The organism is Stenotrophomonas sp. STK17_22, assembly GCF_051983905.1.
Lineage (GTDB): Bacteria > Pseudomonadota > Gammaproteobacteria > Xanthomonadales > Xanthomonadaceae > Stenotrophomonas > Stenotrophomonas maltophilia_A.
This window is the reverse complement of sequence record NZ_CP197010.1, coordinates 3,433,264-3,544,682: the sequence shown is the minus strand read 5'-3', so window position 1 is coordinate 3,544,682 and position 111,419 is coordinate 3,433,264. Positions and strand designations below refer to the sequence as shown.

Below are 111,419 nucleotides of genomic sequence, written 5' to 3'. Positions count from 1 at the left end.
GCCGTTCCACGCTGCTCCTGCAGCGCGGTGCACGAGCAAAGAAAGTGACAAGCACGATCACCGCGGATACGAAAACGGCACCCTCGCAGGTGCCGTTTCAGTGAGCCGCGTTGCCGGGACGCTTAGAACTTGGCGTCGAACTCGGCGGCGTAGCCGGTGTTCACCAGCACCTTCTGCAGCGACTCGGCCACCTTCAGGTTGCCGGCGACGATCTGGTGAGTCTCCGGGCCGCGGTTGTCCATGCGGCCCAGGGTCGCGCCCTTGAAGTCGCAGACCTTGCCACCGGCCTCGCGGACCAGCAGCAGGCCGGCAGCGATGTCCCATGCCTTCACGCCGGCTTCGAAGTAGGCGTCGGCGCGGCCGCAGGCCACGTAGGCCAGGTCCAGTGCCGCCGAGCCGGTGCGGCGGATGTCTTCGCCGTGTACCAGCAGGGCGTCGACCGCCTTCAGCTGGGCGCTGGCGCGGTTGCGCTCACGCGGCGCGAAGCCGGTGTGGATCATCGTGCCTTCCAGATCCTTGCGTTCGGCCACGCGGATGCGGCGGTCGTTCAGCACGGCGCCGGCGCCACGGCTGGCGGTGAACAGTTCATTGCGCAGCGGGTCGAAGATGACCGCATCGGTCGGCTCGCCGTTCTCGACCAGGGCGATCGACACGCAGTAGTGCGGCACGCCGCGCAGGTAGTTGCTGGTGCCGTCCAGCGGGTCGATGACCCACATGTGGCGACGCTCGCCCTGCACGCCGCCTTCCTCGCCGAATACACCGTATTCGGGGTAGGCGCGCTTGAGTTCCTTGACGATGACCTTTTCCGCGTCCGCATCCACTTCGCTGGCGTAGTCCATCCGGCCCTTCTGCACCACGTTCAGTGCCTCGAGCTTGTTGATGTTGCGCAACAGGACGTTGCCGGCGAGGCGGGCGGCCTTGACCATGACGGTTACGGCGGGTTTCTGCATGGCGTGGGCTCCCGGAAAGGCAGAAGAGATGGACTGGCGGGGGAAAAGAGCGGGTCCGGCGCAGTGGCCGGCCGCACAGTTTACCATTGGTCATCGTCCAGCTCGACCTTTTCCCTGTTCATGTCCCAGTTTCCTGCCGCCACCCGCCTCCGATTCGTCCTGGTCGGTACCCAGCACCCCGGCAACATGGGCGCCGCCGCCCGCGCCCTGAAGACCATGGGCCTGGCCCGCCTGGTGCTGGTTGCCCCCGAAAAGCCACTGGACGAGGAGGCCTTCCGCCGCTCGGCCGGTGCCGAAGACGTGCTGGGGGATGCCCCGGTGGTGGCCACCCTGGCCGAGGCGGTGGCCGATTGCCGCCTGGTGCTGGGCTGCACTGCACGTGCCCGCCGCGTCCAGCTGGAGGAGTACCTGCCCGCCGACGCCGCTGCCCGCGCGGTGGCCAAAGCCGGTGAAGGCGCCGAGGTTGCGCTGGTGTTCGGCCGTGAGCGCACCGGCCTGACCAACGAGGAACTGCAGCTCTGCCATGCAGCGGTGCACATCCCGTCCGACCCGGAGTTCAGCTCGCTCAACCTGGCTGCCGCCGTGCAGGTGCTGGCCTATGAAACGCGCATGCAGCTGCTGGGCGCGCAGCCGGCCACCGATGCCGAGCCTGGCTTCCGCGAACAGGCGGCCAGCCACGAGCAGATGGAGAGCTTCTTCGCCCAGCTTGGCGACACGCTGGACGAGATCGATTTCCACAAGGGCCGCGCCCCGGAATCGGCGATGCGCAAGCTGCGCCGCCTGTTCCTGCGCAGTGAGCCGAGCGAGCAGGAAGTGCGCCTGCTGCGCGGCATCCTCGCCGACACCCAGCGCATGGCGCGACTGGCCCAGGCAGGCGGCAAGGACAGCTGACGACGTTCTCATTTTTTCGGGTAGTCTGTCCGGATACCCAGGGGGGATGAAGCCTGTGTCGGGTCTGCGAAAGGCAATGCAGGGGGGACTGCTGAGCCTGGCCATGGTCCTGCTGGCCGGGACGGTGCGTGCAGCACCGGACCCGGTGCTGGTGCTGGGCCGGATCAGCGATGATCCCAAGGCCCATTACGAGCAGCTGCAACCATTGCTGGACTACGTGGTGGCGCGCATGCAGGACGTTGGCATCAAGGAGGGGAGGATCCTGATGGCACGCGACCCGCAGCAGATGGCCAGCTATCTGCGGCGGGGCAGGGTCGACTGGGTCACGGAAACCTCCGGTACGGCGGTGGCGCTGGGCCAGCGCAGTGGCGCCCGTCCACTGCTGCTGACCGAGCGCAACGGCGTGCGTGATTACCAGACGGTGTTCTTCGTGCGCCGCGACAGCCCGATCCAGCGCGTGCAGGATCTGCGGGGCCATCGCCTGGCCCTGCAGAACACGGCGTCCACCAGTGCCTATCTGGTGCCGGTGATGACGTTGCTGCAGGAGGGCCTGTCGCCCCAGATCCTGGCCGGTGCATGGGACATGCCGGGCCGGGACAGTGTGGGTTACGTGTTTGCACGCAGCGAGCTGAACATCGCGACGTTCGTGCACAAGGGGGTGGTTGACGTGGGGGCGGTGAGCAGCGTGGACTGGAACGACGAGCGGCGGATGCCGGCAGCGTTCCGGCGCGACTTCCGCGAGCTGCTGCGCACCGAGCCCTACCCGCGTGCGGTGGAGATGGTCCGCGCCGACCTTGATCCACGCGTGCGCGATCGCCTGCAGGAAGTACTGCTGCAGGCGGCCAGCGACCCGCAGGCACAGGGGGCGCTGCATCGGTTTTTTGGCACTTCCGGGTTCCACCGCGTCGATGCGCATGCGCAGCAGCGGTTGGATGAATTGAAACAAGGATTGACGCGCGTGCGGATGGAAGTGGAATGAAGTGGCTTGGCTCGGGGATGCAGGCCCGGTTCCTGCTCGCGATGGGCGGGGCGATGGTCGTGGTGATCGCGATCCTTGCGGTGTTGTTGGGGCGGCAGGCCGCGATGCAGGGCGAGGTGCGCAACCTCAGCGGCGGCGTCATCCATGAATTGTTCGACCGCAGCGTGCGCAGTCGCGGCGAGGCGATGGCGCGTGAGCTGTCCGACGCGCTGGCCAACCCGTTGTACTACCGTGACCTGGACCAGGTGGGCGTACTGGTGCGCAGTACCGCGCGCCAGCCCGTGGTGCGCTATGTACTGGTGTTCGATGAACGCGGCCGGCTGGTACACGATGGCTCGGTCGAGGTGTCTGGATTCGGTCAGCCGATGGCCGATCCACTGGCACCCAAGGCCGCGGCCGCGCAGATGCTGGTCGTGCAGGAGTCACCGAAGGTGCTCGACAACACCATGCCGATCATGATCGGCAACCAGCGCATTGGCGGCGTCCGGGTCGGCATGGCGCTGGATGAGGTGCAGCAGCGCGAGCAGGCGGCCAACGCCACCCTGGGCGAGCGCCTGCAGCAGGTTGGCAGCCGTCACCTGGGCTGGCTGCTGCTGATGCTGGGCCTGCTGGTGGTGATCGGCGTGGTGGTGATCCTGTACGTGCAGCGCACCCTGGTCGCGCCGATCCGTGATCTTGCCGTCGCCGCCCGCCGCATCGAGGCCGGTGACTACCAGACACCCCTGGCCGAGAACACCCGCGACGACGAGGTCGGCGAACTGGTCCGCGGTTTTGCCCGGATGCGCGATGCGATCGCACGCCATGACCGCGAAGTGCGGCGCATGGCCTATACCGACGCGCTGACCGGGCTGACCAACCGGCTGGCATTCCGCGAGGCGCTTGATCATCGGTTGATGGCGGCCCGTGCCGCCAATCACCGGCTGGGCCTGCTGTTCGCCGATATCGACGATTTCAAGCGGGTCAATGACACCCTTGGCCACGAGGCCGGCGATGAGGCATTGCTGCAGTTCGCCCAGCGTATCGGCCGCGCGGTCACCGAGGCCGGGGGCGATGAAGCCCTGCTGGCCCGCTTCGGCGGCGACGAGTTCGTGATCCTGGTCGGCGATGGTGATGTTGCCGCCAACGCGCGGTTGCTGGCCGAAGTGCTGGTGCGCGAGCTGGGCAAGCCGCTGGTGGTGCAGGGCAGGGAACTGTTCCTGGGCACCTCGATCGGCGTGACCCTGTTCCCCGACGATGCTGCTGATGCGACCACGCTGCTGAAGAACGGCGACATCGCCATGTACCAGGCGAAGATGGCCGGCAAGAACTGCTATCGCTATTACAGCCGGGCGATGGACCATGCGGTCGAGCGTCGCGTGCATATGGAACAGGAGCTGCGCGGCGCCTGGGAGCGCGGTGAGCTGCGCCTGGCCTACCAGCCGATCTTCCGCATGCGCGACCGCCGCATGGTCGGCGTCGAAGTACTGCTGCGCTGGCAGCATCCGACCCTGGGCACGATCCCGCCCTCGGTGTTCATCGAGGTGGCCGAGCAGAGTGGCCTGATCGAGATCATCGGCCCGAAGGTGCTGCGTGCGGCCTGCATGGAGGCCTCGCAGTGGCCGCGCGGGGCAGCGGGCGATGATCTGTTCGTGTCGGTCAACGTGTCACCGCGGCAGCTGCGTGGCGGCGAACTGCCGGCACTGGTCGCGCAGTGCCTGCATGAGTCCGGGCTGCCGGCGTCGCGCCTGCACCTGGAGCTGACCGAAACCGCCGTGATCGGCGACGAGATGGTTGCCGCGCAGCTGCTGGACAAGCTGCACCGCACTGGCGTGAAGGTGTGGCTGGACGATTTCGGTACGGGCTTCTCCGGGCTCAGTCATCTGCGCCAGGTGCCCGTGGACGGCGTGAAGATCGACAAGAGCTTCGTTGCCGACATGCAGCGCGATCCCGACGACCTTGCGCTGACCACGGCGATCATCGCCATGGCCCACGCGCTGGGCATCACCGTGGTGGCCGAGGGCATCGAGCAGCAGGCACAGTTCGAGCTGCTGGCGCAGCGCGGCTGCGACCTTGGCCAGGGCTACTGGCTGAGCCACCCGGTGACCGCCACCGAAGTGGTGCGGATGATCGAATCGGGCGTCTGACCCCAAAAAAGGGGACGGAGGGAATTAAGTCGCAAATGCATAAGCGACTTAATTCCCTCCGTCCCTTTTTTGTTACAGCGGGCGCTTGCTTGGGTCGCCGGGCAGTTCGCGCACCAGCTTGGGGATCAGGTAGCCGGACAGGCGTGCGGTCAGGCCGGCAATCAGCGCCTTGGCCTGGGTGTCGTCCACTTCGAAGTGGGCCACGCCCTCGACCCGGTCCAGCTGGTGCAGGTAATAGGGCAGCACGCCAGCAGCAAAGCTGCGCTCGCTCAGGTCCTGCAGGGCCTGCACGCTGTCGTTGACCCCGCGCAGCAACACCGCCTGGTTCAGCAGTTGCGCACCGGTGCCACGCAGGCGGGCCATCGCTGCGTCCACGCTGGCGTCGAATTCATTGGCATGGTTGGCGTGGACCACGATTGCCAGTGGCCAGGGCAGGCTGCCCAGCCAGGAGACCAGTTCATCGTCCACGCGTTCCGGCAGCACGATCGGCAGCCGGGTATGGATGCGCAGGCGGCGGATGTGCGGTATCTGGCGCAGGGCGTCGGTCAGTTCCACCAGCTTGTGCGTGGCCAGCGACAGCGGGTCACCGCCGGACAGGATCACCTCGTCGATGTCCGGGTCGGCGGCGATGGCGGCTACGGCCTCCTGCCATCCCCCCTTGGCGGCGTTCTCCGCGCCATAGTCGAAGTGGCGGCGAAAACAGTAGCGGCAGTTGATCGCGCAGCTGCCGGTGGCGACCAGCAGGGCGCGGCCACGGTACTTCTGGATGACGCCGGTGGCCTTCTTGGCGGCGCCATCGCCCACCGCATCGAAGCTGAACCCGGGCGCCGGGTGCATTTCCGCGTCGATCGGCAGCACCTGGCGCAGCAACGGGTCGGCCGCATCGCCAGGGCGCATGCGGGCCACGAAGCCCTCCGGCACGCGCAGCGCGAACTGGGCCATGGCCGCCTCCGAGACACCCAGCGCGGCCGGGTCCAGCTGCAGCCGGGCCAGCAGGGCGTGCGGGTCGCGCAGCGCCTGGCGCCAGAGCTGCTGCCAGCGCGCGGGCGCACCTGGCGACTGGGGCCGTGGGAAGGCGGAAAGCTGCATGGAGAGGGGGCCTGCGGTTATCATTGGGGGCAGAAAAACAGTCGCCCACCGGCATCCGGTGGGCTTTCCATTCTAACGGCTCGCCGCACCCGCGGCGTTTTTGCCACTCAGGAGTTTACGCATGGCCAGCTACGGCATGAACGACGTCAAGAACGGGATGAAGATCCTGGTCAACAACCAACCGGCCGTCATCATCGACACCGAATACGTCAAGCCGGGCAAGGGCCAGGCCTTCACCCGCGTGAAGTACCGCCTGATCAAGGACGGCCGTACCCAGGAAGTCACCATGAAGTCGACCGACTCGCTGGATGCAGCCGACGTCGTCGATACCGACATGAACTTCATGTACAGCGACGGCGAGTACTGGCACTTCATGGACCCGGAATCCTTCGAGCAGGTCCAGGCCACCAAGGCCGGCATGGGCGGCGCCGAGAAGTGGCTGAAGGGCGAAGAGTCCTGCGTGGTCACCCTGTGGAACGGTGAGCCGATCTTCGTGCAGCCGCCGAACTTCGTTGAACTGAAGATCACCGAAACCGATCCGGGCGTCCGTGGCGACACCTCGGGCGGCGGCGGCAAGCCGGCCACCCTGGAAACCGGCGCTGTGGTCCGCGTGCCGCTGTTCGTGAACCAGGAAGAAGTGATCCGCGTCGACACCCGTTCGGGCGAATACTCCGCACGCGTCAAGTAATCCGGCGCAGCCGGATCATGGTAGTGCCGGCCGCTGGCCGGGTACGCGCCATCGCATTCGCGCTGGCGCTCCCATGATCTGCTTCGGCAGATCATGGGCCCCGCTTCACGAGTCTCCAGACCCCGCCGCTTCGCGGCAGCCCCTGACTCAGGGGCGTGTCCCCCAGAAGTATCTCGCCCCACAGCCAGTGAGCCCGCATGAGCGATAGCCCGCACCTCCCTGAAGCCTGCGACCTGCTCATCGAAGCCGGTTACGTCGTTCCGATCGAGCCGCACGCGGTGGTGCTGGAAGACCATGCCGTTGCCGTGCGTGGCAGTGAAATCGTGGCCATCCTGCCGCGTGCCGAGGCGCGCGCGCGGTTCCGCGCCACCCAGGTGGTGAGCCGCCCCGAGGCTGCCCTGATGCCGGGCCTGGTCAATGCGCACACGCACAACCCGATGACGCTGCTGCGCGGCGTCGCCGACGACCTGCCGCTGATGACCTGGCTGCAGCAGCACATCTGGCCGGTGGAAGCGGCGGTGATCGGCCCCGAATTCGTTGCCGACGGCACCACCCTGGCCATCGCCGAGATGCTGCGCGGCGGTACCACCTGTGCCAACGAGAACTACTTCTTCGGCGACGTGCAGGCCGCGGTCTACAAGAAGCACGGTTTCCGCGCGCTGGTGGGCGCGGTCATCATCGATTTCCCCACCGCCTGGGCCAAGACCGACGACGAATACTTCGCCAAGGCCGGTGAACTGCACGACCAGTGGCGCACCAATCCGCTGATCGGCACCGCGTTCGCGCCGCATGCGCCGTACACGGTCAACGATGCCAACTTCGAGCGGGTGCGGATGCTGTCCGACCAGCTCGACATGCAGGTGCACCTGCACACCCACGAGACCGCGCAGGAGATCAACGATTCGATCAAGCTGCACGGCCAGCGCCCGCTGGCGCGGCTGGATCGGCTCGGCCTGGTCAACGACCGCCTGATCGCGGTGCACATGACCCAGCTGACCGATGCGGAAATCCACCTGTGCGCCGAGCGCGGCGTCAGCGTGGTGCACTGCCCGGAATCGAACCTGAAGCTGGCCTCCGGTTTCTGCCCGGCCTGCGCCCTGCAGCGCGCCGGCGTGAACCTGGCGATCGGCACCGATGGCTGCGCCAGCAACAACGACCTGGACATGTTCAGCGAGAACCGCACCGCGGCGATCCTGGCCAAGGCCGTGGCCGACGATGCCACCGCGCTCGACGCGGCGACCACGCTGCGCGCCTCCACCCTGGGTGGCGCCCGCGCACTGGGCTTCGGCGACCGCATCGGTTCCATCGAAGTCGGCAAGCAGGCCGACCTGGTCTGCGTCGACCTGTCCGCGCTGGAAACCCAGCCGCTGCACAACGTCCTGTCGCAGCTGGTGTACGCCACCGGCCGCCAGCAGGTCAGCGACGTCTGGATTGCCGGCAAGCCGAAGCTGGTGCAGCGCGAGCTGGTCGGCATGGACCTGCCGGGCATCATCGCCAACGCGCGCCAGTGGCGCGAGCGCATCCGTCATATCCGCGCCTGAACCCCGGCGCCGCAAGGACCCCTCATGACTGCCCCTCACGCTTCCTCCAATTTCGATCAGGCCGAGCTGGACAAGTTCGCCGCGCTGGCCAACCGCTGGTGGGACGCTGACGGCCCGCAGAAGCCGCTGCATGCGCTGAACCCGGTGCGCCTGCAGTACGTGGCCGATCGCGTGCCGCTGCGCGGTGCGCGCGTGCTCGACATCGGTTGTGGTGGCGGCCTGTTGAGTGAAGCGCTGGCCCAGGCCGGTGCTGACGTCACCGCCATCGACCTGGCCCCGGAACTGGTCAAGGTCGCGCGCCTGCATGCGCTGGAAAGCGGCGCCAAGGTCGATTACCGGGTGCAGGCTGCCGAAGATCTGGCCGCCGAGCAGCCGGGCAGCTTCGATGTGGTCACCTGCATGGAAATGCTCGAGCACGTGCCCGACCCGGGCGCGATCATCGAGGCCTGCAAGCGCCTGCTGAAGCCGGGCGGCCACCTGTTCCTGTCGACCATCAACCGCACCGCCGCCGCCTTCGCGGTGGCGATCGTCGGCGCCGAGTATGTGGCGCGGCTGCTGCCCAAGGGTACCCACCACTACCAGGAATTCATCAAGCCGGCCGAGCTGGCGCGTTGGCTGCGCGAGGCCGACATGCAGCTGGTGGATGTCAGCGGCATGGCCTACGAGCCGTGGCGCAACCAGGCCCGCCTGAGCAGCCGTACCGACATCAACTACCTGGCCTACGCGGTCAAGCCGGCATGACCGCGGCCCGCTTCCCGCGCGCGGTGCTGTTCGATCTGGACGGCACCCTGCTGGACAGTGCGCCGGACTTCGTCGCCACCTGCGACGCGATGCTGGCCGAGCGTGGACGCGCACCCATCGATCCGGCCGCGCTGCGCCCGGTGGTGTCGAAGGGCTCGCGGGCGATGGTCTCGGCTGCGTTCCCGGAACTGGACGTAGCCGCACGTGACGCGCTGATCCCGGAATTCCTGCAGCGCTACGAAGCATTGATCGGCCAGCACGCGGTGCTGTTCGATGGCGTGGCCGGCATGCTCGCCGCGTTGGACGACGCCGGCACGGTGTGGGGCATCGTCACCAACAAGCCCGAGTACCTGGCGCGTCTGATCCTGCCGCAGCATGGCTGGCAGCAGCGCTGTGCGGTGCTGGTGGGCGGTGACAGCCTGGCTGAGCGCAAGCCGCATCCGCTGCCGCTGCTGCACGCGGCGCAGGCGATCGCCGTTGCCGCCGAAGACTGCGTGTACGTGGGCGACGACGAGCGCGACATCATCGCGGCACGTGCCGCCGCCATGCCGTCGGTGGCGGCGCTGTGGGGCTATCGCCTGCACAGCGACGATCCGCTGGCCTGGCAGGCCGACGTGCTGGTCGAGAACGCCGAACTTCTGCAACTGGCCAGCCTCTGGCCGACCCGGCCGGCAGCCCCGGCCCAGCCGTAAGGAATCACGTAGTGAGCAGTACCGCGCTGGACAGTTTCCTCGACAAGTGGCGCAGCCGTTGGCCGGAATGGTCGGTGGCCGCCCCGTTCGTGGCCGAATCGCAACGCGAGCTTGCGGTGGCGTGGTTCGCGCTGCTGCAGGAATTCGACGACATGCTCAACACCAGCGGCGACCCGTTGCCGGCCGACGCCAAGCTGGCGTGGTGGGGCGAGGAGCTGCGCAGCTGGGCCGCGCATCGTTCGCGCCACCCGCTGGGCCGCCTGCTGGAGCCGGTGCGTGCGCCGTGGGCGCAACTGGCCGAAGCGCTGCCCGATCTGGTTGAAGCGCGTACCGTCGCGCTGGATGCAGCCGGTGCCGAGCGTGCGCTGGCCCATTACGCTGAAGCCGTGGCCGCGGTGGAGGCAGCCCTGTTCGCGGACAAGCCGCGCACTGGCGCCGGTCGTGCGGTGCAGCTGCAGACCCTGGCCCAGCGCCTGCAGGATGCCGGCGTAGCCGGTGTGCCGCGCAGCCTGCTGGACGGTGATGCCAGCACGGCCGCACAGCGCTGGGCGCAGCATCTGTTGAAGGGCTGGGGCAGCCGCGTGCCCGGCCCGCGCCCGCGCCGCGTGTGGTCCAGCCTGGCGCGTGCACGCGTTGCCGCGCAGGCGGCAGGCAAGCCGATCGAAGCCACGCCGGTACGCACCCTGCTGCGTGTGTGGTGGGCTGCGCGCGGCTGATCCAACGTACCTGGTAGTGCCGGCCGCTGGCCGGCATCCAGCAGGGCGCCGAAGAGGATGAGGTTGCCGGCCAGCGGCCGGCACTACCGTTACTTGCGCTCCAGCACCAGCAGCGGGTCGATACGGGTATCGAACCAGTTCATGCCCCAGTGCAGGTGCGGGCCGGTGGCACGACCGGTGGCGCCGACCGCAGCGATCACCTGGCCCTGTTCCACACGGTCGCCAACTTTTACGTCGATGCGCGACAGGTGCAGGAAGTTGGAGCTGACACCGAAACCGTGGTCGAGCAGCAGCGTGCCGCCGGTCAGGTACAGGTCGGGGCCGGCGAAGGTGACGATGCCGGCGGCCGGCGCCTTCACCGGCGTGCCGGTCGGTACCGCGATGTCCATGCCGGAATGACCGGCGCCGGGCTGCCCGTTGTACACGCGCGCATTGCCGAAGCGGCCGCTGATGCGGCCCTGCACTGGCCAGATGAAGGTCTGGGTGAAGTCGGTGCGGTCGTCATCGCGGGCGCGTGCGGCGGTCACCTGCGCCTGTTCGCGCTTGATCCGCTCGGCAATCGCCGGCGGCGGATTGACCGTCTTCGGCGGCACGCCGTTGACGCGCTCGGTCGGCCAGTCACGCGGGGTCACCGCAATGGTCGCGGTCTCGCTGCCACCATCGGGGCGCTGCACCTGCACGCGCAGCGGGCCCTTCTCGTCACGGCCGATGCCGAACACCACGCTGCCGTAGCCGCTCACCCGCAGTTGGCGGCCGGCGTACTGCACGCGGCTGCCGGCGGGTACCTTGCCGATCACCAGCGCGCCCTGCGACGCGCTGGCCGGGAACACCACGCGGCTGTCGATCAGGCTGCCGATGCCGTCCTGCGCCTGCGCCGGAGATGAGGAAAACAGGGGCGCGGCCAGCAGCAGCGCCCCGATCAGAAGTGCCGAACGCATCAGCGGTCGTAGGTCATGCGCTGGCCGGCGGGTTCACCCACCAGCTTGCTGCCGTCCCACACCTGCTGGCCATTGACCCAGGTGGAGGCGATGCGCGAACGGAAGGTGGTGCCTTCGAACGGCGACCAGCCGCACTTGGACAGCACGTCTTCGCGCTTGACCGTGAACGGCACGTCCTCGACCAGCACCAGATCGGCGAAGTAACCCTCGCGCAGGAAGCCGCGCTCTTCCACGTCGAACAGCTGCGCCGGGGCGTGGGCGAACTTCTGCACCACCTGCTCGCGGGTCAGCTTGCCTTCGTGCACGCGCTCCAGCGCAGCCACCAGCGCGTACTGCACCAGCGGCAGGCCCGACGGCGCCTGCGCGTAGGGCTTCTGCTTCTCTTCCCAGGTGTGCGGCGCGTGGTCGGTGGCCAGCACGTCCAGCACGTCGTCGGCCAGCGCAGCGGTGATCGCCTCGCGGTCGGACACTTCCTTGATCGCCGGGTTGCACTTGATCAGGTTGCCCTTGGTCGCATAGTCCGGACGCGCGAAGTGCAGGAAGTGCACGCAGGTTTCGGCGGTGATCTGCTTGCGGCTGCCGTCGGCGCGGATCAGCGGGCCCTTCTCGAACAGCGCCAGTTCGTCGGCGGTGGAGATGTGCAGCACGTGCAGGCGGGTGCCGTGCTTGCGCGCCAGCGACATCGCCAGGCGGGTCGACTTGATGCAGGCCTCGCGCGAGCGGATGTCCGGGTGCATGTCCGGGGTCAGCGCGTCGCCGTACTTCTCCTGGAAGGCCTTCAGGTTGGCATCGATCATCGGCGTGTCTTCGCAGTGCGTGATGATCGGGGTCGGGCATTCGCGGAAGATCGCGTCCAGCGTTTCCGGGTTGTCGACCAGCATGTTGCCGGTCGAAGCACCCATGAACACCTTCACGCCGGGCGCCTTCTTCGGGTCCAGCGCACGGATCGCTTCCAGGTTGTCATTGCTGGCGCCGTGGTAGAAGCCGTAGTTGGCCCAGGCGCGGCCGCGCGCGAGCTCGTACTTGGCTTCCAGGATGGTCGAATCCAGCGTCGGCGGGTTGGTGTTGGGCATGTCCATGAAGCTGGTCAGGCCACCGGCCACGGCCGCGGCCGATTCGCTGGCGATGTCGCCCTTGTGGGTCAGGCCCGGTTCGCGGAAGTGCACCTGGTCGTCGATCATGCCTGGCAGCAGCCAGCGTCCGGCTGCGTCCACCACCTGCTCGCCGTCGCGCGGCGCCAGCCCGCTGCCGATCTGCGCGATGCGGCCGTTTTCGATGCGCAGGTCGCCGTCGAAGGTGCGGCCTTCGTTGACCATGCGGGCGTTGGTGATGAGGGTGGAGGACATGTCAGTGTTTTCCTGTGCAACGGCAAGAGGGGGCGTTGGGGGACTCGGGCACGGGGTCGAAGCCGCCGGGATGGAACGGGTGGCAGCGGCCCAGCCGGCGCGCAGCCAGCCAGCTTCCGCGCAGCGGGCCGTGCCGCGAGATGGCGTCCATCGCGTATTCAGAACAGCTCGGCACGAAACGGCAGCGTGGCCCCAGCAGGGGGCTGATGAAGCGCTTGTAGAAGCGCAGCAGGGCAATGAGCAGGCGCGAGATCACCCAGTCATCTTATGCCAGTTGGCATGAAGGCCGCATTTGTGCAGGATGGGCCGTTGGTCGCATGTCGCCGATGGCCTGCGACCGGTACCAGCGCCTTCGGGTGCTGGCCAGGTTCCGTACCGCGCAAGGCGGTCCGTGTTCGTCGGACTGCCTCCAAGGGCGCCTTGACTCCAGGACTGAATGGAGCAGGGGGTCGAGGTTGCTGCTGCGGGTCGGGTAGGCTATAAAGGCCCGCTTTCCCGGGCCCCGGGGAATCCAAGGAAGAGCGTTTCGTGGCTGCTAAAAAAACTGCAAAGAAGGCCGCAACGGCCGCCAAGAAAACCGCCAAGCCTGTTGTGAAGAAGTTGGCGGCAAAGCCCGTTGCCAGGAAACCGGCCAGCAAGCCGGCGACCAAGGCAGCGTCCTCGCAACCGGCGGCCAGGAAGGCCACCGCAAAGAAAACGCCGGTCAAGGCAACCAAGCCGGTGGCGAAGAAGGCTGCTGCGCCCGCCAAGGCCAAGCCTGCCGCTGCCAGCAAGAAGGCGCCGGTGGTGAAGAAAGCCGCCAGCAAGGCCGCGCCGGTGAAGAAGGCCGCCGCCAAGCCGGTGGCGAAGAAGGCAGCAGCCAAGCCGGCGCCGAAGGCGGTGGTGAAGAAGGCCGCGGCCAAGCCGGTCGCCAAACCTGCAGCGAAGAAGGTTGCTGCGGCTAAACCGGTGGCCACGCCTGCCGCTGTAAAGAAAGTCACCAAGAATGTTGCCGCGCCGGCCGCAAAGCCGACCCCGGCCCCCGTAGTGAAGTCCGCACCGAAGCCTGCCCCCAAGCCGGCTCCGGCCAAGCCTGTCCCGGCCAAGACCGTGGCAGTGGCAGCAGCCCAACCGGCCCCCAAGCCGGCCCCGGCCGCCGCTCCTGCTGCTTCGAAGGCCCCGCAATCCAAGAATCCCGTGCCCGTTTCGAAATCGCCTGCCAAAACCGCCGTGAAATCCGATTCCGCCCCGAAGACCGTGTCGCGCCCTGTCGGCAAGGTTGCCGTGGCCGTCGCCGCCCGCTCGGCGGCACCGGCCCCGCGCAGCAAGTACAAGGTGGTCGAGTACAAGACCGACGAGGCCACCGGCCGCCCGATCCTGCCGGCTGGCTACAAGCCGTCCTCGGAAGAGGAATACATGAGCCCGCTGCAGCAGGAGTACTTCCGCCAGCGCCTGCAGAACTGGCGCGCGGACCTGGTGGAAGAGTCCAAGCAGACCATCGAGAACCTGCGCGAGGAAGTGCGTGACATCGGCGACGAAGCCGAGCGTGCGACCCGCGAGACCGAGAACTCGCTGGAACTGCGTACCCGCGACCGCTATCGCAAGCTGATCGGCAAGATCGACAGCACCCTGAAGCGCCTGGAAGCGGGCGACTACGGTTACTGCGTCGACACCGGCGAGGAAATCGGCCTGGAGCGCCTGGAAGCGCGCCTCACCGCCGAGCGCACCATCGACGCCCAGGAGCGCTGGGAGCACCTGCAGAAGCAGCAGGGCGACTGATTCCTGATCGTTGTCTGGTCATGCGAAAAACCCGGCCTCGGCCGGGTTTTTTGTTGGGGGATCGTTGGTAAGCGACCGTGGCTGGCACGGGCAGTTGTGGCCGTTGACTTGGGTCCGCCTTGTAGCGAGCCGAGCACCGCAGGGGAATCGGGGGCGAAGAGGCGCCGCTGTTTGAGCGCAGCGAGTTCGGCGCCGTCCCCTGATTCACCGAGGAGCGCAGGGCACCGGTGCGCAGCACCGGCTCGCGGATGGCGGCGCGTTTCTTTGGTTACTTTCTTTGCGCGCGCAAAGAAAGTGACAAACCCATTCATCGAGGGAAAGTGACGTGGCCAGTCAAACGCCCGGCGCCGCCGAACGCGCTCTCCGCAGGGTCACTGCAGGTCGCGCAGATTCAACTTCCGCAACGTCGGGTTCTTCCACGCGGTGATCCCGGCCACGCTCAGCACCGCGAACCCACCCAGCACCACCGCCGGCACCAGGCCGAGCAGCTTTGCCATCGTGCCGGCATAGAACGCGCCCAGTTCGTTGGACGAACTGATGAAGATGCCGTTGATCGACGACACCCGGCCGCGCATCTCTTCCGGCGTGGCCAGCTGCAGGATGGTCGAACGGATCACCACCGAGACGCCATCGAAGGCCCCGTAGAACAGCAGGATCAGCGCCGACAGCCAGAAGTGCTGCGACAGCCCGAAGCTGATCACGCACAGGCCGAAGCCGGCCACCGCGAACAGCAGCACGCGGCCGGCATTGCGGTGCAGCGGGTGGCGGGCCAGCCACAGGCCCACGCAGACCGAGCCCAGCGCCGGCATTGCGCGCAGGATGCCCAGGCCTTCCGGGCCGTGGTGCAGGATCTCGTGCAGGAACGCCGGCAGCATCGCCACCACGCCGCCGAGCAGCACCGAGAACATGTCCAGCGCCATCGCGCCGACCATGATCCGGTTACCCACCACGAAGCGTGCGCCTTCAACGATGCTCTTGAAGATCGGGGCGGCCGGGCCGGTATGCACCGGTTCTTCCACCTTCAGCGTGGCCAGGCAGGCCATCGCCACCAGTGCGAAGACGGTGGCCACCGCGTAGGACAGGCCCTTGCCGCCGAAGCCCACCAGCACGCCGCCCAGTGCCGGGCCGGCGATCATGCCGGCCTGGAATACCACCGCGCCCAGGCCGGCGCCCCGCGCGAACTGGTCACGGGCCAGTACGCGGGCGAACAGGGCGTTGTAGATCGGCGACAGGAAGGCGCGGACCATGCCGGTCAGCGCGATGGCTGCGTAGATCGGCCACACGCCGTCGATCGGTAGCCAGCCCATGGCCACGCTGGTCAATACCAGTGCGGTGGCGATCAGTCCGCAACAGGCGACCATGCCGAGCCGGCGGCGCGGCAGATGATCCACCAGGTAACCGGCAAACGGCGCCACGCAGAAGAACGGCACGACCTCGGCCAGGCCGATCAGGCCCAGCGAGAACGGATTGCGGGTGACTTCGTAGATGTGCCAGCCGACGGTGACCGCGACCACCTGGTAGGACAGCATCGCGAAGATGCGGTACGCCAGCAGCCTGGCGAATCCGGGCCGGGACAGCAGGCCCAGCGCGCTGTCTTCGGCTGTGGCAGGTTCGCTCACGACGGGTCGCGCTGCAGCTGCGCCTGCGCGGTCTCGCGGATGAAGGCCAGCATCGCCGCCACGCCGTTGCTGCGGGTGGGCGAGAGGTGGCGGGCCAGGCCGATGTCCTGGATGTAGCTCGGTTCGGTGGCCAGGATCTCCTGCGCCGAGCGCCCGGAGTACACGCGCAGGGCCAGGAAGATCAGGCCGGAGACGATGGCCGAATCACTGATGGCGTGGAAGCGCAGCGACTGCGCGTTGCCTTCGGGGACGATCCAGACCATCGACTGGCAGCCGAGCAGGCGATGCTCTTCGGTCTTCCATTCTTCCGGGAAGGCCGGCAGCTTGCGGCCGAGGTCGATCAGGTACTGGTAGCGCTCGGACCAGTCGCCGAAGAAGCCGAATTCCTCGGCGATGGCGGTCTGGGCCTCGGCGGCGGTGGGTTCAAGCGGGAACGGGGAGTCGGTCACAACAGTCTCTACGGTGGGGGGCGTGGCCGGCGTACCGGCCACGGGGCAGGGCGGGTCAGCTGCGCTTGCGCGACCAGCGCACGCCCTGCGGGGTGTCTTCCAGCACGATGCCTTCGGCGGCCAGCTGGTCGCGGATGGCGTCGGAACGGGCGAAGTCGCGCGCCTTCTTGGCAGCGGCACGCTCATCGATCAGGCCCTGGATGCGGGCATCGTCGCCGTCTTCGCTGGCCGCAGTGCCGAACCACTGCGCCGGATCGGCCTGCAGCAGGCCCAGTGCCAGGCCGGCGCCGAGCAGTTCACCCTTCAGGCGCGCCTGCTCGGCCGGGTCGGTGGCACGGCGCGCATCGGCGGCGATGCGGGCCAATTCGGCCAACGCCTGCGGGGTGTTGAGATCGTCGTCCAGGGTCGCCTCGACCGTGGCCGGAATCACTGCAGTGGCCTCGACTGAGGCCAGCTCGCGCAGGGTGCCGTACAGGCGGTCCAGGGTGCGCACCGACTGTTCGATCAGGCCATCGGACCAGTCCAGCGGCTGCCGGTAGTGGGCCGACAGCAGGGCCAGGCGCAGCGCTTCCGGCGGGTGCTGGCGGACCAGGTCGTGCACGCGCTCGATGTTGCCAAGCGACTTGCTCATCTTGGCGCCGCCGAAGTTGAGCATGCCGTTGTGCAGCCAGAAACGGGCGAAGATCTTGCCGCCATGGGCGCATTCGCTCTGCGCCAGCTCGTTCTCGTGGTGCGGGAACTGCAGGTCGACGCCGCCGGCGTGGATGTCGATGGTCTCGCCCAGGTGGGCGGCAGCCATTGCCGAGCACTCGATGTGCCAGCCAGGCCGGCCCCGGCCCCAGGGAGACTCCCAGCCGGGCAGGTCGTCACTCGACGGCTTCCACAGTACGAAATCACCCGGGTCACGCTTGTACGGGGCGACGTCGACGCGGGCACCGGCCAGCATTTCGTCCGGATCGCGGCGCGAGAGCTTGCCGTAGCCGTCGAAGCTGGCCACCGCGAACAGCACGTGGCCCTCGGCGGCGTAAGCATGATTGCTGGCGATCAGCTGCTCGATCATGGTGATGATCTGCGGAATGTGCGCGGTCACTTCCGGCTCGATGTCCGGTGGCACTACGCCCAGCGCGGCCATGTCTTCACGGTAGGCGGCGGCGAACTTGTTGGTGATGGTGCTGATCGGCACGCCCTGCTCACGCGCGGCGGTGTTGATCTTGTCGTCCACGTCGGTGATGTTGCGGGCGTAGCGCAGTGCGCCGAAACGGCGCCGCAGCAGGTCGGCCAGCACCCCGAACACCACCGGGCCGCGGGCGTTGCCGATGTGCACGTAGTTGTAGACCGTCGGGCCGCACACATACAGGGTCGGACAGGCCGGATCGAGCGGGGTGAACGGTTCGAGCTGGCGAGTCAGGTTGTTGTGCAGGCGCAGGGTCATGGGGCTGTGGCTGGGGGACAAGCCTGTGATTTTAGAACGTGTCGGCCCCCTTTGGGGGCACCCGTTGCCACCGGTGGACGCCGGGTCCGCCCCGGGTGGGGTGGGCAGGAGCGGCGTGGACGGGTAATGTTCAGCCCCTTGCGCTCGCCACTGCCTACACTATTGCCGTGTCCTTGCTCCCGTCGCCAATGAAATCCACCGCGTTGCTGACCTTGGCCTGCCTGTCGGCGCTGCCCGCCGTGGTGCTGGCGCAGGAGGCCGAGCCCCGCAACCGGGTGGTGATCGTGGAGAACGTGAAGTTCGACTACGCCCAGGTCCTGAACGTCGAGCCGGTGTTCCAGACCCTGCGTGCGACCCGCACCGAGGAGCACTGCGAGCCGGTGTCGACCCGGACCCTGGCCCCGGTGAACGTGACGGGCGAGGAGCCGGTCGAGGACAAGGGCCGGATCAGCCGCTTCTGGGACTCGGTGCGCTCGATGTTCAAGCGCAGCGACGAGGAAGCCGTTGAGGAGACCGGAGCCGAGACGCCGGCCCCGGCGCCGGCCAACACGGGCCCGATGCTGACCCGCGACTGCCGCATCGTGCCGGTGGGGCGTGAATTCCGCCGGCCCATCGCCTACGACGTGGATTACGTCTACAAGGGCACCAAGTACCGCTCGCGGCTGCCGGAAGACCCCGGCAACCGGCTCAAGATCCGGGTGTCGATCACGCCCTGGGTCGGTCCCGAGCAGGGTACTGCCAGCAATCCCTGATTCTGCGACCCCGGCCCCTTGCGCCGGCCCCGGGCGCATGCAAAGATATTTGACCATGAAGCTCACCGACTTCCAGCACGACAGCAGCGCAGCCCGACAGGCGTCTGGCATGACCTCGCGTGCGCGTCGACCGGAACCCCACATCCTCGCTGGGTAACCGGAGCTTTTTGCTGTTCGTCCGAAAAAAACCCAGCCCGCCGGCTGGGTTTTTTCGTTTCTGCGTTCTGAAAGCTTCAACTGCAACCTTTTCGCTCCACCTTTGGTTCCTGCTTTTCCCTTCCACTGCGTCGAACCCGGCGCCGCCACGCAAGGAAAGATGATGTCCCCCAAGCACTTCCTGAACACCCAGGACTGGAGCCGCAGCGATCTCGACGCGCTGCTGACCCAGGCCGCGCTGTTCAAGCGCAACAAGCTCGGCGACCAGCTCAAGGGCAAGTCGATCGCGCTGGTGTTCTTCAACCCGTCCATGCGCACCCGCACCAGCTTCGAACTGGGCGCGTTCCAGCTCGGCGCCCACGCGGTGGTGCTGCAGCCGGGCAAGGATGCGTGGCCGATCGAGTTCAACCTCGGCACGGTGATGGACGGCGATACCGAAGAGCACATCGCTGAAGTGGCCAAGGTGCTGGGCCGTTACTGCGACATCATCGCCGTGCGCGCGTTCCCGAAGTTCCAGGACTGGGCCTACGACCGCCAGGACATCGTCCTCAACAGCTTCGCCAAGTACTCGCCGGTGCCGGTCATCAACATGGAGACCATCACCCATCCGTGCCAGGAGCTGGCCCACATCATGGCCCTGCAGGAGCACTTCGGCACCCAGGACCTGCGCGGCAAGAAGTACGTGCTGACCTGGACCTACCACCCCAAGCCGCTGAACACCGCCGTTGCCAATTCGGCGCTGACCATCGCCACCCGCATGGGCATGGACGTGACCCTGCTGTGCCCGACCGCCGACTACATCCTCGACGACCGCTACATGGGCTGGGCCGAGCAGAACGTGGCCGAGAGCGGTGGCTCGCTGAAGATCAGCCATGACATCGACAGCGCCTACGCCGGCGCCGACGTGGTCTACGCCAAGAGCTGGGGCGCGCTGCCGTTCTTCGGCAACTGGGAACCGGAAAAGCCGATCCGCGACCAGTTCAAGCACTTCATCGTGGACGAACGGAAGATGGCGCTGACCAACAACGGTGTGTTCAGCCACTGCCTGCCGCTGCGCCGCAACGTGAAGGCCACCGACGCGGTGATGGATTCGCCGCAGTGCATCGCCATCAACGAAGCCGAGAACCGCCTGCATGTGCAGAAGGCGATCATGGCTGCGGTTGCCGGGCGCTGAATCAAACTAGGGGTAGAGCCGACCGTTGGTCGGCTGCTCCCGCAGCGGCGCATCCAACATTTCAGCCGACCAGCGGTCGGCCCTACCGAATTCCCATCCCCCAAGTGGACCTGATCCCCATGAGCAACAAAGACGTCGTTCTCGCCTTCTCCGGCGGCCTGGATACCAGCTTCTGCGTGCCGTACTTGCAGGAGCGCGGCTACAACGTGCACACCGTGTTCGCCGACACCGGCGGCGTGGATGATGAAGAGCGTGATTTCATCGAGAAGCGCGCCGCCGAGCTGGGCGTCACCAGCCACGTCACCGTCAACGGTGGCCCGGCCATATGGGAAGGCTTCGTCAAGCCGTTCGTGTGGGCCGGTGAGGGCTACCAGGGCCAGTACCCGCTGCTGGTCTCGGATCGCTACCTGATCGTCGATGCCGCGCTGAAGCGCGCTGCCGAGCTGGGGACCAACATCATTGCCCATGGCTGCACCGGCATGGGCAACGACCAGGTCCGCTTCGACCTGGCCGTGAAGGCACTGGGCGACTACCAGATCATCGCGCCGATCCGCGAGATCCAGAAGGAACACACCCAGACCCGCGCCTACGAGCAGAAGTACCTGGAAGAGCGCGGCTTCGGCGTGCGCGCCAAGCAGCAGGCCTACACCATCAACGAGAACCTGCTGGGCGTGACCATGTCCGGCGGCGAGATCGACCGTTGGGAAGCCCCGGGTGAAGGCGCGCGTGGCTGGTGCTCGCCGCGCAGCGAATGGCCGGAGCAGGCGCTGACCGTGACCCTGAAGTTCGTTGAAGGCGAAGCCGTCGAACTGAACGGCAAGGCGCTGGCGGGCGACCAGATCCTGGCCCAGCTCAACAAGTTGTTCGCCCCGTACGGCGTTGGCCGCGGCGTCTACACCGGCGACACCGTGATCGGCCTGAAGGGCCGCATCGTGTTCGAGGCCCCGGGCCTGGTCTCGCTGCTGGCCGCGCACCGCGCGCTGGAAGATGCCGTGCTGACCAAGCAGCAGAACCGCTTCAAGCCGGACGTGGCGCGCAAGTGGGTGGAGCTGGTGTACGAAGGCTTCTACCACGACCCGCTGAAGACCGACATCGAGGCGTTCCTGAAGTCCTCGCAGGCCAAGGTCAACGGCGAAGTGGTGCTGGAAACCCGCGGTGGCCGCGTCGACGCTGTGGCCGTGAAGTCGCCGCACCTGCTCAACACCAAGGGTGCCACCTACGCGCAGTCGGCCGACTGGGGCGTGGAAGAGGCGGAGGGCTTCATCAAGCTGTTCGGCATGAGCTCCACGCTCTATGCGCAGGTGAACCGCTGAGACCCTGGTGCCCTGGCCCGCTGTGGGCCAGGGTGCGCAGCAAACGGATGAATCGATGAGCGCACTCCGCATCAGCACCGATCCGCAGCACTTGGACGTTGCCCTGATCCACCAGTTCCTGTCTACCCAGGCCCATTGGAGCCTGGGCATCGGGCGCGAACTGGTGGAACGGGCCATTGCCGGTTCGCTGTGTTTTGGCGCCTATCTGGACGCGTCCGGCCAGGTTGCGTTTGCGCGCGTCATCACCGACGGTGCCACCTTTGCTTATCTGGCTGACGTGTTCGTGCTGCCGCAGCATCGCGGCCAGGGCTACAGCAAGCAGCTGCTGCAGGCGATCATGGCCCATCCGCAGCTGCAGGGCCTGCGCCGCTTCATGCTGGCCACCAGCGATGCACATCGGCTCTACGCCCCCTTCGGCTTCAGCGCGCCGGCACGGCCAGAGTTGCTGATGGAAATTGTGCGCCAGAACCTCTATGCCCCGGCTACGCCCGGGCAAACACCTTGTTGATTCCCATGACCGACCTGCTTGCTTCCACCCTGCAGCACCTGCAGGCCCTGGTGTCCTTCGACACCCGCAACCCGCCGCGTGCGATCACCACCGGTGGCATCTTCGATTACCTGCGCGCGAACCTGCCCGGCTTCAACGTCGAGGTGATCGACCATGGCGCCGGTGCGGTCAGCCTGTACGCCGTGCGCGGCACGCCGAAGTACCTGTTCAACGTCCATCTGGACACTGTGCCGGACTCGCCGCACTGGAGTGCCGATCCGCACGTGATGCGGCGCCTGGACGACCGCGTGGTCGGCCTGGGCGTGTGTGACATCAAGGGCGCCGCCGCTGCACTGGTGGCGGCGGCCAACGCCAGCGATGGCGATGCCGCCTTCCTGTTCTCCAGCGACGAGGAAGCCAACGATCCGCGCTGTATCGCTGCGTTCCTGGCCCGTGGCCTGCCGTATGAAGCGGTGCTGGTGGCCGAGCCGACCATGAGCGAAGCGGTGCTGGCGCACCGTGGCATCAGTTCGGTGCTGATGCAGTTCGCCGGCCGTGCCGGCCATGCGTCCGGCAAGCAGGACGCGGCCGCCAGTGCGCTCCATCAGGCCATGCGCTGGGGCAACCGCGCGCTGGACCATGTGGAATCGCTGGCCTCGGCCCGCTTTGGCGGGCTGACCGGCCTGCGTTTCAACATCGGCCGCGTCGAAGGCGGGATCAAGGCCAACATGATTGCGCCGGCTGCCGAGGTGCGCTTCGGTTTCCGGCCACTGCCGTCGATGGACATCGACGGATTGCTGGCAACCTTCGCCGGTTTCGCCGAGCCGGAAGCCGCATTGTTCACTGAAACCTTCCGTGGCCCCAGCCTGCCGGCCGGTGACATCGCCGAGGCCGAGAACCGCCGCCTGCTGGCGCGCGACGTGGCCGACGCGCTGGAGCTGCCGATCGGCAATGCGGTGGATTTCTGGACCGAGGCTTCGTTGTTCTCGGCCGGTGGCTACACCACGCTGGTGTTCGGTCCGGGCGACATCGCCCAGGCCCACACCGCCGATGAGTTCGTGACGCTGGAGCAGCTGCAGCGCTACACCGACGCCGTGCACCGCATCATCGCCGCCGGCGCCTGATCGACCCCACAACGCCGCCCGGCCCTGGCCGGGTGGAACTGCAACGCGGCGACCGCCGCCTGTGACGAAACCGAAATGTCTCCTGCCCTCCAGCCTCACCGCCAGACCCGCCAGACCATCGTGCGCCTGCTTTCCAGCATGGCCAGCGCGAAGGAGATCAGCCAGTACCTCAAGCGCTTCTCGCAGCTGGACGCCAAGCGTTTTGCCGTGGTCAAGGTCGGCGGCGCGGTGCTGCGCGACGACCTCGACGCGCTGACCTCTTCGCTGTCGTTCCTGCAGGAAGTCGGGCTGACCCCGATCGTGCTGCACGGCGCCGGCCCGCAGCTGGATGCCGAGCTGTCCGCCGCCGGCATCGAGAAGCAGACCGTCAACGGCCTGCGCGTGACTTCGCCGGAAGCGCTGGCGATCGTGCGCCGGGTGTTCCAGCAGTCCAACCTGCGCCTGGTCGAGGCGCTGCAGCAGAACGGCGCGCGCGCCACCTCGATCACCGGCGGCGTGTTCGAGGCCGAGTACCTGGACGTGGACACCTACGGCCTGGTCGGCGAGGTGAAGAAGGTCAACCTGGCACCGATCGAGGCCAGCCTGCGCGCCGGGTCGATCCCGGTCATCACCAGCCTGGGCGAAACCGCCGGCGGCCAGATCCTCAACGTCAACGCCGACTTCGCCGCCAACGAGCTGGTACAGGAGCTGCAACCGTACAAGATCATCTTCCTGACCGGCACCGGCGGCCTGCTGGATGAGCAGGGCAATGTGATTGATTCGATCAACCTGTCCACCGAGTACGACCACCTGATCGCGCAGCCATGGATCCACGGCGGCATGAAGGTGAAGATTGAACAGATCAAGGATCTGCTCGACCGCCTGCCGCTGGAATCGTCGGTGTCGATCACGCGTCCGGCCGACCTGGCCAAGGAACTGTTCACCCACAAGGGGTCGGGCACGCTGGTGCGCAAGGGCGAAAAGGTGCTGCGCGCCACTGCCTGGAACGAGCTGGACCTGCCCCGCCTGAAGGGCCTGATCGAATCCAGCTTCGGCCGCACCCTGGTGCCGGAGTACTTCGAAAAGACGAAGCTGCTGCGTGCCTATGTCAGCGAGAACTACCGCACCGCGGTGATCCTCACCGACGAGGCCGAGGGCGTGTACCTGGACAAGTTCGCCGTGCTCGACGATGCGCAGGGCGAGGGCCTGGGCCGCGCGGTCTGGAACGTGATGCTGGAGGAAACCCCGCAGCTGTTCTGGCGTTCGCGCCACGGCAACCCGATCAACCACTTCTATTACGCTGAATCCGAGGGCTGCTACAAGCAGGACCACTGGAAGGTGTTCTGGTTCGGTGCCGATGGCATCGACCGGATCAAGACCTACGTCGACCATTGCGCCCGGCGCGCGCCGAGCCTGCAGGGCTGAACACATGAACCATGCCGATTGGACCAAGGTCCCCACGCTGACGGGTACCCATGCGCGGCTGGAGCCGCTGCAGATGGGGCATATCGATGGCCTGCGCGGCGCGCTTGGCGATGGCGCGCTGTCCAGGCTCTGGTACACCCAGGTGCCCGATGCGAAGACCATGGCCGGCTACGTGCAGGCAGCGCTGCAGGCGCAGGCCGAAGGCAAGGTGCTGCCGTTCGTGGTGTTCGATGCCAACGACCAGATTGTCGGCACCACCCGCTACTACGATCTGCAAGCGGACGTGCCGCGCCTGAGTATCGGTTACACCTGGTATGGCGAGTCGGCGCAGCGCACCGGGGTCAATACCGAGACCAAGCTGATGCTGCTCAGCCACGCGTTCGAGCGCTTGGAGTGCCTGAGCGTCGTATTTGAGACCAGCTGGTTCAACTTCACCTCGCGCACCGCCATCGCCCGCCTCGGCGCCAAGCAGGATGGCGTGCTGCGCAACCACAAGCGGCACGCTGACGGCACGCCGCGCGACACCGTCATCTTCTCCATCATCGATGCGGAATGGCAGGGCGTGAAGCGCCACCTGCAGTACCGCCTGGACAGCCACGCATGAACGATTCGACTTTCACCCTGGGCATCGTCGGGGCCCGTGGCCATACCGGCGCCGAGCTGATCAAGCTGGTGGCCGCCCACCCGCGCCTGAAACTGGCCTTCGTCTCCTCGCGCGAGCGTGCCGGGCAGCGCCTGTCCGACCATCACCCGGAATTCCAGGGTGAGCTGCAGTACGAGAACCTGGACGCCGACGCGGTGGCCGCCAAGGGCGTGGACGCGGTGATCCTGGCCCTGCCCAACGGCCTGGCCGCTCCGTTCGTGGCGGCACTGGAAGCGGCGAAGCCGGACACTGTCATCGTCGACCTGTCGGCCGACTACCGTTTCGACAACAGCTGGTACTACGGCCTGCCGGAGCTGACCCGCGGCCGCTACAGCGGCCAGAAGCACATCAGCAATCCGGGCTGCTATGCCACGGCGATGCAGCTGGCGGTGCATCCGCTGCTGGACCTGCTGGCCGGCCCGCCGCAGTGCTTCGGTGTGTCCGGCTACTCCGGTGCCGGCACTACGCCGTCGGACAAGAACAACGTCGAACTGCTGGCTGACAACCTGATGCCGTATGCGCTGACCAACCACGTGCACGAGCGCGAGGTGTCGGTGCAGCTGGGCGTGGCGGTCGAGTTCATGCCGCACGTCGCGCCGCATTTCCGTGGCATCACGCTCACCGCCAACCTGTGGCTGAACCGCGTGCAGACCCGCGAGCAGATCGTCGAGCGCTTCCAGCAGGCCTATGCCGGCGAACCGCTGATCGAGGTGGTGGATGAAGCACCGTGGGTCAGCCGCATCGCCGGCCGCCACGGTGCCCAGGTCGGCGGCTTCACCCTGGCCCCGGGCGGCAAGCGGGTGGTGGTGGTGGCGACCCTGGACAACCTGCTCAAGGGCGCGGCCACCCAGGCCATGCAGAACCTCAACCTCGCGCTGGGCATCGACGAACTGACGTCGATCCCGCACTGAACACGCATTCCGGAGCCCCCATGGCAGACCTTCTTTGGCAGAAGCCCGGCGTCGCTGTCGACGCCCAGATCCAGACCTTCCTCGCCGGCGACGACGTGATCCTCGACCGCGAGTTCTTCCTGCATGACATCGCCGCCAGCGCCGCGCATGCGCAGGGCCTGCAGCACATCGGCATCCTCAGCGCCGACGAGCTGGCCGGCCTGCTGCGCGAGCTCGACGTGCTGGCGCAGGACTTCCGCGAAGGCCGCTTCGTGCTGGATACGCAGTACGAAGACGGTCACTCGGCGATCGAAGCACGCTTGACCGAACGCCTCGGCGATGCTGGCCGCAAGATCCACACCGGCCGTAGCCGCAATGACCAGATCCTGGTCGCCACCCGCCTGTGGCTGAAGGAGAAGCTGCTGCGCGTGGCCCAGCTCAGCGCCGACGTGGCCAAGGTCGCGCTGGATCGTGCCCAGGCCGAGAAGGACCTGCCGATTCCCGGCTACACCCACATCCAGCGTGCCGTGGTGTCCTCGGCCGGCATGTGGTGGGCCGGCTGGGCCGAGGCCTTCATCGACAACGCCATCCGCGCGCGCGACACCCATGCGCTGGTCGACGCCAATCCGCTTGGCACGGCTGCCGGCTACGGTGTGAACCTGCCGCTGGACCGTGAGCACACCACGGCCGCGCTCGGTTTCGCCCGCATGCAGATCTCGCCGATCTACGCGCAGCTGTCGCGCGGCAAGTTCGAACTGGCCGCGCTGGAAGCGCTGGGCGGCGCCACGCTGGACCTGCGCCGCATTGCCTGGGACCTGTCGCTGTTCACCAGCGCCGAGTTCGGCTTCGTCGCGCTGCCGGCGCAGTACACCACCGGCAGTTCGATCATGCCCAACAAGCGCAATCCGGACGTGATCGAGCTGATGCGCGCGACCCACGCCAGCGTCGCCGCCGCGCGTACCGAGATCGAGCAGCTGCTGTCGCTGCCGTCGGGCTATCACCGCGACCTGCAGTCGTCCAAGGGCGCCATCTTCCACGGCTTCGGTCGCGGCCTGTCGGCGCTGGAACTGCTGCCGGCGCTGCTGGCCAACCTGGAATGGCGCGACGACAAGGTTCGCGCGGCAATCGACTCGGGCATGTACGCCACCGACGTGGCGGTGGAAGCGGCGGTGGCCGGCGTGCCGTTCCGCGAGGCCTACAAGGCTGCTGCCGCCGGTGCCGACAGCGCAGGGCAGGGGCGTACCCCGGAAGGCAGCCTGGCCGCACGCGTATCGCCGGGTTCGGCCGCCGACCTGCGCCTGGACGAACTGCACGCGCGCTGGCAGGCGCTGTCCTGATGGCCGGCACCGTCTACCTGGTGCTGGCCATGCGCCGGCCCGATTTCAACGCCGCCGCCGTGCAGCCGCACCGTGACTTTCTCGATGCGTTGCAGGCACAGGGCAAGCTGCAGCTGACCGGCGGTTTTGCCGATGGCAGCGGTGGCGCCTATGTGCTGTGCAACGTGGACAGCCTGGCGCAGGCGCAGGCCATCGTCGCCACCGATCCGCTGGTGACGATGCAGGCCTCCGCGCTGACCGTGCACGAATGGAACACCCGCTGAGAGCCTGACCGATGATCCAGCACGCTGCCCACGTCGCCTCGCCGTTCCCCGAACAAGCGCTGCCGCCGTGGCGGCGTGCGGTGCTGAAAGTCGGCAGCAGCCTGCTGGCCGCCGATGGCGGCGGCCTGTCACCTCGCCACGCGCTGGGCCTGGCACAGTTCGTGTCGGCCAATGTACTGGCCGGGCGTGAGGTGGTGATCGTGTCTTCCGGCGCGGTCGCTGCCGGGCGCGCGATCCTGCCGCGGGCCGATGAGCCGGGCGCAGCGATGGCAGCGCGGCAGGCGCTGGCTGCGCTCGGTCAGGCCCAGCTGATCGGGCTCTGGCAGCGCTTCTTCGAGCGCCCCGTGGCGCAGGTGCTGCTGACCCACGACGACCTGCGCAACCGCCGCCGCTACCTCAACGCACGCGCCACGCTAAATGAGTTGCTGCGGCTGGGCGCGTTGCCGGTGGTCAACGAGAACGACACCGTGTCGGTGGACGAACTCAAGCTCGGCGACAACGACAACCTGGCCGCCACCGTGGCCGCGCTGGTCGATGCCGATGCACTGTTCATTGCCACCGACATCGACGGCCTGTACAGCGCGGACCCGCGCACCGTGGCCGATGCGCGGCCACTGCACGACGTGCCGGAACTGAGTGACGAGGTGCTGGCGATGGCCGGCGGCGCAGGGTCGCGCGCCGGTACCGGCGGCATGCGGACCAAGCTTGAGGCGGCGGCCAAGGCGGGTCGTCTCGGCATCGAGACCTACCTTTTCAACGGCCGCAGCAGCGACGTGGTGCGTGCACTGGCGCAGGACCGCCTGTTCGGCACCCGCATCCACGCCGCGCGCAGCCGCGAGGCGGCCCGCAAGCACTGGCTGCGGCATGCACCGCTGACCGAAGGCGCGATCGTGATCGATGCCGGTGCGGCACAGGCCATGCGCGAGAAGGGCGCCTCGCTGCTGCCCGGTGGCATCACCGGTGCGGAGGGCGCGTTCCGGCGTGGCGATATGGTGCAGGTGTGCTGGAATGCACCACAGGGCCGTGTCTGCATCGCCCGCGGTGTCAGCCAGTACGCCGCCGATGATGTGCGCCGGATCGCCGGTCGCCATTCGCGCGACATCGAGGCCGTGCTGGGCTACAACTACGGTGGCAGTGTCGTCCATCGCGACGATCTGGTGCTGCCATGACCGGTTTGAAGGACACCCCGATGAGCGAAATCGAAGCGCAGGCGCGTGCCTGCCGTGACGCGGCCCAGATCGTTGCCTGCCTCGACAGTGCGGCGCGCCGCACGCTGCTGCTGGCAATGGCCCAGGCACTGGAAGTGAATGCCGGGCTGATCCTGGCCGGCAATGCGCGTGACCTCGCCGCCGCGCGCGACAAGGGCGTTGGCAGTGCCATGCTCGACCGCCTGGCGCTGGATCCGGCACGCCTGTTCGCGATGGCCGAAGCCGTGCGTGAGGTCGCTGCGCTGCCCGATCCGGTCGGCCAGGTCACCCGCGACGATGTGCGTCCAAACGGCATCCGGGTGCAGAAGGTGCGCGTTCCGCTGGGGGTGATCGCGATGATCTACGAGGCACGCCCGAACGTGACCGCCGAAGCGGCCGCGCTGTGCCTGAAGGCCGGCAATGGCGTGATCCTGCGCGGTGGTTCCGAGGCGATCCACTCCAACACCGCCATCGCCCAGGCGCTGTCCGGCGCATTGAAGGCCAACGGCGTACCGCCGGCTGCGGTGACCGTGCTGACCGACCTGCGCCGCGAAGCGATTCTGGGACTGCTGCAGTTGCATGAGCTGATCGACCTGGCCATTCCGCGTGGCGGCGAAGGCCTGATCCGCTTCGTCGCCGAGCATGCGCGGGTGCCGGTGATCAAGCATTACAAGGGCGTGTGCCATCTGTTCGTGGATGCCAGCGCCGACCTCGGCAAGGCCATTGACCTGCTGGTGGATGGCAAGTGCAGCCGCCCTGCAGCCTGCAACTCGCTGGAAACGCTGCTGGTGCACCGCGAGGTGGCCGAAGCGTTCCTGCCGCGCGTGGCGCAGGCGCTCGGCGAGCGCGGCGTGCAGCTGCGCGCCGATGCGCAGGCGCAGCCGCTGCTGCCGGGCAGCATGTTGGCCACTGAAGACGACTATGCCGCCGAGTTCCTCGATCTGGTGCTGGCGGTGCGCGTGGTTGACGATCTCGACGCTGCCATTGCGCACATCCGTGCCTACACCTCCGACCATACTGAAGTGATCGCCACCGAAGACGCCGGCCATGCCGAGCGCTTCATCAACGCACTGCGCTCGGCGGTGGTGATGGTCAATGCGTCCTCGCGTTTCTCCGACGGCGGCCAGCTGGGCCTGGGCAGCGAGATCGGCATCTCCACCACGCGCCTGCACGCGTACGGCCCGATGGGGCTGGAGGCACTCACCGTCGAGCGATTTGTCGTGCGCGGTGAAGGGCAGACCCGCACGTAGATCCACGCCATGCGTGGATGCTCTTCGCGGAAGACCCCGGTGCCGACCAAGGTCGGCACCCACCAGAGCGAACGCCGACCAAGGTCGGCATCTACCAAAGCAAGTGCCGACCAAGGTCGGCATCTACCAAAGCAAGTGCCGACCAAGGTCGGCATCTACCAAAGCAAGTGCCGACCAGGGTCGGCACCCAGGGCAATCGAGTTACACCACCTCGCGGCGGATGCCGATCGGCCGCGCGTGATCGTCCATGTGCAGCGTGGCGGCCTTGCAGCCCAGCAGGCGCTCGGCCAGCCCGGTGCTGGCCCCCAGGTCGGCGGCCACTTCGTTGAGGCTGGCCAGCGGCCGCGGCAGGCGCCGGTCGTGGCCGCGGAAGCGCGCGCGGTTGTACTCGGCCCAGCCGATCAGCAGTACGCTGGCGCACAGCAGCATCAGCGGCAACGCCACCAGCACATAGGGGTCGAACTGGCTTTGCCGTTCGTACAGCTGCTGCCAGGCCAGCTGGCCGCCGACCAGCCACGACACCAGGGTGACCAGTGGCGCCCACAGGTAGAAGTAGAACCCCCAGAACGCGAGGGTTACGAAGCCCCAGGCGGTGCGCTGGAAGCGTGGTTGGCGATGCGGCTTGCGGATCATCCGCGAGTCGAAGCGGTTGGACGGGCGTTGTGCGTTCATCGGATCCCCCGATCGGGACTGGTCCAGGTGGCGCGCTTGCTGCGACGGCGCAGCAGGGTTTTCGGCAACGCCACCAGGGTGGTGGAAAGGCTGATCAACCAGTACGCCATCGGGTACCAGATGACCCAGAAGTAGTTGCGTCCAATCTGTGTTTCGTAACGACGGTCGATGATCAGGCTGCTGGCGAACTGCAGCAGGCAGACCAGGGCCAGGATCACGCCATGCCACTCCGGCAGCAGGCTGGCGATATGCAGTTGCGGGGGCAGTTCGATGAACTTGCCCAGCGCCCACAGCACCACGATGAACAACATGGTGTAAGCCCAGATCACGCTGAGCACGTACTCCAGCAGTACGCCCCACATGCGCCGCTCCTTCCAGTGCAGCAGCGAGCGGGCGTGGCGCAGCATCACCTCCACGCCGCCCTGGGCCCAGCGCAGCCGCTGCCGCCACAGCCCCTTCAGGGTTTCCGGCATCAGGATGAAGCATAGTGCGTTGGGTTCGTAGCGGATGTCCCAGTGCGCGCGCTGCAGGCGCCAGCTGATGTCGATGTCTTCGGTCACCATGTCATCGGACCACCAGCCGACCTGGTGCAGGGCGGTGCGGCGGAAGCCGGCGATCACGCCGGAGATGGTGAAGATGCGCCCGTACACCCGCTGCGCGCGCTTGATCATGCCGATGATCGAGGAGAATTCGGCCACCTGCAGGCGTCCGAGCAGGGTGGAGCGGTTGCGGATGCGCGGGTTGCCGGTGACCGCGCCGACCCGGTTGCCGCTGACCAGGTGCCAGATCATCCAGTGCAGCGCGTGTTCTTCCAGCATCGCGTCGCCGTCGATGCACACCAGGTATTCCGAGCGTGCAGCGAGCGCCCCCATGCGCAGCGCATTGGCCTTGCCGAGGTTGCGGTCCAGGTGCAGCACGCGCAGCCGTGGGTGCTTTGCCGCCAGGGCGTCCAGCCGCGCACCCGTGTCGTCGCTGCTGCCGTCGTCGATGGCGATCACCTCATAGTCGGCCGGGTAGCGCTGTGCCAGCGCCGCGCCGAGTGTATCGTCGAGGTTTGCCGACTCGTTGTGGCAGGGAATCAGCAGGCTCGCGAACGGTGGATCGACCATCAGCGGCGGGTCGTTGCGTGGGCGCGAATGGCGTTCGCGCCGGAAGTAGTAATACAGGCCGCCCGACATCCAGAAGAATGCCATCACCATCGGGTAGTAGAAGGCGAACTGGAACAGGACCTGCAGCAACGGATGCATGTCCATGTCACTTCTCCGGGTACGGGAAGTTGCCGGCGGACATTGCCGCGCGGGCATCGCGGGTGGAGGGCTGGTCGGCGATGAAGTCGTCCGGGTACCAGGCGAAGTGGTGCACGCCCTGCGCCTGCAGCTGGCGGATCTGCGCGCGCAGTCGCTCGGCGGGAATCGGTTGCCCGCTGCGCCAATCGACGGTCTGCAGTTCGAACAGGGTGTGCTGCAGCTGTGGGTCATGTGCACGCACCGCGGCCAGCAACTGGTCGAGCCAGCGCTCCGGATGCTTGCTGCCTTCCATCCACGGCATCGCCATCAGTGCGGTCTGGTCGTAGGCCTTGTTGAACAGGTCCAGGCGCTGCGCGAACCAGGCTTCGCTCTGCGGGCGCAGCACCGGCTCCGCGTACAGGTTGCGCACCGTGGCCAGCTTCGGCCGCCAGCGCTGCGCGCTGTTGCGCAGCGCCAGGGTGAAGTCGATCAACGCCTGCGTGCGTGCGCTGCCCCCATCGCCGGGTGCCAGCGTGGGCAGCTCGGTATCGCGCAGGTACCCATCGTCATGGAACAGCAGGCCCTCGAAGTAGGAGTTGACCGCCAGATCCTCGTAGAGGTCGAGCATGACCTGGCGCGCCTGGGGATTGGTGAAGTCCAGCCGGTACATGCCATCGGCATCGCCGTTGCGGATCGCCAGCGCCTTGCGCTGCACCGGGTCGGGCAGCTCGAAGCCGAGTACCGGCAGCCATGCGTAGACCTTCACCCCCGCACGCGATTTCAGTTGCCAGGCGACGCGACTGAACAGGTCCGCGCGCATCGGCATGTGGCGGTTGGGGAAGTACAGTGCATCGGCGGTGTTGTTGCCGTCCGGATCGGCGAACGCCTGCAGGTAGACGTGCGTCGGTGCGATGCGCTTGACCCGCTCGATCAGTGCATCCAGATTGCGCGCCTGCTGTGCGGGCTCCGGATCGTAGACATCATCCAGGTCGATCTGCAGGGCACGGATGCCATCGAGCGCGACGTCGCGGCGCAGCTCGTAGGCCAGCCCCTCCACGGTCGGGTTGTCGCTGACCAGGAAGCGCGCCAGGCCATGCAGGTCGCTGGCCACCGGCGTGCTGCGGCCCTCCAGATCGAAGGACACCGGCATGCCCAGCTGCTCGGCGATGTCGTTGCTCAACTGGTTGTAGGCCGCGTATGGCCAGACGATGGCGCGCGGGCGCACGCCCAGATGCTGCTCGATGCGCTGCACGCTGCGCGAGAGATCGGCGCGCAGGCGTTGCGCGTACTGCGCCTCGCTCTCATAGCTGCGCGTGGCGGGGTTGTAAACGCGGGTCACGACAGCCGGGGTGGAGTTCCCCTGTGGGTTGGCGAGCACCCCGTGGTGCAGGTCGTCGGTATGGCTGGCCACTTCGATCAGGCCGCTGTCGTGCATCTGCTTCAGCTGTGCCCAGGTGATGAAGTCGTCGCGGCCGAACGGCCGGTAGCCATAGTCGATGGTGCGGCCAGGTGCCATGTCCACGTAGTCGGTGATCACCGCCACCAGCGCCGGATAGCGGTAAGCCTGCAGCAACGGGAAGGCTTTGTCGTAGACGCTGCGCAGGCCGTCATCGAAGGTCAGCAGCACCGGTTTCGGTGGCAGCGTGGCGCGTCCCCGGGAGGCGTCGATCACCTGCGACAGCGACACCGGGTGGTAACCGTGTGCCCCCAGCCAGTCCAGATGGGCGGCGAAGTTCTGCGTGCTCACCGCATAGGTATCGGCATCCCCCTTGGCTGCGACCTGGTCGCGGATGTCGTGGTAGCTGAGGATCAACAGGCCGTTGTCGATCGCATCGAGATGCAGGGCCTGCTGCGCGAAGGCCGGCGGCGCAGCCGACAGCAGCAGGAGCACGATCAGGCGCAGGATGCGGGTCATGTCAGTCTCCCCAGCGCAGTGCGGCTTCGAAGCCGATATGGCGTTCGCGATGGCCGTCGTAGACCGGCCGCGACCAGCGCACGCCATACTCGAACACGCGGCCCTGGCCCAGCTGCCACTCGTGCATGTATGACACCGACGGCACCAGTGCACTGCCGAAGCCGTCCTGCCAGTAATCGCCCAGCGAGACGGTCAGCCGGTGGCGGAAGTGGCGTTCGTAGTGGCGCCACAACTGCTGGTCGATGCGCAGGCCGATCTCGACCATGCGATCACGCTTCGGGTTGAAGTAGGGAGCATCATCGCGGCTGCCTCGACTGGTGTAGGCACTGCCCAGGCCATCGATCAGCCACCGTGGGCGGGTCAGCAGCCGCTGCTCGACGCTGGTGCTGAACAGTTCGCGATGGTTGCCATCGTCGTAGCGGAAGCGGCTGGCGCCGAACATCCAGTGCGTGCGTTCGCTGCGCCGGTAGTCGACCTGCGCGCTGACGCTGTCGGCAGTGATGCCGGCCACGCGCGCCTGCATTGATGCATCCGGATCATTGCGTGCGGCGGTCAGTCCGGCATGCCAGTGGTCGTTGAACTGCCAGCCCACGCCGACGCGCAGGCCGGTATCACCGATGTGGTCGTTGGCGCGCAGCACTGCAGCTTCCGCATCCAGACGGCCGAATCGGTAGCGTACGCCCGCGCCCAGCCACAGCGGGTCGATGCGCTGGTCCTGGAAATCGACCGAGCGCCGGTCAGCGAAGGCGAACAGCCGCCAGCGATCGTCGAGTACGGGTGTCTGGACTTCCATGCCATAGCGGCGGTCGTCGTTGCCCAGTGGCGAGGTGCCACCACCGCCGGAACTGCGCCCGATGTCGGTCCATGCCTTCAGCTGCCAACCGCGGTGCGCGCGCCAGGCCTGGTCCATGCGTTCGACGGCGGGCTGGGTGGGGTAGCGCGCGACCAGATCGTCGTGCAGCGGTCGCGCCAGGTCATCGCGCTGCAGGGCGACGTAGGCTTCCTGCATGCCCAGCCGTGGCTCGATGTCGCGCGGGTCCAGCGCATGCGCCATCTGTTGCCGTTGCAGCGCCCTGCGTGGCCAGCCGCGCATCATGTACACGCTGCCCAGCGCGCTCTGCAGGCCGCCGTTGCCCGGTGCGATGTCGACCATCGATTCCAGATCGCGCTGCGCGGTGGGCAGGTCACCGCTGTAGGCGCGCACCATCGCCAGGTTGAGGTCGGCTTCGTAGCGCGACCAGTTTGGATACGGCGACTTGCCGTTGCTCCAGCGCCAGGCAGGTTCCTTGTCGCGCCACGCCTGCAGCAGGTCGACGGCCTTTTCCTGCTGCTCGCTTTCCAGGTAGGCGTAAGCCAGTTCCGAATGCGAGGCGTCGCGCGTCGGATCGCCTGCGACGGCCGCCTGCAGCACCGGAATGGCTTCTTCCGGATGCAGCGTGCCCATCAGCGAATCGCCGACCGCAGGCAGAACATAGTCGGGCAGGGCATGGCCTTCAGCCTGCAGTGCGCGGGCTTCCTCTCGCACCTGCGCATGGCGGCCCAGCCGGTTGAGCAGGATCAGCCGGTCCATGCGGATGCGCAATGGCGCCTGCACAGGTGGGGTGCCTTCGCTGCCCAGATAGCGCTGCATGCGCGCCAGGGTCGATTCGGCTTCTTCCAGCCGGCTGTCTTCGCTGCTGCTGTAGGCCAGGCTCCAGACCACCAGCTTGGCTAGGTAGTCGCCTTCGATGCGTTGCTTCTGAGCAGCGTCGAACAGTTGCGGGCGCTGCTGGTACAGCTCCCAGGCGCGCCAGGCATTGCCGATGTCGCCCAGGGTCAGGACGCGCAGCTTGAACAGCAGGTCGTCGTTGGGCTGCTGCTGGCTGGCGCGCTCGATCGCGCCGAGCGCATCCAGCCAACGGGCCTGGTCGCGGTAGCGGCCGATCTCGGCCAGGGCCGCCTCGCGGTCAGGCGGGGCAGCGCTGCTGGCCCAGGCCAGGGCGGTACAGGCAAGGCCGACGCAGAGCGCCAGCCGGCGGTGGACAACCATTGGGGACCCCCTTGGCTTCCGAACCAGACAACCTGAAAAATGTGACGCACATCACATGCCAGATTTTGGGATGGCCGTGGCCTGCGTCACTCCCCTCGCGAACTCCCATCCAGCAGGGATGGGCGAAACCAGGACAGCGACTTGCAATGTCTTGTCTGAAACGAGAGTCCCCCGCACACCGAGTGGTGGCCTGGGCGGCGCTGCCGCCCCCATGCCCGATGCCGGCACGCGGCAAGGATGGGCATTCGTGGGCACTATCCGCCCGGAATTGTCAGCCCGGCGTCAAAATGCGCAGACGGGCTGACGAGCGGTAGGTGGGGCCGGTTGCGAGGCCCCACGTGGCTTACCAGAGGTCTTCCAGCTTGCGCGGCTTGCAGGCCACCCAGGAGGCGCACAGCATCAGGGTGGCGCAGCCGAACAGGAAGCTGAATGGGATCGTCCAGCCGTCGCTGACGGTGTGCAGCCAGCCGACCAGGAACGGCCCCAGGCAGCTGAAGCTGTAGCCCACGCCCTGCATGAACCCGGACAGCGCGGCCGAGCCGGTGGGGGTGCGGGTGCGCAGGTTGATCAGGGTCAGCGCCAGCGGGAAGGTGGACGGACCGACGCCGAGCAGGCAGGCCCACAGCAGCGGCGCCTTCATCGGGGCCACAAGCAGGCCGGTGAAGGCGATCACGAACGAGAAGAAACCGATCAGCACCAGCGGGAACGGATTCTGCAGGCGCACCGCCATCGACGGAATGACCAGCGACGGCAGCAGGCCCAGTGCCGAGAACACGGCGACCATCACGCCGCCGAACGCGGGCGTGCCACCGGCCTCGACCACGATGCGCGGCAGCCAGGTGAACATCGAATAGGTCATCAGCGAGGTCATGCCGAACATGAGCGTCATGCTCCAGCCCAGCGACGTGCGCCAGACCTTGCCGTGCGGCTGTGCGGTGGGATCGGTGGCGTCGGCCTGCGGCTTCGGTGCGCGCCTGGCCAGCAGCAGCCACGGCAGGGCGGCGGCCAGCGCCAGCAGCGCCCACATGCCCAGCGACACGCGCCAGCCCGCAGCATTCGCCACCGGCACTGCCAGCAGCGCCGGCAGCATCGTGCCCAGCTGCAGCACGCTGATGTACAGCGTGCTCATGGTGCCAACCTTGTTGGCGAAATAGCGCTTCACCAGCGGCGGCACCACCACGTTGCCGATGCCCATGCCGGCCAGTGCAACCACCGAACCGAGCAGCAGCGTGCCGACGTTGCCGGCGCTGGAACGCAGCAGCAGGCCGGCCATCGCCATCACCATCGCCAGCAGCGTGGTGCGTTCCAGGCCCAGGCGCCGCGCCAATGCCGGCGTGGCCACGCCGAACAGCGCGAACGAGGCGGTCGGCAGCATGCCCAGCACGCCGGTCATGGTGGTGCCGAAGCCGAACTGCTGGCCGAGCACGTCCAGCAGCGGGGTGATCGAGGTGACCGCAGTGCGCAGGTTGACCGCTGCCAGCAGGATCGCGGCAAACGCGAGGACACGACCGTGCAGCAGCGACGGCGAATCGGAAGGGGAGGAACTCATCGGTGGTCCTTGCAGGTGTCGCACGCCGCAGCAACGGCATGCAGCGCCGGCATCGGTCTACGCCGAAGCGGCAGGTGGGGGGGGGGCTGCAGGAGGGCCGGCAGCGCGGCCATTGTACGTGCGCTGCGCGGCAAGGTCCCGTCACGCGGGCGGCCTGGCGCTTGATACAAAAAAACCCGGAGGACAGTGATGTCTTCCAGGCTTCTTGGTGACCACCGAAGTGGTCGGGGAGACAGGATTCGAACCTGCGACCTCTACGTCCCGAACGTAGCGCTCTACCAGACTGAGCTACACCCCGAAGGGAGCCGCCTATTCTAGCGATTTACCCTGATGGCGGCAAGGGGTAAATGCCGTTTTATTCACACTGCCGAAGCAGTGCCACTTCAGGGAACAAAAAAGCCTGGACGACGTCACCAGGCTTCAATGCGACCACATGAGTGGTCGGGGAGACAGGATTCGAACCTGCGACCTCTACGTCCCGAACGTAGCGCTCTACCAGACTGAGCTACACCCCGAAGGAGCCGCCTAAGATACCGTGTGAAGGCCAAGGCGGCAAGGTTTTTTTACAGCTCAGCGACGATTTTCCTTCTCGATGCGGTTCTGCTCGCGGGCTTCGAACCACATGCCATTGAGGATGGCCACCGTCGAGGCGAGGCCGGCGCCGAGAATCCAGGCGAAATACCACATGATCAGTCTCCTTCATTCCGGGTAGGTGCCGACCGTTGGTCGGCACACATGCAAGCGATCAATACGCGTTCGGGTTGTTGCCCATCTCTTCGGTGGTGGTCTTGCCCTTCAGCACGCGGTACACCCAGGTGGTGTAACCGATGATGATCGGCAGGAACACCGCCGTGGCCAGCAGCATGATCCACAGGGTCAGGTGGCTGGACGAGGCATCCCACACGGTCAGGCTGGAGGTGGGCTGGCTCGAGGACGGTAGCAGGAACGGGAAGATGGCGAAGCCGACGGTCAGGATGATGCCGGCGATGGCCGCACCGGAGGCGATGAAGGCCAGGCCGCCGCGACGGGCACGCAGCAGCACCGCACTGGCCAGCAGGCCGGCCAGGCCGAGCAGCGGGGCCAGGATCGTGGCCGGCATCGTGCTGTAGTTGCGCATCCAGCCACCGGCGGCGCCGAGTTCGGCGGTCTTCAGCAGAGGATTGGTGGCGCCATCGGTGACCACCTGCGAGGTGATCTGGTAACCCGGCAGGCCGAAGGCCACCCAGGCGCCACCGACGGCGAACAGCACGAAGGCGATGATCGCGGCGATGCTGCCGAAGCGGGCCGCACGCTCGGCCACCGGGCCATCGGTCTTCAGCACCAGCATGGCGGCACCGTGGGCGACCAGCATCGACACGCTGAGCAGGCCGGCCAGCAGTGCGAAGGGCATCAGCAGGCCGAAGAACGAGCCGGTGTAGAAGATGCGCATGCTGTCATCGAAGTGGAACGGCACGCCCAACACCACGTTGCCCACTGCCACGCCCATGATCAGCGCCGGGATGAAGCCGCCGATGAACAGCGCCCAGTCCCAGGTGTTGCGCCAGCGCTCGCTGGGCATCTTGCTGCGGAACTTGAAGCCGACCGGACGCAGGATCAGGGCGAACAGGATCACGAACATCGCCAGGTAGAACCCGGAGAAGCTGACCGCATACAGCGGCGGCCAGGCGGCGAAGATCGCACCGCCACCGAGCACCAGCCATACCTGGTTGCCTTCCCAGACCGGGCCGATGGTGTTGATCACCAGCCGGCGCTCGGCATCGTTGCGGGCGACGAAGGGCAGCAGGGTGCCTACGCCCAGGTCGAAACCATCCATCACGGCGAAACCGATCAGCAGGATGCCGAGCAGCAACCACCAGATCACGCGCAGCGTGGTGTAGTCCAGAAGAATGAAATCCATCTTGGTTCTCCTGCCTCAGGCCTGGCCGGCGGCCGGCGCCGAGGCATTGTGGGAAGCATGCGGCTGGGGCGACTGCAGCGACGGCAGCACCTCGTCCGGACCCTTGCGGATCGCCTTGAGCATCAGCTTGATCTCGACCACGATCAGCGCGGTGTAGATCGCGGTGAAGCCGGCCAGGGTCAGCACGATTTCATGCAGGGCCAAGCCCGATGCTGCATAGAAGGTCGGCAGCACGCCGTCGACCGCCCACGGCTGGCGACCGTATTCGGCCACGAACCAGCCACATTCGATCGCGATCCACGGTGCCGGCAGCGTCCACAGGGCCAGGCGCAGGAACCAGCGCTTGTCCTGGAAGTTGTTGCGGCAGGAGTAGTAGAAGGCCAGCGCGAAGAAGGCGATGAGGTAGAAGCCCAGTCCGGCCATCACGCGGAAGGTCCAGAACAGCGGCATCACGCGCGGCACGGTGTCCATCGCCGCCTGCGAGATTTCCTGCGGGGTGGCGTTGAGGATGTCATCGCGGTAGCGCTTGAGCAGCAGGCCATGGCCCAGGTCCTGCCAATGGCGGTCGAACATCTCGCGCGCTTCAACGTCGTTCTTGTTCGCGCGCAGGCGTTCCAGCGCACCGTAGGCCAGCTGGCCGCCGCGCACGCGGTGTTCGGCGCGCTCGACCAGTTCCAGGATGCCCGGGATCGGCTGGTTCAACGAACGGGTGGCGATCAGGCCCATCAGGTACGGGATCTTCACCGCGTAGTCGTTCTGGTGGGTTTCCTGGTTCGGGATGCCGAAGGCGGTGAAGTCGGCCGGTGCACGCTCGGTCTCCCACATCGCTTCGATCGCGGCCAGCTTCATCTTCTGGTGTTCGCTGGCGGCGTAACCGCTCTCGTCACCCAGCACCACCACCGACAGCGACGACAGCAGGCCGAAGGCTGCGGCCACGGCGAACGAACGACGGGCCAGGTCCTTGTGCTTGTTGCGCAGCAGGAACAGGGCGCTGATCGCCATCACGAACACTGCACCAGTCACGTAACCGGCGCTGACGGTGTGCACGAACTTGGCCTGCGCCACCGGGTTGAACACCACGGCCATGAAGTCGACGACTTCCATGCGCATGGTTTCCGGGTTGAACACCGCGCCGGTCGGGTTCTGCATCCAGCCGTTGGCGATCAGGATCCAGATGGCCGACAGGTTGGTGCCCAGCGCCATCAGCCAGGTCACCATCAGGTGCTTGACCTTGGTCAGGCGGTTCCAACCGAAGAAGAACAGGCCGACGAAGGTGGCTTCCAGGAAGAACGCCATCAGGCCTTCGATGGCCAGCGGTGCACCGAAGATGTCACCCACGTAGTGGCTGTAGTAGGACCAGTTCATGCCGAACTGGAATTCCATGACGATGCCGGTGGCGACGCCCATGGCGAAGTTGATGCCGAACAGGACGCCCCAGAACAGGGTCATCCTGCGCCAGATCTCCTTGCCGGTCATCACGTACACGCTCTCCATGATGGCCACCATGAAGGACAGGCCGAGGGTGAGCGGTACGAATAGGAAGTGGTACATCGCGGTCAGCGCGAATTGCAGCCGCGACAGTTCTACGACTGTCTGATCAATCATGGCCTGGCTACCTCGTTGGATAGTGCCGTTGCAGGTGGCGGGAAGGGTGGTCTACGGGGTGAATGATGTGACCGACTACTTCAAACAGCCTTGATCCAGATCAATGTATGAATGGGTATTCAGGAGGATCGTATGCCAACCCGATGAAGACTGCGACCGCCGGCCGCAGGGGGAGGCTGTTGCCTGCGCCTACAATGCAGTGTCTCCCCTGTTACCCGTGAAGACCCCTTGAGCGCTGCCGAAACGACCCCTGACGGCCTTTCCCCGGAAGCCGAAACGACCCGCCAGCGGCGTGCCCGCACCGTATGGCTGGCCGATCTAGCGCGCTCCGCTCGAGGTCGCCAGCGGCTGGCGGCGCTGTGCATCAGCCTGTCCGGCGCGCTGCTGATCGGCCAGGCCGCTGCCATCGCCTGGCTGGTGCAGCAGGTGCTGGTGGAGCGCGCACCGCTGGCGTCGGGCCTGCCGGTGCTCGCTGGGCTGGCGGTGATCCTGGTGCTGCGCACGCTGCTGGGCAGCGCCACCCAGGCGGCTGCCGGTGATGTGGCCGATGCCGCGCGGTTGGCGCTGCGCGAGCGTGTGTTCGCGCGCCTGCTTGGGCATGGGCCGCTGTGGCTGCGCCAGCGCCGCACCGGCGAGCTGGGCGAACTGATGCTTCATCACGGTGATGCGATCGAGAGCTATTACAGCGGCTTCCTGCCGGTGCGCACCGAAGTGGTGGTGGTGCCGCTGCTGATCCTGGCCGCAGTGGCCTGGGTGGATTGGGTGGTAGCGCTGATCCTGCTGTTCACCGCACCGCTGGTGCCGTTCTTCATGATGCTGGTGGGCTGGGGCGCTGAAGCCGCCGGCCGTGCGCAGCTGGGCGAGCTGGCGCGGATGAGCGGCCACTTCGCCGACCGCATCAAGGGTCTGGGCCTGCTGCGCCTGTATGGCCGGGGCGAGGCCGAACTGGACGGCATCGCGGCCGCCGCCGAAGGCGTGCGCGTGCGTACGATGAAGGTGCTGCGCATCGCCTTCCTGTCGTCCACGGTGCTGGAATTCTTCGCCTCGGTGAGCGTGGCGATGGTTGCGCTGTACCTGGGCCTGAGTTATCTGGGCCTGATGACGCTGCATGCAGCAGTGCCGACGCTGGGCGCCGGGCTGTTCTGCCTGCTCCTGGCGCCGGAGTTCTACGCGCCGCTGCGGCGTCTGGCCGCGCACTACCACGATCGTGCCAACGCACTGGCTGCCGCCGCCGAGGTGGAGCGCCTGCTGCAGTCGCTGCCCGATGAGCAGGGCCTGATCGAGAACGAGATCGCGCCGCTGGCGGCGGAGCCGGCCGAGGCCGCATTGCCGCCGCTGCAGGCGCAGGGGCTGGTGCTGCGCCCGTTGGGCGCGCCGCAGGACGTGCTGCAGGATCTGGACCTGCTGCTGGAGCCGGGCCAGCGCCTGGCCCTGGTCGGTCCCAGCGGGTCCGGCAAAAGCACGTTGCTTGAGGCGCTGGCCGGCTGGTTGCCGCCGCGTGCCGGCAAGCTGCAGCTGCGGCCCGGCGTGCAGGTGGCCTATGCCAGCCAGCGACCGTACCTGTTCCACGGCAGCATCGCCGACAACCTGCGCCTGGCAGATCCCGGCGCCAGCGATGCGCGGTTGCGCGCAGTGGCCGAGGCCTCGCAGGTGCTGCAGTTCGCACAGCGCCTGCCACAGGGCCTGGATACGGTGATCGGCGAACGTGGCTTCGGCCTGTCCGGCGGCGAAGCCCGCCGCATCGGCCTGGCCCGCCTGTTGCTGCGTGATCCGCAGGTGCTGCTGCTGGACGAGCCCACCGCGTTCCTCGATGCCGATACCGAGGCCGCACTGCTGCGCAGCCTGGCCGCGTATGCACGTGGCCGCAGCGTGGTGGTCGCCACCCACAGCCCGGCGGTGATCGCGTGGGCTGACCGTTGCCTGCTGTTGCCGGAAGGCCGCCTGGTGGAACCGGCACAGGCGGTGCGCGCATGAGCCGCTCGCCTGATTCGCTGCGCGCGGTGTTCCTGCGCCACCGGCCGCGCCTGCTGCTGACCATGCTGCTGCTGTGGATCACGATGCTGGCCGGCACCGCCCTGCTGGGCCTGTCCGGTGGCTTCCTGACCGCCGCTGCGCTGGCCGGTGCGGCCGGGCTGGCGCAGGGCTTCAACTTCTTTTCGCCGTCGGCCGGCATCCGCGGCCTGACCATGGCGCGCATCGTGTCGCGCTACTTCGAGAAGCTGGTCGGCCACGATGCCACGCTGCGCATCGCCCGCGACCTGCGCGTGTGGTTCTTCCGCCGCGCGCTGCCACTGGCGCCGGCGCGGCTGGGGGCCACGCGTACCGGCGAACTGCTGGCACGCCTGCTGGGTGACATCAATGAGGTGGATGGCCTGCTGGTGCGTGCGATCGGGCCGCTGGTGGCGCTGGGTGCGCTGTCACTGGTGGCGATCGCCTCGGCCGCTGTGATCCTGCCGTCTGCGGCGGTACTGCTGGCGGTGCTAGCGTTGCTGATCGCCTTCGGTGTGCCGTGGCTGGGCGTGCGTGGTCGCGACGATGAGGAGGCCGACCGTGCCGCGCATCGTGCTGCCCTGCGTACCGCAGCCTTCGAAGGACTGGAGGGCGCGGGTGATCTGGCCGCGTTGCATGCCGGTGCAGCGTGGCAGTTGAAGGTGCGCGTGGCCGCCAAGCAGCTGGCTTCGCGGGATCGTCGTCGGCGCTGGCGCCTGATCGCGGCCTCGACCCTGCATGGCCTGGTCGCCGGACTGGGCCTGGTGGCGATGCTGGCGTTGGCCCTGCATGCGGCCGAACAGCAGCGCATCGCGCCGGAAATGGCAGCGGGTCTGGTGTTCCTCACCGTGGCACTGATCGAACTGTGGGCCGGCATGGGCCTGGCCTGGCAGTCGCTGCAGTCCGGGCGCATCGCCGCCGATCGCCTGCAGGCCATCGTCGAGCAACCGCCGACGGTGGAGGACCCGCAGGCGCCGCAGGCGGTGCCGCAGGCCGCGCGCGTGCATTGGGATGACGTGCACTTCCAGTGGCCCGGTGCGGCGCGGCCGGTGTTGTCCGGCCTGCAGCTGACCCTGGCGCCGGGCGAGCGGATCGCGATTCGCGGCGACAGCGGCAGTGGCAAGACCACCCTGTCGAGCCTGCTGCTGCGGTTATGGGATCCGCAACAGGGACGGTTGACCTACGGGGGCCGCGACCTGCGTGATTTCGCCCAGGCCGACTGGCACCGGCAACTGGCGTGGCTGCCGCAGAACGCGCCGGTGTTTGCCGGCAGCGTGGCCGAGAACCTGCGATTGGGTGATCCCGATGCCAGTGACGCAGCGTTGTGGGCGGTACTGCGTCGCGTGCGCCTGGGCGAGTGGGCCGAGCGCAACGGTGGCCTGCAGGCCTGGGTGGGCGAGAACGGCGCGACGATGTCGGCCGGCCAGGCACGACGCCTGGCGCTGGCGCGCGCGCTGCTGCGCAATGCGCCGATCCTGCTGCTGGACGAACCGACCGAAGGCCTGGACGTGGATACCGCACGTGCGTTGCTGCAGGACCTCTCCGGGTTGCTGGACGGGCGCAGCCTGCTGATGATCACCCACGACGACCTGCCCGACGGCGTGGTGGATGCGCAGTACCGGTTGCGTGATGGGGTTCTGGTGCGCGAAGCGTGAATGGTAGTGCCGGCCGCTGGCCGGCAACCTCATGGCGCTTGATATGGATACGCAATTGCCGGCCAGCGGCCGGCACTACCCATTCGAAGGGTTACCGCGAGAACTCGCGCAGCATCACCGCAATCGAGGCCACGTTGGCCAGCACGCACAGCCAGAACACCCACTGGAATTCGGCTTTGCGATGCTTGTGGCGGAACAGCGCCTGGCCCAGCAGCGCGCTCGGCCAACCGCCGGCAAAGGCCAGCAACTGCAGTGTGCGCTCGGGAATACGCCACTGCTTTCGCTGCGCCGCGCGCTTGTCGTGGCCGTACAGGCCGAACGACACCGCGCTGGCGAGCAGGCACCAACCGCCCAGCCACAGCGGCAGCACGCCGCTGACCGTCAGTGCGATCAACGCACCGAATGCGGCCAGCGCGAGGTTACGCCGCCATGCCACTTACAGCGCGTCGAGGAAGCCGCGCACGGCCGGGCCGAAACGCTCGAAATCGACGAGGAAGGCGTCATGGCCCTGCGGCGACTCCAGGCCGATGAAGCGCGCATCGGCACCGCCTGCGCGCAGGCCGTCGGCGACCTGTTGCTGCTGCTGCACCGGGAACAGGATGTCGGTGTTGGCGCCGATCGCCAGCGCCTTCTCCACCCGGATCTTCGCCAGCCCGGCCAGCACATCACCGTCGGCGTATTCGGCCAGGTCGAACCAGTCCATCGAGCGGCTCAGGTAGAGGTAGCAGTTCGGATCGAAGAAGCGCACGAAGCGCCGGGCATGGCCTTCCAGGTAGCTTTCCACCTGGAATTCCAGGCCGAACGGATCGTCGTCGGCCTGGTCCGAATCCAGCCGCACGCGGCCGAAGCGGCCATCCCATTCCAGTGCCGAACGGTAGGTGATCACGCCCAGCTTGCGCGCCATGCGCATGCCGGACTCGGGATACTCGGCATCGTCGTAGTGACCGCCATTCCAGCGCGGATCAAGGCGGATCGCCTCGCGCTGCAGCGAACGTATCGCGATCGAGAACGGCAGTGCCTGCGCACTGCCGGAAATGTTGACGTGGCTGCGCGCAATGCCCGGGTGCAGCATCAGTACCGCGAGTGCGGTCATGCCGCCCATTGAATTGCCGACCACGCAGGCCAGCTGTTCGATGCCTAGTGCACGCACGACTTCGATCGCGGCGCGTGCGCCGTCTTCGATCGACAGCTCGGGGAAGTCGAGGCGATACGGTTGGCCCGTGGCCGGGTTGAGCGAGGCGGGACCGGTCGAGCCCTTGCAGCTGCCCAGCGAATTCACGCAGACCACGAACCAGCGGTCGGTATCGATCGGCTTGCCGGGGCCGACCATGCCTTCCCACCAGCCCGGTGCGGAGTTGGCGTCATTGGCCGCGGCGTGTGCATCCGGCGACAGGCCGGTCACGATCAGGATCGCGTTGCTGGCGTCGGCGGCCAGCGTTCCCCAGGTTTCGTAGGCCACGCGTGCGCCGTGCAGGGCGCCACCGCGCTTGAACGGGAACGGCGAGGGCAGGGCGTGGAAGCGGGTGCCGGGCGGAATGAATTCGGTCATGCACGCATTCTAGCGGGGCCGCATGTGGAGCTGGCGACACGCTGGTTTCCATCGGCGATGCACCCGGTAGTGCCGGCCGCTGGCCGGCAACCTCATGAATCTGGATGCGCCCGCGTGGTTGCCGGCCAGCGGCCGGCACTACGGGAACCGCAGCTCCACCACGCCTTCATGCGGCAGGCTCACCTTCACCGGCACGCTCTGCAGATCGTCCTCGCTGCGGTTGGCACTGCCGCTGCGCGAGATGCGTGCCAGCACTTCTACTTCGCGATGCGCGGACAACGGTGCGGTCGGCATCGGGCTGTCTGCGTCGCCCAGCCCGACCGTGGCCGGGAAATCGGCCAGAGGCAGCTTGCGTGCGGCCACCGGCATCGGCGGTCCACCCACGGCGCGGGCCAGCACGAATACCTGGGTGCTGGTGGGCCACTCAGCGTTGTTCAGCGCAGGCAGCTGCACGCGCACCTGCAGCAGCGCCGGTGGCGTCGCAGCGGCAGCATCGGGCGCCTGGCCGGCGGCTTCGCGGGCGATGGCGATCTGCGCCTGCAGCGCCTGCGCGGCGCCGGGCTCAAGCCGTGGCAGCAGGCCGCTCCAGATGTCGGCAGCCTCGGCATTCTTTCCGCGCTGGCGCAGGGCGATGCCCAGCAGCCAGCTGGCGCGCTCTGCATCGGGCGCCAGCGCACGGGCCTGCTGCAACCAGGCCATCGCGGTGTCATCGAACTGCTTGCCGGCATCGGCCTGCGCACGTGCCTGCGCCGCTTCCACCAGCACGCCGGGGTCTTCCGGGGCGAGAGCGGCAGCACGTGCGAAGGCCTCCGCTGCGGCGGCGGCGTTGCCCAGTTCGGCCTGCGACCGGCCCAGCAACGCCCAGCCATCGGCTCGCTGCGGGTCTCGCTGCAGTGCATCCTGCAGGGCCTGCACACCATCGCGCAGGGTGGCTACCGACGGCGTCGGTTGTACCTGTGCTGCACGCGGATCACCAACCAGCAGATACAGGCAGGCACCGGCCACGCCCAGCGCGAGCACGCCCACCACGAAACCGCGGCGACCGTGGTGGCGCAGCGGCCACAGCACCAGCGCCGCCATCAGTGCGGCCACCAGTCCAGCCAGCATCGGCAGCCAATGGCTCACCATCCGTCTCCTTCATCGGTCTTGCTGGCGGGGGCGGCAGCAACCGTGCGGCCACGGCGGCGGACGATGCCCAGTACCACCAGCGCGCCGGCGCCCAGCACCAGCAGCGGACCGCCCCACAGCAGCCAGGTGCCCGGCTGCAGAGGCGGTTGATAGAGCACGAACTCACCGTAGCGCGCGACCAGGAACTGCTTGATCTGTGCGTCGTCGCGGCCCTGCTGCATCAGCTGCAGCACCTCGCGGCGCAGGTCCTGCGCGATCTGCGCGTTCGAGTCGGCCAACGACTGGTTCTGGCACTGCACGCAGCGCAGCTGCGCGGCCAGGTCGTGGAAGCGGCGCTCTTCGGCGCCATCGCGGAACTGCAGTGGCTGCGGATCATGCAACGGCTGCTGTGCCAGCACGGCCAGGGGCAGCATCAGAAGCAGCAATGCCAGCAGCCAGCGCATGGGCTCAGGGCGCCGTGTGCAGCGTGCTGCCGGCATTGCCCTGGGCCTTCTCGATCTTCTCCAGTGCCGGGATCAGCTTCTCGTCGACCACGCGCTGGGTCATCGCACCGCTGTACTTCCAGCGCACGACGCCGCTGCCGTCGACCAGGAAGGTCTCCGGTGCGGCGGTCACGCCCCAGTCGATCGCGGTGCGGCCTTCCACGTCGCTGAGCACGACCATGAACGGGTTGCCCAGCTGTTCCAGCCAATGCAGGGCATCGGTCGGTTCATCCTTCCAGTTGTAGCCGATCACGCGCACGCGCTTGCTCTCGGCGAAACGGGTCAGCACCGGGTGTTCCTCGCGGCAGGCCGCGCACCAGCTGCCCCACACGTTCAACAGGTAAGGCGCGCCGCGCAGATCGTCGCTGTGCACAATCATTTCCGGGTCGTGCAGCACCGGCAGCGCGAACGCCGGCGCCGGCTTGTCGATCAGCGCCGATGGCAGCACGTCGCGCTGCGGATCGCCCGATTTCATCACCCCGTAGATCATCAGCCCGAGCAGGCCGAAGAAGAACAGCACGCCGATCACGATGGCTACCGGCGGCAGCGGGCGGGAGGGGCGCGGGGCGGGGGACTCGGACATGGAAACTCCTACGGACGACGGAAGCGGCGGTCGGCGGCGGTGATGAATCCGCCCAGGGCCATCAACAGCGCGCCCAGCCAGATCCAGCGCACGAACGGCTTGATGTGCACCCGGACCGCCCATGCATTGTTGCCCAGCGGCTCGCCCAATGCCACGTAGACATCACCATCGAGGCGTGCATCGATGCCGGCCTCGGTCATCACCTGGCCGCCGCTGGCGTACTGGCGCTTTTCCGGATGCAGCAGGGCCAGCTCGCGGCCGTTGCGGAACACGCGCAGGTGGCCGCGGTCGGCGATGAAGTTCGGTCCTTCGCGATGGTCCACGCCCTCGAAGCGTACTTCGTGGCGGCCGACCACCACCTGCTGGCCCGGTGCCAGCGCCACTTCACGCTGTACGTTCAGGGCTTCCACCAGCAGCGCACCGGCCAGGAACACGGCGATGCCGGCATGGGCGACGATCATGCCGAGCATTTCGGCGGTGAAGCGGCCATTGCCGCGCAGTCGCTGCCAGACGAAACGTGCGGTACCGAAGCCGACCCAGACCGCGGCAGCGACACCGAGACCGGCCTTCCAGCCGTTCTGCGGCGCCTGCCACCAGGCCAGCGCACCCAGCAGCACCGCCAGCCCCAGCCAGGGTGCCAGCAGCGCGAACGCGCGCGAGGGCTGGTCGCGTTGCCACTTCACCAGCGGGCCGAACGGCAGCAGCAGGATCATCGGTGCCATCAGCAGCAGGAACAGGCTGCCGAAGTAGGGCGGGCCGACCGAGATCTTGCCCAGCGACAGTGCATCGGCCAGCAACGGATACAGTGTGCCGAGCAGCACCATCGCGCAGGCGGTGGCCAGCAGCAGGTTGTTGGCCAGCAGCAGGGTCTCGCGCGAGGTGGCGGTGAAGCCACGGCGCGGATCGTCGGCGTCCACGCTGAGCTGGCTGGCGCGCAGCGCGTACAGCAGCAGGCTGCCGCCGACCAGCACCGACAGGAACACCAGGATGAACAGGCCTCGCGACGGATCTGCAGCGAACGAATGCACGCTGGTCAGCACACCGGAGCGCACCAGGAAGGTGCCGAGCAGCGACAGCGCGAAGGCCGCGATCGCCAGCAGCAGGGTCCAGCTGCCGAAAGTGCCGCGCTTCTCAGTGACCGCCTGCGAGTGGATCAGCGCCGCACCGACCAGCCACGGCATGAAGCTCGCATTCTCCACCGGGTCCCAGAACCACCAGCCGCCCCAGCCGAGCTCGTAATACGCCCACCAGCTGCCCAGCGCGATGCCCAGGGTCAGGAAGCCCCAGGCGACGTTGGTCCACGGCCGCGTCCAGCGCAGCCAGCGCGCGTCGACGCGGCCTTCCAGCAGTGCCGCCACCGCGAACGCGAACGGCACAGCAAAGCCCACGTAACCGATGTACAGCATCGGCGGATGGATGATCAGGCCCGGGTCCTGCAGCAGCGGGTTGAGATCACGGCCTTCCAGCGGGGCCGGATTCAGGCGCAGGAACGGGTTGGAGGTGAAGATCAGGAAGGCGAGGAATCCGACGCTGACGATGCCCATCACCGCCAGTACACGCGCCTGCACCGGTGCCGGCAGGTGCCGCGAGAACAGCGCCACCGCGCCGGTCCACAGCGCCAGCACCAGCGCCCACATCAGCAGTGAGCCCTCGTGCGCACCCCACACCGCCGAGTAGCGGTAGATCATCGGCAGCAGCGAATTGGAGTTCTCGGCCACGTAGCGCACCGAGAAGTCCTGCTGCACGAACGCAGCGGTGAGCACCGCGAAGGCGCCGGCGAGCAGCAGCAGCTGTGCGAAGGCGGCTGGCCGTGCCACCGCCATCCATGCCGTGTTGCCGCGATGCGCGCCGACCAGCGGCAGGCCAGCCTGCAGCAGCGAGGCCAGCAGCGCGCACAACAGCAGGATCTGACCCAGTTCGGGCAGCACTCAGCGCACCTCGGGTGCCGTCACCGGCACGTCATGCTTGCGATGGGCGTCGCCCATCTTGTCGGCCACTTCCTTGGGCACGTACTTCTCATCGTGCTTGGCCAGCACCTCGTCGGCGACGAACACATCGTCCTGCAGGCGGCCACTGGCGACCACTGCGGTGCCTTCGGCGAACATGTCCGGCAGGATCCGCGACGTGGTCACCGCCAGCTGGGCATCGCCGTCGGTCACTTCAAAACGTGCTTCCAGCGAACCGACCGGGCGGTTGAAGGAGCCCTTCACCACCATGCCGCCCAGGCGGAACCGCGACTGCGCATCGACATCGCCGCGCAGCACTTCCGAAGGCGTGTACAGGTAGGCGATGTTGCGTTCCAGCGCCATCGCCACCAGCGCGGTGGCCAGCCCGGAGGCGAGCAGGGCCAGCAGTACCCAGACCAGGCGGCGACGTTGTACCGGCGTCATCGTTCCAGCTCCGTCGACAGCGGCGCCGCAGCGTCCTGTTTGACGGCGCGGGTCTGCTGCCGCTGCTGGCGTGCCAGCGCCAACCGGCGTGCCACGCGCAGGCGCAGCCACGAACCGATGGCATCGGCGCCGAGTACCAGCACGAACACGGCGTAGGCGCCGATCACATAGGGCAGGTGGGTCATGATTGGGCCTCCCCGGCCGCACGTGCGGCATCGACGCGACCACCGACCCAGGCCTTGCCGGCCTCGCGGTCGAGATTGTCGGCGCGGGCCTTGGCCAGCACCGAACCAGCGAACCAGAACTTGGTGCCGATCACCATCCACCACAGTGGCGCGATCATCGCGCTGCTGATCGCCGATTCACCGAACACGTTGATCGACTGGCGCTGGTGCAGGCCGCCCCACCAGTCCACCGAGTAGCGGATCACCGGCAGCAGGCTGACTCCGACGATGGCCAGCAGGCCAGCCGCGCGTGCGGCGCTGCGGCGGTCCTCGATGGCGTGATACAGGCCGATCACGCCCAGGTAGAGGAACAGCAGCACCAGCTCACTGGTCATGCGCGGGTCCCAGTCCCACCAGGTGCCCCAGGTACCCTTGCCCCAGATGCTGCCGGTGAGCAGGGTGATCAGGGTGAAACCGGCACCCATCGGTGCGCAGGCCATGGCCAGGATCTCGCAGACCTTGATCCGCCAGATCAGGGCGATGGCGGCATACAGCGCCATCAGCGCGAACACGAACAGGCTCATCCAGGCGCTGGGCACGTGGATGTAGAGGATGCGGAAGCTGTCCAGCTGCTTGGCTTCCGGCGGCACCACCAGCAGCGCCTGCCACATGCCGACCAGCAGCACCGGGACCGCCGCGAGGTAGAACACCCGCGACCAGCGGGCAGCGAATCGGTCGAACGTGGGGGGCGAACCGAGTTGGTGGAACCAGCGGACAATCGGATTCATGCGTGGCGGCTATCCAGCAGGGGTGGATTGGCTCTCAGCTCGGTCAACTCAGAGAAATACGTATTGCAGCGGCGGTGGCCAACGGCGCCAGCACCAGCGCGAGCAGCAGGCCGGCGCCCAGCATCAGCAGCGCACCGACCGGATCCTGTCCGCGTCCCGCCGCTGCCAGGCTGCCTGCACCGAACACCAGCACCGGCACGTACAGCGGCAACGACAGCAACGCCACGAGAATACCAGAGCGCCGGATGCCTACGGTCAGTGCAGCGACCACGCCACCGATCAGGCTCAGCAACGGTGTTCCCAGCAGCAACGATGCCAGCAACATCGGCAGCTGGTCATGCGGCAGATGCAGCATTTCGGCCAGCAACGGGCTGACCACGATCAGCGGCAGCGCAGTGGTGGCCCAGTGCAGCAGCACGCGCACCAGCACCAGCCAGGCCAGCGGCACCGGCGCCAGCAGCCATTGCTCCAGCGAGCCGTCTTCGGCATCGGAGCGGAACAGCGAATCCAGCGACAGCTGGCCGGCCAGCAGTACCGCCAGCCACAGCACCGCGCCGGCGGTGGCGGCCAGCAGTTGCGGTTCGCGGCCCTGGGCGAGCGCGAACAGCACCACCACCAGTACCGCGAACAGCAGCGGCTGCAGCGCATCGCCGCGGCGGCGCCAGAGCAGGCGCAGGTCGCGCTTGAGCAGGGCGCCCGCGGTCTGCCAGAGGCCCGGTTCGGTGCCTGGCGCGATCATGCGGTACCGCCGAGGTCGAGCTGGCGGGTACGCACCGGCGGTGCGGCATAGGCGCCGTGGGTGGTGACCAGTGCAGCGCCGCCGGCACGCAGATGCGCGGAAATCATCCGGTTGACCAGGGTGATGCCCTCCAGGTCGAGGTTGGCATAGGGTTCGTCGAGCAGCCACAACGGCGCCGGTGACAGCCAGATGCGTGCCAGTGCCAGCCGCCGCTTCTGTCCGGCGGACAGATGCCGAACGAGAGTGTCCTCATAACCGGCCAGGCCGACGATGGCCAGCGCGTTGCCCGGCATCTGCCGTGCGCGACGGCCGTGCAGGCCACACAGGAAATGCAGGTTCTCCAGCGTGTCCAGATCGGGCTTCAATGCGGGCAGGTGGCTGAGGTAGGCGACGTAACGCGCGCGCTCGGCATTGCCGGCCGGCCTGCCATCGATCTGCACCTGCCCGGCACCAGGCCGGGCCAGGCCCGCCAGCACGCGCAGCAGGGTGGTCTTGCCGGCGCCATTGCCGCCTTGAACCAGCAGGGCTTCGCCGGCGTCCACATGGAAGTCCAGCGGGCCGAACACCGGCTCGTCATTGCGGGAAAAGCTCAGGCCGCTGGCGGCCAGCAATGCAGGGGTGTTCAAGGGGCAAAGGTCTTCATGCCGGAGTGCGGCGGCAATTGTAGCGGTGAATTCACTGGGTAGTACCGGCCGCTGGCCGGCAGGTGCGACCCAGCGTCGCAGATTGCCTGGGGTTGCCGGCCAGCGGCCGGCACTACCGAAGCAGGGATTGCGTAAACTCAGGGGTCTGTCTCCCCATATCCCCAGGCCGATGCAACCCACCACCAAGCTGCCCAAGGTCGGTACCACGATCTTCACCGTGATGTCCCAGCTCGCCGCCGAACACGGCGCGGTCAACCTCGGTCAGGGGTTCCCGGACTTTTCCGCACCGCAGCGCCTGATCGATGAAACCGCCAGGGCGATGGCCGCCGGGCTGAACCAGTACCCGCCGATGACGGGTGTGGCGCCGCTGCGCCAGGCCATCGCGCAGAAGGCGTTGGACTGCTACGGCGCGCAGGTCGACGCGGACAGCGAAATCACCGTCACCAGCGGCGGCACCGAGGCCATCTTCAACGCTATTCACGCTGTGGTGCGTGCGGGCGAGGAAGTGATCGTGCTCGACCCGGCGTATGACTGCTATGAACCGGCGATCGATCTGGCCGGCGCCAAGGCCGTGCATGTGTCGCTGGATCCGCAGACCTTCGCCGTCGACTGGGACCGCGTGCGTGCGGCGATCACCCCGCGTACCCGCATGCTGATCGTCAACACCCCGCACAATCCGTCCGGTGCGATGCTGTCGGCGCAGGACATGCAGGCGCTGGCCGAGCTGCTGCGCGGCACGCAGATCTACCTGATCTCCGATGAGGTGTACGAACACATCATCTACGACGGCCGCCGGCATGAATCGGCGCTGCGCTACCCGGAACTGCGCGAGCGCGCGTTCGTCATCTCCAGTTTCGGCAAGACCTACCACTGCACTGGCTGGAAGATCGGCTATGCGATCGCCCCGCCGGCGCTGACCGCCGAGTTCCGCAAGGTGCACCAGTACAACACCTTCACCAGCTTCGGCCCGGCGCAGTACGGCTTCGCCGCGATGATCCGCGATGAGCCCGAACACCACCTGGAGCTGGGTGCGTTCTACCAGGCCAAGCGCGATCGCTTCCGCGAACAGCTGGCCAGCACCCGGCTGAAGGCGCTGCCGGTGCCGGGCGGTTACTTCCAGCTGGTCGACTACTCGGCCATCAGCGACCTGCCGGACCATGAGTTCGTGAAGTGGCTGACCATCGAGAAGGGCGTCACTGCCATTCCGCTGTCGCCGTTCTACGAGAACCCGCCGGCCGGCCAGCGCTTGGTGCGCCTGTGCTTCGCCAAGAATGAAGCAACGATGGACGCGGCGATCGAACGCCTGCGCCTGCTCTGAGCGGAGGCGTGAACATGCAGGACCTGCGCATTTCCCTCGTCCAGGGCGACACCCGCTGGCATGACCCGGCGGGCAACCGTGAGTACTACGGCGCGCTGCTGGCACCGCTGGCCGGCACCACCGATCTGGTGATCCTGCCGGAGACCTTCACCAGTGGTTTCTCCAATGAAGCCATCGCCCAGGCCGAAGGCATGGACGGCCCGACCGTGGCATGGGTGCGCGAACAGGCCAAGGCGCTGGACGCGGCGGTGATCGGCAGCGTGCAGCTGCGCGAGGGCGAGGGCGTCTACAACCGCCTGTTGTTCGCCACGCCCGATGGCGGGCTGCAGTACTACGACAAGCGCCACCTGTTCCGCTATGGCGGCGAGCACGAGCGCTATGCGGCCGGCCGCGAGCGCCTGAGCGTGGAATGGAAGGGCTGGCGGATCAATCCGCAGGTCTGCTACGACCTGCGTTTCCCGGTGTTCTGCCGCAACCGCTACAACGTTGAACGTCCACAGCAGCTGGATTTCGATCTGCAGATCTTCGTCGCCAACTGGCCGTCGGCACGCGCCTATGCGTGGAAGACACTGCTACGTGCACGTGCGATCGAGAACCTGTGCTTCGTTGCTGCGGTGAACCGTGTCGGCGTCGATGGCAACCAGCTGCATTACGCCGGTGACAGCGCGGTGCTGGATTTCCTCGGCCAGCCGCAGGTGGAAATCCGCGAGCGCGAACAGGTGGTCACCACCACCATCTCGGCCGAGGCGCTGGCTGCACACCGCGCACGCTTCCCGGCGATGCTTGATGCCGATGCCTTCCACCTGGACGAGCAGGCCTGAGCGATGGCCTGAACGCCGCCGCACCAGCACGCGCGCCTGCATTCAACGTGCACGCGCGCGCTGCTAGATTCGCCGCCAGTCCGACCGAACTGGAAGTCCTGCCATGAACACGTCCTTCGCCCTGCTGCTGGCCCTGTCGGCCGCATCGCTGGCCCCGGCCGCGCACGCCGCCGGCAACCTCGACTGCCAGCTGCGCTACAACCTGTCCGGCTGGTCGCTGATCTACAAGACCGCCTCCGGCAATGGCACGGTCACCTGCAGCAATGGCGCCAGCATGCCGGTGCGCATCCAGATGAAGGGCGGCGGCCTGACCGTGGGCAAGTCGAAGATCACCAACGGGCGTGGCAGCTTCACCGGCGCGGTCAGCGTCAACGAACTGCTGGGTACTTACGCCTCGGTCGGCGCGCATGCCGGTGCGGTGAAGTCCAGCAACGCGCAGGTGATGACCAAGGGCGACATCTCGCTGGCCCTGTCCGGTACCGGCAAGGGCTGGGACCTGGGCGTGGACGGCACCGCGTTCACCCTCAGCCGGCGCTGAGGCGCGACGGCTCGGCAGATCCCCAGCTGATGCGGATGTAGTGCTGTTCGGAATCGCTCAACAACCGTTCGACATCGAAACCATTCTTGAGCAGTTGTGCGGTCACGTCTTCGACAAGCTGCTCGCTGGCCATCACCTGGCTGAAGGCGAACACGAGATAGCGGCGGCCATTCTCCGAGCCGATCTGGATCGAGTTGTCGAGGTCGCGGTAGAACTGTTCGATCGGGCGCTTGGCAGCATCGGCGTTGGCGCGGGCCTGTTCGGCGGTAATGGTGATCATGGGCATCTGCCTGGTGTGGGAGAGCGCGCACGATAGCCAGCGCCCTGATGTGAATTCCGGGCGTGGCGCACAATGCCTCGTGTTTGCAGCAATTCCTAACATGCGGTGTGAGCGTCGATCCGCGCCGGAAAAGTGCCGCGCGGCGGTGAGCATCCTGCATCGACATGAAGTCATCGGGCAGGGATAGGGGCCAACCGCAGTGGAGGCGGTGCAACGCACCGCCCAGAGCGGGTCCTGCAGCTATCCGACGCTGTGGGCGCGCAGTGCATTTACGTTTCCTTGACCCTGCAGTAACCCCACAATGCCTAACAGGGACGTCCCAGCGATTCTGCTGGGATCATTGGAGACGCTGGAATGGAGTTCAGAACGTCCGTGCTGCTCGTGGCCCTCATCGCCACGCCCGCCATCGCCCACGCCGAGGTCTGCCTGTCTGACAGCGGACTCGTTGTGCCGTGTCCCAGCCTGTTGCCGCATCCGGTGACGGCCAGATTCGAGATCGGCACCCTGCCGCGTGTGGCTGGCTCGCCGTCGGAAATCTACATCACAGGCGGCGGCCAGGTGGATGGAACGAGTAATTTCTCGGTCTATGCCAATGGTCAGTTCCTGTGCCGTACCAATGACAATTACGACGGTGGCAACACCACGCCCATCCGCCATTGCACCGCGACCATCGCAACACCCGGGACCTATGTGATCTCGGCGTCGCGCAACAGTCCTGGCAACTTCCTCGCGCCGATGGACGAAGTGATCAACGTGCAGTAACCCGCTGTTTGCTGATCCAGGCCCCGGGGCAGGGGCCTCGGGGCCCCTGCTGCCCGCGTGGCAGCAGGAGCGAGTCCTTCATCGTTACGATCGGCAGCCAGGCCTTCCGCCGTCGACTGACCGATCCCGCTGCAGCCACAAGGCCAGCAGGCCACACACGATGAGGGTCGGTGCCAGCAGCTGCACTGCGCCGACCAACGCCATTGCCGCGCCGATCAACAGGTAGTAGAGCAGGCCGAACAGCGCGCCTGCGCTGCCGAGACAATGCGGATAGCCGCGCAGAGCCTGGCCGAGCACATTGGGAATGGCAAGGCCGAAGCCCGTCACCACCGGCACCATCGCCGCGACCAGGGCAGGGTGATCATCCAGCAGCGTGGCCAGCAGGCCTCCCGTCAGGACCAGTCCTGCGGCGATGCGGATGCGCGTGGTTGCGGCAACGCCTGCACGCAGCAGGCGGCCATTGCCCCACGCGCCCAGTGCCGAGCCCAATGCCAGCACCGCGCCGCTGGCGCCGAACCAGGTGGCTGGCCAGTGCAGGCGCGCAAACACGAAGGGGCCGAGTGCATACCAGCTGTACATCGCCACGTTGAAGGCCATCACCAGCAACGCGTGTGACCAGATCCAGCGATCGTGCAGCAGTTCCCGCAGCAGCGGCAGCATGGGCGTGTGCGGGATATGTGCAGGGCGGCTTTCGCGCAGGCCAGCCAGGCATGCGACTGCCAGCAGGACAGCTATCAGCAGCAGGCCGGACTGTACGCCGACATAGCCATTGGCGGCGACCAGCAGCGTGCCCAGTGCAAGACCGATGGCCGGGCTCAGGGCCAAGGCCATGCCGATCCAAGAGAATGCCTGGGCCAACGCTGGCCCCTGCAGATGGTCGCGCAGCACGGTCTGGGTCACCACCGAAGCGGCGGCGGCGCCGACTGCGGCCAACGCCTGGGCCAGCAGCACGTGGCCGAAGCTGCCAGCCACCAGCCCGCCCAATGCGCCCGCTGCGAAAACGCCGAGGCCACAGAGAAGGGCAGGGCGACGACCGATACGATCGGCCAGACGCCCCCACAGCAGCACGCCTGCAGCGAAGCCGAACAGGTACAGGCTCATGGCCTGGCTGGCGGCACTCGGCGGCAGGGCGAAGCGTTCGGCCAGATCGGCCAGGGCCGGGCTGTACAGGGTCTGTGCCAACTGCGGAAACATCAGCAGTGCAATGGTGAGCAGCAACAGGCGGCGCGACATGCGGGCGCTCCAGAAACAGGGCCGCGCATTGTGGTTGCGTCCGCAATGGCGCACTCTGTCTATCCTGTCATCGAATGCATGAAATCAGACATGGCCTGGTTGCAGCCGGATGCGCACTTCGACGCCGATGCCTGGGGCGCTCCGGTGCTGGGTATCGCGGCCTCATTGGCCGATCACGACTCTGGTTGGCACCAGCATGCGCGCGCGCAGCTGCTGTACACCCGGCAGGGCTGTACGCGCCTGACCTACGGTGATCGCATCAGCCTGCTGCCGCCCGCGCGCGCAGCGTGGATTCCGGGTGGGCTGCGCCATCGCGCGCAGATGCGCCAGGCGGTCGACTACCGTTCGTTGTACTTCGATGCCACCCTGTCGGCCCAGCTGCCCCGCCAGCCGGCCATCATCGGCGTAGGTCCGCTGCTGCAGGCCTTGCTGGAGCCGATCGCGCAGGCACCGTTCGACCATGACTGGCAGTCGCCGCGCGCACACCATCAACTGGCGTTGTGCGTGCTGGAAATCGTCGCTGCACCGGTGGCGCCGATGGACCTGCCTCTGCCGCGTGATCCGCGGATCGCACGTTGTCTGCCGCTGGCCGAACAGTTGCCGCCCGAACTGGGCGAATTGGCCGCGCGTGCGGACCTGAGCGTGCGTACCGTTGGCCGGCTAATGCAGCGTGATACCGGCATGAGCTATCAGGCCTGGCGCCAGCAATGGCGCCTGATGCGGGCCATGGAGTTGCTGCTGCTGGGCCATCGCGTCGCGCACGTGGCCCAGGACACCGGCTTTTCCGCCGAGAGCCCGTTCATCGCCTTCTTCCGCAGCATGACCGGCACCACCCCCGCCGCTTTCCAGCGCCACGCAAAAGGGGACGGAGGGGATTAAGTCGCTTTCGCCCCTTCGATGTACACCGTGGCAAAAACGACTTAATCCCCTCCGTCCCCTTTTTAAAGAAAAACCCCGGCCGGAGCTGGGGTTTTTCATTTCAGTCGGATCGCTGATCAGCCGCCGCGCGGGCCGCTGCGGCGCGGGCCGCCCGGACCGCGGTTGCCGCCGGGGCCGCCCGGGCCACGGTTGCCACCCGGACCACCGGGACCGCGATTACCGCCCGGACCACGGTTGCCACCGCCCGGACCGCGACCGCCCGGACGGGCGCCCTGCGCCGGCTTCGGGCTGCCATACGGGTTGAAGCCCGGCGTGGCGTGGTCGGACGGGAAGCTCGGGGCATTGCCCGGATGGCCGTACGGGTGCTTGTTGCCCTGGCCCTGCGAGCGATTGCCCGCACCGGCCGGACGACCCTGGCCGCCTGCGCCGCCACGGCCTTCACCGCCGAAGCCGCCACGGCCCTGGCCGCCACCGGCGCCAGCACCCGGACCCTTCGGCTTGCCGTACGGACGGCCCTGGCCGCCTGCGCCCGGACCACGGGCACCCGGGCCACGTGCGCCCGGACCGGCATTGCGATGGCCGCTCGGGCCGGTGCTCACGCCATCCGGCACGTACCAGGTGCGGAACGCGGCCGGGTTGCCTTCCGGCAGCGAACGATCGTTCTTCTGGGCACGCTGCTTGAACGGCCTCTGCGACTGCTTGGCTGCCGCTTCACCGCTGACCGTCAGGCCGCCCTTGAAGCCGCCGCCCTTGCCACCGCGACCACGGCCGCGGTCTTCGCGCACGTTGTCGAAGCGACGCAGCTCGCGGCCTTCGTCAGCGGTGTTGTGGCCGTTGACGTAGGCGTTGCCGCGGCCACCTTCGCGCACGCGCACGGTGGTCTTGGCGGCGCGGCGCTGGCCGATCACCGGCTGCAGGGTCAGTGCCGACGGTGCGCCTTCTTCCAGCTTCAGCTGCGCACGCAGGGCTTCCACCTGGGCGGTGCCCAGTTCCACCGAATGGCCGCGGGCCAGTTCGCGCGGCAGGCTCACCTTGCCGTAGCGGGTGCGCTTCAGGCGGCTGACCTGGCAGCCCTGCGACTCCCACAGGCGACGCACTTCGCGGTTGCGGCCTTCCTTCACCACGACACGGAACCAGTCGTGCGAGTCGGTGCCGCCGATGCGTTCGATCTCGTCGAACTTGGCCGGACCGTCTTCCAGTGCCACGCCACGGGTGAGGCGATCGACGATGGCGTCGGAGACCTTTTCCTCGCCTTCCGGCGCGCGCACGCGCACCACGTATTCGCGCTCGACCTCGAACGACGGGTGCATCATGGCGTTGGCCAGTTCACCGTCGGTGGTGGCCAGCAGCAGGCCGGTGGTGTTGATGTCGAGGCGGCCGATCGCGATCCAGCGCGCGCCCTTCAGCGGCGGCAGCGACTCGAACACGGTCGGGCGGCCTTCCGGATCATCGCGGGTGGTCACTTCGCCTTCCGGCTTGTTGTAGACCAGCACGCGCGACGGCTCGGCCAGGGCGGTGGCGACGAAGCCACGGCCATCCAGTTCGATCTTGTCGCCGCTCTTGACCGACATGCCGGTCTGCGCGACTTCACCGTTGACCTTGACCAGGCCTTCGGCGATGCGCTGTTCCAGCGCGCGGCGCGAGCCAAGGCCGGCCTGTGCCAGCACCTTGTGCAGGCGTTCTTCCAACTTGAACTGTTCGGAGGTGGCTTCACGCTTCAGCGAGAGCTTGTTCAACGACAGCTTGCGAGGGGTGTCACTCATCAGTTTTGCTCCGGCCGACGGTTTCGAGGTCGGCCTCTGGTTCGGAATCGGCTTGGTCAACAGCCACGGTCGTCATCGCGACGGCGTTGTCTTCGCGTTCGTTCACTGGCACCGCGCGCTCGCCCGGCGCGGAATCGGGGTGCCCATCATCGAAGGGCGAAGGTGCTTGCTCATCGGAGGCCGACGCAGGGGCTGCATCGACGGAATCAGGGGTGTCACTGCCGGCCTGGCCGGCATCATCGTTTGCGGCAGCGCCTTCGGCGCCGGCCGAGAGGTCAGGGCCATCGGCGCTTGCCGCCGCCGGTGCATCGCGGTCCAGGGACAGCTGGGGTTCCAGCTCGCCCAGGTCCTTCAGTTCCGACAGTGGCGGCAGCTCATCCAATCGCTTCAGGCCGAAATAATCCAGGAAGCCCTTGGTGGTGCCGAACAGCGCCGGCTTGCCGGGTACGTCGCGGTGGCCGACCACGCGGATCCACTCGCGTTCTTCCAGCGCCTGGATGATGTTGCTGCTGACCGCCACGCCGCGCACCTGCTCGATCTCGCCGCGGGTGATCGGCTGCCGGTAGGCGATCAGCGCCAGGGTTTCCAGGGTGGCGCGGGTGTAACGGGTCTTGCGTTCGGTCCACAGCCGGCTGATCCAGCCATGCACTTCGCCGGTGACCTGGTAGCGGAAGCCGGAGGCGACCTCGACCAGTTCCACGCCGCGGCCTTCGCAGGCTTCGCGCAGGCGTTCCAGTGCGCGTTCGATGCTGCCCGGCGGTGCCGGTTCCTCTTCCGGGAACAGGTCCTTCAGCTGGGCCAGGGTGAGCGGCTGGCTGGAGGCCAGCAGCGCACCTTCGACAATGCGGTTGATCAGCAATTGATCCATCGGCAGTCAGCGCTCACTCGTCTGCATTGGTGGCGTCGTTGTCGTCGAACTCGCTGCTGAACTGCAGCGGGGCGTTGGTGTTGCCGGCGGCCAGCGATTTCACGTAGATCGGCGCCAGCGGTTCTTCCTGGACGATGTCCAGCAGCTGTTCCTTGGCCAGTTCCAGCACCGCCAGGAACGTGACCAGCACCCCCAGCTTGCCTTCTTCTGCGGTGAACAGTCCTTCAAAACGGTAGAACTTGCCATCTTCAAGCCGGCCCAGCACTTCGCCCATGCGTTGCCGCACGCTCAGCGCCTCGCGCTTGATGGCGTGGCCACTGAACAGCTCGGCGCGCTTGAGCACGTCGTGCAGGGCCAGCAGCATTTCCTTCAGGTCCACCGGCGGCGGCAGCTTCACCGCAGCACGTTCGGGCATGAAGGCGTGTGCCACCGTGGTGTCGCGGTCCTGGCGGGGCAGGGCGTCGATGTCCTCGGCGGCCTGCTTGAAACGTTCGTATTCCTGCAGCCGGCGCACCAGTTCGGCGCGCGGGTCGGCTTCATCGCCTTCCTCGCTGACCGGGCGCGGCAGCAGCATGCGCGACTTCACCTCGGCCAGGATCGCCGCCATCACCAGGTACTCGGCGGCCAGCTCGAAGCGCAGCTCGCGCATCACGGTGATGTATTCCACGTACTGCCGGGTGATCTCGGCCACGGGAATGTCCAGTACGTCCAGGTTCTGGCGGCGGATCAGGTACAACAGCAGGTCCAGCGGGCCTTCGAAGGCATCCAGGATGACTTCCAGCGCGTCCGGCGGAATGTACAGGTCCTGCGGAATCTGCAGGACCGGTTGCCCATGCACCACGGCCAGCGGCATTTCCTGCTGCTGGGGGGCGGGCGGCCGGGTTGGCGGGTTCGCGTCGAGCGCGAGTTCGGAAGTCATCTAATGGACATCAGGATTGCAACGGACCAGTCGCGGCACCGGGTTCGCCGGGCCAACGCCACGGAGCCCCAGGGCACCAGACACGCCGGGATCGGCGCGATTCCACACATATCAAACAGCAGGACGCGCCGTAGGAAACGGCAGCGACGGAACTACGGGGAGGTCGTCTACGTGGCCCGGCCAGGTGGTCCGGTTTGAAGCAGCGGGACGGTCGTCGGGGGCTGCGTTGGCCGCAAAAACCGACGGGCTGCTGCATCCAGCCACGTGCAATGGAGTCTAGGGTAAGCCTTTGTTGCGCCAGTGTCCAGCCGGGCCGGGGCAGGGGCCGCATTGGCTAGAATCTGCGGACCCGACAACGCAAGCGAGGAAATGCCGGTGTGGTATGTGGTCGAAGGGTATGACGGCCAGGATGTGCTGGCGCAGCGGCTGCAGGCGCGGCCGGAACACCTGGCGCGGTTGCACGCGCTGCGCGACGAGGGACGCCTGCTGCTGGCCGGCCCCTGCCCGGCGGTGGACAGTGAAGACCCGGGCCCGGCCGGTTTCAGTGGTTCGGTGGTGATCGCGCAGTTCGAGTCGCTGCTGCAGGCCCAGGCCTGGGCCGACGCCGACCCGTACGTGGCCGCCGGCGTCTACACCCGCGTGCAGGTGCGACCGTTCCGGAAGGTGTTGCCGTGAACGCGGAACGGATCTCGCGAATGCGTGATGCGCTGCAGCATGCGCTGGCGCCGAGCGTGCTCGAGATCGAGGACGACAGCCATCGCCACGCCGGCCATGCCGGTGCGCGCGATGGCCGCGGCCATTTCAACGTACATGTGGTCAGTGAACGCTTCGCCGGACTGGGCCCGCTGGCCCGGCATCGCGCGGTGTACGCCGCGCTGGGGACGATGATGGAGACCGATATCCACGCGTTGTCCATCCGCGCGCAGACCCCGTCAGAACAGGGCTGAGCCCTTGTCCCACGCTGTCCTGGCGGGTCCCTGCGGGGGCTCGCTGCAGACAGATTTCCATGTCCATTTCGGGACATTCGCCTAACGGACTGTTTACAAGCCCAGATGGAAACGCTTACATTCCGCGCCAATGCTGGTAGGTCCAAGCCGTGGAGGGCGGCTTCGTGAACAAGGCAGCTATCACAATCAAAGACGTCGCTCGCGAAGCCCGGGTCTCCGTGGCCACGGTTTCCCGCGCGCTCAACGGGCATGAAAATGTCGCCGAACCGGTCCGCCAGCTTGTGCTGGAGGTGGCCGCACGGCTGCGTTACACGCCGCACGCCGCCGCCCGCAGCCTGAGCAGCCGCCGCACCAATACGGTGGGCGTGGTACTGCCTGACCTGTACGGCGAATTCTTCTCCGAACTGATGCGTGGCATCGACAATGTCGCCCGTAGCCGTCGCCAGCACCTGCTGGTGTCCAGCTACCACGGTGACCAGGAGCAGCAGGGCGCGGCCCTGCGCGCCATGCGCGGCCGCGTCGACGGCCTGCTGGTGCTCTCGCCCTATGCCGAGAGCCCCGGTTTCCTGACCGACAACCTGCCGCAGTCGTTGCCGACGGTGTTGATCAACACCTATCTGCCCGGGCAGGACCACCCGGTGCTGAGCATCGACGACCATGCCGGTGCGATGGCGATGACCCGCCATCTGCTTGACGCCGGCCACCGTCGTATCGCTTTCATTTCTGGCCCGGATCTCAACTTCGACGCGCGCGAGCGCCTGCGCGGCTTCCGTGACGCGCTGGCGGCTTTTGGCGGTGGCGCCGAGGGCATCGAGCTGCCCGGTGATTTCGACGAAGCTTCCGGCCATCGCGCCGGTCAGGAGTTGCTGGCAGCCGGAGCGCTGCCTGATGCCGTGTTCGCCGCCAACGACATGATGGCCCTGGGATGCCTGTATGCATTCACGCAGGCCGGTGTCCGTGTTCCGACCGATGTCGCCCTGGCGGGTTTCGATGACATTCCACTGGCGCGTTTCGTCCACCCGTCGCTGACCACCATGCAGGTCAGCATCGCCGAGCTCGGCGACCGGGCCATGACGCGCCTGCTGCAGTTGATGGACGGCACCTCCACGGACGGGACAGGGGACAAGCAGACCCTGGTTCCCCGCTTGATAGTTCGCGATTCCACCACTCCGCCATCGGGCCATTGAAGCCAGAGGCGTTCCTTCTTTTTTGATTGATCGCAGGGACCGCGCGAGCGGTCACCGCCACCCGGAGATTGAGTTGATGATGCATACCACCTTCCGCACGCCGGCACGCCGGCTGCTGAGCACCGCACTGGTCAGCTGCCTGATGCTGGCCGCCGCTCCGAACGTCATGGCGCAGTCGGCCAATGCCAGCCTGCGCGGCCAGGTTTCCGGCGCCCAGGCCGGCGCCGAAGTGACCGCCACCAACCTGGCCACAGGCACCGTCCGTCGCGGCACCGTCCGTGCCGATGGCAGCTACTCGCTGATGGGCCTGGACCCGGGCACCTATGACGTGGTCGCCAACGGCCAGTCGCAGAAGGTCACCGTCACTGTGGCCTCGACTGCTACCCTGAACTTCGCCGGTGCCGCCAGCAGCACCCCGGGTTCGACCGCGGCCACCAACCTGGACACCGTCAACGTTGTCGCACCGACCCTGCTGCAGGAAGTGCGCACGTCCGAAGTCGGCAAGACCGTCAGCCTGCAGCAGATCCAGACCACGCCGCAGGTCTCGCGCAACTTCCTGGAGTTCGCCGACGCGGTGCCGGGCATGATCTTCACCCGCGATGCCAAGGGCAACACCTCGCTGCGTGGCGGTGCCACCAACTCCGACGGCACCAACGTCTATATCGATGGTGTGGGCCAGAAGAGCTACGTGAAGGGTGGCGGCATCTCCGGCCAGTCCGGCAGTGCGGGCAACCCGTTCCCGCAGCTGGCCATCGGTGAGTACAAGGTCATCACCGGCAACTACAAGGCCGAGTACGGCCAGGTGTCCAGCGCCGCGATCACGGCTGCGACCAAGTCGGGTACCAACGAGTTCAAGGGTGAGACCTTCTACCGTTATACCAACGAAAGCATGCGTGCGATGACCCCGGCCGAACGCCAGCCGGGCAAGAGCAAGGAAGACTCGGCCGAGAAGGAATACGGCTTCGCGCTGGGTGGCCCGATCATCAAGGACAAGGCCCATTTCTTCGTCACCTATGAAGCCAAGCGCTTCGATCTGCCGGTGACCATCGCGCCGGACGGTGCCGTCACTCCGTCGGCCGCCAATCTGCCCGCCGATGGTCTCGCAGGTCTCGGCCCGGCCAGCCAGCCGTTCCAGCAGGACCTGATCTTCGCCAAGATCGACTTCGAGCCGACTGACAACGATCGCATCGAACTGACCTTCCAGGACCGCGACGAAACCCAGCAGCAGTTCAGTGGCCAGACCGCGAAGGTACACGGCAAGGTCGTGGACAACACCGACCGCCGTTATGCGCTGCGCTGGAACCACAGCGGTGAGCGTTTCTACAACGAGTTGATGGTGACCCACGAGGAGGCCTTCAACAATCCGCTGCCGTTGACCATGGGCAACGGCATCATCTACACCGCACCGGATTTCGGTGACTCGGACGCCAACCGCCCGCAGGAGAAGACCCTCGTCCAGGTTGGCGCGGCTGATGCCTTCGCCTCGCAGGTGAAGGGCCAGAAGGGCTGGGCGATCGAGAACAACCTGACCCTGGACGGTCTGCAGTGGGCGGGTGACCACACCATCAAGATGGGCGCCAAGTACAAGCAGATCGACCTGTACGCTTCCGACGCGGCGCAGATCAACCCTCAGTTCTCCTACACCATCGACAACCCGGCGTTCCCCTCGAGCACGCCGTATAAGGCGCAGTTCACCAAGGCCAGCACCGGCGTCACCGGCGTGCAGTCCGAGGTGCGTGCCAAGGTCAAGCAGATTGGCCTGTTCATCCAGGATGACTGGCAGGTCAACGATCACCTGCAGCTGAATATCGGCCTGCGCTGGGACTACGAAAAGAACCCGGTCTACACCGATTTCGTGACCCCGCCGGAGGTAGTGAAGGCGCTGTTCTCGCAGGATCCGAACGCGCCGGCGGGCGTGTCCCAGACCTATGCGCAGACGCTGGCGCTCAGCGGGCTGAACGTCAACGACTACATCAGCACCGGCCACAACCGCAAGAACTTCAAGAACGCCTGGCAGCCGCGCCTGGGCTTCTCGTATGACGTCAATGCCGACGAACGGCACGTGTTCCATGGTGGCGCCGGCCGTTCCTATGACCGCGACCTGTTCGACAACCTGGCACTGGAAACCACCAAGCTGGCGCTGCCGCAGCCGACCGTTTACTTCCGCAACCCGGCCACCGGCAACTGCATGTACGGCCAGACTCCGTGCTTTGACTGGAACCCGAACCTGATGAACGGCATCGAGAACGTGCAGGCACTGCTGGGTTCCACCAGCAATGAAGGCATGGAAGTCGATCTGCTGAACAACAACATGAAGGTGCCGTACGCCGACCAGTTCAGCCTGGGCATGAGCAACCAGTTCGGTGAGTGGCTGACCGACGCGACGATTTCTCGCACGCTGACCTATGATGGGTTCGCCTTCACCCTGGGCAACCGCTTCAACAACGGCAACTTCTTCGATAACCAAATGCTGTGTGGTGCCAAGGAGCCGACCTACGGCCAGCCGTGGAACTGCAACATTCCGGGCTTCGGCAGCCTGATCATCGGCCAGCAGGGCATCAAGACCCGTTCCACCCAGGTGCTGCTGTCGGCGCAGAAGCCGTACAGCAAGGAAAGCGGTTGGGGCACCTCGATCGCCTATACCTGGACCAACGCGCGTCACAACCGAAACATCAACGAGCATTACTCGTTCGATCGCGGCACCATCGGTGAGTACCCGACCATCAAGTCCAACGGCGCGCCGCGCCATCGCCTGGTGGTCACCGGCTCGTATGACGGCTTCTGGGGCATCACCTTTGGTGGCAAGCTGACCCTGGCCACGCCTACCCCGGGCAATGACTGGTCCTGCATCGCGCAGGCTGGCACTGCCAACTGCCTGCCGACTCCGGCCGCGGGTACTCCGGGTGGCAATGGCCGCTTCCTGCTCGGTGGCAAGATCTTCGGCTACCGCTCGCTGGACCTGCAGGCGACCAAGACCTTCAAGCTGGCCGGCGATACCGAGCTGTATGCGCGTATCGACATCATCAACGTGCTCAACTTCGACAACTTCTCGAACCTGAACTACGTGAAGAGCGATGGCAAGCTGCTGGTGAGCTACAACGAGACCGGCGATGTGATCGGTACCCCGCGTCAGGTGAAGGCGGAAGTGGGCTTCCGCTTCTAAGCGGATCCGCCTGAAGCAATACCCCGATGCCGCCGCTCCGCCGGCGGCATCGGCAGGAAGAAAAAAGGCAATGGCCGGCCCCGTGCCGGTCCATTGCCCATGCCGCTGCCGGCCAGGCGGCAGCGGCATGGGCAATGATCGCGGTGTCAAACCACGTTTTTCGTGGTTTTTTCAGAACGCATCTTGTAAACGATTTCAGATCATTGGACGGTATGCTTTCCCATCGATCAGACCACCGGAGAAATCGCGCCATGCAGGCACGCCATCTGTTGTCCGCCGCAGCGTTGAGCCTGGCCGTGGCCGCCTGCCAGCCGGCCCAGCAGGAACCTGCCAAGCCGCGGCCGCCGGTGATCCTGATCGAGGCCGACGCACCGCCGCGGCCGATGAAGCCGGTGTTGCCGCCGCTGTTCGATGACATCGAGCGCCGCACCTTCCAGTTCTTCTGGGATACCACCAACGAGATCAACGGCCTGACTCCGGACCGCTATCCGTCGCGGCCGTTCGCCAGCATCGCCTCGGTCGGCTTCGCGCTGACCGCCTATCCGATCGGCATCGAGAACGGCTGGGTCAGCCGCAACCAGGCGATCGACCGCACCCTGACCACGCTGAAGTTCTTCCGCGACGTGCCGATGGGCCCGCAGCGCACCGGCAAGGCCGGCTACAAGGGCTTCTACTACCACTTCCTGGACATGCAGGAAGGGCGTCGCTACGACAGCTGGGTTGAACTGTCCTCGGTGGATACCGCGCTGCTGATGATGGGCGTGCTGTTCGCGCAGTCGTACTACGACGGTGACGATCCGCGCGAGAAGGAGATCCGCCAGATCGCAGACACGTTGTACAAGAAGGTCGACTGGCCGTGGCTGCAGCAGCGTGCGCCGCTGATCTCGATGGGCTGGTTCCCGGAGAGCGGCTTCATCGACCACGACTGGATGGGCTACAACGAGGCGATGATGGTCTACATCCTCGCCCTGGGTTCGCCGACGCACCCGGTCAGCCCGGATGCGTGGACGGTGTGGACGCGCACCTACGACAACGACTGGGGCGTCTACCAGGGCCAGGAATACCTGTCGTTCGGCCCCCTGTTCGGCCACCAGTACAGCCATGTCTGGATCGACTTCCGCGATATCCAGGACGCGTACATGCGCGAGCGCGGCAGCACCTACTTCCTCAACAGCCGCTCGGCTGCGCTGGCCCAGCGCGAGTACGCCATCGCCAACCCGATGCAGTGGAAGGACTATGGCGAGAACGTATGGGGCCTGACCGCCAGCGACGGCCCGCAGAACACCACCCAGGAGTACCGCGGCGAGCAGCGCCAGTTCCGCCACTACTCCTCGCGCGGCGCCGGCCTGCGCGAGAACTTCGATGACGGCACCATCGCCCCCACCGCCGCGATCGCCTCCGTGGTGTTCGCGCCCGAGCAGGTGATCCCGGCCACGCTGGAAATGCACAAGCGCTACGGCGACTACATCTATTCCAGCTACGGTTTCCTGGATTCGTTCAACCCCAGCTTCAACTACGACATCCCGATCAAGACCGGCCGCCTGGTGCCGGATCGCGGCTGGGTCGCCAGCGATTACATCGCCATCGACCAGGGCCCGATCCTGACCATGATCGCCAACTACCGCGATGACTTCGTCTGGGAAGTGATGAAGAAGAACCCGTACATCCGCAAGGGCCTGGAACGGGCCGGGTTCAGCGGTGGCTGGCTGGCACCGGAAGGTTCGTTCCAGCCGCTGGAACTGCAGAAAGACGAAAAGGCCGCGGCGGCACGCGCGGTGGGTATCGCCGAATCACGCGCGGCTGCCGCGCAGGAACAGAAGAACAATGCCAACCGCAATACAGGCCAGGGCAAGTAACCCGATGCCGAACTGGATCGACCGCCTGCGCCGCTGGGCGCTGCCTGCCCTGGCCGTGTTGGCCGTGGCCGGCTGCGCCCGTACCGAACCGGGCACCACCACCGTGCGCTTCTGGGCGATGGGCCGCGAAGCCGAGGTGGTCAGCGAGCTGATCCATGAATTCGAGGCCGAGAATCCGGGCATCAAGGTGGATGTGCAGAACATTCCGTGGACCGCCGCGCACGAGAAGCTGCTGACCGCGTTCGCCGCGGACGGCCTGCCGGACGTGTGCCAGCTGGGCAACACCTGGGTGCCGGAGTTCGCCGAACTGGACGCGCTGACGCCGCTGCAGCCGTTCGTGCAGCGTTCGTCCGTGGTCGACCCGAAGGACTATTTCCAGGGCATCTGGGATACCAATGTGATCCACGGCGAACTGGTAGGCGTGCCGTGGTACGTCGACACCCGCCTGATCTACTACCGCAAGGACCTGCTGGCCAAGGCCGGCTACGACCACCCGCCGCGCACCTGGCAGGAGTGGGACGAGCAGATGGCGGCGATCAAGCGCATGCAGGGCCCGAACCGCTATGCGGTGCTGATGCCGATCAACGAGTTCGAGCAGCAGCTGTCGCTGGCACTGCAGCAGCCTGATCCGTTGCTGCGCGACGACGACACCCGCGGCAATTTCGCCAGCCCGGGCTTCCGTCGCACGCTGGGCTTCTACGCCAACATGTTCGAGCAGGGCTGGGCGCCGAAGATGTCCGAGACGCAGATCTCCAACGTCTGGGATGAGTTCTTCCGTGGCTTCAACGTGTTCTACATTTCCGGCCCCTGGAACATCCGCGAGTTCAAGAAGCTGCAGCCGAAGGAACTTGAAGGGCAGTGGGGTACGGCCGCGCTGCCGGGTCCGGACGGCCCGGGCGCCGGTATTGCCGGTGGTACCAGCCTGGTGATCTTCCGCAAGTCGCAGCAGAAGGAGGCGTCGTGGAAGCTGATCGAGTTCCTGTCGCGACCCGAAATCCAGGCGCGCTTCCATTCGATCATCGGCGACCTGCCGCCGCGCCGCAGTACCTGGAACGCGCCGTCGCTGGCCAACGATCCGCTGGCCGCTGCGTTCCGTGACCAGCTGGAGCGGGTCAAGCCGACGCCGAAGGTGCTTGAGTGGGAGCGCATCGTGCAGGAAATGCGCATCGTCACCGAGAAGGTGGTGCGTGGTGGCCTGGCGCAGGACAAGGCCGTGGAAGAGCTGGACCAGCGCGTGGACAAGGTGCTGGCCAAGCGCCGCTGGATGCATGAACAACAACGCCTGCAGCAGCGCGTGCCGTCGCCGCAATCGAGCAGTGCCGTGGCCGCCGGGAGCGCGCAATGAAACGTACCTCGCTTGCCGGCTGGGTTTTCGCCGGTCCCTCGCTGATCGTGCTGGGCATGTTCTTCGGCCTGCCGGTCGCCTCGGCGCTGGCGCTGAGCGTGACCGACTTCGACCTCTATGCCTTGGCCGACAGCAGCAACCTGCGCTTCGTCGGCCTCGGCAACTACATCGATCTGCTGCAGACGCCGATGTTCTGGAAGTCGCTGTGGAACACCACCTACTTCGTGTTGATCGGCGTGCCGTTGTCGATCGGCGTGTCGCTGGGCGCAGCGATGCTGCTGAATGCACCTGCCGCGCGTTTCAAGGCCTTGTTCCGCACCGCGCTGTTCGCGCCGGTGGTGACCACACTGGTGGCAGTGGCGGTGATCTGGCGCTACCTGTTCCATACCAGCTACGGCCTGGTGAACTACGGCCTGGGCCACCTGGGCATCAGCCCGATCGACTGGCTGGGTGATCCCAATTGGGCGATGCCGACCATCATGCTGTTCGCAGTGTGGAAGAACTTCGGCTACAACATGGTGATCTTCCTGGCCGGCCTGCAGGCCATCCCGCATGACCTGTACGAGGCCGCCCGCATCGACGGTGCCTCGCGCTGGAAGCAGTTCCTGCACATCACCCTGCCGATGCTCGGCCCGGTGCTGCTGGTGGTCGGCGTGATCACCGTGTCCGGCTACTTCCAGCTGTTCGCCGAACCGTATGTGATGACCCGCGGCGACCCACTGCAGAGCACCGTCAGCGTGCTGTATTTCATGTTCGAGGAAGGCTTCAAGTGGTGGAACCTGGGACGCGCCTCCGCGGTGGCGTTCCTGCTGTTCCTGATCATCCTGGCGGTGACCACCGTGATGCTGCGTTTCGGCCGCAAGAGGCAGTTGGTATGAGTCGTGAAATCGGCCAGTCGCGCTGGTACCCGTGGTTGATCAATGGTGCGTTGCTGGTGCTGGCCCTGGTCAGCCTGGCACCGCTGTTGTGGATGCTCTCGGTCTCGTTCATGCCGCAGGGCGAGGCCAGCCATTTCCCGCCGCCGCTGCTGCCTTCCAGCATCACCACGCACAACTACCATGAGCTGTTCGCGCGCACCGGCATGGGCGGCAACTTCGCCAACAGCCTGCTGGTGTCGCTCGGCATCACGGTCGGTTCGCTGCTGCTCAACACCATGGCCGGCTACGCGTTCGCCAAGCTCAACTTCGTCGGCCGCGAGCGCCTGTTCCAGGTGCTGATGGCGGCGCTGGTGATTCCGGCGCAGGTGGCGATGCTGCCGCTGTTCCTGCTGATGAAGCAGCTGGGGCTGGTCAACAGCTTCGGTGGCGTGATCGTGCCAGCGCTGGCCAGCGTGTTCGGCATCTTCCTGGTACGCCAGTACGCGCGTTCCATCCCGGACGAACTGCTGGAAGCGGCGCGCATCGACGGGGCAGGGGAGCTGCGCATCTTCTTCCAGATCGTGCTGCCGATGCTCAAGCCGGTGCTGGTGACCCTGGCGATCTTCACCTTCATGGGCGCATGGAACGATTTCATGTGGCCATTGATCGTGCTGACCGACCAGGAGCACTACACTTTGCCGGTGGCACTGGCCACCCTCTCGCGCGAGCACATCATGGACGTGGAAATGATGATGGCCGGCGCGGTGGTCACCGTGGTCCCGGTGCTGGCGCTGTTCCTGGTGCTGCAGCGGTACTACATCCAAGGTCTGTTGCTGGGGAGCGTCAAGGGATGAAGCGAGCGATCGCCGTTGGACTGGGCCTGTTGTGGACTTCCCTGGCGATCGCCGCACCACCGGCGCTGCCGGCACCGAAGGTGCTGGACGACTTCGACGACATCGCAGCCTGGAAGCTGGTGCTGTCCGACCAGGTCAGCGGTTCGCTGCGGCCGGTCAGCGGCGCCGGTGGTGGCCGCGCGCTGTGCCTGGACTATGACTTCCACGATGTCTCCGGTTACGTCGGCATCCGCCGCGCGCTGAACATCGAATACCCGGTCAATTACCGTTTCGGTTTCCAGCTGCGCGGTGATTCACCGGGCAACGACCTGCAGTTCAAGCTGATCGATGCCAGCGGCGACAACGTCTGGTGGGTCAATCGTCCCGGCTACAGTTTCCCCAAGGCGTGGACGCCGGTCGAGTATCGCCGTCGCCAGATCGACAAGGCGTGGGGGCCGTCTCCCGAGAAGGAGATGGCACGCAGCGCTGCGGTCGAGTTCACGATCTACAGCAAGGTCGGCGGCCGCGGCACGGTGTGCTTCGACAAGCTGACCCTGCAGGGCCTGCCAGCCCAGGATGACTCGGCGCTGGTGCCGTCGGTTATCGCTGATACCGCCACCGCGCTGCAGGACCGCATGATCGACGGCAAGAGCGATACGTTCTGGATCAGCGGTGGCGTCAAGCAGCAGACCATCAGCCTGGACCTGCACAAGAGCCGCGAGATCGGTGGTGCGGTGATCGACTGGCTGCCGAACCTGGAAGCCCGCCGCTACACCGTGCGCACCTCCGAGGATGGCCGCGACTGGCGCACCGTGCGCGAAGTCACCAGTGGTGCCGGTGGCCGCGACTGGCTGGCGCTGCCGGACACCGATGCGCGCTACGTGCGCTTCGATCTGCAGGACGGCCCGAACTGGCGCTACGGCATCCGCGACATCGCGCTCAAGCCGCTGGCCTTTGCTTCCACCCCGAACGCATTCCTGTCCTCGGTCGCCGCCGACCTGCCGCGGGGCTCGCTGCCTCGTGCCTATGTGGGCGAGCAACCGTACTGGACCCTGCTCGGCCTTGATGGTGGCCAGGAACAGGCATTGATCAGCGAGGATGGCGCACTGGAGCCGGCCAAGGGCAGCTTCAGCATCGAGCCGTTCATCCGCCTCGATGGCAAGCTGCTGGACTGGTCGAAGGTGGCCATCACCCAGTCGCTGCAGGATCACTACCTGCCGATCGCCAACGTCGACTGGGTGCATGAGAAGGTCGGCCTGGCAGTGACCAGCTTCGTGCAGGGTACGCCGGAGCGCGCGCAGCTGATCGGCCGCTACCGCCTGAGCAATCCGGACAAGGTCGCGCACGAGTACACCCTGGCGCTGGCGATCCGCCCGTGGCAGGTCAACCCGCCCACCCAGTTCCTCAACACCGTCGGTGGTTTCAGCCGCATCGATGCACTGGACGTGGGTGAGCAGCTGGTGCGGGTCAACGGTGAGCCGCGCATCTACCCGCTGCAGGTACCGGACGCGCGCTTTGCCAGTACGTTCGACGGCAAGCTTGATGCGATGCATCTGGAAAGCGGCACGTACCCGGCGACCACAGCGGTGAAGGACAGCACCGGCATGGCGTCGGGTGCGCTGATGTACACGATCAAGCTGGAGCCCGGCCAGAGCCGTGAAGTGGCGGTGGTGCTGCCACAGACCGGTGCCTGGGCACCGCAGGCGCTGGACGTGGCCAAGGCGCAGGCGCAGGTGGCCGAGCAGTGGCGCAAGAAGCTGGGCGTGGTCTCGCTGCAGGTGCCGGCTGCGGGCCAGGCGCTGGTGGATACCCTGCGCACCGCGGTCGCGCACATGCTGATCTCGCGCGTCGGCCCACGCCTGCAGCCGGGCACGCGTTCGTATGCGCGCAGCTGGATCCGCGATGGCGCGATGATTTCCGAGGGCCTGCTGCGCATGGGCCGCAGTGACGCGGTGCGCGACTACATCAACTGGTATGCGCCGTATCAGTTCGAGAACGGCAAGGTGCCGTGCTGCGTCGATGCCCGCGGCAGCGACCCGGTGCCGGAGAACGACAGCCATGGCGAGTTGATCTACAGCATCGCCGAGTACGGGCGCTACACCGGCGACAGCACTTTCACCGAGCTGATGTGGCCGCATGTGCAGGGCGCCTACGGCTACATGGAGCAACTGCGCGCCAGCGAGCGCACCGAGGAGAACCGGGCACGCAACCCGGCCTTCTACGGCATGATGCCGGCCTCGATCAGCCACGAAGGCTATTCGGCCAAGCCGATGCACTCGTACTGGGACAACTTCTGGGCACTGCGCGGCTACAAGGACGCAGCCCTGCTGGCGACCCAGCTGGGCAAGGTCGAGGCGATGCAGATCGCCGAGTCGCGCGACCAGTTCCGGGATGATCTGCAGGCCTCGCTGCTGTCGGCGATGCAGCAGCACAACATCGACTACCTGCCGGGCTCGGCCGAGCTGGGTGACTTCGACGCGACGTCGACGACCATCGCGCTGGCCCCGGGCGGCGAACAGGGCAGGTTGCCGCAGCAGGCGCTGGAGGCGACCTTCGAACGCTACTGGAACGAGTTCGTTGCCCGTCGCGACGGCAAGCGCGAGTGGAAGGACTACACCCCGTACGAGTGGCGCAACGTGGCCGCGTTCGTGCGCCTGGGCTGGCGCGATCGCGCTTGGCAGGCCACCGAGTTCTTCTTCAAGGACCGCGCACCGCAGGCCTGGAACCAGTGGGCCGAAGTGGTTTCGCGCACGCCGCGCAGGCCGTTCTTCGTCGGTGACCTGCCGCATGCCTGGGTGGCCTCGGACTTCGTGCGCTCGGCTTTGGACATGTTCGCCTACAACCGCGACATGGACGAGTCACTGGTGCTGGCCGCCGGCGTACCGACCGCGTGGCTGCAGGGCGAGGGCATCGCCGTGCAAGGCCTGCGTACGCCGCAGGGCCAGCTCAACTACCGCCTGCAGCGCAGCGACAAACAGCTGGTGCTGGAGGTGCAGCCGGGCCTGGTGCCACCGGTGGGAGGCGTGGTGCTGCCGTGGCCATACGCCGGTGAACCGGGCGAGGCGAGTATCAACGGCGAAGCAGCCGAGTGGGTCAACAAGGAACTGCACGTGCACCAGCTGCCGGCGCGGGTTGAGATCGACGTACCGAGCGCAGTGCGCCGCGCCGAACGCAAGGGGCAGTAACGATGAAGCAACAGGGGGCAAGGGTGCGCACGTCGGTGCGTGCCCTGGGGCTGGCAATTGCATTGGCAGTGCCGGGCGCGGTGATGGCGGCCGAGCCGGCTGCCGCGAACGCGGCGCCCGACGTTGCCAGCGCAGCGGGCATGAGCATGGTCACCTTCAACCTGCATCATGACCGCGAAGACTGGCCGAGCCGGCGCCGCACCATCCTGGCCGAGCTCAAGCGCCTGCAGCCGGATGCGGTTGCCCTGCAGGAGGTGATCCAGCGCCGCAACGTGCGAAACCAGGCGCAATGGCTGGCCAGCCAACTCGGCTACAAGTACGTGTTCGTGTCCACCGATCCGGTCGGGGCACCCAAGCGCTACGGCAATGCGCTGCTGACCCGGCGGCCGATCCTCGCCCGTGGTGATCATCTGCTGCTGCCGTTGGACGACTACCGCACCGTGGCTCACCTGCGCGTCGACGTCGACGGCACGCCGGTGAACGTCTACGCCACGCATCTGAACGAGCGCAGCGATGAGAGTGGGCAGCGCATCCGTCGCACCCAGGTCGAGGACCTGCTGCGCTTCATCACTACGACGTCGGCCGGTGCGCCGGTGGTGATCGCGGGCGACTTCAATGCGCTGGTGGATGCCGGCGACCTGAGCGAGCTGCGCAGCCACTACGGCGACAGCTACGGCAGCGTGCACGTCAATACCGACCTGTCCGGGGTCAGTACGCTCAACCGCCACTATTACCAGGCGCCGTCGCGGATCGACCACATCTTCTTCCAGCAGGACGAGATGGTCGCGCGCGAGGCGAAGCTGCTGTTCGACCAGCCCGATGACAGCGGACGCTGGGCCTCGGACCACTACGGCGTGTGGACCCGCCTGCAGTTCGCACCGAGGCCCTGACGGAGCAGGCTCCGGCAGGTGCCAACCTTGGTTGGCACGAACGTGTCTGCGTGCGCTGAATCAACGGCGCCAACCAAGGTTGGCTTCTACCAAAGCAGTGACCGTGCGCGGGTTGTGCGCTGGTTGGCCTCCACCAAAGCAGTGACCGTGTGCGGGATGTGCCCTGGTGGGTGCCAACCTTGGTTGGCACGGACGTGTCCGCGTTCGCTCAATCAACGGCGCCAACCAAGGTTGGCTTCTACCAAAGCGAAGCCAGCGCCAAACGCACACACAAAAACGGCGGGGATCATTGATCCCCGCCGTTTCGTTTTCACGCGATCAAGGAGCGATCAGTTCGCCGGCGGCGTGCGCTTGGCGGCCTCTTCGTCTTCTTCATCGGTCTTGGCTTCTGCGGCCTGGGCCGCAGCGTCGGCATGGCCATCGGCGACCGGGTCGATCGACGGCGTCACCACCGCTTCGGCGACCGGGGCAGCGGCCTCGATCGGCGCGGCTTCCACCGCCACCGGAGCGACCGGCTGTTCGGCGGCCACGACAGGCTCGACGACCGGTGTGGCTTCAACCACCGGCGCAGCCTCAACGGCCACCGGCTTGGCTTCAACCACCGGCGCAGCCTCGACCGCCGCCGGCTTCGCTTCGATCACCGGAGCGGCTTCAACCACCGGGGCGGCTTCAACCGCGACCGGCTTTGCTTCGGTCACCGGCGCAATGGCTTCGATCACCGGCGCGGCAGCGGCTACCGGCTGGGCCGGGGTCGCGGCGTCGATGGCATCGAGCATGCTGGTCTGCACCGGCGAGGACACCGCTTCAGCCTTCGCAGCAGCTTCGACCGGGGCCTGCACTTCAGCCACGACCGGGGCGGCGGCTTCGACCACAGCGCTGCTCACCACGGCAACCGGTGCGGCGGCAACAGCGGCGGCAGCACGGACCGGCTTTGCGGCGTCGGCAGCGGCCGGTTCGGCTTCGTCATCGAAGTCGAACTCCGGCTGCGAACGGGCCGGCTGCGCAGCAGCGACCGGCGCAGTGCCGGCAGTGCTGTCGACGCTCGGCTCGGCGCCGTCGGCGTCATCACCGTCGTCACCATCATCCTGGTCATCGCTCAGGGCGTCGCTGCCGGCGGCATTCTCGGCGCCACCGCGACGACGGCGACGGCCACCGCGACGGCCGCGACGACGGCGGGTCGCGCCTTCGCCGGTCTGCTCGCCATTGGCGTCGGTTGCAGCCTCTTCACCGGCAACCGCAACCACCTCGGCCTCGCTGGCGGTGTTGGCAGTCGTGTCGACCGGTGCTGCGGCTTCCGCCGGAGCGGCGGCCACCGGAGCAACCGGCGCGGTCGCTTCCTGCGCGGTCACCGTATTGGCGGCGACCGCCGTGGCGGCCACGGCTGCAGCCGCGGTCACGGCTTCGGCCGGTGCTTCTGCGGCGTTGCGCTGCGGCTTCTCGGCCGGCTTGTCACCGTCCTGCTGCGGGCGCGGCTGCTTCGGCTGCTTCAGCTTCGGCTGCTGCGGGTTCTGGCCCTGCTGCTCGTTGCGCGGCTTGTTCTGCTGCTGCGGCTGCTGCTGGCCATCCTTCTGCTGCGGCTCCTTCTGCTTGCCCTGCTGCGGCTGCTGCTGGGCATTGCCGTTGTTACCGTTGCGGCCGTCCTTGCTGCGCTGCTCACCGCGCTCCTTGCGGTTGCCGCCGTCCTTCTGCTGCTGCGCGTTGCCGTTGCCGCCGTTGCCACGGTTGTCGTCGCGACGGTCCTTGCGGTCCTTGTTGCGATCCTTGTTGCGGTCCTTGCGGCCGCCGTCCTGCTGCTGGCGGGCGACCGGAGCCGCCGGTGCCGGTGCCGGCGCCGGTTCGCCACCGAACACGCGCTTGAGCCAACCGATCACGCCGCCGCTCGGGGCCGCTGCAACCGGCGCTGCCACGACCGGGGCCGGTGCCGCTGCGGCCGGCTCCACTTCCTCGCGCACCGGGGCGGGGGAGGTGTGCTTGACCTGGGTCACCGCCGGCGGCGGGATGTTCAGCTGGCCCTTGGTCAGGGCGTGCACCGGCAGCTTGCGCGGGGTGCCGCGCTGGTAGCTGGGCTTGTTGCTCTCTTCACCCAGCTCGTTCTCACGCAGGCGGGTGACGGTGTAGTGCGGGGTGTGCAGCTGCTCGTCGGCGACGATCACGATCGGCGCCTCGTGGCGCTGCTCGATCTCACGCAGGGCGCTGCGCTTTTCGTTCAACAGGTAGTTGGCGATCTCCACCGGGGCCTGCACCAGCACCTGCCCGGTGTTCTCCTTCATCGCATGCTCTTCGGCGACGCGGATGATCGACAGCGACAGCGACTCGACGCTGCGCATGCGGCCGTGGCCGTCGCAACGCGGGCAGACGATCTGGCTGGACTCGCCCAGGCTCGGGCGCAGGCGCTGGCGGCTCATTTCCAACAGGCCGAAGCGCGAGATGCGGCCGACCTGCACGCGCGCACGGTCGTACTTCAGCGCGTTGGCCAGGCGGTTCTCGACTTCGCGCTGGTGCTTGTTGGAGGCCATGTCGATGAAATCGATCACCACCAGGCCGCCCAGGTCACGCAGACGCAGCTGGCGGGCCACTTCCTCGGCCGCTTCCAGGTTGGTCTGGAAGGCGGTGTCCTCGATGTCGCTGCCCTTGGTGGCGCGCGAGGAGTTGACGTCGACGGCGGTCAGCGCTTCGGTCTGGTCGACCACGATCGAGCCGCCCGACGGCAGGCGCACGTTGCGCTCGTAGGCGCCTTCGATCTGCGATTCGATCTGGAAGCGGTTGAACAGCGGGATGTCGTCCTTGTAATGCTTGAGCTTGCGCAGGGTCTGCGGCATCACCTGCTGCATGAACTCGCGGGCGTGCTCGTACATCTCCTCGGTGTCCACCAGGATCTCGCCGATGTCGGCGCGCAGGTAGTCACGCAGGGCGCGCACGATCAGGCGCGATTCCTGGTAGATCAGGAACGGGGCCGGCTTGCTCAATGCGGCTTCGGCGATGGCGCGCCAGACGTTGAGCAGGTAATCCAGATCCCACTGCAGCTCTTCCGCATCGCGGCCGACGCCGGCGGTACGGATGATCACGCCCATGTCGTCGGGGATGTTCAGCTTGTCCAGGGCGTCCTTCAGGGCGGCCCGGTCTTCGCCCTCGATGCGACGGGAGACACCGCCGGCGCTGGGCGAGTTCGGCATCAGCACCATGTAGCGGCCGGCCAGCGAGATGAACGTGGTCAGGGCGGCGCCCTTGTTGCCACGCTCTTCCTTGTCGACCTGGACAACGATCTCCTGGCCTTCCTTCAGCAGTTCGCGGATGCCGGCCTTGTTGTGGTCGACACCGGCCTGGAAGTAATCGCGGGAGATTTCCTTCAGCGGCAGGAAGCCATGGCGGCCGCCACCGTATTCAACGAAGGCCGCTTCCAGCGAGGGCTCGATGCGGAAGATCCGGCCCTTGTAGATGTTGGACTTCTTCTGTTCCTTCGACGGCTGCTCGATGTCGATGTCATACAACGACTGGCCATCCACGATGGCAACACGCAGCTCTTCAGCCTGCGTGGCGTTGATCAGCATTCGCTTCATTGTTGCGTTCCTCGCAAGCGGCTACCGCGCGGAACGCCATGGGGTTTCGCCTCTGGACACGGTTCGCCGCCCATTCGCGCAAGCGCGGGGAGGGCGGCTTGGGTTTCCAGCGCTACGACACCACGGCAGGCCGCGGGAGCGCTTCACTCTTATGGGTTTTGGGGTGTTACAGGCCGCAGGCAGCTGTCAGCCAGGCTGGAGCGCCACGCGGGACATGTTCAGCACGGTTGCGTGTCAGGCATCCGGCGATGGCCGGGAAGGCCGGTGAGCCGCTAACATGGCCGCCCCGCGGGCGGTGGTCGCGCACTGTGCCGGATTCGTCGGAAGCTGGGCTTCTGGCCCTGAGTAACTTCCAACGAAATCAATCCCTTATCTCGCCCCCCGAGTGTAACAGAATAAACAGCCTGATGACTGCCCAAGACCCCACCAAACCCGCTGGCGACAAGCCTTCCGTGCGCATGATCACCGTTCCCGCCGACCGTGCCGGCCAGCGCCTGGACAACTTCCTGCTCGGCCAGCTGAAGGGTGCCCCGCGCAGCCTGGTCTACAAGCTGGTGCGCAGCGGCCAGGTACGGGTGAATGGTGGCCGCGCCAAGGCCGAACGCAAGCTCGAGGCGGGTGATGAAGTGCGTGTGCCGCCGGTCCGTCTCACCGAAGAGGGAGACAAGGCCGGTCCGCCGGAGGCGTTCATGCGCCGCCTGGAGCAGGCCATCGTCTTCGAGGATGCCCGCCTGCTGGCCCTGAACAAGCCCACTGGCGTGGCCAGCCATGGCGGCAGCGGCATCAGTTTCGGTGCCATCGAGACCCTGCGCGCCCTGCGCCCGGGCCAGACCCTCGAGCTGGTCCACCGGTTGGATCGAGACACCTCGGGCCTGCTGATCGTGGCCAAGAAGCGCTCCGCGCTGAGCGAACTGCAGGCGCTGCTGCGTGAAGATCACGGCGCCGGCATCCGCAAGCGCTACCTGACCCTGCTGGCCGGGCGCATGCCGGACGGCGTGATGAGGGTCGATGCGCCGCTGCACGTGGGCTTGCGCCAGGGCGGCGAGCGCCATGTGCAGGTCAATGCGATCGGCAAGGAATCGATCAGCCACTTCCGTGTGCTGGAGCGTCGCGGTGGTCATTCCTACTGCGAAGTCCGCATCGAGACCGGCCGTACCCACCAGATCCGCGTGCATGCCCAGCATCTGGGGCATCCGGTGGCCGGAGACGACAAATACGGCGATCCTGCGGTCAACAAGCGGCTTCGTGAGCAGATCGGGCTGAAGCGTCTGTTCCTGCACGCGGCCTCGCTGGAGTTCGCGCTGGATGACGGCAAGAGCCCGTACGTGCTGAACGCACCGCTGGCCGATGAGCTGGTCGAGGCGCTGGACCGGCTGCGCTGACGGCGGTTCGGCGGCGCCGGGTGCTTGGTCGGCGCCGTCGCTTCCCTGCGATGAGTGGGCTTGTCACTTTCTTTGCTCGCGCAAAGAAGGTAACCAAAGAAACACGCCGCCATCCGCGAGCCGGCGCTGCGCGCCGGTGCCCTGCGGTCCTCGGTCCGCCGAGGGGCGGCGCGGAACTCGCTGCGCTCAGACACCCGCGCCTCTTCACCCTCGCCGGACCTGCGGTGCTCGGCTAGCTACAAGGCGGACCAGACAGCCGCAGCGTAGACCCATACCCGCACGTAGCCTTTGTAGAGTCGAGCGACGCTCGACTCGCGCGCGCAGCGCGGGCTTCGCTTTCTTATTCTTTCATCGCGTGGCTGGCACGCACAGAAAAATGACGGGGCACGGGCGGGGGCGGCTTGCAGGGGTGTCCGCCGCATGGATGCGGCGGCCAAGCCTCCATGGATGGATTCACGGCGTCCCCTGCAAGCCGCCCCCGCCCGTGACCTCTCGATGCTGCGGGACGTACCAGCCGCGAGGGGGCTCAGCCCGTTGGCCGCAAACCCCTCACCACTTGAACAGCACCAGGCTGATCGCCAGCGTGCCCATGCCTGCCACCAGCCCGTAAACCGTCTCGTGGCCCTTGGCATAGCGCTTGGCCGCCGGCAGCAGCTCGTCCAGTGCCAGGAACACCATCACTCCGGCGATCAGCCCGAACACCCAGCCGAAGGTGGCGTGCGACAGCGACCCGGACAGCAGCCAGTAGCCCAGCGCCGCGCCTACCGGTTCGGCCAAGCCTGACAGCAGGCTGGCGCTGAATGCATACAGCTTGTTCTGGGTGGCGAAGTACACCGGCACTGCAATCGCAATGCCCTCGGGGATGTTGTGGATGGCGATGGCGAAGGCCAGTGGCATGCCCACCGACGGGCTTTCCAGCGTCGCGAAGAAGGTTGCCAACCCTTCCGGGAAGTTGTGCGCGGTGATCGCGATCGAGGTCAGCAGGGCGACGCGCTTCAGATACTCGCGGCTGTTCTCGCGGAACGCCGGGTCCTGCTTGTCCAGGCTGTCATGCGGGTTGGGGATGAAGTGGTCGATCAGCACGATCACGATCACGCCCAGCAGGAAGGCCAGAGTGCCGTAGGTGAAGCCGGTGCGCTCGCCATAGGCCAGTGCGAACGAGGCAATGGACTTGTTGAGGATCTCCGACAGCGACACATAGACCATCGCACCGCCGGCGAAGGCCAGGCCGAAGGCCAGCAGGCGCGGGTTGGGGCGGCGCGAGAACAGCACCAGCAGGCTGCCGATGGCGGTGGCCAGGCCGGCCGCGAGGGTGACCGCCAGTGCGATCCAGACATTTTCGGGGGGAATCTGCAGCATGTACCGACGCGGTCCTGGTCAACAGACAACCGCCCCGGATGAACCCGGGGCGGGGAGGGCGAGGCGGGCGTCGGCTGGCCTCGTCGGGGCGCGCGCGATCAGCCGCCGCGGCGCAGGCGTTCTTCGATGGCGAAGCACTGGTCCGGCTTCGGCTGCGGCGGGTTGAAGCTCACCGGCACCTGGATCGTGGCCGGCACCGGCTGGCCGTTGCGGGTGGCGGCATTGAACTGCCAGCCCTGCACGGCGGTCTTGGCCAGTTCGTCCAGCTGGGGGTTGCCGGCGCCGGTCAGCAGAGCCACTTCGCTCGGCTTGCCGTCGGTGCCGATGGTCACCTTGAAGGTGCTGGTGCCGCCCACACCCATGCAGGCCAGCTCAAGCGGGTACTGCGGCGGCGGTGTCTTCACCGCAGCCACTTCGGTGGGCGGCGGCGGTGGTGGTGCCGCTGGTTCGGACGCGCCACAGCCGGCCAGGCCGGTCGCAGCGATCAGGGACAGGCTCAGCAAACGTACGTTCATGGCAGTTGCTCCGTCAGGGCCGAAGTCTTCGCCGCACAGATGAAGTCGTTCTCGCTCAGGCCGCCCACATCGTGGGTGGAGAAGCGCACGACCGCGCGATCGTAGTGCACGCCCAGGTCCGGGTGATGGTCCTCGTGGTGGGCAATCCAGGCCAGCGCGTTCACGAAGGCCATGGTGGCGTAGTAATCCTTGAAGCGGAAGGTGCGCGACAGGGCCTGGCCGCCCTCGCTCAGCTCCCAGCCGGGAATCTGCGGCAGCAGTTCGGCCAGGCGGGCTTCGCCAAGCTTGTGATCGCTGCCTTTGCGCGGCACGCAACGGGCCTGGGCCAGTGGAATCAGGTCGGCCATGGGAATCTCCACCTCGTGTTGACTGAACAATGCGCCGGACGGTGTATAAACCGAATGAGCGGTTGACGCTTACTTGGCTAGAATAGCCTGATGATCCAGATCTCCGACACTGCCCAGACCCATTTCCGCAAGCTGATCGAACGCGAGGGCGTGCCCGGCATGGGCGTGCGCTTGAGTGCGGTCGAGCCCGGCACCCCGCGCGCCGATGCCCGGCTGGAGTTCGCCGAACCGACCGACCTGCTCGGTGACGAGTGGGCGGTGGACTGCGATGGCTTCACCCTCTACGTCGATGCGAGCAGCGTCGGCTGGCTCGATGGCGCCGAGATCGACATCGTCGCCGGCACCGCCGGTACCCAGCAGTTGACCATCAAGGCGCCGCGCATCAAGGGCGAGGCCCCCGGCGATGCCGCTTCGCTGGTCGAGCGCGTGCACTGGGTGGTGGAAAACGAAGTCAATCCACAGCTGGCCTCGCATGGCGGCAAGGTGGCCGTGCAGGAAGTCTCGTCCGATGGCGTGGTGCTGCTTCGCTTCGGTGGTGGCTGCCAGGGCTGTGGCATGGCCGACGTGACGCTCAAGCAGGGCATCGAGAAGACCCTGATGGGCCGCGTGCCGGGCGTGACCGCCGTGCGCGACGCGACCGACCATGACAGCGGCCACGCGCCGTATATCCCGCGCGGCAACGTCGCCTGACCGCTGACGCGTGCCTCTGACCCGGGCCGAGCAACTCATCGAACTGCTGCTGGCCCGCCAGCAGCCACGCGCCGTCCTCGAGAAGTCCACGCGCCTGCCCTATGGCTGGGCGCTGTGGCTGCGCTCGCTGGGCCCGCTGCCGCGGCCGTTCCACGCCCGCGAAGTGATTGCGGTAATGCTGCCGCGCCCGCTGCCTGGAGCGCCGGGCCAATCACCCCGGCTGTCGCCGTGGCAGGCGATGCGCCGGTTGTTCTGGCAGGACTGGGACGCTGCGCCGCGCGATCAGCGCTGGATGCGCTGGACCTCGGCGTTGGCCAGCGCGCTGCTGCACCTGCTGTTCTTCATGCTGCTGCTGTGGGTTGCGGTGATCCGCACCACGGCACCGGAAGCAGAGGGCGCCGAAGGCGAGCGTGTGCAGGTGGAATTCGTCGGCCGCGCCTCCCAGGAGGGCGGAGGCGATCAGCCGGGTGCCGAGGCGGCTGCGGCTGCACCGGCCGGCCAGGTTGCCGCCGGCCAGGCAGCAGGGGCCGCGACTGCACCTGAGCCGCGTCCTGCGGCCGCGTCGGCGCCTGCGCCTGCACCGGCTCCAGCACCGGCAGCCAGCGTGCCGTCGCCGCCGGCCGAAGCCGAGCCGGCCCCGCTTGCGGCCCCGCCACCGTCGCCGGTGCAGGCCACCGAAGTGGCGCAGGCCAGCACGGATTTCGTGGTGCCGCCGGTCAGCGTGCCGCGCACCGAGGTCAGCATCGTGCCGCGTGACACCACACCCACGGTGCGCGAGCGCAGCGTGCAGCCGGTGCAGGCGCCGCCAACCCCAACCGCGATGCGTGCGCCGCAGATCGCGGTGCGGACGCCGCAGCTGCGTGACATCCCGGTGCAGGAGCGCGAAGTCAGTACGGTCGATGCACCGGCGGTGTCGCAGCCACTGCGCACGGCCGATGTGCAGGTGCGCGTGCCGCAGCGGGACGTACAGGTGCGCGAGCGTGAAGTGCAGGCGGTGGTCGATCCGCAGGTGCGGATGGCGACCGTCGCCGGTCGTGAACCGGCAGTGCATGCGCCGGCGGGTCGTGACGTACAGGTGCGCGAGCGCGAAGTAGCCTCGGCACCGGTGGCAGCCCCTTCGTCTTCGAGTGGCAATGCACCCGCGGCAGCGCCCGCGCCGGCGGCCAATGGCAGCGCGACGCAGGCGAGCAGCAGCGCCGCGCGGCCTGCTGCATCCAGCACGACCCCGGCCCAGGCCGGAGCGCGCCCGGCCCCCAATCCGGGCAACTGGGCCACGCCCGCCAAGGGCGATGACTGGGGTGCATCGAGCCGCAACCAGGACGGCGCCGACAAGGGCGCCCGCCAGGCCAGTACCAGCGGCAAGGGCAGTGGCCTGTTCAATGCCGATGGCAGCGTCCGCGTGCCGGGCCAGGAAGGCGAGGGGCGTGCCGAGCGCGGTGCGCCAGGTGGGGCCAACGACGGCTGGAGCAAGGAACGCATCGCGCAATCGGGCACCTGGTTGAAGCGACCGCCGTACGACTACACGCCCACGTCGTTCGACAAGTACTGGGTGCCGCAGGAATCGCTGCTGGCCGAATGGGTGCGCAAGGGCGTCAAGGCGATGGAGATTCCATTGCCGGGTACCAGTACGAAGATCTCCTGCGTGATCTCGATCCTGCAGGCCGGCGGTGGCTGTGGCCTGACCAACCCCAACATGCAGGACCAGCCGGCGGTGGCACGACCGCCGCCGGACATCCCGTTCAAGAAAGAGCTGCAGGAAGACAACGGGAGCCGCTAACGGCTCCCGTTGTCCACGCATGTTTCCTTATCCCCGCGCCGTTGGCGCGCCCCCTTGAACAACAAGGGGGCTTTTCGATGGACCCATCGCGGGATGTGACGGCCATGCTGGCGCGCTTTGGTAGGTGCCAACCTTGGTTGGCACAGAAGCGCCGACCAAGGTCGGCATCTACCGGATGCACGTGCGCCGACCAAGGTCGGCCTCTACCTGGGCGATGACCTCACGCGCTCTGCGACAGAAACACCCAGAACGGCACGTCTCCGCCAACCTGCTGGCCGGCTCGCGCTTTGGTAGGTGCCAACCTTGGTTGGCACAGAAGCGCCGACCAAGGTCGGCATCTACCGGAGCACGTGTGCCGACCAGGGTCGGCCTCTACCTGGGCGGTGACCTCACGCGCTCTGCGACAGAAACACCCAGAACGGCACGTCTCGGCCAACCTGCTGGCCGGCCCGCGCTTTGGTAGGTGCCAACCTTGGTTGGCACAGAAGCGCCGACCAAGGTCGGCATCTACCGGAGCACGTGCGCCGACCAGGGTCGGCCTCTACCTGGGCGGTGACCTCACGCGCTCTGCGACAGGAACACCCAGAACGGCAGGTCTCCGCCAACCCACTGGCCGGCTCGCGCTTTGGTAGGTGCCAACCTTGGTTGGCACAGAAGCGCCGACCAAGGTCGGCCTCTACCGGAGTACGTGTGCCGACCAGGGGCGGCCTCTGCCTGGGCGATGACCTCACGCGCTCTGCGACAGGAACACCCAGAACGGCACGTCGCGGCCAACCCAGTCGCGGCTGGCTTCGTCCATCACGTCCAGCAACGTGTCGAAATCCTTCTGCGTGGAGGCGCGCAACGTGTCCACGTCGGCCAGGAACAGTGCGTAGCCGTTGGCCGGCAGCCACTGCAGGTCGCGCAGGTTGTCCGACAGCGCATCCCAGTTGCCGCCGAAGCCGGCAGGGAAATCCAGTTGCGCGGCCAGCCGGGCCAGCAGGGTGCGCTTGTCGGCCACGCCTTCCAGGTCGATGCGGACCACCTTCAGCCCGGCATCGCGCATCGCCGCGGCCAGTGCGCCGATGTCGTCGCTGTCGATGGCGTAAACGCCGGCATTGTTGATGTCATGCAGGCCGAGGCCGAAATCATCGTGGCTCATCACTGCGCTCCCTGGGCCGGTACGGTGAAGCTGCGGAACGATTCGTAGTGGTCGTCGGTGTAGTACCACGCCTCCGGCGGATCGCCGCCGGTGACGATGCGGCGAGCGCCACGGGTGCGCGCACCGGGGGTGTCGACGGTGTATTCGCGGTAGTAGCCGCGCGGTCGCTGCGGCAGCTGCTGTTCGCGGTTGCCGAACGTGCTGCCGTCCTGGCGGTGCGGGAACGGGCCGCCACGCTGGATCAGGGCGATGGTCTGCCGGGCTTCAGCTGGCAGGAATGCGGGCAGGCCGCTGTCGTTGCCGGTTGCGGGCGTGGCCGTGGTCGGCGCCGGCGCGCGCGCGGCAGGCGCACCCTGCAGGTCCGGCGCGAACTGCGGCGCAGGCGGGCGCTGCATGAAATGGTTGACGACCAGGCCGAGCAGCAGCAGGGCGATGGCGGTGATCAGCAGCCGGGGGTTGCGCATGGGCAGGGGCGGGCGAGGGTGGTGCGGGCACTGTAGCGCCTGTGCGCTGCACGGTGCATGAGGACGGCGTCGCGTCACTGCTGCGTAACAATTGCCGTCATGCTCACTGGCAGGACGCAATTTCCTTTACATCCCCCTTGGTAATCTGGCGGTCTGTCCCCATCATTCACCGCGCAACGCCCGACACCGTCGGGTGCCCTCGCAATCAGGAGATGCATCATGGCCTATACCCTGCCCAAGCTGTCCTACGCCTACGACGCGCTGGAACCGCATATCGATGCGGCGACGATGGAAATCCATCACACCAAGCATCACCAGACCTACATCAACAACGTCAACGCGGCGCTGGAAGGCACCGAGTACGCTGACCTGCCGGTCGAAGAACTGGTGAAGAAGCTCAAGTCGCTGCCGGAGAACCTGCAGGGTCCGGTGCGCAACAACGGTGGCGGCCATGCCAACCACTCGCTGTTCTGGACCGTGATGGCTCCGAATGCTGGCGGCAACCCGGTGGGCGACGTGGCCAAGGCCATCGACAAGGACCTGGGCGGCTTCGACAAGTTCAAGGACGCCTTCACCAAGGCGGCGCTGACCCGTTTCGGCAGCGGCTGGGCGTGGCTGAGCGTGACCCCGGACAAGAAGGTCGTGGTCGAGAGCACCGGCAACCAGGACAGCCCGCTGATGGAAGGCAACACCCCCATCCTCGGCCTGGACGTGTGGGAACACGCGTACTACCTGAAGTACCAGAACCGTCGTCCGGAATACATCGGCGCGTTCTTCAACGTCATCGACTGGAACGAAGTCGAGCGCCGTTACCAGGAAGCGATCGCCTGATCGCGGTAACGGGATGAAGTGAGAAGGCCGGGGGAGACCCCGGCCTTTTCTGTTGCAGGAGTCATTCGGTAGTGCCGGCCGCTGGCCGGCAATCGTGTGGTGCCCGAGGAGCCGGCCAGCGGCCGGCATTACCTATTCCGCGGTGGCCGTATCACCCTGCAGCCGCAGCGTAGCCATCACGCCCAGGCGCAGGCCGGGCAGGTCGCCGTCGGCTGGCAGCAGGATCGGCTGCTGGCGGATGCCGCCGAAGTGCTTGACCTGGAACAGCACATCCAGGCCATGGCCACTACTGCCACCGCCACTGGCCGCAGGCGCCTCGGCGCGGCCGCCGGGATTGCGCCGGGCCGGCTGGAAGCCGGGCGTGCTGCGCACCAGTTCCACAGTGTTGGCGGAGAAATCGCCGGCGATCAGGCTGGGCATGCCCTCGGCGGTGGCGCCGATCCAGGTCATCAGGTCGCTGGTCTGATGCTGGCGGGCGGTGGCCTCGTCCGGGTCCGGGCGCAGCCGTGCCACATAGATGTTGACCAGTGCCTCGCCCAGCTTCAGCCGCATCATGCCGGCGGCGCTGAAGGTGCCGGGTGGGTGCAGCAGGGTCACGCCATCCTCGCTGACCGGCAGCCGGGTCAGCATCGCGTTGCCATGCCGCAACGGCTGGCTGGGCGGATCGGCGGTAACGAAGTCGCAGCTGTAGCGCAGCCGGCTGGCCAGCCAGCAGGCTGGATTGCGGCCCTGCTGCTGCAGCACCTGCTGCACCGAGATCACGTCCGGCTGCAGCTCGGTCAGCAGTTGCGCGACCTGCTCGCGGCGCTGCTTCCAATGCGCATCATCACGGCTGGGCAGTTCCAGCGCGGCCACGGTGAGTTGCCGGGGCTCGTTGTCACTGGCAGTGGCGGCCGTTGCCTGCGGCCGCGCCTGTGCCTGCAACGCCATCAGCAGCACCAGGCAACTGAGCAGGAGACGGGCGGGGGCGAGGGGGCGCATAACGATAAGTTTACGCTTTTGTCGTGCAGGTGCCGTGACTTCCGGCACGGAGTGTCGCTGCCTGCCATGGATTGGCACCGTTGTCATGCAGCCCTGCAGCGTGCTTCGCAAGCCCTGCTTCCGGTAATCTTGCGCCTTTCGCTTTGCAGGATTGCCTTACAGGATGAGCCACGACGCAGTTGCCCCCATCGCCGGCCAGGGAAAGATGCCGCGCCAGATCCCGTACATCATCGGCAATGAGGCCTGCGAGCGGTTCAGTTTCTACGGGATGCGCAACATCCTGGTGCAGTTCCTGATCACCTCGCTGCTGCTGCAGGAAATCACTGCGGAAGGCCGTGCCGGTGAAGCCAAGGACATCATGCACAGCTTCATGATCGGCGTGTATTTCTTCCCGCTGCTCGGTGGCTGGCTGGCCGACAGGTTCTTCGGCAAGTACCACACCATCCTCTGGTTCAGCCTGGTCTACTGCGCCGGCCATCTGTGCCTGGCGCTGTTCGAGAACAGCCGCGAGGGCTTCTTCCTCGGACTGGGCCTGATCGCGCTCGGTGCCGGTGGCATCAAGCCGCTGGTGGCCTCGTTCATGGGCGACCAGTTCGACCAGAGCAACAAGCACCTGGCCAAGATCGTCTTCGACGCCTTCTACTGGATCATCAACTTCGGCTCGCTGTTCGCCTCGCTGCTGATCCCGCTGGTGCTGAAGAACTGGGGCCCGCAGTGGGCGTTCGGCATCCCGGGCATCCTGATGTTCATCGCCACCTTCGTGTTCTGGCTGGGCCGCAAGCGCTACGTGCTGGTGCCGCTGCCGCCGAAGGATCCGCATTCGTTCGCCAACGTGGTGCGTACCGCACTGACCACGCGCGTGGCCGGCCAGGGCCGTCCGGGCCTGGTGATCGCCGTGCTCGGCCTGGTGCTGGCAGTGGCCTCGTTCGGCCTGGTTGGCTCGTTGGGCATTGTCATCTGCCTGTGCCTGGCGCTGGTATCGATCCTGGCCGGTATCGGCGGTGGCACTTGGCTGCAGCTCGATCGCGCCCGTGGCCAGCATCCGGCCGAAGCCGTCGAAGGCGTGCGCTCGGTGCTGCGGGTGCTGGTGATCTTCGCGTTGACCACGCCGTTCTTCTCGCTGTTCGACCAGAAGGCCTCGACCTGGGTCCTGCAGGGCCAGCAGATGCAGATGCCGAGCTGGTTCACCGCCTCGCAGATGCAGGCACTGAACCCGCTGCTGGTGATGATCCTGATTCCGTTCAACAACCTGGTGCTGTACCCGGCCCTGCGCCGCTTCGGCTTCGAGCCGACCGCGCTGCGCCGCATGACCGCCGGCATCGCCTTCAGCGGCCTGGCCTGGATCGTGGTCGGCGGCATCCAGGTGGTGATGGACGGCGGCAACGCCATGTCGATCTTCTGGCAGATGCTGCCGTATGCGCTGCTGACCTTCGGTGAGGTGCTGGTCTCGGCCACCGGCCTGGAGTTCGCCTACAGCCAGGCGCCGCAGGCGATGAAGGGCGTGGTGATGAGCTTCTGGAACCTGACCACCACCATCGGCAACCTGTGGGTGCTGCTGTCCAACGCGGCTGTGCGCAACGATGCGGTGACCCACAAGATCGCCAGTACGGGCCTGAGCGAGGCGGCGTTCCTGATGTTCTTCTTCGCCGGTTTCGCCTTCGTCGCGGCGTTGGCCTTCGGTTGGTACGCGAAACGCTATCGTATGGTCGACAACTACCGTAGCGCCTGAGCCTGACATGACCCCCGTCAATCTGCTGTTGATCGCCATCACCGCCATCCTGTCGTGGATGGCGTTCAACAACCGCAAGCTGGCCGACCGCCTGATCCTGTGGCCGCCGGCCATCGACCGTCACCGCCAGTACGACCGGCTGGTGACCTATGGCTTCATCCACGCCGACTGGTCGCACCTGATCTTCAACATGATCACCCTGTTCTTCTTCGGGGGATTCATCGAGAGCGTGATGGTGCAGCTGACCGGCAGCTACCTGACCTACCCGGCGTTCTACATCGGTGCGCTGCTGGTCTCGATCCTGCCCAGCTACCTTAAGAACCAGAAGAACCCGAACTACCTCAGCCTGGGCGCGTCCGGTGCGGTGTCGGCGGTGTTGTTCGCCTTCATCCTGATCAAGCCGTGGTCGATCATTCTGGTGTTCTTCATCCCGGCACCGGCCATTGTCTATGCCGCGTTCTACGTGGGCTACAGCATCTGGATGGACAAGCGCGGTGGTGATCGCATCAACCACAGCGCCCACCTGGCGGGCGCGGCGTTCGGTGTGATCTTCATGCTGGCCATGCAGCCGAGCATCTTCACCCACTTTCTGCGCGAGCTTTCCAACCCGACCTTCCGCCTCGGCGGCGGTTGAGGGGCTGGGGTCGGATCCACTGGATCCGACCCCGGGGGCAGGGACCCGCTCCTGGTCAGGCGCGGGTCTGCTGGCCGTAGGTGTCCAGCAGGCGGGCGAACACTTCTTCGCCGATGCGCTGGAAATCCTGGTCCTGGGTCTGCCCCTCCACGGCCAGTTGCAGCAGGCCCTCCAGCAGGGCGCGGTCGGTATCTGAATGGGAATCGCTGGGGTGCATCGGAGCCTCCGCGGTGGTGCGCATGATCAACGGTCGCAAGGGCCGTGCCAGCCTGGCCGTACCCCTCCACAGGCGATAGCGGCCGCCAGCGCTCCAGCTTGAGGGTCGCAAACTGACGTGAATGGAACGGACTTGCCCCTGTTCAGGCTTCACGCGATCATGGCGCCCGGCTGCGCACCATCCACGCAGTCGCCGCAGGAGACAGTTCCATGGCTTCGGTCACGCCCCCCGGTCTGGCCTACGAGGTTGAACACGACCTGGCCAACCATCGCTTCACCGCCCGTGTGCGCGGACAGCTGGCGGTGCTGGACTACCAGATCAAACGCAGGCGCATGGTCATCACGCATACCGAGGTGCCCGAGCCGATTGCCGGCCGAGGCATCGCCGGTGAGCTGACCCGTGTGGCGCTGCGTTTTGCCCGTGAGCAGAAGTACAAGGTGGTGCCGGCGTGTTCCTACGCCGAGGCCTTCCTGCAGCGGCATGAGGAGTACCACGACCTGCTCGTTGGCTGAATGCCAGCGGGCCACGCTTCAGCCATGGCAGGCGATGATGTACAAACATGAACAGGGGATCCCGATGAAGATTGGAAACAACCGGCCACTGCACGGCAGCGTGCTGGCCGGCGTGGTGGGCGTGCTGTTGCTGGCCGGTTGCCAGCGTGAAAGCGAGCCGGCACCGGCGACCGACGCGGCGCCCGCCGCCGAAGCCACCGCCGCAGGTGAAACGCCGGCCACGGAAGCGCCGCTGGATCTGCGCGACGTGATCGAGAACAATGAGCGCGAAGTGGTGGGTATCAGCTACCCGGCCGGCATCGACCGCTACCCGGGCCTGGCCCGCGCGCTGCAGAGCTATGCGACGAGTGCGCGCAGTGACCTGCAACAGGCGCTGGACGGGCTGGGCAATGACAAGCCGACCATGCCGTACGAGCTGTCGCTGAGCTTCGAGAAGCTGCTGGAAACCCCGCAGCTGGTGGTGGTCAGTGCCGATGGCAGCCGCTACACCGGTGGCGCCCATGGCGAACCGCTGGTGGCCCGATTCGTGTGGCTGCCGCAGCATCAGCAGATGCTCAGCGCCGAAAAGCTGGTGGCCGATGCCAAGGGCTGGAAGGCGATCAGCGATTTCGTCGCCGACCAGCTGCGTGAACGCGTGGCCACCCGCCTCAGCGGTGAGGACATGGATCCGGCCCAGCTGCAGGAATCGCTGCGCAACGCATCGCGCATGATTGCCGACGGCACCGGCCCGCAGGCCGACAATTTCAGCCAGTTCCAGCCGCTGACCGACGACAAGGGGCAGATCACCGCGCTGCGCTTTGTTTTCCCGCCGTACCAGGTGGGTCCATACTCGGACGGCACCCAGACCGCCGATGTACCGGCGGCGGTGCTGTTGCCGCACGTGGCCAAGGACTACGTGGAGCTGTTCGCACGCGGTTGACCGCAGTTGAGGAGGTGGCGTGGATACAGGGTTGCAGGAGCGGGTCGCCGGCCTGCTGCAGGAAGCCGGGGTCCGCATCGGCGGTACCCAGCCACAGGATATCCAGGTTCATGACCCGCGCTTCTTCGCGCGGGTCATGGCGCACGGCTCGCTTGGCCTCGGCGAGAGCTACATGGACGGTTGGTGGGATGCCAACGTCCTGGATGAATTCCTTGTCCACCTGATGCAGGCGCACCTGGACGAACGGGTGCACGGTTGGCGCGAAGTGGCCGATGCACTGAAGGCGCGCCTGTTCAACCTGCAGGTGGGACAGGGCAGCTACGAGGTGGGCCGCCGCCACTACGACCTCGGCAATGATCTCTACCAGGCCATGCTGGGCCAGCGCCTGGTCTATAGCTGTGGCTACTGGCGCAATGCCGGCGATCTCGACGCCGCGCAGGAAGCCAAGCTTGACCTGGTCTGCCGCAAGCTGGGCCTGCGCCCGGGGCAGCGTGTGCTGGACATCGGCTGTGGCTGGGGCGAAGCCCTGAAGTTCGCCGCCGAGCGCTACGGTGTCAGTGGCGTCGGCGTGACCATTTCGCAGGAGCAGGCCGAGTTCGCGCGCGAACTGTGCGCCGGCCTGCCGATCGAGATCCGCCTGCAGGACTACCGCGAACTGCACGAGCCGTTCGATGCGATCTTCTCGATCGGCATGTTCGAGCACGTCGGCGACAAGAACTACGCCAGCTTCTTCGAGGTGGCCAGGCGTTGCCTGTCACCGCGCGGCCTGCTGCTGTTGCACAGCATCGGCACCAACATCTCGCGGCATCGTACCGACCCGTGGATCGCGCGCTACATCTTTCCCAACTCGATGCTGCCATCGGCGGTGCAGATCACCAAGGCGTTCGAGGGCCGCTTCGTGCTGGAGGACTGGCACAACTTCGGCACCGATTACGACCTGACCCTGCAGGCCTGGCGGCGCAACGTGGAAGCGGCGTGGCCGCGGCTGGATGCGCGCTACGACGAGCACTTCCGGCGCATGTGGCGCTTCTACCTGGCCGGGTCGATGGCCACCTTCCGTTGCCGGCACGCGCAGCTGTGGCAGCTGGTGCTGTCGCCGGAAGGCGTGCCGGGTGGGTACGTGGCGCCACGTTGAAGCCAGCACGGGGCGGAGACCCCGGGGTCAGATCCCTTTTCGCAGAAAAGGGCTCTGACCCCAACCACAACAAAAAAACCGCCCGGTTTCCCGGGCGGTTTTTCGTTTCAGGCTACTGCGCGGGCGATCAGTTGCCGGCGCCGGTCAGGCCACGCTTTTCCAGCAGCGGTTCGATCTGCGGCTCGTGGCCGGCGAAATCGCGGAACAGCTGCATGGCATCCACGCTGCCGCCCTTGGACAGCAGGGTGGCGCGGAAGTGGTCGCCGTTCTTGCGGCTCAGGCCGCCGTTGTCCTTGAACCACTTCTGGGTGTTGGCGTCGAGCACTTCCGACCAGATGTAGGCGTAGTAGCCGGCCGAGTAGCCGCCCATGATGTGGCTGAAGTACGGGGTCTTGTAGCGCGGCGGGACCGGCGCGTAGTAGATGCCGTCCTTTTCCAGCGCGGCGCGCTCGAAGGCCATCACGTCCTTGGCGGCCGGCACCTGGTCGGCGCCGATCTGGTGCCAGCGCTGGTCCAGCATCGCCGCACCCAGGTACTCGGTGGTGGCGAAGCCCTGGTTGAACTTGGCAGCGGCCAGCACCTTGTCCAGCAGTGCCTGCGGCATCGCCGAACCATTCTGGTAGTGCTTGGCGTAGTTCTTCAGGATGACCGGATTATCCGACCACATTTCGTTGACCTGCGAGGGGAACTCGACGAAGTCACGCGGCACCGAAGTGCCCGAGAAGTACGGGTACTTCACGTTGGAGAACATGCCGTGCAGGGCGTGGCCGAACTCGTGGAAGGTGGTGTTCACCTCGTCCCAGGTCAGCAGGGTCGGCTGGCCGGCCGGCGGCTTCGGAATGTTCAGGTGATTGGCGACCACCGGCTTGAAGCCGGTCAGCTTGGACTGCGAGACGTAGGAGTTCATCCACGCGCCACCGCGCTTGGAGGCGCGTGCATACGGGTCGAAGATGAAGATCGCCAGCTGGCTGCCGTCAGCGTCGAACACGTCGTAGACGGTGACGTCATCGTGGTAGACCGGCAGGTCGGTGCGCTGCTTGAAGGTCAGGCCGAATTCCTGGCCGGCAGCGTAGAACACGCCGTTCTCCAGCACGTTCTTCATCTCGAAGTACGGCTTCAGCTGCGACTCGTCGAAGTTGTACTTGGCCTGGCGCACCTTCTCGCTGTAGAAGGCCCAGTCCCACGGTTCCAGCTGGAAGGTCGGCTTGCGCGCGGCCTTCTGTTCCTTGTCGATCATCGCCTGCAGATCGGCGGCTTCGCGCTTGGCGTTGGCCACGGCGGCCGGAGCCAGCTTGCCCAGCATTGCGTTGACCGCTTCCGGGGTCTTGGCGGTCTGGTTGGTCAGGTTGTAGGCGGCAAAGTTCGGGAAGCCCATCAGCTTGGCCTTGTCGGCGCGCAGCTGCATGATGCGCGAGACCAGCGCGGTGTTGTCGAACTCACCGCCGCGGCTGCCGCGGCTCACCGATGCTTCGTAGATCTTCTGGCGCAGGGCGCGGTTGGCCAGGTTGGTCAGCGGCGGCTGGCCGGTGGTGTTGAGCAGGGTGATCACGTACTTGCCGTCCTGGCCGCGGGCCTTGGCGGCTTCGGCGGCGGCGGCGATCTGCTCCTTGGACAGGCCGTCCAGTTCCTTGACGTCGTCGACGGTGATCGCCGAAGCGTTCACTTCCGACTGCACGTTCTGGCTGAACTTGGTGCCCAGGTTGGCCAGCTCGGCGTTCATCGCCTTCAGCGTGGCCTTGTCAGCCTCGGACAGCTTGGCGCCGGCGCGCACGTAGTTGTCGTAGTACTTCTCGACCAGGCGCACGCCTTCGGCGTCCAGGCCCAGCTGGCTGCGGGTGTCGTACAGCGCCTGGATGCGGGCGAACAGCTTGCCGTTCAGCGCGATCGCATCGCTGTGCGCGGCGAACTTCGCCGAGTAATCAGCCTGCAGCTTCTTGCGGGTGTCGTTGGTGTCGGCGCCGACCAGGCTGAAGAACACGGTGGTCGCACGGTCGAGGATGTCACCGCTCTTTTCCAGGGCGATGATGGTGTTGTCGAAGGTCGGCTTGGCCTTGTTGTTGGCGATCGCCTCCACTTCCTTCAGCTGCTGCGCCATGCCAGCGTCGAAGGCCGGGGCGAAGTCGCTGTCCTTGATCTTGTCGAACTGCGGGAAGTGCAGCGGCAGCGGGCTTTCGGCGAAGAACGGATTGGCCTGCTGGGCATGGGTGGTGGCAGCCGGGGTGGCGGCGCCGGCCGAGAAGGCGGGCAGGGCAAGGCCGAGGGACATGGCCACGGCAAGGGCAAGGCGAGTGGTCAAGGTAGGAACTCCGGTAAGGCAAACAAGGGCCCGAGGGTAACCCGGCCGGCGGCGCCCGCACTTGTGTCAAAAGGCATGTTGCCGCGGCCGGGCGCGGGTACCATGCATTCATCGCCCACGGCCCGCCATCATGACCACCGCCTACGATTTCAGCTTCCGCGACCTCGACGGCCAGCCACAGGCGCTGGCCCGGTACCAGGGCCATCCGTTGCTGCTGGTGAACGTCGCCAGCCGTTGTGGCTTCACCCCTCAATACACCGGGCTGGAGCAGCTGTGGCAGGAGTACCGCGAACGCGGCCTGGTGGTGATCGGCTTCCCGTGCAACCAGTTCGGCGCGCAGGAGCCGGGTGATGCCGCGCAGATCCGCCAGTTCTGTTCGCTGGACTATCCGGTCAGCTTCCCGCTGTCGGAAAAGATCGAGGTCAACGGCGACGGTGCCGACCCGCTGTGGGCGTGGCTCGCGCGCGAGAAGCGTGGCCTGCTCGGCAGTGCCCGCATCAAGTGGAATTTCAGCAAGTTCCTGGTCGACCGCCAAGGGCGGGTAGCGTCGCGGCATGCGCCCACCACCAGGCCGGAGCAGCTGCGCGGCGAGATTGAAGCGCTGCTGTGAGATAAACCGAAAAAGGGGACGGAGGGGATTAAGTCGTTTGTGCACAAACGACTTAATCCCCTCCGTCCCCTTTTTGCTTATTTCTCGACGAACGCGCGCTCGAACACGTAATGGCCCGGCTGGCCGATGCGCGGTGAGACCTGGAAGCCACGCGCGTCGAGTACAGCACGCAGGTCGGCCAGCATCTGCGGGCTGCCACAGATCATCGCGCGGTCGTTTTCCGGGCTCAGCTCCGGCAGGCCGAGCGTGCGCTGCATCTCGCCGCTTTCCATCAGCGAGGTCAGGCGGCCCTGGTTGGCGAACGGCTCGCGGGTGACGGCCGGGTAGTACAGCAGCTTGTCGCCGATCATCTCGCCCAGGAATTCGTGCTCACGCAGTTCCTTCTCGAAGTAATCGCGGTAGGCCAGGTCCTTTTCGTAGCGCACGCCGTGGCAGAGGATCACCTTCTCGAAGCGCTCGTAGGTTTCCGGGTCCTTGATGACCGACAGCCACGGCGCCATGCCGGTGCCGGTGCCCAGCAGGTACAGGTTCTTGCCCGGGTGCAGGTCGCTGATCAGCAGGGTGCCGGTGGGCTTCTTGCCGACCAGCACCTTGTCACCCGGCTTGATGTGCTGCAGGCGCGAGGTCAGCGGGCCGTCCTGCACCTTGATGCTGAAGAACTCCAGGTGCTCTTCCCAGTTGGCGCTGGCGATGGAATACGCGCGCAGCAGCGGCCGCGCCTCGGTTTCCAGGCCGATCATCACGAACTGGCCGTTCTCGAAGCGGAAACCGCTGTCGCGGGTGAGGGTGAAGCTGAAGTAGGCATCGGTCCAGTGACGGACCTCAAGCACCGTTTCGGCGCCAAAAGCGGAGGACATGGGCGTATCTATCGGAAGTCGTCGGGGGTGATTCTATCTCAAATGAGACAGGTTCTCATTAGGCGAAACGAGAGGCGTTCTCAGCGGTAACCGGCCGCCTGCAGCTCGAAAAGCTCGGCGTAGCGGCCGCCCTGGACCATCAGTTGCTCATGGGTGCCGCTGGCCTCGATCCGGCCATCGGCCAGCACCAGGATGCGATCGGCCATGCGGACCGAGGAGAAACGGTGGGAAATCAGCACTGCGGTGCGATTATCCGCCAGTTCCCTGAACCGCTGGAACACCTCGAACTCACTGCGCGCATCCAGCGCTGCCGTTGGCTCATCCAGGATCATCACCTGCGCATTGCGCATCCATGCGCGGGCAATGGCGATCTTCTGCCACTGGCCACCGGACAGGTCCACGCCCTGCTTGAAGCGGCGGCCGATCAGCTGGTCGTAACCGCCGGGCAGGTCGTCGATCACTTCCTCGGCCATGCCGCGGCGCGCGGCGTCGGCGATGCGTGCCTGGTCGTCCATCGCCTCGACCTGGCCGACGCCGATGTTCTCGCCTGCGCTGAGGTTGTAGCGCACGAAGTCCTGGAAGATCACCCCGAGGTTGGCGCGCAGGTCGTCCAGGTCGTAGTCGCGCAGGTCGCGCCCATCGAGCAGGATGCGGCCCTCGTCCGGTTCGTACAGCCGCGCCAGCAGCTTCACCAGCGTGGTCTTGCCGGCGCCGTTCTCACCGACCAGGGCCAGCACTTCGCCGGCATGCAACTGGAAATCGAGGTGGCGCACGGCCCATTGCTCGGCATCCGGGTAGCGGAAGCCGACGTTCTCGAACACGAAGCCCTGGCGGATTGGCTGGGGTACGCGCGCCGCACCTTCTCGCGAGTGGATTTCCGGCTGGATCTGGAAGAACGAGAACAGGTCATCCAGGTACAGGGCCTGGCTGGCCACCTGCGAGAACCCGATCAGCAGGCCTTCCAGCAGCTGGCGCAGGCGCAGGAAGCTGCCGGCAAGGAAGGTCAGGTCGCCGATCGAAAAGTCGCCGCGCACCGTGCGCCACGCGATGTAGGCATAGGCGGTGTAGTAGCCCAGCGTGCCCAGTGCGGCCAGCAGCGTGCCCCAGAATGCGCGGCGCCGGGCCAAGGCGCGGTTGGCCTGGAACAGCGCTACCGACAGACGCCGGTAGCGCTCGACCAGGAAGCGGTGCAGGTTGTAGATCTTCACTTCCTTGGCCGTTTCCACGCTGGCACCGAGCTGGCGCAGGTAGTCGAGCTGGCGGCGCTCGGGCGTCCACTGGAAGTTGAGGCTGTAGCCGGCCGCGTTGAAGTGCGATTCACCGATGAAGGCCGGCACCAGTGCCAGCGCCAGCAGCAGGATCAGCCACGGCGCGTAGACCAGCAGGCCGACGGCGAGACTGGCCACGGTGATCGCGTCCTGCACCTGGCCGAACAGCTGGCTCATCAGGTTCATCCGGCCCATGGTCTGGCGCCGCGCACGGTCCAGCTTGTCCTGCAGATCCGGGTCCTCGAAGTCCTCCAGATCCAGCGTTGCCGCGTGTTCCATCAGCCGGATGCTGGTGACATTGGCGAACAGTTCCGAGAGCAGGGCATCGGCGTAGCTGACCAGCCGGCCGAGCAGGTCCGAGGCGATGGCCAGCCCGAATTCCAGTGCCAGCAGGCCCAGCAGTGGATTCAGCACGCCACTGGACAGCGCCTCGCCCAGCGGCGGGAAGCCGGCATCGTGCTGGCTCAGGTGCAGGGCGCTGTCGATGATCAGCTTGCCGACGTACAGCATCGCCACCGGCAGCAGCGCACGGATCAGGCGCAGCCCAAGGCTGGCCAGGGTGAGCACAGGACTGGTCTGCCAGACCATGCGCAGGAACGGGGGCAGGTTGCGCATCGCCTTGAAGCGCTGGCGCAGGCTGGGTTTCTTCGCGGCGGCAGCGCCAGCGGTGGGGGAAGCAGGCATGCGCGTATTGTGCGCGCCTGATACGTGCAGAGGGGGTCAGTGCAGCCGTGTCGCCGGCACCGGGAGCAGATCCCATTGCGCGGCAAAGGGCTCTGGCCGCATCAGCCCGGATCGGGTCAGAGCCCTTCGCGTGGCGAAGGGATCCGACCCTGCCGCATCCACGCATGGCGTGGATCTACCGTGTCGACCAAGGTCGACACCTACCAACCGTTGCAGAAACCCGCCCGGCCAGACCCCATTACGGCAGCGGCGGCAGCAGGCCCGCGCCCAACCGGTTCCAGGCATTGATCACCGCAATGCCCATGCTCAGGTCACTGATGCCCTTCTCGTCGAAATGCGGTGCCAGTGCATCGAACGCCGCCTGCGACGGCGCGCCGTCGGTCAGCCGGGTCAGCGCCTCGGCCCAGCCCAGCGCCGCGCGTTCGCGCGCATCGAAGAAGCGGCTTTCGTGCCAGGCGGGCAGGGTGTCCAGCTTGCGCGGCTCGATGCCGCCCTTGCGCAGCGCGGTGCCATGCATGTCCATGCAGTAGCCGCAGCCATTGAGCTGCGAGACGCGCAGGAATACCAGTTCCATCAGGGTCGGATCAATCGAGCTGTCATGCACTGCCTTGCTGGTGGCCAGCAGGCCCTTGAAGGCCTCGGCAGCCAGGCGGGTATAGGGGACGCGGGGAGAGGCTTGGTCGGACATTTTCGGCTCCACGGCGGCCACGATGGCCGCCTTTCACTAACAGGACGCCGTACCGTCATCGCGCGTGACAACCCCCGGCAATTTTTCCGGATTCAGCACGCTGTACACGTTGGCGATGCGTCCATCGACCACCTCGATGGTGGTGACCGAGTGCAGGCGGTCGCCCTGGAAGCGGAGGATCGCTGGTTCGCCATTGACGTAGCCCAATTGCGCCGGATGCACCGCGCTGCGGCGGGCGATGGCCCAGAACAGGCGGCCGATGCGTTCGGCACCCAGCAGGGGCCGCACCGCCGCAGTAACCACGCCACCGCCGTCGGAAACCAGCAGCGCGTTGGCGTGCAGCAGGGCCTGGATCGCTTCGCTGTCGCCGCGCTGCGAGGCGTCCATGAAGCGCGCCAGCAGCTGCCGGTGCTGGCTGGCGTCGGCGTTGAAGCGCGGCCGCCCGGCCTGCAGGCGCTGCCGCGCGCGGTGCACCAGCTGCCGGCAGTTGGCCTCGCTGTGGCCGAGCAGGTCGGCGATCTCGCGGTAATCGTGATCAAAGGCCTCCTTCAGCAGGAACGCGGCGCGTTCCTCGGGGCCGAGCTGCTCGAGCAGGGTCAGGAAGGCCACCGAGACATCGTCGGCCAGCGCATGCAATTGCGCCGGACCGGGCGTGGGGTCGGGCTCCAGGCTGACCGCCAGCGGTTCGGCCAACCAAGGGCCGACGTAGTGCGCGCGCTCGCGCTTGGCCGCGCGCAGCCGGTCCAGGCCAAGCCGGGTGGTGGTGGTGACCAGCCAGGCTTCGGGGTCGCGGACGGCCGCCGGGTCGGCGCTGGACCAGCGCAGCCAGGCATCCTGGACCACGTCTTCGGCGTCGGCGCGGCTGCCGAGCAGGCGGTAGGCCAGCGCCATCAGGCGCGGGCGGTGGGTCTGGAAAGCGGTTTCGGCGTTCATGTGGGCAAGGACGCCGCAGTGGCGCATGGCGTGACAGAGGGCTTGCGCGGATATTGCCGGCCAACGGCCGGCACTACCACCCTGGGGCCGGGGGAGGGGGTAAAATGGGCGGATTACCCCCGCCAGCCTCCAGCAAGCGAGCAAGTCGTGACATCGATCAAGCAGGAAGACCTCATCCAGTCCATCGCCGACGCGCTGCAGTACATCTCGTACTACCACCCGGTCGACTACATCAAGAACCTTGCCGCCGCCTACGAGCGCGAGGAGTCGCCGGCCGCGAAGGAAGCGATGGCGCAGATCCTGATCAATTCGCGCATGTGCGCCGAAGGCCACCGTCCGATCTGCCAGGACACCGGCATCGTCACCGTGTTCCTGGAAATCGGCATGGACGTGCGTTGGGACGACGCCACCATGGGGGTGGAAGACATGGCCAATGAAGGCGTGCGCCGCGCCTACATGCACCCGGACAACAAGCTGCGCGCTTCGGTGCTGGCTGATCCGGCCGGCAAGCGCATCAACACCAAGGACAACACCCCGGGCGTGGTCAACGTCAAGGTGGTGCCGGGCAACACCGTCGATGTCATCGTCGCCGCCAAGGGTGGTGGTTCGGAAGCCAAGACCAAGTTCGCCATGCTCAACCCGTCCGATTCCATCGTCGACTGGGTGCTGAAGACCGTGCCGACCATGGGCGCCGGCTGGTGCCCGCCGGGCATGCTCGGCATCGGCATCGGCGGCACCGCCGAGAAGGCGATGCTGCTGGCCAAGGAAGCGCTGATGGAGCCGATCGACATCACCGAATTGCAGGCCCGTGGTGCGTCCAACCGCATCGAAGAGCTGCGCCTGGAGCTGTACGAGAAGGTCAACGCGCTGGGCATCGGTGCGCAGGGCCTGGGCGGCCTGACCACCGTGCTCGACATCAAGATCAACGATTACCCGACTCATGCGGCCAACCTGCCGGTGGCGATGATCCCGAACTGCGCGGCCACCCGCCATGCGCACTTCACCCTGGATGGCAGCGGCCCGGTGATGCTGGACCCGCCGTCGCTGGAGGACTGGCCGAAGCTGACCTACGATTCGTCCAAGGGCACCCGCGTGGACCTGGACACGATCACGCCGGAAGATGTGGCCAGCTGGAAGCCGGGCCAGACCCTGCTGCTGAACGGCAAGCTGCTGACCGGCCGCGACGCCGCGCACAAGCGCATGGTCGACATGCTCAACAAGGGCGAGGAACTGCCGGTCGATCTGAAGGGCCGCTTCATCTACTACGTCGGCCCGGTCGATCCGGTGCGCGACGAAGTGGTGGGCCCGGCTGGTCCGACCACGGCGACCCGCATGGACAAGTTCACCCGTCAGGTGCTTGAACAGACCGGCCTGCTGGGCATGGTCGGCAAGGCCGAGCGCGGCCCGGCGGCCATCGAGGCGATCCGTGACAACAAGTCGGCCTACCTGATGGCCGTTGGTGGTTCGGCCTACCTGGTGTCCAAGGCGATCAAGGCGGCGAAGGTGGTTGGTTTCGCCGACCTCGGCATGGAAGCGATCTACGAATTCACCGTGCAGGACATGCCGGTGACCGTGGCGGTCGACTCCACTGGTGAATCGGTGCACAAGACCGGTCCGCGCGAATGGCAGGCCCGCATCGGCAAGATTCCGGTGGTGGTGGAGTAATTCCTCCCGTTCCGGTCGAGACAACGGCGCCCGTGTGGCGCCGTTGTTGCATGCAGCCTGCCCGTGGATGGTGTGCTCTGCTAACGTGCGCTGTCTGACGTATTGGAAGGGAGTCCATCGTGCTGCAGTGGTCGCGTGTTTTCGTGTTGCTGGTCGCTGCGCTGGCATGCAGTGCCTGCGGGCCACGTTATTTCGTCGAACCGCCAACCCACGAAGCGGGGAGGATCTGCGCGTCGGTCTGCGAGAGCCAGAAGGCGACGTGCGACTTCCACAACCGCGCCCGCGCGGAATCGGATCAGCGCAGCTGTGAAAGCGAGAAGAGCCGGATCATCAGCCGTTGCAGTGGTATCGCCGACGACAAGCAGCGGCACAACTGTGAAGGGGGCAACGGCGCCGGCACCTACTGCGGTTCCCCGGCGCTTCCTTCATGCAGTGCTCCGTACGCCCAGTGCCTGCTCTCCTGCGGCGGCACCGTGAATGAAGTCCGCACCGACACCGGCATTCCGGTGTACTGATCGGGGGGCGCGTGTCGCTGCCTGCACGAGTAACCGTAGTCTGCTAGGGTCGGCACACCCCTGCACTGGATGTGCCCATGCGCCTGCATCGATCCGTCGCGGCTGTGTTCCTGCTGGTCCTGGCCGGCTGCAGCACAACCTCATCCTACGAAGGTGCGGATTTCTCCGCCTCCTCGCAGTGCCGCATGCAGTGCCAGGCCCACTATCGCAGCTGCATGGCGCGGGGCAGTATCGGCAGCAACGACTTCAGCTGCGAACAACAGATGGCGCCGGCGCCGGACAAACGCTGCAAGGACATTGCCAACCCCGAGCTGCGCCGTTCCTGTGAACTGAAGACGCACGACTGCGCGATACGCACGCCGATCATGTCCTGTAGCGAAGGCCGCGATACCTGCATGAGCCGCTGCGGCTGAGCAACGATTGCGCGCGTGGGCGCATAATCGGCTGATCCACCTGCACAGGATCTTCCGCATGAGCACCACGCTGTATGGTTCAACCAGTACCGCCGCGCTGGTGGTGCACTGGCTGCTGATCGAGCTGGGCATCGAGCACGAACTGGTGCTGCTGGATTTCGACGCGCGCGAGCACAAGTCGGCGGAGTACCTGGCGCTGAATCCGGCCGGTGTGGTGCCGACGCTGCTGATCGATGGCTTGGTACTGACCGAAGCGGCGGCGATCGCACTGTATCTGGCTGACCGCCATCCGGAGGCCAACCTGCTGCCCGCACTGGGCACGCCGCAGCGCGCCGATGCCTACCGCTGGATGTTCTGGTGTGCCAATACGCTGCAGCCGGCCTATCGTGCCTGGTTCTATCCGCATGAAATGGCGGGCGAGGCAAATATCGAAGCGAGCCGCGAGATGGCCCGTCAGCGCCTTGAGGCGGCCTGGCAGCAGGTCGCCACGCACCTGCAGGCGCATGGCCCCTACCTGCTGGGCACCACGCCCTGCGTGGTCGACTACATGCTGGTGATGCTGATGCGCTGGTCGCGCAACATGCCGAAGCCCAGCGACACCTGGCCTGTGCTCAAGGCACATGCCACGTCGATGAAGGCGCGCCCGGCGTTCGCCGAGGTGTACCGCCGCGAAGGCATCACCGACTGGCGGTAACCAGAAAAGGGGACGGAGGGGATTAAGTCGTTTGTGCACAAGCGACTTAATCCCCTCCGTCCCCTTTTCCGTTACAGGATCTCCAGCACCGTTTCCGGTGGACGGCACAGCCGGGTGCCCTTGGGCGTGCGCACCACGGGGCGGTTGATCAGGCGCGGGTGTGCGGCCATCGCGGCCAGCAGCGTGGCCTCGTCCGCATCTTCCAGGCCCAGTTCGGCGAACTGCGCTTCCTTGCTGCGCACCAGATCACGTGCGCTCAATCTGGATTCGGCCAGCACCTGGCGCAGTGTGGTCACATCGGGTGGATTGCCCAGGTACTCGATCACCTCCGGATCGAAGCCCGCATCGCGGATCAGCTTCAATGCGCCACGCGAGTTGCTGCAGGCCGGGTTGTGCCAGATCGTCACGTCCATCAGAACCACTCCAGCAGGGACACGCCCACGCCCACGTAGGTGGCCTTGTGGTTGTAGTCGATCAGGCTTTCGCCGTAGCCGTCGAAGATCTGCACGTGGCCGCGCAGCAGGTTGCTGATCGGGAAGCCGTAATCCAGCTGCAGGGCACCGTGTGAGCGGCTGCCGGTACGCAGCGAATGGCGTGCCATCAGCGAGACTTCGTGGCCGTTGCGGTTCCAGGTCAGGGTCGCATCACCGCGGCCCATGTAGTCCTCGATGTCCGGATTGTTGTCGTCGCTGCGGGTCTCGGGAATGCGGTACCACGGCCGCAGCACCAGCGCCCAGTTCTCGCGGTCCAGGCCGATGTTGAGCATGACCCGGTTCCAGCTGCGCGACAGCGGATCGGCGCGGCCGTTGGACTGGTGGTTCAGCGCGATGCCGGTCATGCGGCCGCGCCAGCCACCGATCGAGTAGCCGTTGCGGAATACCATCATCACTTCCGGCTCGTAATTGGTTTCGCGGAACGGGCGCGAATCCTCGCCGTTGTAGGCCTGCCAGCGCGAGCTCTGGGTATAGCCGGCCCAGATGTCGCCGTTGTCGCCGAACAGGTTCTCGGCGATCTTGGTCTTGAAGCTGATCTGGAACTTCAGTTCGGCGCTGTCCAGCACCTGCGGCGTGGTGACCGTGTTGGCCGGATTCGGCGAATGCGGCGTGGTGTTGCGGTCGCTGGTCCAGAACGCCGGCAGCAGGTACACCGGCTTGTAGGCACGCAGCTGGAATGGGCCGAGCTTGGAGTCCTCGGCCAGTTCCCAGCGGCTGTCCAATAGCGAACCGCGGCCGGCATTGGCCAGCGCGCTGTCCGGCGCAGCGGGGCGGAACAGGTCGCTGACCCGCTCGCGCAGTTTCTCTTCGCCCTGGCTCACGCGTGCGGTCTGGCGTTCTTCGCGACGGGCCTGCGCGGCCGCCTCGGCAGCGGCATCGGCGGCGGCCGTGGCCTGCGGCGTATGCGCGAACAGGCGGTCATAGCAGGCCAGGCGCGCCGCGTCAGTGGTGATGGCGGCACACGCCGCGGGCGAGGTATCGGTGCTGGGCACGAATTCCTGCGCGGCCAATGGGGCACTGGCCAGGGCCAGCGCCAGCGGCGCAAGGCGTGGAAGCAGCGGGGGGAGGGTCATTCCAGCAGGCCCTTCGGTGAATACGGGAATCGCACAGTGTGGGGGCTGTACCGCATCGCGGCCAGCCCCCACGGTTTATGCACGGCCACCGCGTGCGCGCGGCGTGAAGACGGTGCGGCTTACAGGAACCAGGCGAAGGCGAACAGGCCCAGCATCGCGATCACCACAGCCAGTTTCAGCGCCAGGCCGAGCAGGATGCCGAGCCAGGTGGCCAGACCCACCTTGGTCGAGCGGCCCAGTTCACGGGTGTGCCAGTACTCGCCGGCCAGGGCGCCGATCAGGGGCCCGGCAAAGAGGCCGATCGGCATGAAGAACAGCCCGACGATGCTGCCGACGAACGTGCCCCACAGCGCCTTGCGGCTGGCACCGACCCGCTGCGCACCCACCACTGTGGCCAGTACGTCCACCAGCAGCGAGAGCAGGGTCAGTACGCCCAGCGCGACCAGGGTCGGCCAGCCGACGTGGGCGAAGCCGTCGGCCCACGCCGCCAGCAGCAGTCCGATGAACACCAGCGGGATGCCGGGGAGGGCCGGAAGGATGATTCCGGCGATGCCGACGAGGACAAAAATGACCGCTAGCAGATATAAGATGAATGAGAGTCCCATGCTGTCCCGTATGGTGGTCGTTTTGGGGTTGACAGTGAAAGATTTTGCCAGTTGATTTTTCGTTTTGGGCGGGTTAAGTTGCAGTCGCTGAGCTTGGCAAGGTCACCGTGGATCGTGGCCTGATGAAGCAAGATCTTCCCGATCCGCTGCATCGATGCACCTCGCTTCCCCCTTGCTTGTCAGCCGCCCACCAGGCGTTTCCTACAACAAGAGAGAGTCACCAGGGAGTTAGTGAGATGTCTGATCGCGAGACCGGTACCGTCAAGTGGTTCAACGATGCAAAGGGCTTCGGCTTCATCAGCCGTGAAAACGGCGAAGACGTGTTCGTGCACTTCCGTGCCATCCAGACCCAGGGCTTCAAGAGCCTGAAGGAAGGCCAGAAAGTCACCTTCACCGTCGTGCAGGGCCAGAAGGGCCTGCAGGCCGACGCCGTTCAGCCGACCTGATCGCGCTGCATACCGTCAAATGAAAAGGCCCGCGCAAGCGGGCCTTTTCTTTGCCATCGGCCCGATGCAGGTCAGCGCAGGATGACCTTGCCGTTGACCACGCGCACGTAGGTGTTCTCGCGGATGCCGCCGAGGTCGCGCTGGTTGACCACGATGGTGCGGCCATCGTCCATGCGCACGCTGATGTCGTAGGTGTCGCTGGTCACGTTCTTCTGGATCTGGTTGCCGGCCAGTGCGCCACCGACCGCGCCCGCAGCGGCGGCGATGTTCTTGTTGCCACGGCTGCCGCCGGTGTGGTCGGAGATCTCGTGGCCGGCCACGGCGCCGACGATGCCGCCCAGGATCGCGCCGGTCGCGCTGGGCGCGGTACGGCCGGACTGCACGGTGTTGATGCGGGTCACGATGCCGCAGTCGGCGCAGCGGCCCTGGTTGTAGCCACCATTGTTGCCGTAGCCGCCATTGTTGTAGCCGTTGTTGTAACCACCACCGCCGTAGCCGGGCGAGGTGGCACAGCCAGCCAGGGCAAGGGTAGCGATGGCGCTGGCGGCGATGAGCTGGATCTTCATGGGGCGTCTCCTGGCCGTGAAGGCGGGTGTCTGGGGTGGTACTGCGTCATGCAGCAGGGTGGACGAATCGTCCCCTTTTGAACGTGAACAAGGCGCCAACCGCGCAGGCCTTGTCCGGCTGCAGGATGAATGCGGCTCAGCGGAAGTCCTGGTGGCAGGCGCGGCAGTCGGCCTGCACCGTTTCCACCACCTGGGCCAGGGCCGTGCAGTCGCTGGGCGGCGCAGCCAGAGCGGCGTTGAGGTTGCCGCGCAGCTGGCTGGCATGCCGCAGGAACTGCGCGCTGTCCTTCAGCCCGGGAAAGGCCAGGTCCAGGTCGTTGGACAGCAGGCGCATCGCCTGCAACCGCGGCACGCTGTCGGCCAGGCTGCAGCGGTTCTGCTGCTGGGCCTGCTGCAGCAGCTGCGATTGCCGTTGCATCACCTGCATCAGGCTGTCCGGGAACGGATCGCGGCGGGCCTGCAGGGCGCGGCCGACCATCACCGTGGCGATCAGGCCGATCAACAGGCCCAGGCCGAGCACGAACAGATAGCGGTAGGCGGTGGACGGGCGGCGGGGCGGGCTGGCGTTCATGGCGGGCTCTCCGGACGTGCAACGGTGGGTTCGATACCGGCGCGCTGCAGGCGCTGGCGCCTGCACGTTAAAATAGCCGGATGAACGAACAGGTCAAACAACGCTTCGCCGGCATCGAACGGCTGTATGGCGTGGGTGCACTCGAGCGCCTGCAGGGCAGCCGCGTGGCGGTGGTGGGCATGGGTGGCGTTGGCTCGTGGGTGGTGGAGGCATTGGCCCGTTCGGCGGTCGGTCACCTGACCCTGATCGATGCCGATGACATCTGCGTGTCCAACACCAACCGGCAACTGCCGGCGATGGAAGGCAACTACGGCCGCAACAAAGCCGAGGCGATGGCCGAACGCTGCCGCGCGATCAACCCGGACATCGCGGTCGATGCCGTACAGGCGTTCCTGACGGTGTCGAACATGGCCGAACTGCTGGACCGTGGCTTTGACCTGGTGATCGATGCCTGCGACAGCTTCCGGGTCAAGGTCGAGACGATTGCCTGGTGCCGCCGCCGCAAGCTGCCGCTGCTGACCGTGGGGGCTGCCGGTGGTCGCACCGATCCCACCCTGGTGCGCATCCGCGATGTCTCGCGCACCGAGCACGACGCCATGCTGGCGTTGATCCGCAAGAAGCTGCGCAGCGAGTTCAACTTTCCGAAGAATGCCAAGCGCTACTTCGGCGTGCCGGCGGTGTATTCGCTGGAGAATGTGAAGTACCCGCAGGCCGATGGCAGCGTCTGTGGCATCCGCCCGAACCTGGGCGCTGATGCGGCATTGAAGCTGGACTGCGGCGCGGGCCTGGGTGCGGCGACCCACATCACCGGTGCGTTCGCGTTCGCGGCGGTCGGCAAGGCGCTTGAAATGCTGCTGGAGCCGAAGAAGGTGAAGGCCGAAGTGGTCGAGGGTCACGCTGACGCGTGATGGTAGTGCCGGCCGCTGGCCGGCAACTCCGGAATGATTGAATCAGCGCAGATGCCGGCCAGCGGCCGGCACCTACCGTTGCATTGCGGGCAGCGCGAACAGCCGCCGCGCGTTCTCCGTCGTGGCCTGGGCCACCGCGTCCAGCTCCATCCCGCGTAGCGCCGCCACGTGGCGGGCGATGATCGCCAGCCGGGCCGGTTCGTTGCGCTGGCCGCGGATGCCGGCGTCAGGCTGGTCCGGGGCGTCGGTCTCCAGCAGCAGCTGTTCCAGCGGCATCTCGCGCACCAGCCGCTGCAGGCGTTGCGCGCGTTCGTAGGTCAACGGGCCGCCGAGCCCGAGCAGGAAGCCCTGCCTGTGCAGTTGCGCTGCCTGTTCTGGACTGCCGGAAAAGCTGTGCACCACGCCGCGCAGGCCGCCGACGCGACGGATCGCGGCGATCACCGCATCCACCGCGCGCCGTGCATGCACGATCACCGGCAGCTCGAACTCACGGGCCAGTTCCAGCTGACCGATGAAATATGCCTGTTGCGCCTCGGCATCCAGGCCTTCAACGAAAAAGTCCAGACCACATTCGCCGATCGCGCAGGGGCGTTCGCGTTCGATCCACTCGCGCAGCAGCGGCAGGTGTCCAGGCTGGTGCTCGGCCAGGAACATCGGATGCAGGCCGTAGGCTGGGTACAGCCCCGGCGCCTGCTGGCAGACCTCGCGCAGCTTCGGCCAGCTGGCTGCGGTCACCGCCGGCACCACCTGCTGGTGCACGCCAGCGGCCTGCGCACGCTCGACCACCGCGGCGCGGTCGCGGTCGAACTCGCTGGCGTCCAGATGGCAGTGGCTGTCGACCAGCAGGCTCAATGCTGCTCCAGCGGCGGAGGCGCGGTGGTGTTGCGGCGCTTCCAGTTGGCCAGCAGCAGGGTGCCGAAGCCGAGCACCAGCTCATCGACGAACGGAATCGGGTCCGGGATGAACAGGGTCAGCGCGAACAGGCCCGCGGTGAGCTTGAACAGGGTGGGGTAGCGCAGCCGGCGCGCCCATTGCAGTACCGGCAGCAGCATCGGGTTGGCCATGGCGGGGGTCCTCCTGGGGAATATGCAAACGCTACCACGGGCCCAGCATTTCCCGATGCTGAATGGGTTACGGGAATGAGCAGGAAATGTGGAGATTCCGTTCAGGCAGCGCATGCTGCAATCTGGTTCGAGAACGTTGCGGATGGTCCGCAAGGAGCAGGTCATGAAAAGCACAACTACAACTGTCCTGGTCGCAGCGGGCGCGCTGCTGGTCGGTGGCATCGCCACTGCCGCCTTCATGAAGAGTGGCGACAGATCGCCCGATTCCATCAGCGCCGGAACCCCCAATGGTGAATCGC

107 protein-coding genes and 2 tRNA genes (1 of these 109 running past the window's edge) are annotated in these 111,419 nt (G+C 66.8%); 55 read left to right on the top strand and 54 right to left on the bottom strand.

Annotated features, from left to right (window positions below; translation table 11 throughout):
* Positions 1-122: 122 nt before the first annotated feature.
* Positions 123-950: an inositol monophosphatase family protein gene (locus ACSYS9_RS16610; RefSeq protein WP_049401244.1), complete on the bottom strand. Its 828-nt coding sequence runs from the start codon at positions 948-950 to the stop codon at positions 123-125.
* A 120-nt stretch (positions 951-1,070) separates the two neighbouring features.
* Between ACSYS9_RS16610 and ACSYS9_RS16605 the strand changes: the two genes are divergently transcribed.
* The 3 genes from ACSYS9_RS16605 (at position 1,071) to ACSYS9_RS16595 (ending at position 4,943) form a co-directional block, all read left to right on the top strand.
* On the top strand, positions 1,071-1,841 hold the full coding sequence (locus tag ACSYS9_RS16605) for an RNA methyltransferase (protein WP_049423915.1): 771 nt from the start codon (positions 1,071-1,073) through the stop codon (positions 1,839-1,841).
* Positions 1,842-1,917: 76 nt separating this feature from the next.
* Entirely contained in the window at positions 1,918-2,820 is a 903-nt protein-coding gene (locus tag ACSYS9_RS16600) for a phosphate/phosphite/phosphonate ABC transporter substrate-binding protein (RefSeq protein WP_223224712.1), read from the top strand.
* Positions 2,817-4,943, top strand: a complete 2,127-nt coding sequence (locus tag ACSYS9_RS16595; protein WP_032130248.1) for a putative bifunctional diguanylate cyclase/phosphodiesterase — start codon at positions 2,817-2,819, stop codon at positions 4,941-4,943. Before ACSYS9_RS16600 ends, ACSYS9_RS16595 begins: the two co-directional genes overlap by 4 nt.
* Positions 4,944-5,015: 72 nt before the next feature.
* Here ACSYS9_RS16595 and epmB read toward each other — a convergent pair whose 3' ends face one another.
* Complete coding sequence (gene epmB / locus ACSYS9_RS16590; RefSeq protein WP_132810512.1) at positions 5,016-6,056, bottom strand: EF-P beta-lysylation protein EpmB; 1,041 nt, start codon at positions 6,054-6,056, stop codon at positions 5,016-5,018.
* Between the two features lie 97 nt (positions 6,057-6,153).
* Between epmB and efp the strand changes: the two genes are divergently transcribed.
* The 5 genes from efp (at position 6,154) to ACSYS9_RS16565 (ending at position 10,410) form a co-directional block, all read left to right on the top strand.
* A complete protein-coding gene (efp, locus tag ACSYS9_RS16585) occupies positions 6,154-6,720 on the top strand; it encodes an elongation factor P (protein WP_014037874.1) in 567 nt (188 codons plus the stop codon).
* A 197-nt stretch (positions 6,721-6,917) separates the two neighbouring features.
* Positions 6,918-8,261, top strand: coding sequence for a TRZ/ATZ family hydrolase (locus tag ACSYS9_RS16580; protein WP_071229706.1), 1,344 nt, complete (start codon positions 6,918-6,920; stop codon positions 8,259-8,261).
* A gap of 24 nt (positions 8,262-8,285) precedes the next feature.
* Positions 8,286-9,002 carry a bifunctional 2-polyprenyl-6-hydroxyphenol methylase/3-demethylubiquinol 3-O-methyltransferase UbiG gene (ubiG, locus tag ACSYS9_RS16575; RefSeq protein WP_049401248.1) on the top strand — a complete coding sequence of 239 codons (717 nt, stop codon included), beginning with the start codon at positions 8,286-8,288 and terminating at the stop codon, positions 9,000-9,002.
* The gene (locus ACSYS9_RS16570) at positions 8,999-9,694 is read left to right on the top strand and encodes a phosphoglycolate phosphatase (RefSeq protein WP_071229707.1); all 696 of its coding nucleotides are present in this window, start codon (positions 8,999-9,001) and stop codon (positions 9,692-9,694) included. Before ubiG ends, ACSYS9_RS16570 begins: the two co-directional genes overlap by 4 nt.
* Before the next feature lie 11 nt (positions 9,695-9,705).
* Positions 9,706-10,410, top strand: coding sequence for a squalene/phytoene synthase family protein (locus ACSYS9_RS16565; RefSeq protein WP_071229708.1), 705 nt, complete (start codon positions 9,706-9,708; stop codon positions 10,408-10,410).
* An 89-nt stretch (positions 10,411-10,499) separates the two neighbouring features.
* On the opposite strand, the gene ACSYS9_RS16560 is transcribed toward ACSYS9_RS16565, so the two are convergent.
* Genes ACSYS9_RS16560 through yidD form a run of 3 tightly spaced genes read right to left on the bottom strand, consistent with a single transcriptional unit; the run spans position 10,500 to position 12,950 of the window.
* A complete protein-coding gene (locus tag ACSYS9_RS16560; protein WP_071229709.1) occupies positions 10,500-11,348 on the bottom strand; it encodes a M23 family metallopeptidase in 849 nt (282 codons plus the stop codon).
* On the bottom strand, positions 11,348-12,694 hold the full coding sequence (locus tag ACSYS9_RS16555; protein WP_071229710.1) for a dihydroorotase: 1,347 nt from the start codon (positions 12,692-12,694) through the stop codon (positions 11,348-11,350). Before ACSYS9_RS16555 ends, ACSYS9_RS16560 begins: the two co-directional genes overlap by 1 nt.
* 1 nt (position 12,695) lies before the next feature.
* Positions 12,696-12,950: a membrane protein insertion efficiency factor YidD gene (gene yidD, locus ACSYS9_RS16550; protein ID WP_014037867.1), complete on the bottom strand. Its 255-nt coding sequence runs from the start codon at positions 12,948-12,950 to the stop codon at positions 12,696-12,698.
* 272 nt (positions 12,951-13,222) lie between these two features.
* Here yidD and dksA point away from each other — a divergent pair, with 272 nt between their 5' ends.
* Positions 13,223-14,452 (top strand): RNA polymerase-binding protein DksA, encoded by a 1,230-nt coding sequence (gene dksA / locus ACSYS9_RS16545; RefSeq protein WP_071229711.1) that lies wholly within the window; start codon positions 13,223-13,225, stop codon positions 14,450-14,452.
* Between the two features lie 371 nt (positions 14,453-14,823).
* Here dksA and ACSYS9_RS16540 read toward each other — a convergent pair whose 3' ends face one another.
* From ACSYS9_RS16540 to cysS, 3 genes are read right to left on the bottom strand one after another with little or no spacing between them, the layout of a single operon-like run.
* Positions 14,824-16,071: an MFS transporter gene (locus ACSYS9_RS16540; protein WP_071229712.1), complete on the bottom strand. Its 1,248-nt coding sequence runs from the start codon at positions 16,069-16,071 to the stop codon at positions 14,824-14,826.
* Positions 16,068-16,520, bottom strand: coding sequence for a SufE family protein (locus ACSYS9_RS16535; protein ID WP_010486631.1), 453 nt, complete (start codon positions 16,518-16,520; stop codon positions 16,068-16,070). Before ACSYS9_RS16535 ends, ACSYS9_RS16540 begins: the two co-directional genes overlap by 4 nt.
* Before the next feature lie 55 nt (positions 16,521-16,575).
* On the bottom strand, positions 16,576-17,952 hold the full coding sequence (cysS, locus tag ACSYS9_RS16530) for a cysteine--tRNA ligase (protein ID WP_071229713.1): 1,377 nt from the start codon (positions 17,950-17,952) through the stop codon (positions 16,576-16,578).
* A gap of 188 nt (positions 17,953-18,140) precedes the next feature.
* Here cysS and ACSYS9_RS16525 point away from each other — a divergent pair, with 188 nt between their 5' ends.
* From ACSYS9_RS16525 to ACSYS9_RS16470, 12 genes are all read left to right on the top strand, one after another.
* Entirely contained in the window at positions 18,141-18,704 is a 564-nt protein-coding gene (locus ACSYS9_RS16525) for a hypothetical protein (protein WP_049442777.1), read from the top strand.
* A 319-nt stretch (positions 18,705-19,023) separates the two neighbouring features.
* Positions 19,024-20,034 carry an N-acetylornithine carbamoyltransferase gene (locus tag ACSYS9_RS16520; RefSeq protein WP_071229714.1) on the top strand — a complete coding sequence of 337 codons (1,011 nt, stop codon included), beginning with the start codon at positions 19,024-19,026 and terminating at the stop codon, positions 20,032-20,034.
* Positions 20,035-20,153: 119 nt separating this feature from the next.
* Positions 20,154-21,347 (top strand): argininosuccinate synthase, encoded by a 1,194-nt coding sequence (locus tag ACSYS9_RS16515; protein ID WP_071229715.1) that lies wholly within the window; start codon positions 20,154-20,156, stop codon positions 21,345-21,347.
* Positions 21,348-21,402: 55 nt separating this feature from the next.
* Complete coding sequence (locus ACSYS9_RS16510; protein ID WP_071229716.1) at positions 21,403-21,855, top strand: GNAT family N-acetyltransferase; 453 nt, start codon at positions 21,403-21,405, stop codon at positions 21,853-21,855.
* A 5-nt stretch (positions 21,856-21,860) separates the two neighbouring features.
* Positions 21,861-22,958, top strand: a complete 1,098-nt coding sequence (locus ACSYS9_RS16505) for an acetylornithine deacetylase (RefSeq protein ID WP_071229717.1) — start codon at positions 21,861-21,863, stop codon at positions 22,956-22,958.
* Between the two features lie 75 nt (positions 22,959-23,033).
* Positions 23,034-24,362: an acetylglutamate kinase gene (locus ACSYS9_RS16500; RefSeq protein WP_071229718.1), complete on the top strand. Its 1,329-nt coding sequence runs from the start codon at positions 23,034-23,036 to the stop codon at positions 24,360-24,362.
* Positions 24,363-24,366: 4 nt separating this feature from the next.
* Positions 24,367-24,966, top strand: coding sequence for a GNAT family N-acetyltransferase (locus tag ACSYS9_RS16495; RefSeq protein ID WP_071229719.1), 600 nt, complete (start codon positions 24,367-24,369; stop codon positions 24,964-24,966).
* Positions 24,963-25,916 carry an N-acetyl-gamma-glutamyl-phosphate reductase gene (gene argC / locus ACSYS9_RS16490; protein WP_071229720.1) on the top strand — a complete coding sequence of 318 codons (954 nt, stop codon included), beginning with the start codon at positions 24,963-24,965 and terminating at the stop codon, positions 25,914-25,916. Before ACSYS9_RS16495 ends, argC begins: the two co-directional genes overlap by 4 nt.
* 20 nt (positions 25,917-25,936) lie before the next feature.
* Positions 25,937-27,232: an argininosuccinate lyase gene (gene argH, locus ACSYS9_RS16485; RefSeq protein ID WP_071229721.1), complete on the top strand. Its 1,296-nt coding sequence runs from the start codon at positions 25,937-25,939 to the stop codon at positions 27,230-27,232.
* Positions 27,232-27,495, top strand: coding sequence for a YciI family protein (locus tag ACSYS9_RS16480; RefSeq protein WP_032129404.1), 264 nt, complete (start codon positions 27,232-27,234; stop codon positions 27,493-27,495). The genes argH and ACSYS9_RS16480 overlap by 1 nt, the downstream gene beginning before the upstream one ends.
* 11 nt (positions 27,496-27,506) lie before the next feature.
* On the top strand, positions 27,507-28,664 hold the full coding sequence (gene proB / locus ACSYS9_RS16475; RefSeq protein ID WP_049401148.1) for a glutamate 5-kinase: 1,158 nt from the start codon (positions 27,507-27,509) through the stop codon (positions 28,662-28,664).
* Complete coding sequence (locus tag ACSYS9_RS16470) at positions 28,661-29,932, top strand: glutamate-5-semialdehyde dehydrogenase (RefSeq protein WP_071229722.1); 1,272 nt, start codon at positions 28,661-28,663, stop codon at positions 29,930-29,932. Before proB ends, ACSYS9_RS16470 begins: the two co-directional genes overlap by 4 nt.
* A 201-nt stretch (positions 29,933-30,133) precedes the next feature.
* On the opposite strand, the gene pgaD is transcribed toward ACSYS9_RS16470, so the two are convergent.
* The 10 genes from pgaD to ACSYS9_RS16420 all read right to left on the bottom strand — a co-directional run bounded on the left by pgaD (position 30,134) and on the right by ACSYS9_RS16420 (position 40,825).
* The gene (pgaD, locus tag ACSYS9_RS16465; protein WP_032129407.1) at positions 30,134-30,604 is read right to left on the bottom strand and encodes a poly-beta-1,6-N-acetyl-D-glucosamine biosynthesis protein PgaD; all 471 of its coding nucleotides are present in this window, start codon (positions 30,602-30,604) and stop codon (positions 30,134-30,136) included.
* The gene (gene pgaC, locus ACSYS9_RS16460; RefSeq protein ID WP_010486660.1) at positions 30,601-31,857 is read right to left on the bottom strand and encodes a poly-beta-1,6-N-acetyl-D-glucosamine synthase; all 1,257 of its coding nucleotides are present in this window, start codon (positions 31,855-31,857) and stop codon (positions 30,601-30,603) included. Before pgaC ends, pgaD begins: the two co-directional genes overlap by 4 nt.
* Position 31,858: 1 nt before the next feature.
* Positions 31,859-33,745 carry a poly-beta-1,6-N-acetyl-D-glucosamine N-deacetylase PgaB gene (pgaB, locus tag ACSYS9_RS16455; protein WP_071229723.1) on the bottom strand — a complete coding sequence of 629 codons (1,887 nt, stop codon included), beginning with the start codon at positions 33,743-33,745 and terminating at the stop codon, positions 31,859-31,861.
* 1 nt (position 33,746) lies between these two features.
* On the bottom strand, positions 33,747-35,774 hold the full coding sequence (pgaA, locus tag ACSYS9_RS16450) for a poly-beta-1,6 N-acetyl-D-glucosamine export porin PgaA (RefSeq protein WP_071229724.1): 2,028 nt from the start codon (positions 35,772-35,774) through the stop codon (positions 33,747-33,749).
* A 343-nt stretch (positions 35,775-36,117) separates the two neighbouring features.
* A complete protein-coding gene (locus ACSYS9_RS16445; protein ID WP_032129410.1) occupies positions 36,118-37,323 on the bottom strand; it encodes a CynX/NimT family MFS transporter in 1,206 nt (401 codons plus the stop codon).
* Between the two features lie 221 nt (positions 37,324-37,544).
* Positions 37,545-37,621 (bottom strand) — tRNA-Pro (locus ACSYS9_RS16440).
* Between the two features lie 140 nt (positions 37,622-37,761).
* Positions 37,762-37,838: transfer RNA gene (locus tag ACSYS9_RS16435), tRNA-Pro, on the bottom strand.
* A gap of 55 nt (positions 37,839-37,893) precedes the next feature.
* Positions 37,894-38,010 carry a cytochrome bd-I oxidase subunit CydX gene (gene cydX / locus ACSYS9_RS16430; RefSeq protein WP_005410354.1) on the bottom strand — a complete coding sequence of 39 codons (117 nt, stop codon included), beginning with the start codon at positions 38,008-38,010 and terminating at the stop codon, positions 37,894-37,896.
* Between the two features lie 58 nt (positions 38,011-38,068).
* Positions 38,069-39,220 carry a cytochrome d ubiquinol oxidase subunit II gene (cydB, locus tag ACSYS9_RS16425; protein WP_014037846.1) on the bottom strand — a complete coding sequence of 384 codons (1,152 nt, stop codon included), beginning with the start codon at positions 39,218-39,220 and terminating at the stop codon, positions 38,069-38,071.
* Positions 39,221-39,235: 15 nt separating this feature from the next.
* The gene (locus ACSYS9_RS16420; RefSeq protein ID WP_071229725.1) at positions 39,236-40,825 is read right to left on the bottom strand and encodes a cytochrome ubiquinol oxidase subunit I; all 1,590 of its coding nucleotides are present in this window, start codon (positions 40,823-40,825) and stop codon (positions 39,236-39,238) included.
* 228 nt (positions 40,826-41,053) lie between these two features.
* Between ACSYS9_RS16420 and cydD the strand changes: the two genes are divergently transcribed.
* A complete protein-coding gene (gene cydD, locus ACSYS9_RS16415; RefSeq protein WP_071229726.1) occupies positions 41,054-42,799 on the top strand; it encodes a thiol reductant ABC exporter subunit CydD in 1,746 nt (581 codons plus the stop codon).
* A complete protein-coding gene (gene cydC / locus ACSYS9_RS16410) occupies positions 42,796-44,469 on the top strand; it encodes a thiol reductant ABC exporter subunit CydC (protein ID WP_071229727.1) in 1,674 nt (557 codons plus the stop codon). Before cydD ends, cydC begins: the two co-directional genes overlap by 4 nt.
* A gap of 91 nt (positions 44,470-44,560) precedes the next feature.
* On the opposite strand, the gene ACSYS9_RS16405 is transcribed toward cydC, so the two are convergent.
* From ACSYS9_RS16405 to ccmA, 11 genes are all read right to left on the bottom strand, one after another.
* The gene (locus tag ACSYS9_RS16405; protein ID WP_440568201.1) at positions 44,561-44,905 is read right to left on the bottom strand and encodes a DUF1294 domain-containing protein; all 345 of its coding nucleotides are present in this window, start codon (positions 44,903-44,905) and stop codon (positions 44,561-44,563) included.
* Positions 44,906-46,018: a homoserine O-acetyltransferase MetX gene (gene metX / locus ACSYS9_RS16400; RefSeq protein WP_049423967.1), complete on the bottom strand. Its 1,113-nt coding sequence runs from the start codon at positions 46,016-46,018 to the stop codon at positions 44,906-44,908.
* Positions 46,019-46,156: 138 nt separating this feature from the next.
* Positions 46,157-47,146, bottom strand: a complete 990-nt coding sequence (locus ACSYS9_RS16395) for a tetratricopeptide repeat protein (protein WP_071229729.1) — start codon at positions 47,144-47,146, stop codon at positions 46,157-46,159.
* Entirely contained in the window at positions 47,140-47,589 is a 450-nt protein-coding gene (locus ACSYS9_RS16390) for a cytochrome c-type biogenesis protein (RefSeq protein WP_032129419.1), read from the bottom strand. Before ACSYS9_RS16390 ends, ACSYS9_RS16395 begins: the two co-directional genes overlap by 7 nt.
* 4 nt (positions 47,590-47,593) lie before the next feature.
* Positions 47,594-48,211: a DsbE family thiol:disulfide interchange protein gene (locus ACSYS9_RS16385; protein ID WP_071229730.1), complete on the bottom strand. Its 618-nt coding sequence runs from the start codon at positions 48,209-48,211 to the stop codon at positions 47,594-47,596.
* Between the two features lie 8 nt (positions 48,212-48,219).
* Positions 48,220-50,139: a heme lyase CcmF/NrfE family subunit gene (locus ACSYS9_RS16380; protein WP_071229731.1), complete on the bottom strand. Its 1,920-nt coding sequence runs from the start codon at positions 50,137-50,139 to the stop codon at positions 48,220-48,222.
* Positions 50,140-50,601, bottom strand: coding sequence for a cytochrome c maturation protein CcmE (gene ccmE / locus ACSYS9_RS16375; protein WP_032129787.1), 462 nt, complete (start codon positions 50,599-50,601; stop codon positions 50,140-50,142). It lies immediately after the preceding gene.
* Positions 50,598-50,786 carry a heme exporter protein CcmD gene (locus ACSYS9_RS16370; protein ID WP_032129786.1) on the bottom strand — a complete coding sequence of 63 codons (189 nt, stop codon included), beginning with the start codon at positions 50,784-50,786 and terminating at the stop codon, positions 50,598-50,600. The genes ccmE and ACSYS9_RS16370 overlap by 4 nt, the downstream gene beginning before the upstream one ends.
* Positions 50,783-51,553 carry a heme ABC transporter permease CcmC gene (gene ccmC / locus ACSYS9_RS16365; protein ID WP_049460760.1) on the bottom strand — a complete coding sequence of 257 codons (771 nt, stop codon included), beginning with the start codon at positions 51,551-51,553 and terminating at the stop codon, positions 50,783-50,785. The genes ACSYS9_RS16370 and ccmC overlap by 4 nt, the downstream gene beginning before the upstream one ends.
* A 43-nt stretch (positions 51,554-51,596) precedes the next feature.
* Positions 51,597-52,292 (bottom strand): heme exporter protein CcmB, encoded by a 696-nt coding sequence (gene ccmB / locus ACSYS9_RS16360; RefSeq protein ID WP_005410340.1) that lies wholly within the window; start codon positions 52,290-52,292, stop codon positions 51,597-51,599.
* Positions 52,289-52,918: a heme ABC exporter ATP-binding protein CcmA gene (ccmA, locus tag ACSYS9_RS16355; RefSeq protein WP_032129784.1), complete on the bottom strand. Its 630-nt coding sequence runs from the start codon at positions 52,916-52,918 to the stop codon at positions 52,289-52,291. The genes ccmB and ccmA overlap by 4 nt, the downstream gene beginning before the upstream one ends.
* Positions 52,919-53,105: 187 nt before the next feature.
* On the opposite strand from ccmA, the gene ACSYS9_RS16350 reads away from it, so the two are divergent.
* The 3 genes from ACSYS9_RS16350 to ACSYS9_RS16340 all read left to right on the top strand — a co-directional run bounded on the left by ACSYS9_RS16350 (position 53,106) and on the right by ACSYS9_RS16340 (position 55,613).
* A complete protein-coding gene (locus tag ACSYS9_RS16350; protein ID WP_032129783.1) occupies positions 53,106-54,254 on the top strand; it encodes a pyridoxal phosphate-dependent aminotransferase in 1,149 nt (382 codons plus the stop codon).
* A gap of 14 nt (positions 54,255-54,268) precedes the next feature.
* Entirely contained in the window at positions 54,269-55,075 is an 807-nt protein-coding gene (locus ACSYS9_RS16345; RefSeq protein WP_071229732.1) for an amidohydrolase, read from the top strand.
* Between the two features lie 103 nt (positions 55,076-55,178).
* Entirely contained in the window at positions 55,179-55,613 is a 435-nt protein-coding gene (locus ACSYS9_RS16340) for a hypothetical protein (protein WP_071229733.1), read from the top strand.
* Here the strand turns inward: ACSYS9_RS16340 and ACSYS9_RS16335 are convergent.
* The gene (locus ACSYS9_RS16335) at positions 55,600-55,893 is read right to left on the bottom strand and encodes a hypothetical protein (RefSeq protein WP_071229734.1); all 294 of its coding nucleotides are present in this window, start codon (positions 55,891-55,893) and stop codon (positions 55,600-55,602) included. The two genes, ACSYS9_RS16340 and ACSYS9_RS16335, sit on opposite strands and share 14 nt — an antisense overlap.
* Positions 55,894-56,247: 354 nt before the next feature.
* On the opposite strand from ACSYS9_RS16335, the gene ACSYS9_RS16330 reads away from it, so the two are divergent.
* Positions 56,248-56,655 carry a hypothetical protein gene (locus ACSYS9_RS16330; protein ID WP_010486702.1) on the top strand — a complete coding sequence of 136 codons (408 nt, stop codon included), beginning with the start codon at positions 56,248-56,250 and terminating at the stop codon, positions 56,653-56,655.
* Between the two features lie 84 nt (positions 56,656-56,739).
* Here the strand turns inward: ACSYS9_RS16330 and ACSYS9_RS16325 are convergent, their stop codons facing one another.
* Positions 56,740-57,888, bottom strand: coding sequence for an MFS transporter (locus ACSYS9_RS16325; RefSeq protein WP_071229735.1), 1,149 nt, complete (start codon positions 57,886-57,888; stop codon positions 56,740-56,742).
* A 90-nt stretch (positions 57,889-57,978) separates the two neighbouring features.
* Here ACSYS9_RS16325 and ACSYS9_RS16320 point away from each other — a divergent pair, with 90 nt between their 5' ends.
* A complete protein-coding gene (locus tag ACSYS9_RS16320) occupies positions 57,979-58,767 on the top strand; it encodes an AraC family transcriptional regulator (protein WP_071229736.1) in 789 nt (262 codons plus the stop codon).
* Between the two features lie 116 nt (positions 58,768-58,883).
* Here ACSYS9_RS16320 and ACSYS9_RS16315 read toward each other — a convergent pair whose 3' ends face one another.
* From ACSYS9_RS16315 to ACSYS9_RS16305, 3 genes are read right to left on the bottom strand one after another with little or no spacing between them, the layout of a single operon-like run.
* A complete protein-coding gene (locus ACSYS9_RS16315; RefSeq protein WP_071229737.1) occupies positions 58,884-60,530 on the bottom strand; it encodes a pseudouridine synthase in 1,647 nt (548 codons plus the stop codon).
* Positions 60,523-61,398 carry an SMC-Scp complex subunit ScpB gene (gene scpB, locus ACSYS9_RS16310; protein WP_071229738.1) on the bottom strand — a complete coding sequence of 292 codons (876 nt, stop codon included), beginning with the start codon at positions 61,396-61,398 and terminating at the stop codon, positions 60,523-60,525. The genes ACSYS9_RS16315 and scpB overlap by 8 nt, the downstream gene beginning before the upstream one ends.
* Before the next feature lie 13 nt (positions 61,399-61,411).
* Entirely contained in the window at positions 61,412-62,317 is a 906-nt protein-coding gene (locus ACSYS9_RS16305) for a segregation and condensation protein A (protein ID WP_440568195.1), read from the bottom strand.
* A 375-nt stretch (positions 62,318-62,692) separates the two neighbouring features.
* On the opposite strand from ACSYS9_RS16305, the gene ACSYS9_RS16300 reads away from it, so the two are divergent.
* The 10 genes from ACSYS9_RS16300 (at position 62,693) to ACSYS9_RS16255 (ending at position 76,580) form a co-directional block, all read left to right on the top strand.
* On the top strand, positions 62,693-62,992 hold the full coding sequence (locus tag ACSYS9_RS16300) for a YciI family protein (protein WP_071229773.1): 300 nt from the start codon (positions 62,693-62,695) through the stop codon (positions 62,990-62,992).
* Entirely contained in the window at positions 62,989-63,264 is a 276-nt protein-coding gene (locus ACSYS9_RS16295) for a BolA family protein (RefSeq protein WP_434060509.1), read from the top strand. Before ACSYS9_RS16300 ends, ACSYS9_RS16295 begins: the two co-directional genes overlap by 4 nt.
* 149 nt (positions 63,265-63,413) lie before the next feature.
* Positions 63,414-64,451, top strand: a complete 1,038-nt coding sequence (locus ACSYS9_RS16290; RefSeq protein ID WP_032129774.1) for a LacI family DNA-binding transcriptional regulator — start codon at positions 63,414-63,416, stop codon at positions 64,449-64,451.
* Between the two features lie 76 nt (positions 64,452-64,527).
* Positions 64,528-67,614, top strand: a complete 3,087-nt coding sequence (locus tag ACSYS9_RS16285; protein WP_071229740.1) for a TonB-dependent receptor — start codon at positions 64,528-64,530, stop codon at positions 67,612-67,614.
* A 251-nt stretch (positions 67,615-67,865) separates the two neighbouring features.
* Positions 67,866-69,470 carry a glucoamylase family protein gene (locus tag ACSYS9_RS16280; protein ID WP_032129772.1) on the top strand — a complete coding sequence of 535 codons (1,605 nt, stop codon included), beginning with the start codon at positions 67,866-67,868 and terminating at the stop codon, positions 69,468-69,470.
* A gap of 4 nt (positions 69,471-69,474) precedes the next feature.
* Positions 69,475-70,815 (top strand): sugar ABC transporter substrate-binding protein, encoded by a 1,341-nt coding sequence (locus ACSYS9_RS16275; RefSeq protein ID WP_071229741.1) that lies wholly within the window; start codon positions 69,475-69,477, stop codon positions 70,813-70,815.
* Positions 70,812-71,693, top strand: a complete 882-nt coding sequence (locus ACSYS9_RS16270) for a carbohydrate ABC transporter permease (RefSeq protein ID WP_032129770.1) — start codon at positions 70,812-70,814, stop codon at positions 71,691-71,693. The genes ACSYS9_RS16275 and ACSYS9_RS16270 overlap by 4 nt, the downstream gene beginning before the upstream one ends.
* Positions 71,690-72,526 (top strand): carbohydrate ABC transporter permease, encoded by an 837-nt coding sequence (locus ACSYS9_RS16265; protein WP_005410322.1) that lies wholly within the window; start codon positions 71,690-71,692, stop codon positions 72,524-72,526. Before ACSYS9_RS16270 ends, ACSYS9_RS16265 begins: the two co-directional genes overlap by 4 nt.
* Entirely contained in the window at positions 72,523-75,690 is a 3,168-nt protein-coding gene (locus ACSYS9_RS16260) for a discoidin domain-containing protein (RefSeq protein ID WP_071229742.1), read from the top strand. The genes ACSYS9_RS16265 and ACSYS9_RS16260 overlap by 4 nt, the downstream gene beginning before the upstream one ends.
* Before the next feature lie 2 nt (positions 75,691-75,692).
* The gene (locus ACSYS9_RS16255; RefSeq protein ID WP_071229743.1) at positions 75,693-76,580 is read left to right on the top strand and encodes an endonuclease/exonuclease/phosphatase family protein; all 888 of its coding nucleotides are present in this window, start codon (positions 75,693-75,695) and stop codon (positions 76,578-76,580) included.
* 329 nt (positions 76,581-76,909) lie between these two features.
* Here ACSYS9_RS16255 and rne read toward each other — a convergent pair whose 3' ends face one another.
* Entirely contained in the window at positions 76,910-80,137 is a 3,228-nt protein-coding gene (gene rne, locus ACSYS9_RS16250) for a ribonuclease E (protein WP_071229744.1), read from the bottom strand.
* Between the two features lie 407 nt (positions 80,138-80,544).
* Here rne and ACSYS9_RS16245 point away from each other — a divergent pair, with 407 nt between their 5' ends.
* Complete coding sequence (locus ACSYS9_RS16245) at positions 80,545-81,519, top strand: RluA family pseudouridine synthase (protein WP_071229745.1); 975 nt, start codon at positions 80,545-80,547, stop codon at positions 81,517-81,519.
* Between the two features lie 549 nt (positions 81,520-82,068).
* Here ACSYS9_RS16245 and zupT read toward each other — a convergent pair.
* The 3 genes from zupT to ACSYS9_RS16230 all read right to left on the bottom strand — a co-directional run bounded on the left by zupT (position 82,069) and on the right by ACSYS9_RS16230 (position 83,740).
* Positions 82,069-82,878, bottom strand: a complete 810-nt coding sequence (gene zupT / locus ACSYS9_RS16240) for a zinc transporter ZupT (RefSeq protein ID WP_049399991.1) — start codon at positions 82,876-82,878, stop codon at positions 82,069-82,071.
* A gap of 98 nt (positions 82,879-82,976) precedes the next feature.
* Positions 82,977-83,393, bottom strand: a complete 417-nt coding sequence (locus ACSYS9_RS16235) for an energy transducer TonB (RefSeq protein ID WP_046984361.1) — start codon at positions 83,391-83,393, stop codon at positions 82,977-82,979.
* Positions 83,390-83,740, bottom strand: coding sequence for a 4a-hydroxytetrahydrobiopterin dehydratase (locus ACSYS9_RS16230; RefSeq protein WP_071229746.1), 351 nt, complete (start codon positions 83,738-83,740; stop codon positions 83,390-83,392). The genes ACSYS9_RS16235 and ACSYS9_RS16230 overlap by 4 nt, the downstream gene beginning before the upstream one ends.
* Positions 83,741-83,830: 90 nt before the next feature.
* Here ACSYS9_RS16230 and ACSYS9_RS16225 point away from each other — a divergent pair, with 90 nt between their 5' ends.
* Positions 83,831-84,430 (top strand): NfuA family Fe-S biogenesis protein, encoded by a 600-nt coding sequence (locus ACSYS9_RS16225; protein ID WP_032129662.1) that lies wholly within the window; start codon positions 83,831-83,833, stop codon positions 84,428-84,430.
* Positions 84,431-84,440: 10 nt separating this feature from the next.
* Positions 84,441-86,207, top strand: a complete 1,767-nt coding sequence (locus ACSYS9_RS16220; RefSeq protein ID WP_071229747.1) for a hypothetical protein — start codon at positions 84,441-84,443, stop codon at positions 86,205-86,207.
* A gap of 727 nt (positions 86,208-86,934) precedes the next feature.
* Here ACSYS9_RS16220 and ACSYS9_RS16215 read toward each other — a convergent pair.
* Both ACSYS9_RS16215 and ACSYS9_RS16210 read right to left on the bottom strand, forming a co-directional pair.
* On the bottom strand, positions 86,935-87,348 hold the full coding sequence (locus ACSYS9_RS16215) for a barstar family protein (RefSeq protein ID WP_071229748.1): 414 nt from the start codon (positions 87,346-87,348) through the stop codon (positions 86,935-86,937).
* The gene (locus ACSYS9_RS16210) at positions 87,348-87,812 is read right to left on the bottom strand and encodes a ribonuclease domain-containing protein (RefSeq protein ID WP_071229749.1); all 465 of its coding nucleotides are present in this window, start codon (positions 87,810-87,812) and stop codon (positions 87,348-87,350) included. Before ACSYS9_RS16210 ends, ACSYS9_RS16215 begins: the two co-directional genes overlap by 1 nt.
* Before the next feature lie 219 nt (positions 87,813-88,031).
* Between ACSYS9_RS16210 and ACSYS9_RS16205 the strand changes: the two genes are divergently transcribed.
* Positions 88,032-88,643, top strand: a complete 612-nt coding sequence (locus ACSYS9_RS16205; RefSeq protein WP_005410310.1) for a superoxide dismutase — start codon at positions 88,032-88,034, stop codon at positions 88,641-88,643.
* 132 nt (positions 88,644-88,775) lie between these two features.
* Here the strand turns inward: ACSYS9_RS16205 and ACSYS9_RS16200 are convergent, their stop codons facing one another.
* Positions 88,776-89,624 (bottom strand): endonuclease/exonuclease/phosphatase family protein, encoded by an 849-nt coding sequence (locus ACSYS9_RS16200; protein ID WP_071229750.1) that lies wholly within the window; start codon positions 89,622-89,624, stop codon positions 88,776-88,778.
* 163 nt (positions 89,625-89,787) lie between these two features.
* On the opposite strand from ACSYS9_RS16200, the gene ACSYS9_RS16195 reads away from it, so the two are divergent.
* On the top strand, positions 89,788-91,353 hold the full coding sequence (locus ACSYS9_RS16195) for a POT-type proton-dependent oligopeptide transporter (protein ID WP_032129657.1): 1,566 nt from the start codon (positions 89,788-89,790) through the stop codon (positions 91,351-91,353).
* A gap of 7 nt (positions 91,354-91,360) precedes the next feature.
* Positions 91,361-91,987, top strand: coding sequence for a rhomboid family intramembrane serine protease (locus ACSYS9_RS16190; protein ID WP_010486760.1), 627 nt, complete (start codon positions 91,361-91,363; stop codon positions 91,985-91,987).
* Between the two features lie 55 nt (positions 91,988-92,042).
* Here the strand turns inward: ACSYS9_RS16190 and ACSYS9_RS16185 are convergent, their stop codons facing one another.
* Positions 92,043-92,204: a hypothetical protein gene (locus ACSYS9_RS16185; protein ID WP_177179539.1), complete on the bottom strand. Its 162-nt coding sequence runs from the start codon at positions 92,202-92,204 to the stop codon at positions 92,043-92,045.
* 209 nt (positions 92,205-92,413) lie between these two features.
* On the opposite strand from ACSYS9_RS16185, the gene ACSYS9_RS16180 reads away from it, so the two are divergent.
* Genes ACSYS9_RS16180 through cfa form a run of 3 tightly spaced genes read left to right on the top strand, consistent with a single transcriptional unit; the run spans position 92,414 to position 94,770 of the window.
* Complete coding sequence (locus tag ACSYS9_RS16180) at positions 92,414-92,716, top strand: GNAT family N-acetyltransferase (RefSeq protein ID WP_006455911.1); 303 nt, start codon at positions 92,414-92,416, stop codon at positions 92,714-92,716.
* 37 nt (positions 92,717-92,753) lie between these two features.
* A complete protein-coding gene (locus tag ACSYS9_RS16175) occupies positions 92,754-93,635 on the top strand; it encodes a DUF3298 and DUF4163 domain-containing protein (protein WP_071229774.1) in 882 nt (293 codons plus the stop codon).
* Between the two features lie 19 nt (positions 93,636-93,654).
* Complete coding sequence (gene cfa / locus ACSYS9_RS16170; protein ID WP_049421515.1) at positions 93,655-94,770, top strand: cyclopropane fatty acyl phospholipid synthase; 1,116 nt, start codon at positions 93,655-93,657, stop codon at positions 94,768-94,770.
* Between the two features lie 127 nt (positions 94,771-94,897).
* Here cfa and ACSYS9_RS16165 read toward each other — a convergent pair whose 3' ends face one another.
* Entirely contained in the window at positions 94,898-97,066 is a 2,169-nt protein-coding gene (locus ACSYS9_RS16165; protein ID WP_071229752.1) for a M3 family metallopeptidase, read from the bottom strand.
* A 130-nt stretch (positions 97,067-97,196) separates the two neighbouring features.
* Between ACSYS9_RS16165 and ACSYS9_RS16160 the strand changes: the two genes are divergently transcribed.
* Entirely contained in the window at positions 97,197-97,676 is a 480-nt protein-coding gene (locus ACSYS9_RS16160; protein WP_071229753.1) for a glutathione peroxidase, read from the top strand.
* Between the two features lie 77 nt (positions 97,677-97,753).
* Here the strand turns inward: ACSYS9_RS16160 and ACSYS9_RS16155 are convergent, their stop codons facing one another.
* The 4 genes from ACSYS9_RS16155 to ACSYS9_RS16140 all read right to left on the bottom strand — a co-directional run bounded on the left by ACSYS9_RS16155 (position 97,754) and on the right by ACSYS9_RS16140 (position 102,106).
* The gene (locus ACSYS9_RS16155; protein WP_014037801.1) at positions 97,754-98,533 is read right to left on the bottom strand and encodes a ferredoxin--NADP reductase; all 780 of its coding nucleotides are present in this window, start codon (positions 98,531-98,533) and stop codon (positions 97,754-97,756) included.
* Positions 98,534-98,613: 80 nt separating this feature from the next.
* Entirely contained in the window at positions 98,614-100,485 is a 1,872-nt protein-coding gene (locus ACSYS9_RS16150) for an ABC transporter ATP-binding protein (protein ID WP_071229754.1), read from the bottom strand.
* Between the two features lie 238 nt (positions 100,486-100,723).
* Positions 100,724-101,173 carry a carboxymuconolactone decarboxylase family protein gene (locus ACSYS9_RS16145; RefSeq protein WP_071229755.1) on the bottom strand — a complete coding sequence of 150 codons (450 nt, stop codon included), beginning with the start codon at positions 101,171-101,173 and terminating at the stop codon, positions 100,724-100,726.
* Between the two features lie 36 nt (positions 101,174-101,209).
* Positions 101,210-102,106: an RNA polymerase sigma-70 factor gene (locus tag ACSYS9_RS16140; RefSeq protein WP_071229756.1), complete on the bottom strand. Its 897-nt coding sequence runs from the start codon at positions 102,104-102,106 to the stop codon at positions 101,210-101,212.
* A 147-nt stretch (positions 102,107-102,253) separates the two neighbouring features.
* On the opposite strand from ACSYS9_RS16140, the gene ACSYS9_RS16135 reads away from it, so the two are divergent.
* The 4 genes from ACSYS9_RS16135 to ACSYS9_RS16120 all read left to right on the top strand — a co-directional run bounded on the left by ACSYS9_RS16135 (position 102,254) and on the right by ACSYS9_RS16120 (position 105,393).
* A complete protein-coding gene (locus tag ACSYS9_RS16135) occupies positions 102,254-103,771 on the top strand; it encodes a fumarate hydratase (RefSeq protein ID WP_006377486.1) in 1,518 nt (505 codons plus the stop codon).
* 119 nt (positions 103,772-103,890) lie between these two features.
* Positions 103,891-104,286 carry a hypothetical protein gene (locus ACSYS9_RS16130; protein WP_049421524.1) on the top strand — a complete coding sequence of 132 codons (396 nt, stop codon included), beginning with the start codon at positions 103,891-103,893 and terminating at the stop codon, positions 104,284-104,286.
* A gap of 77 nt (positions 104,287-104,363) precedes the next feature.
* Positions 104,364-104,699 carry a hypothetical protein gene (locus ACSYS9_RS16125; protein WP_071229757.1) on the top strand — a complete coding sequence of 112 codons (336 nt, stop codon included), beginning with the start codon at positions 104,364-104,366 and terminating at the stop codon, positions 104,697-104,699.
* A 58-nt stretch (positions 104,700-104,757) separates the two neighbouring features.
* Positions 104,758-105,393 carry a glutathione S-transferase family protein gene (locus ACSYS9_RS16120; protein WP_049398760.1) on the top strand — a complete coding sequence of 212 codons (636 nt, stop codon included), beginning with the start codon at positions 104,758-104,760 and terminating at the stop codon, positions 105,391-105,393.
* Between the two features lie 71 nt (positions 105,394-105,464).
* Here the strand turns inward: ACSYS9_RS16120 and arsC are convergent, their stop codons facing one another.
* From arsC to ACSYS9_RS16105, 3 genes are all read right to left on the bottom strand, one after another.
* Positions 105,465-105,806 (bottom strand): arsenate reductase (glutaredoxin), encoded by a 342-nt coding sequence (gene arsC, locus ACSYS9_RS16115; protein WP_071229758.1) that lies wholly within the window; start codon positions 105,804-105,806, stop codon positions 105,465-105,467.
* A complete protein-coding gene (locus ACSYS9_RS16110) occupies positions 105,806-106,960 on the bottom strand; it encodes a phospholipase A (RefSeq protein WP_019337376.1) in 1,155 nt (384 codons plus the stop codon). The genes arsC and ACSYS9_RS16110 overlap by 1 nt, the downstream gene beginning before the upstream one ends.
* Positions 106,961-107,079: 119 nt before the next feature.
* A complete protein-coding gene (locus tag ACSYS9_RS16105; protein WP_049398758.1) occupies positions 107,080-107,565 on the bottom strand; it encodes a DUF456 domain-containing protein in 486 nt (161 codons plus the stop codon).
* A 236-nt stretch (positions 107,566-107,801) separates the two neighbouring features.
* Here ACSYS9_RS16105 and ACSYS9_RS16100 point away from each other — a divergent pair, with 236 nt between their 5' ends.
* Positions 107,802-108,011: a cold-shock protein gene (locus ACSYS9_RS16100; protein WP_005410290.1), complete on the top strand. Its 210-nt coding sequence runs from the start codon at positions 107,802-107,804 to the stop codon at positions 108,009-108,011.
* 71 nt (positions 108,012-108,082) lie between these two features.
* Here ACSYS9_RS16100 and ACSYS9_RS16095 read toward each other — a convergent pair whose 3' ends face one another.
* Positions 108,083-108,577 carry a glycine zipper 2TM domain-containing protein gene (locus ACSYS9_RS16095; RefSeq protein WP_010486804.1) on the bottom strand — a complete coding sequence of 165 codons (495 nt, stop codon included), beginning with the start codon at positions 108,575-108,577 and terminating at the stop codon, positions 108,083-108,085.
* 136 nt (positions 108,578-108,713) lie between these two features.
* Positions 108,714-109,148 carry a cytochrome c gene (locus ACSYS9_RS16090; protein WP_071229759.1) on the bottom strand — a complete coding sequence of 145 codons (435 nt, stop codon included), beginning with the start codon at positions 109,146-109,148 and terminating at the stop codon, positions 108,714-108,716.
* An 80-nt stretch (positions 109,149-109,228) separates the two neighbouring features.
* Here ACSYS9_RS16090 and ACSYS9_RS16085 point away from each other — a divergent pair, with 80 nt between their 5' ends.
* A complete protein-coding gene (locus tag ACSYS9_RS16085; protein ID WP_071229760.1) occupies positions 109,229-110,056 on the top strand; it encodes a tRNA threonylcarbamoyladenosine dehydratase in 828 nt (275 codons plus the stop codon).
* Between the two features lie 72 nt (positions 110,057-110,128).
* On the opposite strand, the gene ACSYS9_RS16080 is transcribed toward ACSYS9_RS16085, so the two are convergent.
* Together ACSYS9_RS16080 and ACSYS9_RS16075 are read right to left on the bottom strand one after the other, a co-directional pair.
* Positions 110,129-110,908: a TatD family hydrolase gene (locus ACSYS9_RS16080; RefSeq protein WP_049420901.1), complete on the bottom strand. Its 780-nt coding sequence runs from the start codon at positions 110,906-110,908 to the stop codon at positions 110,129-110,131.
* Complete coding sequence (locus ACSYS9_RS16075) at positions 110,905-111,120, bottom strand: DUF6116 family protein (RefSeq protein ID WP_071229761.1); 216 nt, start codon at positions 111,118-111,120, stop codon at positions 110,905-110,907. The genes ACSYS9_RS16080 and ACSYS9_RS16075 overlap by 4 nt, the downstream gene beginning before the upstream one ends.
* A gap of 163 nt (positions 111,121-111,283) precedes the next feature.
* Here ACSYS9_RS16075 and ACSYS9_RS16070 point away from each other — a divergent pair, with 163 nt between their 5' ends.
* On the top strand, positions 111,284-111,419 hold the start of the coding sequence (locus tag ACSYS9_RS16070; RefSeq protein ID WP_049398785.1) for a glycine zipper 2TM domain-containing protein. It continues 710 nt past the right edge of the window; 136 of the gene's 846 nt are visible here — the first part of the coding sequence; its start codon is at positions 111,284-111,286; its stop codon lies off the right edge, out of view.

What these genes read in the sequence shown, in the direction of transcription:
- ACSYS9_RS16610 (WP_049401244.1), bottom strand. Translation starts at nt 950, where the DNA reads ATGCAGAAACCCGCCGTAACCGTCATGGTCAAGGCCGCCCGCCTCGCC.
- ACSYS9_RS16605 (WP_049423915.1), top strand. Translation starts at nt 1,071, where the DNA reads ATGTCCCAGTTTCCTGCCGCCACCCGCCTCCGATTCGTCCTGGTCGGT.
- ACSYS9_RS16600 (WP_223224712.1), top strand. Translation starts at nt 1,918, where the DNA reads ATGCAGGGGGGACTGCTGAGCCTGGCCATGGTCCTGCTGGCCGGGACG.
- ACSYS9_RS16595 (WP_032130248.1), top strand. Translation starts at nt 2,817, where the DNA reads ATGAAGTGGCTTGGCTCGGGGATGCAGGCCCGGTTCCTGCTCGCGATG.
- epmB (WP_132810512.1), bottom strand. Translation starts at nt 6,056, where the DNA reads ATGATAACCGCAGGCCCCCTCTCCATGCAGCTTTCCGCCTTCCCACGG.
- efp (WP_014037874.1), top strand. Translation starts at nt 6,154, where the DNA reads ATGGCCAGCTACGGCATGAACGACGTCAAGAACGGGATGAAGATCCTG.
- ACSYS9_RS16580 (WP_071229706.1), top strand. Translation starts at nt 6,918, where the DNA reads ATGAGCGATAGCCCGCACCTCCCTGAAGCCTGCGACCTGCTCATCGAA.
- ubiG (WP_049401248.1), top strand. Translation starts at nt 8,286, where the DNA reads ATGACTGCCCCTCACGCTTCCTCCAATTTCGATCAGGCCGAGCTGGAC.
- ACSYS9_RS16570 (WP_071229707.1), top strand. Translation starts at nt 8,999, where the DNA reads ATGACCGCGGCCCGCTTCCCGCGCGCGGTGCTGTTCGATCTGGACGGC.
- ACSYS9_RS16560 (WP_071229709.1), bottom strand. Translation starts at nt 11,348, where the DNA reads ATGCGTTCGGCACTTCTGATCGGGGCGCTGCTGCTGGCCGCGCCCCTG.
- ACSYS9_RS16555 (WP_071229710.1), bottom strand. Translation starts at nt 12,694, where the DNA reads ATGTCCTCCACCCTCATCACCAACGCCCGCATGGTCAACGAAGGCCGC.
- cysS (WP_071229713.1), bottom strand. Translation starts at nt 17,952, where the DNA reads ATGACCCTGCGCCTGCACAACAACCTGACTCGCCAGCTCGAACCGTTC.
- ACSYS9_RS16525 (WP_049442777.1), top strand. Translation starts at nt 18,141, where the DNA reads ATGAAATCCACCGCGTTGCTGACCTTGGCCTGCCTGTCGGCGCTGCCC.
- ACSYS9_RS16520 (WP_071229714.1), top strand. Translation starts at nt 19,024, where the DNA reads ATGTCCCCCAAGCACTTCCTGAACACCCAGGACTGGAGCCGCAGCGAT.
- ACSYS9_RS16515 (WP_071229715.1), top strand. Translation starts at nt 20,154, where the DNA reads ATGAGCAACAAAGACGTCGTTCTCGCCTTCTCCGGCGGCCTGGATACC.
- ACSYS9_RS16510 (WP_071229716.1), top strand. Translation starts at nt 21,403, where the DNA reads ATGAGCGCACTCCGCATCAGCACCGATCCGCAGCACTTGGACGTTGCC.
- ACSYS9_RS16505 (WP_071229717.1), top strand. Translation starts at nt 21,861, where the DNA reads ATGACCGACCTGCTTGCTTCCACCCTGCAGCACCTGCAGGCCCTGGTG.
- ACSYS9_RS16500 (WP_071229718.1), top strand. Translation starts at nt 23,034, where the DNA reads ATGTCTCCTGCCCTCCAGCCTCACCGCCAGACCCGCCAGACCATCGTG.
- ACSYS9_RS16495 (WP_071229719.1), top strand. Translation starts at nt 24,367, where the DNA reads ATGAACCATGCCGATTGGACCAAGGTCCCCACGCTGACGGGTACCCAT.
- argC (WP_071229720.1), top strand. Translation starts at nt 24,963, where the DNA reads ATGAACGATTCGACTTTCACCCTGGGCATCGTCGGGGCCCGTGGCCAT.
- argH (WP_071229721.1), top strand. Translation starts at nt 25,937, where the DNA reads ATGGCAGACCTTCTTTGGCAGAAGCCCGGCGTCGCTGTCGACGCCCAG.
- ACSYS9_RS16480 (WP_032129404.1), top strand. Translation starts at nt 27,232, where the DNA reads ATGGCCGGCACCGTCTACCTGGTGCTGGCCATGCGCCGGCCCGATTTC.
- proB (WP_049401148.1), top strand. Translation starts at nt 27,507, where the DNA reads ATGATCCAGCACGCTGCCCACGTCGCCTCGCCGTTCCCCGAACAAGCG.
- ACSYS9_RS16470 (WP_071229722.1), top strand. Translation starts at nt 28,661, where the DNA reads ATGACCGGTTTGAAGGACACCCCGATGAGCGAAATCGAAGCGCAGGCG.
- pgaD (WP_032129407.1), bottom strand. Translation starts at nt 30,604, where the DNA reads ATGAACGCACAACGCCCGTCCAACCGCTTCGACTCGCGGATGATCCGC.
- pgaC (WP_010486660.1), bottom strand. Translation starts at nt 31,857, where the DNA reads ATGGACATGCATCCGTTGCTGCAGGTCCTGTTCCAGTTCGCCTTCTAC.
- pgaB (WP_071229723.1), bottom strand. Translation starts at nt 33,745, where the DNA reads ATGACCCGCATCCTGCGCCTGATCGTGCTCCTGCTGCTGTCGGCTGCG.
- pgaA (WP_071229724.1), bottom strand. Translation starts at nt 35,774, where the DNA reads ATGGTTGTCCACCGCCGGCTGGCGCTCTGCGTCGGCCTTGCCTGTACC.
- ACSYS9_RS16445 (WP_032129410.1), bottom strand. Translation starts at nt 37,323, where the DNA reads ATGAGTTCCTCCCCTTCCGATTCGCCGTCGCTGCTGCACGGTCGTGTC.
- cydX (WP_005410354.1), bottom strand. Translation starts at nt 38,010, where the DNA reads ATGTGGTATTTCGCCTGGATTCTCGGCGCCGGCCTCGCCTCGACGGTG.
- cydB (WP_014037846.1), bottom strand. Translation starts at nt 39,220, where the DNA reads ATGGATTTCATTCTTCTGGACTACACCACGCTGCGCGTGATCTGGTGG.
- ACSYS9_RS16420 (WP_071229725.1), bottom strand. Translation starts at nt 40,825, where the DNA reads ATGATTGATCAGACAGTCGTAGAACTGTCGCGGCTGCAATTCGCGCTG.
- cydC (WP_071229727.1), top strand. Translation starts at nt 42,796, where the DNA reads ATGAGCCGCTCGCCTGATTCGCTGCGCGCGGTGTTCCTGCGCCACCGG.
- metX (WP_049423967.1), bottom strand. Translation starts at nt 46,018, where the DNA reads ATGACCGAATTCATTCCGCCCGGCACCCGCTTCCACGCCCTGCCCTCG.
- ACSYS9_RS16395 (WP_071229729.1), bottom strand. Translation starts at nt 47,146, where the DNA reads ATGGTGAGCCATTGGCTGCCGATGCTGGCTGGACTGGTGGCCGCACTG.
- ACSYS9_RS16390 (WP_032129419.1), bottom strand. Translation starts at nt 47,589, where the DNA reads ATGCGCTGGCTGCTGGCATTGCTGCTTCTGATGCTGCCCCTGGCCGTG.
- ACSYS9_RS16385 (WP_071229730.1), bottom strand. Translation starts at nt 48,211, where the DNA reads ATGTCCGAGTCCCCCGCCCCGCGCCCCTCCCGCCCGCTGCCGCCGGTA.
- ccmE (WP_032129787.1), bottom strand. Translation starts at nt 50,601, where the DNA reads ATGACGCCGGTACAACGTCGCCGCCTGGTCTGGGTACTGCTGGCCCTG.
- ACSYS9_RS16370 (WP_032129786.1), bottom strand. Translation starts at nt 50,786, where the DNA reads ATGACCCACCTGCCCTATGTGATCGGCGCCTACGCCGTGTTCGTGCTG.
- ccmC (WP_049460760.1), bottom strand. Translation starts at nt 51,553, where the DNA reads ATGAATCCGATTGTCCGCTGGTTCCACCAACTCGGTTCGCCCCCCACG.
- ccmB (WP_005410340.1), bottom strand. Translation starts at nt 52,292, where the DNA reads ATGATCGCGCCAGGCACCGAACCGGGCCTCTGGCAGACCGCGGGCGCC.
- ACSYS9_RS16350 (WP_032129783.1), top strand. Translation starts at nt 53,106, where the DNA reads ATGCAACCCACCACCAAGCTGCCCAAGGTCGGTACCACGATCTTCACC.
- ACSYS9_RS16345 (WP_071229732.1), top strand. Translation starts at nt 54,269, where the DNA reads ATGCAGGACCTGCGCATTTCCCTCGTCCAGGGCGACACCCGCTGGCAT.
- ACSYS9_RS16340 (WP_071229733.1), top strand. Translation starts at nt 55,179, where the DNA reads ATGAACACGTCCTTCGCCCTGCTGCTGGCCCTGTCGGCCGCATCGCTG.
- ACSYS9_RS16335 (WP_071229734.1), bottom strand. Translation starts at nt 55,893, where the DNA reads ATGATCACCATTACCGCCGAACAGGCCCGCGCCAACGCCGATGCTGCC.
- ACSYS9_RS16330 (WP_010486702.1), top strand. Translation starts at nt 56,248, where the DNA reads ATGGAGTTCAGAACGTCCGTGCTGCTCGTGGCCCTCATCGCCACGCCC.
- ACSYS9_RS16325 (WP_071229735.1), bottom strand. Translation starts at nt 57,888, where the DNA reads ATGTCGCGCCGCCTGTTGCTGCTCACCATTGCACTGCTGATGTTTCCG.
- ACSYS9_RS16320 (WP_071229736.1), top strand. Translation starts at nt 57,979, where the DNA reads ATGGCCTGGTTGCAGCCGGATGCGCACTTCGACGCCGATGCCTGGGGC.
- ACSYS9_RS16315 (WP_071229737.1), bottom strand. Translation starts at nt 60,530, where the DNA reads ATGAGTGACACCCCTCGCAAGCTGTCGTTGAACAAGCTCTCGCTGAAG.
- scpB (WP_071229738.1), bottom strand. Translation starts at nt 61,398, where the DNA reads ATGGATCAATTGCTGATCAACCGCATTGTCGAAGGTGCGCTGCTGGCC.
- ACSYS9_RS16305 (WP_440568195.1), bottom strand. Translation starts at nt 62,317, where the DNA reads ATGACTTCCGAACTCGCGCTCGACGCGAACCCGCCAACCCGGCCGCCC.
- ACSYS9_RS16285 (WP_071229740.1), top strand. Translation starts at nt 64,528, where the DNA reads ATGATGCATACCACCTTCCGCACGCCGGCACGCCGGCTGCTGAGCACC.
- ACSYS9_RS16280 (WP_032129772.1), top strand. Translation starts at nt 67,866, where the DNA reads ATGCAGGCACGCCATCTGTTGTCCGCCGCAGCGTTGAGCCTGGCCGTG.
- ACSYS9_RS16275 (WP_071229741.1), top strand. Translation starts at nt 69,475, where the DNA reads ATGCCGAACTGGATCGACCGCCTGCGCCGCTGGGCGCTGCCTGCCCTG.
- ACSYS9_RS16270 (WP_032129770.1), top strand. Translation starts at nt 70,812, where the DNA reads ATGAAACGTACCTCGCTTGCCGGCTGGGTTTTCGCCGGTCCCTCGCTG.
- ACSYS9_RS16265 (WP_005410322.1), top strand. Translation starts at nt 71,690, where the DNA reads ATGAGTCGTGAAATCGGCCAGTCGCGCTGGTACCCGTGGTTGATCAAT.
- ACSYS9_RS16260 (WP_071229742.1), top strand. Translation starts at nt 72,523, where the DNA reads ATGAAGCGAGCGATCGCCGTTGGACTGGGCCTGTTGTGGACTTCCCTG.
- ACSYS9_RS16255 (WP_071229743.1), top strand. Translation starts at nt 75,693, where the DNA reads ATGAAGCAACAGGGGGCAAGGGTGCGCACGTCGGTGCGTGCCCTGGGG.
- rne (WP_071229744.1), bottom strand. Translation starts at nt 80,137, where the DNA reads ATGAAGCGAATGCTGATCAACGCCACGCAGGCTGAAGAGCTGCGTGTT.
- ACSYS9_RS16245 (WP_071229745.1), top strand. Translation starts at nt 80,545, where the DNA reads ATGACTGCCCAAGACCCCACCAAACCCGCTGGCGACAAGCCTTCCGTG.
- zupT (WP_049399991.1), bottom strand. Translation starts at nt 82,878, where the DNA reads ATGCTGCAGATTCCCCCCGAAAATGTCTGGATCGCACTGGCGGTCACC.
- ACSYS9_RS16235 (WP_046984361.1), bottom strand. Translation starts at nt 83,393, where the DNA reads ATGAACGTACGTTTGCTGAGCCTGTCCCTGATCGCTGCGACCGGCCTG.
- ACSYS9_RS16230 (WP_071229746.1), bottom strand. Translation starts at nt 83,740, where the DNA reads ATGGCCGACCTGATTCCACTGGCCCAGGCCCGTTGCGTGCCGCGCAAA.
- ACSYS9_RS16225 (WP_032129662.1), top strand. Translation starts at nt 83,831, where the DNA reads ATGATCCAGATCTCCGACACTGCCCAGACCCATTTCCGCAAGCTGATC.
- ACSYS9_RS16215 (WP_071229748.1), bottom strand. Translation starts at nt 87,348, where the DNA reads ATGAGCCACGATGATTTCGGCCTCGGCCTGCATGACATCAACAATGCC.
- ACSYS9_RS16210 (WP_071229749.1), bottom strand. Translation starts at nt 87,812, where the DNA reads ATGCGCAACCCCCGGCTGCTGATCACCGCCATCGCCCTGCTGCTGCTC.
- ACSYS9_RS16205 (WP_005410310.1), top strand. Translation starts at nt 88,032, where the DNA reads ATGGCCTATACCCTGCCCAAGCTGTCCTACGCCTACGACGCGCTGGAA.
- ACSYS9_RS16200 (WP_071229750.1), bottom strand. Translation starts at nt 89,624, where the DNA reads ATGCGCCCCCTCGCCCCCGCCCGTCTCCTGCTCAGTTGCCTGGTGCTG.
- ACSYS9_RS16195 (WP_032129657.1), top strand. Translation starts at nt 89,788, where the DNA reads ATGAGCCACGACGCAGTTGCCCCCATCGCCGGCCAGGGAAAGATGCCG.
- ACSYS9_RS16190 (WP_010486760.1), top strand. Translation starts at nt 91,361, where the DNA reads ATGACCCCCGTCAATCTGCTGTTGATCGCCATCACCGCCATCCTGTCG.
- ACSYS9_RS16185 (WP_177179539.1), bottom strand. Translation starts at nt 92,204, where the DNA reads ATGCACCCCAGCGATTCCCATTCAGATACCGACCGCGCCCTGCTGGAG.
- ACSYS9_RS16180 (WP_006455911.1), top strand. Translation starts at nt 92,414, where the DNA reads ATGGCTTCGGTCACGCCCCCCGGTCTGGCCTACGAGGTTGAACACGAC.
- ACSYS9_RS16175 (WP_071229774.1), top strand. Translation starts at nt 92,754, where the DNA reads ATGTACAAACATGAACAGGGGATCCCGATGAAGATTGGAAACAACCGG.
- ACSYS9_RS16160 (WP_071229753.1), top strand. Translation starts at nt 97,197, where the DNA reads ATGACCACCGCCTACGATTTCAGCTTCCGCGACCTCGACGGCCAGCCA.
- ACSYS9_RS16155 (WP_014037801.1), bottom strand. Translation starts at nt 98,533, where the DNA reads ATGTCCTCCGCTTTTGGCGCCGAAACGGTGCTTGAGGTCCGTCACTGG.
- ACSYS9_RS16150 (WP_071229754.1), bottom strand. Translation starts at nt 100,485, where the DNA reads ATGCCTGCTTCCCCCACCGCTGGCGCTGCCGCCGCGAAGAAACCCAGC.
- ACSYS9_RS16145 (WP_071229755.1), bottom strand. Translation starts at nt 101,173, where the DNA reads ATGTCCGACCAAGCCTCTCCCCGCGTCCCCTATACCCGCCTGGCTGCC.
- ACSYS9_RS16140 (WP_071229756.1), bottom strand. Translation starts at nt 102,106, where the DNA reads ATGAACGCCGAAACCGCTTTCCAGACCCACCGCCCGCGCCTGATGGCG.
- ACSYS9_RS16125 (WP_071229757.1), top strand. Translation starts at nt 104,364, where the DNA reads ATGCGCCTGCATCGATCCGTCGCGGCTGTGTTCCTGCTGGTCCTGGCC.
- ACSYS9_RS16120 (WP_049398760.1), top strand. Translation starts at nt 104,758, where the DNA reads ATGAGCACCACGCTGTATGGTTCAACCAGTACCGCCGCGCTGGTGGTG.
- arsC (WP_071229758.1), bottom strand. Translation starts at nt 105,806, where the DNA reads ATGGACGTGACGATCTGGCACAACCCGGCCTGCAGCAACTCGCGTGGC.
- ACSYS9_RS16110 (WP_019337376.1), bottom strand. Translation starts at nt 106,960, where the DNA reads ATGACCCTCCCCCCGCTGCTTCCACGCCTTGCGCCGCTGGCGCTGGCC.
- ACSYS9_RS16105 (WP_049398758.1), bottom strand. Translation starts at nt 107,565, where the DNA reads ATGGGACTCTCATTCATCTTATATCTGCTAGCGGTCATTTTTGTCCTC.
- ACSYS9_RS16100 (WP_005410290.1), top strand. Translation starts at nt 107,802, where the DNA reads ATGTCTGATCGCGAGACCGGTACCGTCAAGTGGTTCAACGATGCAAAG.
- ACSYS9_RS16095 (WP_010486804.1), bottom strand. Translation starts at nt 108,577, where the DNA reads ATGAAGATCCAGCTCATCGCCGCCAGCGCCATCGCTACCCTTGCCCTG.
- ACSYS9_RS16090 (WP_071229759.1), bottom strand. Translation starts at nt 109,148, where the DNA reads ATGAACGCCAGCCCGCCCCGCCGCCCGTCCACCGCCTACCGCTATCTG.
- ACSYS9_RS16085 (WP_071229760.1), top strand. Translation starts at nt 109,229, where the DNA reads ATGAACGAACAGGTCAAACAACGCTTCGCCGGCATCGAACGGCTGTAT.
- ACSYS9_RS16075 (WP_071229761.1), bottom strand. Translation starts at nt 111,120, where the DNA reads ATGGCCAACCCGATGCTGCTGCCGGTACTGCAATGGGCGCGCCGGCTG.